This is a genomic window from Curtobacterium sp. 24E2 (genome assembly GCF_016925595.1).
Classification (GTDB): domain Bacteria; phylum Actinomycetota; class Actinomycetes; order Actinomycetales; family Microbacteriaceae; genus Curtobacterium.
Window position 1 is genome coordinate 565,773 of record NZ_CP068987.1, and the last position, 114,551, is coordinate 680,323.

Annotated in this window: 102 protein-coding genes, 1 tRNA gene and 14 pseudogenes (2 of these 117 cut by a window edge); 71 read left to right on the forward strand and 46 right to left on the reverse strand. The window is 71.2% G+C overall.

Annotated elements, in window-relative coordinates:
- The 6 genes and pseudogenes from JN350_RS02905 to JN350_RS02930 form a co-directional block, all read right to left on the reverse strand.
- Window positions 1–1,424: pseudogene (locus JN350_RS02905) on the reverse strand (protein kinase domain-containing protein) (it extends 332 nt beyond the left edge of the window).
- Window positions 1,421–2,874 (reverse strand): annotated as a pseudogene (locus tag JN350_RS02910) (peptidoglycan D,D-transpeptidase FtsI family protein). Before JN350_RS02910 ends, JN350_RS02905 begins: the two co-directional pseudogenes overlap by 4 nt.
- Window positions 2,871–4,313: an FtsW/RodA/SpoVE family cell cycle protein gene (locus JN350_RS02915; RefSeq protein WP_205463484.1), complete on the reverse strand. Its 1,443-nt coding sequence runs from the start codon at window positions 4,311–4,313 to the stop codon at window positions 2,871–2,873. Before JN350_RS02915 ends, JN350_RS02910 begins: the two are co-directional and overlap by 4 nt.
- Window positions 4,310–5,667: pseudogene (locus tag JN350_RS02920) on the reverse strand (Stp1/IreP family PP2C-type Ser/Thr phosphatase). The gene JN350_RS02915 and the pseudogene JN350_RS02920 overlap by 4 nt, the downstream one beginning before the upstream one ends.
- Before the next feature lie 65 nt (window positions 5,668–5,732).
- Window positions 5,733–6,224 (reverse strand): FHA domain-containing protein FhaB/FipA, encoded by a 492-nt coding sequence (locus JN350_RS02925; RefSeq protein ID WP_461963582.1) that lies wholly within the window; start codon window positions 6,222–6,224, stop codon window positions 5,733–5,735.
- The gene (locus JN350_RS02930) at window positions 6,221–6,901 is read right to left on the reverse strand and encodes an FhaA domain-containing protein (RefSeq protein ID WP_123292929.1); all 681 of its coding nucleotides are present in this window, start codon (window positions 6,899–6,901) and stop codon (window positions 6,221–6,223) included. The genes JN350_RS02925 and JN350_RS02930 overlap by 4 nt, the downstream gene beginning before the upstream one ends.
- Window positions 6,902–6,987: 86 nt before the next feature.
- On the opposite strand from JN350_RS02930, the gene JN350_RS02935 reads away from it, so the two are divergent.
- Window positions 6,988–7,073 (forward strand) — tRNA-Leu (locus tag JN350_RS02935).
- Between the two features lie 86 nt (window positions 7,074–7,159).
- Here JN350_RS02935 and JN350_RS02940 read toward each other — a convergent pair.
- Complete coding sequence (locus tag JN350_RS02940) at window positions 7,160–7,639, reverse strand: hypothetical protein (RefSeq protein ID WP_205463485.1); 480 nt, start codon at window positions 7,637–7,639, stop codon at window positions 7,160–7,162.
- 58 nt (window positions 7,640–7,697) lie between these two features.
- Here JN350_RS02940 and JN350_RS02945 point away from each other — a divergent pair, with 58 nt between their 5' ends.
- Window positions 7,698–8,384, forward strand: a complete 687-nt coding sequence (locus JN350_RS02945) for an NUDIX domain-containing protein (protein ID WP_205463486.1) — start codon at window positions 7,698–7,700, stop codon at window positions 8,382–8,384.
- On the opposite strand, the gene JN350_RS02950 is transcribed toward JN350_RS02945, so the two are convergent.
- Together JN350_RS02950 and JN350_RS02955 are read right to left on the reverse strand one after the other, a co-directional pair.
- Window positions 8,367–8,984 (reverse strand): TetR/AcrR family transcriptional regulator, encoded by a 618-nt coding sequence (locus tag JN350_RS02950; RefSeq protein WP_205463487.1) that lies wholly within the window; start codon window positions 8,982–8,984, stop codon window positions 8,367–8,369. The genes JN350_RS02945 and JN350_RS02950 overlap by 18 nt on opposite strands.
- 20 nt (window positions 8,985–9,004) lie before the next feature.
- The gene (locus tag JN350_RS02955) at window positions 9,005–10,540 is read right to left on the reverse strand and encodes a PucR family transcriptional regulator (RefSeq protein ID WP_205463488.1); all 1,536 of its coding nucleotides are present in this window, start codon (window positions 10,538–10,540) and stop codon (window positions 9,005–9,007) included.
- A 92-nt stretch (window positions 10,541–10,632) separates the two neighbouring features.
- Here JN350_RS02955 and gabT point away from each other — a divergent pair.
- From gabT to JN350_RS02975, 4 genes and pseudogenes are all read left to right on the forward strand, one after another.
- Window positions 10,633–11,993: pseudogene (gabT, locus tag JN350_RS02960) on the forward strand (4-aminobutyrate--2-oxoglutarate transaminase).
- The gene (locus JN350_RS02965; protein ID WP_205463489.1) at window positions 11,990–13,531 is read left to right on the forward strand and encodes an NAD-dependent succinate-semialdehyde dehydrogenase; all 1,542 of its coding nucleotides are present in this window, start codon (window positions 11,990–11,992) and stop codon (window positions 13,529–13,531) included. The pseudogene gabT and the gene JN350_RS02965 overlap by 4 nt, the downstream one beginning before the upstream one ends.
- Complete coding sequence (locus JN350_RS02970; protein ID WP_205463490.1) at window positions 13,528–14,916, forward strand: flavin monoamine oxidase family protein; 1,389 nt, start codon at window positions 13,528–13,530, stop codon at window positions 14,914–14,916. The genes JN350_RS02965 and JN350_RS02970 overlap by 4 nt, the downstream gene beginning before the upstream one ends.
- 36 nt (window positions 14,917–14,952) lie before the next feature.
- A complete protein-coding gene (locus tag JN350_RS02975; RefSeq protein ID WP_166673220.1) occupies window positions 14,953–15,114 on the forward strand; it encodes a hypothetical protein in 162 nt (53 codons plus the stop codon).
- Between the two features lie 84 nt (window positions 15,115–15,198).
- Here JN350_RS02975 and JN350_RS02980 read toward each other — a convergent pair whose 3' ends face one another.
- The 4 genes from JN350_RS02980 to JN350_RS02995 form a co-directional block, all read right to left on the reverse strand.
- Window positions 15,199–16,557 (reverse strand): NAD-dependent succinate-semialdehyde dehydrogenase, encoded by a 1,359-nt coding sequence (locus JN350_RS02980; protein WP_205463491.1) that lies wholly within the window; start codon window positions 16,555–16,557, stop codon window positions 15,199–15,201.
- Window positions 16,558–16,576: 19 nt separating this feature from the next.
- Window positions 16,577–17,998, reverse strand: a complete 1,422-nt coding sequence (locus JN350_RS02985; RefSeq protein WP_205463492.1) for an APC family permease — start codon at window positions 17,996–17,998, stop codon at window positions 16,577–16,579.
- Window positions 17,999–18,158: 160 nt separating this feature from the next.
- Complete coding sequence (locus tag JN350_RS02990; RefSeq protein WP_205463493.1) at window positions 18,159–19,244, reverse strand: agmatine deiminase family protein; 1,086 nt, start codon at window positions 19,242–19,244, stop codon at window positions 18,159–18,161.
- Window positions 19,241–20,221, reverse strand: coding sequence for a nitrilase-related carbon-nitrogen hydrolase (locus JN350_RS02995; RefSeq protein ID WP_205463494.1), 981 nt, complete (start codon window positions 20,219–20,221; stop codon window positions 19,241–19,243). Before JN350_RS02995 ends, JN350_RS02990 begins: the two co-directional genes overlap by 4 nt.
- Before the next feature lie 149 nt (window positions 20,222–20,370).
- Here JN350_RS02995 and JN350_RS03000 point away from each other — a divergent pair, with 149 nt between their 5' ends.
- Entirely contained in the window at window positions 20,371–20,811 is a 441-nt protein-coding gene (locus JN350_RS03000; protein ID WP_205463495.1) for a VOC family protein, read from the forward strand.
- Between the two features lie 105 nt (window positions 20,812–20,916).
- Window positions 20,917–21,735 carry an SDR family oxidoreductase gene (locus JN350_RS03005; protein WP_205463496.1) on the forward strand — a complete coding sequence of 273 codons (819 nt, stop codon included), beginning with the start codon at window positions 20,917–20,919 and terminating at the stop codon, window positions 21,733–21,735.
- Between the two features lie 6 nt (window positions 21,736–21,741).
- On the opposite strand, the gene JN350_RS03010 is transcribed toward JN350_RS03005, so the two are convergent.
- On the reverse strand, window positions 21,742–22,395 hold the full coding sequence (locus JN350_RS03010) for a DUF1345 domain-containing protein (protein WP_205463497.1): 654 nt from the start codon (window positions 22,393–22,395) through the stop codon (window positions 21,742–21,744).
- 480 nt (window positions 22,396–22,875) lie between these two features.
- On the opposite strand from JN350_RS03010, the gene JN350_RS03015 reads away from it, so the two are divergent.
- Window positions 22,876–23,319, forward strand: coding sequence for a hypothetical protein (locus tag JN350_RS03015; RefSeq protein ID WP_205463498.1), 444 nt, complete (start codon window positions 22,876–22,878; stop codon window positions 23,317–23,319).
- A 5-nt stretch (window positions 23,320–23,324) separates the two neighbouring features.
- Here the strand turns inward: JN350_RS03015 and JN350_RS03020 are convergent, their stop codons facing one another.
- From JN350_RS03020 to JN350_RS03035, 4 genes are all read right to left on the reverse strand, one after another.
- Window positions 23,325–24,662 carry a flavin monoamine oxidase family protein gene (locus JN350_RS03020; RefSeq protein ID WP_205463499.1) on the reverse strand — a complete coding sequence of 446 codons (1,338 nt, stop codon included), beginning with the start codon at window positions 24,660–24,662 and terminating at the stop codon, window positions 23,325–23,327.
- A complete protein-coding gene (locus JN350_RS03025) occupies window positions 24,662–26,026 on the reverse strand; it encodes an NAD(P)/FAD-dependent oxidoreductase (RefSeq protein WP_205463500.1) in 1,365 nt (454 codons plus the stop codon). Before JN350_RS03025 ends, JN350_RS03020 begins: the two co-directional genes overlap by 1 nt.
- A gap of 2 nt (window positions 26,027–26,028) precedes the next feature.
- The gene (locus JN350_RS03030) at window positions 26,029–27,360 is read right to left on the reverse strand and encodes an aspartate aminotransferase family protein (RefSeq protein WP_240347678.1); all 1,332 of its coding nucleotides are present in this window, start codon (window positions 27,358–27,360) and stop codon (window positions 26,029–26,031) included.
- A 119-nt stretch (window positions 27,361–27,479) separates the two neighbouring features.
- Window positions 27,480–27,962 carry an Lrp/AsnC family transcriptional regulator gene (locus JN350_RS03035; RefSeq protein WP_035809531.1) on the reverse strand — a complete coding sequence of 161 codons (483 nt, stop codon included), beginning with the start codon at window positions 27,960–27,962 and terminating at the stop codon, window positions 27,480–27,482.
- Between the two features lie 133 nt (window positions 27,963–28,095).
- On the opposite strand from JN350_RS03035, the gene JN350_RS03040 reads away from it, so the two are divergent.
- The 20 genes and pseudogenes from JN350_RS03040 (at window position 28,096) to JN350_RS20550 (ending at window position 50,053) form a co-directional block, all read left to right on the forward strand.
- A complete protein-coding gene (locus tag JN350_RS03040; RefSeq protein ID WP_205463502.1) occupies window positions 28,096–29,550 on the forward strand; it encodes a gamma-aminobutyraldehyde dehydrogenase in 1,455 nt (484 codons plus the stop codon).
- Window positions 29,551–29,581: 31 nt separating this feature from the next.
- Window positions 29,582–30,769: an ABC transporter ATP-binding protein gene (locus JN350_RS03045; RefSeq protein WP_205463503.1), complete on the forward strand. Its 1,188-nt coding sequence runs from the start codon at window positions 29,582–29,584 to the stop codon at window positions 30,767–30,769.
- Window positions 30,766–31,263 (forward strand): type 2 periplasmic-binding domain-containing protein, encoded by a 498-nt coding sequence (locus JN350_RS03050; protein WP_205463504.1) that lies wholly within the window; start codon window positions 30,766–30,768, stop codon window positions 31,261–31,263. The genes JN350_RS03045 and JN350_RS03050 overlap by 4 nt, the downstream gene beginning before the upstream one ends.
- A complete protein-coding gene (locus tag JN350_RS03055; RefSeq protein WP_205463505.1) occupies window positions 31,260–31,985 on the forward strand; it encodes an ABC transporter substrate-binding protein in 726 nt (241 codons plus the stop codon). Before JN350_RS03050 ends, JN350_RS03055 begins: the two co-directional genes overlap by 4 nt.
- Window positions 31,982–32,917 carry an ABC transporter permease gene (locus JN350_RS03060; RefSeq protein WP_205463506.1) on the forward strand — a complete coding sequence of 312 codons (936 nt, stop codon included), beginning with the start codon at window positions 31,982–31,984 and terminating at the stop codon, window positions 32,915–32,917. Before JN350_RS03055 ends, JN350_RS03060 begins: the two co-directional genes overlap by 4 nt.
- Window positions 32,914–33,774, forward strand: coding sequence for an ABC transporter permease (locus JN350_RS03065; RefSeq protein ID WP_123671284.1), 861 nt, complete (start codon window positions 32,914–32,916; stop codon window positions 33,772–33,774). The genes JN350_RS03060 and JN350_RS03065 overlap by 4 nt, the downstream gene beginning before the upstream one ends.
- A 268-nt stretch (window positions 33,775–34,042) precedes the next feature.
- The gene (locus JN350_RS03070; protein ID WP_205463507.1) at window positions 34,043–36,592 is read left to right on the forward strand and encodes a carboxylate--amine ligase/circularly permuted type 2 ATP-grasp protein; all 2,550 of its coding nucleotides are present in this window, start codon (window positions 34,043–34,045) and stop codon (window positions 36,590–36,592) included.
- The gene (locus JN350_RS03075) at window positions 36,592–38,400 is read left to right on the forward strand and encodes an N-acetylglutaminylglutamine amidotransferase (protein WP_205463508.1); all 1,809 of its coding nucleotides are present in this window, start codon (window positions 36,592–36,594) and stop codon (window positions 38,398–38,400) included. The genes JN350_RS03070 and JN350_RS03075 overlap by 1 nt, the downstream gene beginning before the upstream one ends.
- Window positions 38,401–38,402: 2 nt before the next feature.
- The gene (locus JN350_RS03080; RefSeq protein ID WP_240347497.1) at window positions 38,403–40,346 is read left to right on the forward strand and encodes a prolyl oligopeptidase family serine peptidase; all 1,944 of its coding nucleotides are present in this window, start codon (window positions 38,403–38,405) and stop codon (window positions 40,344–40,346) included.
- Between the two features lie 86 nt (window positions 40,347–40,432).
- On the forward strand, window positions 40,433–41,350 hold the full coding sequence (locus JN350_RS03085) for a GNAT family N-acetyltransferase (RefSeq protein ID WP_205463510.1): 918 nt from the start codon (window positions 40,433–40,435) through the stop codon (window positions 41,348–41,350).
- Window positions 41,351–41,447: 97 nt separating this feature from the next.
- Window positions 41,448–42,452 carry a matrixin family metalloprotease gene (locus JN350_RS03090; protein WP_205463511.1) on the forward strand — a complete coding sequence of 335 codons (1,005 nt, stop codon included), beginning with the start codon at window positions 41,448–41,450 and terminating at the stop codon, window positions 42,450–42,452.
- A 63-nt stretch (window positions 42,453–42,515) separates the two neighbouring features.
- Entirely contained in the window at window positions 42,516–43,232 is a 717-nt protein-coding gene (locus tag JN350_RS03095; RefSeq protein WP_205463512.1) for a GntR family transcriptional regulator, read from the forward strand.
- Window positions 43,233–43,323: 91 nt separating this feature from the next.
- On the forward strand, window positions 43,324–44,073 hold the full coding sequence (locus tag JN350_RS03100) for a TIM barrel protein (protein ID WP_240347498.1): 750 nt from the start codon (window positions 43,324–43,326) through the stop codon (window positions 44,071–44,073).
- Entirely contained in the window at window positions 44,046–44,345 is a 300-nt protein-coding gene (locus tag JN350_RS18890) for a hypothetical protein (RefSeq protein ID WP_240347499.1), read from the forward strand. Before JN350_RS03100 ends, JN350_RS18890 begins: the two co-directional genes overlap by 28 nt.
- A complete protein-coding gene (locus tag JN350_RS03105) occupies window positions 44,342–45,295 on the forward strand; it encodes a 3-hydroxyacyl-CoA dehydrogenase family protein (RefSeq protein WP_205463513.1) in 954 nt (317 codons plus the stop codon). The genes JN350_RS18890 and JN350_RS03105 overlap by 4 nt, the downstream gene beginning before the upstream one ends.
- Window positions 45,296–45,306: 11 nt before the next feature.
- A pseudogene (locus JN350_RS03110) lies at window positions 45,307–46,079 on the forward strand (SDR family NAD(P)-dependent oxidoreductase).
- Between the two features lie 179 nt (window positions 46,080–46,258).
- Window positions 46,259–47,590 (forward strand): MFS transporter, encoded by a 1,332-nt coding sequence (locus JN350_RS03115; RefSeq protein WP_205464342.1) that lies wholly within the window; start codon window positions 46,259–46,261, stop codon window positions 47,588–47,590.
- Window positions 47,587–49,293 (forward strand): dihydroxyacetone kinase family protein, encoded by a 1,707-nt coding sequence (locus JN350_RS03120; protein WP_205463514.1) that lies wholly within the window; start codon window positions 47,587–47,589, stop codon window positions 49,291–49,293. The genes JN350_RS03115 and JN350_RS03120 overlap by 4 nt, the downstream gene beginning before the upstream one ends.
- Before the next feature lie 11 nt (window positions 49,294–49,304).
- Window positions 49,305–49,805 (forward strand): annotated as a pseudogene (locus JN350_RS20545) (triose-phosphate isomerase); the annotation flags it as partial.
- Between the two features lie 8 nt (window positions 49,806–49,813).
- The gene (locus JN350_RS20550) at window positions 49,814–50,053 is read left to right on the forward strand and encodes a hypothetical protein (RefSeq protein WP_461964507.1); all 240 of its coding nucleotides are present in this window, start codon (window positions 49,814–49,816) and stop codon (window positions 50,051–50,053) included.
- On the opposite strand, the pseudogene JN350_RS03130 reads toward JN350_RS20550, so the two are convergent.
- The 3 genes and pseudogenes from JN350_RS03130 to JN350_RS03140 form a co-directional block, all read right to left on the reverse strand.
- Window positions 50,050–50,723 (reverse strand): annotated as a pseudogene (locus tag JN350_RS03130) (response regulator). The gene JN350_RS20550 and the pseudogene JN350_RS03130 sit on opposite strands and share 4 nt — an antisense overlap.
- A complete protein-coding gene (locus JN350_RS03135; RefSeq protein WP_205463515.1) occupies window positions 50,720–51,931 on the reverse strand; it encodes a sensor histidine kinase in 1,212 nt (403 codons plus the stop codon). Before JN350_RS03135 ends, JN350_RS03130 begins: the two are co-directional and overlap by 4 nt.
- 60 nt (window positions 51,932–51,991) lie before the next feature.
- On the reverse strand, window positions 51,992–52,867 hold the full coding sequence (locus tag JN350_RS03140; RefSeq protein WP_240347500.1) for an SDR family NAD(P)-dependent oxidoreductase: 876 nt from the start codon (window positions 52,865–52,867) through the stop codon (window positions 51,992–51,994).
- A gap of 856 nt (window positions 52,868–53,723) precedes the next feature.
- On the opposite strand from JN350_RS03140, the gene JN350_RS03145 reads away from it, so the two are divergent.
- Entirely contained in the window at window positions 53,724–54,566 is an 843-nt protein-coding gene (locus tag JN350_RS03145; protein ID WP_205463516.1) for a Fic family protein, read from the forward strand.
- Between the two features lie 13 nt (window positions 54,567–54,579).
- Here the strand turns inward: JN350_RS03145 and JN350_RS03150 are convergent, their stop codons facing one another.
- Window positions 54,580–55,230 (reverse strand): helix-turn-helix domain-containing protein, encoded by a 651-nt coding sequence (locus JN350_RS03150; protein WP_235035995.1) that lies wholly within the window; start codon window positions 55,228–55,230, stop codon window positions 54,580–54,582.
- Complete coding sequence (locus JN350_RS03155; protein WP_240347501.1) at window positions 55,227–56,639, reverse strand: APC family permease; 1,413 nt, start codon at window positions 56,637–56,639, stop codon at window positions 55,227–55,229. Before JN350_RS03155 ends, JN350_RS03150 begins: the two co-directional genes overlap by 4 nt.
- Window positions 56,640–56,963: 324 nt before the next feature.
- Between JN350_RS03155 and JN350_RS03160 the strand changes: the two genes are divergently transcribed.
- From JN350_RS03160 to JN350_RS03185, 6 genes are all read left to right on the forward strand, one after another.
- Entirely contained in the window at window positions 56,964–58,457 is a 1,494-nt protein-coding gene (locus JN350_RS03160) for an APC family permease (RefSeq protein WP_123311171.1), read from the forward strand.
- 80 nt (window positions 58,458–58,537) lie between these two features.
- Window positions 58,538–60,562: a primary-amine oxidase gene (locus JN350_RS03165; RefSeq protein ID WP_205463517.1), complete on the forward strand. Its 2,025-nt coding sequence runs from the start codon at window positions 58,538–58,540 to the stop codon at window positions 60,560–60,562.
- Between the two features lies 1 nt (window position 60,563).
- On the forward strand, window positions 60,564–61,226 hold the full coding sequence (locus tag JN350_RS03170; RefSeq protein ID WP_205463518.1) for a hypothetical protein: 663 nt from the start codon (window positions 60,564–60,566) through the stop codon (window positions 61,224–61,226).
- Window positions 61,227–61,343: 117 nt separating this feature from the next.
- Window positions 61,344–61,535: a hypothetical protein gene (locus JN350_RS03175; RefSeq protein ID WP_205463519.1), complete on the forward strand. Its 192-nt coding sequence runs from the start codon at window positions 61,344–61,346 to the stop codon at window positions 61,533–61,535.
- A 25-nt stretch (window positions 61,536–61,560) separates the two neighbouring features.
- Entirely contained in the window at window positions 61,561–62,082 is a 522-nt protein-coding gene (locus JN350_RS03180; RefSeq protein ID WP_205463520.1) for a MarR family winged helix-turn-helix transcriptional regulator, read from the forward strand.
- A gap of 155 nt (window positions 62,083–62,237) precedes the next feature.
- A complete protein-coding gene (locus tag JN350_RS03185; protein WP_205463521.1) occupies window positions 62,238–62,852 on the forward strand; it encodes a TetR/AcrR family transcriptional regulator in 615 nt (204 codons plus the stop codon).
- A gap of 136 nt (window positions 62,853–62,988) precedes the next feature.
- On the opposite strand, the gene JN350_RS03190 is transcribed toward JN350_RS03185, so the two are convergent.
- Both JN350_RS03190 and JN350_RS03195 read right to left on the reverse strand, forming a co-directional pair.
- Window positions 62,989–64,125, reverse strand: a complete 1,137-nt coding sequence (locus JN350_RS03190) for a Gfo/Idh/MocA family protein (protein ID WP_205463522.1) — start codon at window positions 64,123–64,125, stop codon at window positions 62,989–62,991.
- Window positions 64,118–64,900: a TIM barrel protein gene (locus JN350_RS03195; protein WP_240347503.1), complete on the reverse strand. Its 783-nt coding sequence runs from the start codon at window positions 64,898–64,900 to the stop codon at window positions 64,118–64,120. Before JN350_RS03195 ends, JN350_RS03190 begins: the two co-directional genes overlap by 8 nt.
- A gap of 256 nt (window positions 64,901–65,156) precedes the next feature.
- Here JN350_RS03195 and JN350_RS03200 point away from each other — a divergent pair, with 256 nt between their 5' ends.
- The 7 genes and pseudogenes from JN350_RS03200 to JN350_RS20555 all read left to right on the forward strand — a co-directional run.
- Window positions 65,157–66,455: an MFS transporter gene (locus JN350_RS03200; protein WP_111083746.1), complete on the forward strand. Its 1,299-nt coding sequence runs from the start codon at window positions 65,157–65,159 to the stop codon at window positions 66,453–66,455.
- A 4-nt stretch (window positions 66,456–66,459) separates the two neighbouring features.
- The gene (locus tag JN350_RS18895) at window positions 66,460–66,984 is read left to right on the forward strand and encodes an MFS transporter (RefSeq protein ID WP_240347504.1); all 525 of its coding nucleotides are present in this window, start codon (window positions 66,460–66,462) and stop codon (window positions 66,982–66,984) included.
- Entirely contained in the window at window positions 66,954–67,688 is a 735-nt protein-coding gene (locus JN350_RS18900; protein WP_240347505.1) for an MFS transporter, read from the forward strand. The genes JN350_RS18895 and JN350_RS18900 overlap by 31 nt, the downstream gene beginning before the upstream one ends.
- Window positions 67,689–67,698: 10 nt before the next feature.
- The gene (locus JN350_RS03210) at window positions 67,699–69,021 is read left to right on the forward strand and encodes a carboxylesterase family protein (protein ID WP_240347506.1); all 1,323 of its coding nucleotides are present in this window, start codon (window positions 67,699–67,701) and stop codon (window positions 69,019–69,021) included.
- A 61-nt stretch (window positions 69,022–69,082) separates the two neighbouring features.
- Window positions 69,083–69,607, forward strand: a complete 525-nt coding sequence (locus JN350_RS03215; protein WP_205463524.1) for a TetR/AcrR family transcriptional regulator — start codon at window positions 69,083–69,085, stop codon at window positions 69,605–69,607.
- A gap of 144 nt (window positions 69,608–69,751) precedes the next feature.
- Window positions 69,752–70,192: an NUDIX hydrolase gene (locus JN350_RS03220; RefSeq protein ID WP_123311152.1), complete on the forward strand. Its 441-nt coding sequence runs from the start codon at window positions 69,752–69,754 to the stop codon at window positions 70,190–70,192.
- A gap of 273 nt (window positions 70,193–70,465) precedes the next feature.
- Window positions 70,466–70,639: pseudogene (locus JN350_RS20555) on the forward strand (AlbA family DNA-binding domain-containing protein); the annotation flags it as partial.
- A gap of 53 nt (window positions 70,640–70,692) precedes the next feature.
- On the opposite strand, the gene JN350_RS18910 reads toward JN350_RS20555, so the two are convergent.
- Window positions 70,693–71,202, reverse strand: coding sequence for a hypothetical protein (locus tag JN350_RS18910; RefSeq protein WP_240347508.1), 510 nt, complete (start codon window positions 71,200–71,202; stop codon window positions 70,693–70,695).
- 84 nt (window positions 71,203–71,286) lie between these two features.
- Between JN350_RS18910 and JN350_RS20560 the strand changes: the two are divergent.
- Window positions 71,287–71,628, forward strand: a pseudogene (locus tag JN350_RS20560) (ATP-binding protein); the annotation flags it as partial.
- A gap of 122 nt (window positions 71,629–71,750) precedes the next feature.
- Here the strand turns inward: JN350_RS20560 and JN350_RS18915 are convergent.
- Complete coding sequence (locus JN350_RS18915) at window positions 71,751–72,119, reverse strand: VOC family protein (RefSeq protein ID WP_240347509.1); 369 nt, start codon at window positions 72,117–72,119, stop codon at window positions 71,751–71,753.
- 54 nt (window positions 72,120–72,173) lie between these two features.
- Here JN350_RS18915 and JN350_RS03235 point away from each other — a divergent pair, with 54 nt between their 5' ends.
- Window positions 72,174–72,812: a nucleoside/nucleotide kinase family protein gene (locus JN350_RS03235; RefSeq protein ID WP_205463527.1), complete on the forward strand. Its 639-nt coding sequence runs from the start codon at window positions 72,174–72,176 to the stop codon at window positions 72,810–72,812.
- A 37-nt stretch (window positions 72,813–72,849) separates the two neighbouring features.
- Entirely contained in the window at window positions 72,850–73,800 is a 951-nt protein-coding gene (locus JN350_RS03240) for an NmrA family NAD(P)-binding protein (RefSeq protein ID WP_461963623.1), read from the forward strand.
- On the opposite strand, the gene JN350_RS03245 is transcribed toward JN350_RS03240, so the two are convergent.
- From JN350_RS03245 to JN350_RS03260, 4 genes are all read right to left on the reverse strand, one after another.
- The gene (locus JN350_RS03245; RefSeq protein WP_240347510.1) at window positions 73,747–75,069 is read right to left on the reverse strand and encodes an MFS transporter; all 1,323 of its coding nucleotides are present in this window, start codon (window positions 75,067–75,069) and stop codon (window positions 73,747–73,749) included. The two genes, JN350_RS03240 and JN350_RS03245, sit on opposite strands and share 54 nt — an antisense overlap.
- Window positions 75,066–75,722, reverse strand: a complete 657-nt coding sequence (locus tag JN350_RS03250) for an HAD hydrolase-like protein (RefSeq protein WP_123294473.1) — start codon at window positions 75,720–75,722, stop codon at window positions 75,066–75,068. Before JN350_RS03250 ends, JN350_RS03245 begins: the two co-directional genes overlap by 4 nt.
- A 127-nt stretch (window positions 75,723–75,849) precedes the next feature.
- Entirely contained in the window at window positions 75,850–76,545 is a 696-nt protein-coding gene (nucS, locus tag JN350_RS03255; protein ID WP_111083752.1) for an endonuclease NucS, read from the reverse strand.
- 9 nt (window positions 76,546–76,554) lie between these two features.
- Window positions 76,555–77,940 (reverse strand): MFS transporter, encoded by a 1,386-nt coding sequence (locus tag JN350_RS03260; protein ID WP_240347511.1) that lies wholly within the window; start codon window positions 77,938–77,940, stop codon window positions 76,555–76,557.
- Window positions 77,941–78,046: 106 nt separating this feature from the next.
- Between JN350_RS03260 and JN350_RS18920 the strand changes: the two genes are divergently transcribed.
- The 3 genes from JN350_RS18920 (at window position 78,047) to JN350_RS03270 (ending at window position 79,933) form a co-directional block, all read left to right on the forward strand.
- Window positions 78,047–78,307, forward strand: a complete 261-nt coding sequence (locus tag JN350_RS18920; protein ID WP_240347512.1) for a LacI family DNA-binding transcriptional regulator — start codon at window positions 78,047–78,049, stop codon at window positions 78,305–78,307.
- An 11-nt stretch (window positions 78,308–78,318) separates the two neighbouring features.
- Window positions 78,319–79,218 carry a substrate-binding domain-containing protein gene (locus tag JN350_RS03265; protein WP_240347513.1) on the forward strand — a complete coding sequence of 300 codons (900 nt, stop codon included), beginning with the start codon at window positions 78,319–78,321 and terminating at the stop codon, window positions 79,216–79,218.
- Window positions 79,219–79,393: 175 nt separating this feature from the next.
- Window positions 79,394–79,933 carry a hypothetical protein gene (locus tag JN350_RS03270; RefSeq protein WP_205463528.1) on the forward strand — a complete coding sequence of 180 codons (540 nt, stop codon included), beginning with the start codon at window positions 79,394–79,396 and terminating at the stop codon, window positions 79,931–79,933.
- A 98-nt stretch (window positions 79,934–80,031) separates the two neighbouring features.
- Here the strand turns inward: JN350_RS03270 and JN350_RS03275 are convergent, their stop codons facing one another.
- The 3 genes from JN350_RS03275 to JN350_RS03285 form a co-directional block, all read right to left on the reverse strand.
- A complete protein-coding gene (locus JN350_RS03275) occupies window positions 80,032–81,204 on the reverse strand; it encodes a lipopolysaccharide biosynthesis protein (protein WP_205463529.1) in 1,173 nt (390 codons plus the stop codon).
- Window positions 81,205–81,284: 80 nt separating this feature from the next.
- The gene (locus JN350_RS03280) at window positions 81,285–82,607 is read right to left on the reverse strand and encodes an MATE family efflux transporter (RefSeq protein WP_205464344.1); all 1,323 of its coding nucleotides are present in this window, start codon (window positions 82,605–82,607) and stop codon (window positions 81,285–81,287) included.
- Window positions 82,608–82,776: 169 nt separating this feature from the next.
- Window positions 82,777–84,114: a uracil-xanthine permease family protein gene (locus JN350_RS03285; RefSeq protein ID WP_205463530.1), complete on the reverse strand. Its 1,338-nt coding sequence runs from the start codon at window positions 84,112–84,114 to the stop codon at window positions 82,777–82,779.
- An 81-nt stretch (window positions 84,115–84,195) separates the two neighbouring features.
- Between JN350_RS03285 and JN350_RS03290 the strand changes: the two genes are divergently transcribed.
- Window positions 84,196–86,160 (forward strand): M13 family metallopeptidase, encoded by a 1,965-nt coding sequence (locus JN350_RS03290; RefSeq protein ID WP_205463531.1) that lies wholly within the window; start codon window positions 84,196–84,198, stop codon window positions 86,158–86,160.
- Window positions 86,160–87,098, forward strand: a complete 939-nt coding sequence (locus JN350_RS03295) for a serine hydrolase (protein WP_205463532.1) — start codon at window positions 86,160–86,162, stop codon at window positions 87,096–87,098. The genes JN350_RS03290 and JN350_RS03295 overlap by 1 nt, the downstream gene beginning before the upstream one ends.
- Window positions 87,099–87,257: 159 nt before the next feature.
- Here JN350_RS03295 and JN350_RS03300 read toward each other — a convergent pair whose 3' ends face one another.
- Window positions 87,258–87,956, reverse strand: a complete 699-nt coding sequence (locus tag JN350_RS03300; protein ID WP_205463533.1) for a DUF4232 domain-containing protein — start codon at window positions 87,954–87,956, stop codon at window positions 87,258–87,260.
- 99 nt (window positions 87,957–88,055) lie between these two features.
- Between JN350_RS03300 and JN350_RS03305 the strand changes: the two genes are divergently transcribed.
- Window positions 88,056–88,331 carry a hypothetical protein gene (locus JN350_RS03305; protein WP_205463534.1) on the forward strand — a complete coding sequence of 92 codons (276 nt, stop codon included), beginning with the start codon at window positions 88,056–88,058 and terminating at the stop codon, window positions 88,329–88,331.
- Between the two features lie 3 nt (window positions 88,332–88,334).
- Here the strand turns inward: JN350_RS03305 and JN350_RS03315 are convergent, their stop codons facing one another.
- Window positions 88,335–90,092 carry a glutamyl-tRNA reductase gene (locus tag JN350_RS03315; RefSeq protein WP_240347515.1) on the reverse strand — a complete coding sequence of 586 codons (1,758 nt, stop codon included), beginning with the start codon at window positions 90,090–90,092 and terminating at the stop codon, window positions 88,335–88,337.
- Window positions 90,093–90,139: 47 nt separating this feature from the next.
- On the opposite strand from JN350_RS03315, the gene hemE reads away from it, so the two are divergent.
- From hemE to JN350_RS03380, 13 genes and pseudogenes are all read left to right on the forward strand, one after another.
- The gene (gene hemE / locus JN350_RS03320) at window positions 90,140–91,246 is read left to right on the forward strand and encodes a uroporphyrinogen decarboxylase (protein ID WP_205463536.1); all 1,107 of its coding nucleotides are present in this window, start codon (window positions 90,140–90,142) and stop codon (window positions 91,244–91,246) included.
- The gene (locus tag JN350_RS03325) at window positions 91,243–92,202 is read left to right on the forward strand and encodes a protoporphyrinogen/coproporphyrinogen oxidase (protein ID WP_205463537.1); all 960 of its coding nucleotides are present in this window, start codon (window positions 91,243–91,245) and stop codon (window positions 92,200–92,202) included. The genes hemE and JN350_RS03325 overlap by 4 nt, the downstream gene beginning before the upstream one ends.
- A gap of 225 nt (window positions 92,203–92,427) precedes the next feature.
- The gene (locus tag JN350_RS03330; RefSeq protein WP_205463538.1) at window positions 92,428–92,583 is read left to right on the forward strand and encodes a hypothetical protein; all 156 of its coding nucleotides are present in this window, start codon (window positions 92,428–92,430) and stop codon (window positions 92,581–92,583) included.
- A gap of 100 nt (window positions 92,584–92,683) precedes the next feature.
- Complete coding sequence (locus JN350_RS03335; RefSeq protein ID WP_017887727.1) at window positions 92,684–92,938, forward strand: hypothetical protein; 255 nt, start codon at window positions 92,684–92,686, stop codon at window positions 92,936–92,938.
- On the forward strand, window positions 92,935–93,393 hold the full coding sequence (locus JN350_RS03340) for a phage holin family protein (RefSeq protein ID WP_205463539.1): 459 nt from the start codon (window positions 92,935–92,937) through the stop codon (window positions 93,391–93,393). The genes JN350_RS03335 and JN350_RS03340 overlap by 4 nt, the downstream gene beginning before the upstream one ends.
- 32 nt (window positions 93,394–93,425) lie before the next feature.
- The gene (locus JN350_RS03345) at window positions 93,426–93,656 is read left to right on the forward strand and encodes a DUF3618 domain-containing protein (protein WP_205463540.1); all 231 of its coding nucleotides are present in this window, start codon (window positions 93,426–93,428) and stop codon (window positions 93,654–93,656) included.
- Window positions 93,657–93,724: 68 nt separating this feature from the next.
- A complete protein-coding gene (gene hemQ / locus JN350_RS03350; RefSeq protein ID WP_205463541.1) occupies window positions 93,725–94,468 on the forward strand; it encodes a hydrogen peroxide-dependent heme synthase in 744 nt (247 codons plus the stop codon).
- Window positions 94,465–95,699: pseudogene (locus JN350_RS03355) on the forward strand (ferrochelatase). Before hemQ ends, JN350_RS03355 begins: the two are co-directional and overlap by 4 nt.
- A complete protein-coding gene (gene hemC / locus JN350_RS03360; protein WP_205463542.1) occupies window positions 95,696–96,655 on the forward strand; it encodes a hydroxymethylbilane synthase in 960 nt (319 codons plus the stop codon). Before JN350_RS03355 ends, hemC begins: the two are co-directional and overlap by 4 nt.
- A gap of 35 nt (window positions 96,656–96,690) precedes the next feature.
- Window positions 96,691–97,407: a uroporphyrinogen-III synthase gene (locus tag JN350_RS03365; RefSeq protein WP_275898028.1), complete on the forward strand. Its 717-nt coding sequence runs from the start codon at window positions 96,691–96,693 to the stop codon at window positions 97,405–97,407.
- A gap of 13 nt (window positions 97,408–97,420) precedes the next feature.
- Window positions 97,421–98,458 (forward strand): annotated as a pseudogene (gene hemB, locus JN350_RS03370) (porphobilinogen synthase); the annotation flags it as partial.
- Window positions 98,455–99,786 (forward strand): glutamate-1-semialdehyde 2,1-aminomutase, encoded by a 1,332-nt coding sequence (hemL, locus tag JN350_RS03375; protein ID WP_205463544.1) that lies wholly within the window; start codon window positions 98,455–98,457, stop codon window positions 99,784–99,786. The pseudogene hemB and the gene hemL, both read left to right, overlap by 4 nt.
- Window positions 99,787–99,832: 46 nt before the next feature.
- Window positions 99,833–100,297 (forward strand): DIP1984 family protein, encoded by a 465-nt coding sequence (locus JN350_RS03380; protein ID WP_205463545.1) that lies wholly within the window; start codon window positions 99,833–99,835, stop codon window positions 100,295–100,297.
- Between the two features lie 226 nt (window positions 100,298–100,523).
- Here JN350_RS03380 and JN350_RS03385 read toward each other — a convergent pair whose 3' ends face one another.
- The 6 genes and pseudogenes from JN350_RS03385 to JN350_RS03410 all read right to left on the reverse strand — a co-directional run bounded on the left by JN350_RS03385 (window position 100,524) and on the right by JN350_RS03410 (window position 106,287).
- Window positions 100,524–101,111, reverse strand: coding sequence for a hypothetical protein (locus tag JN350_RS03385; RefSeq protein ID WP_205463546.1), 588 nt, complete (start codon window positions 101,109–101,111; stop codon window positions 100,524–100,526).
- A gap of 141 nt (window positions 101,112–101,252) precedes the next feature.
- Window positions 101,253–102,041 carry an ABC transporter ATP-binding protein gene (locus JN350_RS03390; protein ID WP_205463547.1) on the reverse strand — a complete coding sequence of 263 codons (789 nt, stop codon included), beginning with the start codon at window positions 102,039–102,041 and terminating at the stop codon, window positions 101,253–101,255.
- Window positions 102,038–103,399 (reverse strand): FCD domain-containing protein, encoded by a 1,362-nt coding sequence (locus tag JN350_RS03395; protein ID WP_205463548.1) that lies wholly within the window; start codon window positions 103,397–103,399, stop codon window positions 102,038–102,040. Before JN350_RS03395 ends, JN350_RS03390 begins: the two co-directional genes overlap by 4 nt.
- Window positions 103,400–103,404: 5 nt before the next feature.
- A complete protein-coding gene (locus JN350_RS03400) occupies window positions 103,405–104,073 on the reverse strand; it encodes a GntR family transcriptional regulator (RefSeq protein WP_205463549.1) in 669 nt (222 codons plus the stop codon).
- An 85-nt stretch (window positions 104,074–104,158) separates the two neighbouring features.
- Window positions 104,159–105,135, reverse strand: a pseudogene (locus JN350_RS03405) (MDR family oxidoreductase).
- 124 nt (window positions 105,136–105,259) lie between these two features.
- Window positions 105,260–106,287: pseudogene (locus JN350_RS03410) on the reverse strand (6-phosphofructokinase).
- Window positions 106,288–106,374: 87 nt separating this feature from the next.
- Between JN350_RS03410 and JN350_RS03415 the strand changes: the two are divergent.
- The gene (locus JN350_RS03415) at window positions 106,375–107,391 is read left to right on the forward strand and encodes a DNA glycosylase family protein (protein WP_240347519.1); all 1,017 of its coding nucleotides are present in this window, start codon (window positions 106,375–106,377) and stop codon (window positions 107,389–107,391) included.
- A gap of 99 nt (window positions 107,392–107,490) precedes the next feature.
- Here the strand turns inward: JN350_RS03415 and JN350_RS03420 are convergent, their stop codons facing one another.
- The 3 genes from JN350_RS03420 to JN350_RS03430 all read right to left on the reverse strand — a co-directional run bounded on the left by JN350_RS03420 (window position 107,491) and on the right by JN350_RS03430 (window position 109,878).
- A complete protein-coding gene (locus JN350_RS03420) occupies window positions 107,491–108,348 on the reverse strand; it encodes an NAD-dependent epimerase/dehydratase family protein (protein WP_205463550.1) in 858 nt (285 codons plus the stop codon).
- A gap of 71 nt (window positions 108,349–108,419) precedes the next feature.
- Window positions 108,420–109,430, reverse strand: a complete 1,011-nt coding sequence (locus JN350_RS03425) for a TerC family protein (RefSeq protein ID WP_205463551.1) — start codon at window positions 109,428–109,430, stop codon at window positions 108,420–108,422.
- Between the two features lie 109 nt (window positions 109,431–109,539).
- Window positions 109,540–109,878 carry a hypothetical protein gene (locus JN350_RS03430; protein ID WP_159573718.1) on the reverse strand — a complete coding sequence of 113 codons (339 nt, stop codon included), beginning with the start codon at window positions 109,876–109,878 and terminating at the stop codon, window positions 109,540–109,542.
- Between the two features lie 67 nt (window positions 109,879–109,945).
- Here JN350_RS03430 and JN350_RS03435 point away from each other — a divergent pair, with 67 nt between their 5' ends.
- The 3 genes from JN350_RS03435 to JN350_RS03445 are packed head-to-tail and all read left to right on the forward strand — an operon-like array spanning window position 109,946 to window position 111,851.
- Window positions 109,946–110,635, forward strand: coding sequence for a YceI family protein (locus tag JN350_RS03435; protein ID WP_205463552.1), 690 nt, complete (start codon window positions 109,946–109,948; stop codon window positions 110,633–110,635).
- Window positions 110,632–111,147 (forward strand): sigma-70 family RNA polymerase sigma factor, encoded by a 516-nt coding sequence (locus tag JN350_RS03440; RefSeq protein ID WP_205463553.1) that lies wholly within the window; start codon window positions 110,632–110,634, stop codon window positions 111,145–111,147. Before JN350_RS03435 ends, JN350_RS03440 begins: the two co-directional genes overlap by 4 nt.
- The gene (locus JN350_RS03445) at window positions 111,144–111,851 is read left to right on the forward strand and encodes an anti-sigma factor (protein WP_123937209.1); all 708 of its coding nucleotides are present in this window, start codon (window positions 111,144–111,146) and stop codon (window positions 111,849–111,851) included. Before JN350_RS03440 ends, JN350_RS03445 begins: the two co-directional genes overlap by 4 nt.
- A gap of 173 nt (window positions 111,852–112,024) precedes the next feature.
- Here the strand turns inward: JN350_RS03445 and JN350_RS03450 are convergent, their stop codons facing one another.
- Window positions 112,025–112,501 carry a MarR family winged helix-turn-helix transcriptional regulator gene (locus JN350_RS03450; RefSeq protein WP_205463554.1) on the reverse strand — a complete coding sequence of 159 codons (477 nt, stop codon included), beginning with the start codon at window positions 112,499–112,501 and terminating at the stop codon, window positions 112,025–112,027.
- Window positions 112,502–112,629: 128 nt separating this feature from the next.
- Here JN350_RS03450 and JN350_RS18930 point away from each other — a divergent pair, with 128 nt between their 5' ends.
- Both JN350_RS18930 and JN350_RS20025 read left to right on the forward strand, forming a co-directional pair.
- Entirely contained in the window at window positions 112,630–114,273 is a 1,644-nt protein-coding gene (locus tag JN350_RS18930) for a proline dehydrogenase family protein (protein ID WP_240347520.1), read from the forward strand.
- Window positions 114,273–114,551, forward strand: a pseudogene (locus tag JN350_RS20025) (aldehyde dehydrogenase family protein); its annotated part runs 408 nt beyond the window's last position; the annotation flags it as partial. The gene JN350_RS18930 and the pseudogene JN350_RS20025, both read left to right, overlap by 1 nt.

A 114,551-nucleotide genomic window follows, 5' to 3' on the forward strand; every position in this document is an offset into this window, starting at 1 on the left:
CGTCGGGTGCGGTCGTGACCGTCGCCACCTCGGTGTACGCCTTGATGGTCACCAGCGATCCCGGTTCGAGGTTGCCGGTGGGGTCGAGCGACTGCACGGTACCGACCTGTCCGGCGTTCGCCGCCGGGTCGCCGTCGACGATCGTGGCCTCGAGTCCGAGCTGCTGCAGCTTCTGCCTGGGCATCGGTCGCCTGCATGCCGACGTAGTCGGCCTGCGACACCGTCACGCGGGCCGGTGTGGTCGGTGTCGGTGTCGGCGGCGGCGTCTGCGACCGGGTCGGCTTCGGGCTGCTCGAGGACTTCGTCGGGGTCGGCTCCGGCTCAGCCGCACCGTTCAGTGCGAAGGCGCCGACGACACCGGCGATCGCGAGCACCACGACGATGCCGACGACCCACCAGATCCAGGCGCGCTTCTTCTTCGGCTCCTCGGCCTCGTCGTTCGTCGGGGACACCGGTGCGCCGGGTCCGCCGACGCCCGCGGCTGCCGCGCCGGACTGGGTGCCGAGCAGTGCCGTGGCGGCGTCGTTCCCCTGGCCCTGCGGCGGGTTGAACGCGACCGTTCCGCCCTGAGCGATCGCGGGGACGGCGACGGTGGCCGCTGCGACGTCACCACGGCGGAGCGCCTGAGCGGCGCGCGCGAGGTTGGCGGCGGTGGCAGGACGGTCGGCGGGCTTCTTCGCGATGCACGAGATCACGAGGGCGGCGACGGGCTCGGGGATGTCCCCGGGCAGCGCCGGCGGCTGCTCGTTGATGTGCGCCATCGCGATCGCGACCTGCGACTCGCCCGTGAAGGGACGACGACCCGCGAGGGCCTCGTACGCGACGATGCCGAGCGAGTAGATGTCGGTGGACGGCGACGCCGGGTGCCCGCTCGCCTGCTCGGGCGAGAGGTACTGCACGGTGCCCATGACCTGGCCGGTCGCGGTGAGCGGGACCTGGTCCGCGATGCGCGCGATGCCGAAGTCGGTGATCTTGACCCGGCCGTCCGGCGTGATGAGCAGGTTGCCGGGCTTGATGTCACGGTGCACCAGGCCGACCGCGTGTGCGGCCTGCAGGGCGTTCGCGGTCTGCGCGACGATGTCCAGGACCTTGTCGACCGGCAGCGTGTGCTCGCGCTCGATCATGGTCGACAGCGCTTCGCCGGGGACGAGCTCCATCACGAGGTAGGCGCTGCCGTCTTCTTCGCCGTAGTCGAAGACGTTGGCGATGCCCTCGTGGTTGACGAGCGCAGCGTGGCGGGCCTCGGCGCGGAAGCGCTCGAGGAACCCGGGGTCGCCGAGGTACTCGTCCTTGAGGATCTTGAGTGCGACGGTTCGGCCGATGACGAGGTCGGTGGCCTGCCACACCTCTCCCATGCCGCCGATGGCGACCCGGGACGAGAGCTGGTACCGCCCACCGAAGGTGAGTCCGCTGGTGGGTCTCATTTGTTCAGCACCGCCTCCATGACTTTCTTCGCGACCGGGGCCGCGACCGTGTTGCCGACTCCCGACTGACCGAGCCCGCCGCCGTCTCCGACGACGACCGCCACGGCGACCTCCGGGTCCTTCGCGGGCGCGAACCCGGTGAACCAGAGCGTGTAGGGATCGCCCGTTCCGCCCTCGGCCGTGCCCGTCTTCCCTGCGACGTCGACACCGTCGATCTTGGCATTCGTTCCGGTCCCGGCGTTCACGACGCTCTGCATGGCCTCGGTGAGGTCAGCGGACTCGGAGGAGGACAGCGGATCACTGTACTGCTTCGGGGAGAAGGACTCGACCGTCTTCAGGTCGCTCGTGGTGATCGAGTCGACGAGCGAGGGCTGCATGACCTTGCCGCCGTTCGCGATGCCGGCCGACACCATGGCCATCTGCAGCGGGGACACCCGGACGCTCGCCTGGCCGAAGGCGCTGAGCATGAGCTGCGCGGTGGAGTCGACCTCGGGGTACTGGCTGGCGGTCGCGGACATCGGGACCTCGATGGCGTCACCGAAGCCGTACTTGTCGGCCATGCTCTTGATCGCGTCGTACCCGAGCTTCTGTCCGAGCTCGGCGAACGGGATGTTGCACGAGTACTGGATGGCCGTGCGGAGCTTGACCTTGTCGCCGCCGCCGCACGTGCCGCCCTCGGCGTTGTTGATGTACGAGCTCGTGCCGGGAGCTGCAGGCGCGACGGGTTCGGGAACGTCGAGTCGAGGTTGTACTTGCCGCCCTCGAGCGCCGCTGATGCCACGACCAGCTTGAAGACGGATCCGGGCGTGTACAGGTCGCCGCCGATCGCGCGGTTCTGCAGCGGGGACGCCGAGGCGCCGAGCAGGGCGTCGTACTGCTCCTTGACCTTCGCGGTGTCGTGCGAGGTGAGGGTGTTCGGGTCGTAGCTCGGCTTCGAGACCATCGCGAGGATCTTGCCGGTCTTCGGCTGGATGGCGACGACGGCACCGCTGTTCGTGCCGAGGGCGTCGTACGCGGCCTGCTGCACGGCGGGGTCGATCGTCAGGTTGACGTTGTCGCCCTGGACGTCCTGGCCGGTGAGGATCGAGTTGAGGTTCTGGAAGAACGAGGCGTCCGAGTTGCCGGACAGCACGGTGTTCTCCGCGCTCTCGATGCCGGTGTTGCCCTGGCCGATGGTGAAGTACCCGGTGACGGCGGAGTACAGGTCCCCGTTCGTGTACTTGCGCTGGTACTCGTACTGGTCGTCCACCGGGGTCGACTCGGCGATCGGGCTGCCGTCGACGAGGATCGCACCCCGCTTGGTCGAGTAACTGTCCAGGATGGTTCGTGAGTTGCGCGAGTCGGCACGGAGCGAGTCGGCCGAGAAGAACTGGATCGAGGTCGTCGACACGAAGAGTGCGACGAACATGAGCACGATGACGGTCGAGACACCGCGGAGCTGTCGGTTCATCGACGACGCTCCTTCCTGGTCGCGCGCGCGGACCGCCCGCTCGCGGCGGGGATCGCGCCCTGCTGGACGCGTTGTTCGGCTGGGATGGAATCGGTGAGTCGCAGCAGCATCGCGGCGATGATCCAGTTGGCGATGAGCGAGGAACCACCCGCGGCCATGAACGGTGTGGTCAGGCCGGTCACCGGGATCACGCGGGTGATGCCACCGACGACGACGAACACCTGCAGGGCGATCACGAAGCCGAAGCCGACGCCGAGCAGCTTGCCGAAGTCGTCCTGTGCCATGAACCCGACGCGGATGCCGCGCGAGGCCAGCACGATGAAGAGCGCCAGGATCGCGAAGACGCCGATCAGGCCGAGCTCTTCGCCGAGCGAGGCGATGATGTAGTCGGCGTTGGCGACGGGCGTGATGTACGGGCGCCCCTGGCCGAGGCCGGTGCCGGTGATCCCGCCGTTCGCGAAGCCGAACAGTCCCTGCACGAGCTGGTAGCTCGCCTGGGTGTCACGGCTGAAGACCTCTTGGTTGAAGGGGTCGAGCCACTGCTCGAAGCGGCCGTGCACGTACTCGAGTGCGCTCTGCGCGACGAGCGCGCCGCCGACGAACAGCACGAGGCCGATGGCCACCCAGCTGATGCGTGCGGTCGCGACGTAGATCATCACGAGGAACAGGCCGAAGTAGAGCAGCGCCGTGCCGAGGTCGCGCTGGAAGACGAGGACGGCCATCGCGGCGCCCCACATCACCAGGATCGGGCCGAGGTCACGAGCGCGCGGGAACGTCATGCCGAGGAACTTCTTGCCGACGATCGACAGGGAGTCGCGGGCGGTCACCAGGTAGCCGGCGAAGAACAGGGCCATGGTGATCTTCGCGAGCTCACCGGGCTGGAAGGAGAACGGCCCGATCTTGATCCAGACGCGTGCGCCACCGATGTTCTGGCCGATGCCGGGCAGGATCGGCAGCAGCAGCAGCGCGATCGTCAGGAACATGAAGATGTAGCGGTAGCGCTGCAGGAACCGGTGGTTCCGGACCAGCAGCAGCGTGATGATCGCCAGGACCATCGCGAGCATCGTCCAGACGATCTGCTTCACACCGATGGCGTCCCAGCCGGTCAGGCCGTTGTGGACGTCGATGCGGTAGATCTCCGCGATGCCGATGCCGTTCAGCACGAGTGCGATCGGCAGGATGAACGGGTCGGCGTTCTTCGCGACGACCCGCAGCACGACGTGCATCACGAGTCCGAGCCCGAGGATGCCTCCGCCGACCCACAGCACCGAGGTGTCGAACAGCCGGCCCTTGGTGCCGAGCTGCACCAGGACCATCGCGCCGGCGCAGATGCCGCAGGCGATGACGAGCAGCACGAGCTCGAGGTTCCGAGCACGCGCTGGTTCACGGAGCTTGATCGTGATCGCCTGCGTGAACGACTGGGCGGTGGCGTTGCTCATCGCGAGCCCCGGGTCGGGGACGGCGTGGGCGTCGACGACCGGGTCGGCGACGGCGAGGGTGACGAGGTGGATCCGCCGTCACCGCCGGTGCCGGCTTGGTCCTGCCCGGTCTCGGCGGCCTTGCGCAGTCGGTCGACGATGTCGCGCGCGTCACCGAGTGACTGCGCGTTGATCGTCGAGCGGACGTTCTCGCGGGTGTAGTCCGGCAGCATCGACACGGTGATGTCGGTGTCCTCGTAGACGTCCGACAGCGCCAGTGGTCCGATCGACTGCTGGACGCCCTTGTAGATCGCGACCGTGCCGCGGTCGGTGCCGACGTAGTAGTGGTCCTGGGTGATCCGCCAGCCGAGGAACACGGCCCCGACCAGGGCAGCGACCGCCACCACGAGCGCGACCGTCCACGAGACCCGACGCCGGATGCGGCGTCGGCGGTCCTCGGCGATGAGTTCGGCGAAGAACTGGTCGGACTCGGGCTCGAAGTGCGAGTCCTCCGGAGCCGTGGTGACCTTGAGGGGGTGCAGCAGGATCGTGGGGAGGCGGATCGGCTTGCGACCGGTCGACGCCTCGAAGGTCAGGGAGCGGCCGCGGACCCGACGGTGGTGGCCGCGTCGTCGTCGTCGTCGACCTCGTCCGCGGTGACGTCCATGACGACGACGGTGACGTTGTCGGGGGCGCCGTGGTCGAGGGTCTCCTTGACCAGGCGCTGCGTGACCTGGTTGGCGTCCATGTTCGACGCCAGGGCGTGCCGGATGCGCTCTTCGGCCAGGTACGACGACAGGCCGTCGGAGCACAGCAGCCAGCGGTCGCCCGGCTGGATGTCCATGATCGCGGTGTCGACCTCGGGTGCCGCATCGACGTCGCCGAGCACCCGCATGAGGACCGAGCGACGGGGGTGGACCGCGGCTTCCTCCGGGGTGATCCGGCCGCTGTCGACCAGGCGCTGCACGAAGGTGTGGTCCGACGTGATCTGCTGCAGTTCACCGTCGCGGTGGCGGTAGATGCGCGAGTCACCGATGTGCGCGATCGCGATCTGTTCGCCGACCCGGATCATTGCGGACACCGTGGTGCCCATGCCGGTCAGTTCCTGGTGCTCGAAGACCGTCTCGGTGATGAGCTGGTTCGCGGCGATCAGTGCCGACTGCAGCGCGAACTCGGCGTCGTGCGCGGAGGGGAACTCGCGGTCCACCTCCCTGATGCGCCGGATCGCGATCGCCGAGGCGACGTCGCCGCCGGCGTGCCCACCCATGCCGTCCGCGACCGCGAACAGGTGCGCCCCGGCGTAGCCGGAGTCCTGGTTGTTCGCGCGGATGCGGCCCACGTGGGACACAGCGGCGCTCAACGTGCGAGCGGTCATGCCGGGTTACCGCCGCAGCTCGAACGTCGTCGTCCCGATCGTGATCGGCGTGCGCTCCGCGACGATCAGGGGGCGCTCACCTTCTGACCGTTGACGAAGGTGCCGTTCGTGGACTCGAGGTCGGTGAGGAGCCAGCCGTCGGCGCGCAGGTCGAGCCGGGCGTGGTTGGTCGAGGTGTAGTCGTCGCGGATCACGACGTTGGACTCGCTGGAGCGGCCGATCGTGATCGGTCCGCCGCCGAGCGGCATCTCCATGCCCTCACGCGCGCCCTCGGTGATCACGAGGCGGGTCGCGGCTGGCGATGCGGACTGCGTCGCCTGCGTCGGTTGCCCGATCAGGTCGGTGAACGCGCCACCCGAGGCCGCTGCCGGCGCCGCCGCTGCGGGGATCGTCGGGGTCGTCGGTCCGGAGGGAGCCGACTTGGAATCCGTGGGGATCGTGCGCACGCGCTGGCCGAAGAGATCACTGCGCAGGGCGAAGACGATCACGAAGACGAACAGCCAGAGCACCGCGAGGAACGCGAAGCGCAGGACGAGCAGGGTCAGGCCTGTGGTCATCGAGCACCTCCGTCGTTCTCCGGGATCACCCGGAACACCATACGGGTACGACCGATCTCGATGGTGGAGTCCGGCTCCACGATCGCCTGTTGGAAGTGCTGTCCGTTCAGCTTCGAGCCGTTCGTCGAGCCCAGATCCGTGGCCTGGGCGTGCTTGCCGTCCCACAGGACCTCGACGTGCTTCCGGCTCGTCCCGGTGTCCGCGATGGTGATGTCGGCGTCGCTGCCACGGCCGATCACCGTGCGTCCGCGCTGCAGGCGGTGGCGCTGCGAGCCGATGTCGAGCACGGCGATCCAGGCGACGTCGCGCTGCACCGTGGTGGAGTCGATCTGCAGGATGCCCGTGGACAACGTGCCGTCCTGCTGCAGCCGGATGGTGACCGGACCGGAGAACGAGTAGTTCTGCGCGACGGCGTGCTGGTGGGCCATCTGCGTGAGTTCGTCGATGAGCGGACGACCGACGTCGTTCATGCGCGTGAAGTCCGGCGGCGCGAGGCGCACGGTGAACTCGTTCGGCACCAGGATGCGCTCTCGCGACACCACGGCGGCCTTCGTGTCGAGCTCGCGGCGCAGGGCGCTGGAGATCTCGACCGGCTGCACACCGGAGCGGAAGGTCTTCGCGAACGCGCCGTTCACGGCACGCTCCAGCCCTCGCTCGAAGTTGTCCAGCAGGCCCATGTGTCTCCAGAGTCGTCGGTCGTCAACCACTGCATGGTAGTGGTTGGCGCAGGGGGCAGTCTGTGCGTGGTAGTGTTTTGGGGCTGGCGCGAGTGGCGGAATTGGTAGACGCGCACGGTTCAGGTCCGTGTGCTGGAAACGGCGTGGGGGTTCAAGTCCCCCTCGCGCACCAGGCGAAACAGCGAAAGGCCCCGGAGGAATCCGGGGCCTTTCGTGTTCTTCCGGGGTGTCCCGGAGCGGCCGTCGCCGGATGGCGGATCAGGTCCGATCGGCGTCCGTCGGGTGGTCGGGATCCGGCCAGGAGGCGCGGCTCGACCCCGACACGCCGGGTCCGGAGAACCCGTGGTCGGTTCTTCCCGCATCGCTGCGGGCGAAGAACGGGCGCGCGCTGGGCAGGAAGAGGAGCACCGCGGCGACGACCGACAGCGCGATCGGCAGGAGTCCGACTTCGCCGCTGGTGAGGCTGAGCACGGCACGGGCCACGGCGACGACGACCAGCACGATGCGTGCCGCCCGCGATCCGGTGGCCGTGCGGACGACCGCCCACCCGACGAGTCCCCAGACCGCGACCGCGACGAGCACCGTCAGGACCGTGCCGAGGGCGTTCCCGTCCGCGCCCGCCACGAACTGCAGGACGGTCGCCACCAGGCAGACCGCGACCCAGAGGAGCCAGAGCACGATCGACACCGTGACGACCTGCGGTCGATCCGGGCGACGGGTGAACGGTGTCCTGGTCATGGCTGCACGGTACCGGGCGGTCAGGTCGTGCGAGCGGCCGCCCCGCTAGCGTGACCAGGTGACCGATGATCGTGCAGCAGCCCCTCGTCCCGGCGTCGACGTCCCCGATGCCCGTGGGCGGACCGGACTCGACGCTGTCGGCCGTGACCTCGACCGCAACCCCGACGTCGTCGTGCGGGACGTCGAGGTCGTGTCGGACGGGTGGCACGTGCTCCGTCGCACCACGCTCGACGTCCGGCGCCGGGACGGCCGGTGGGACCGGCAGCAGCGCGAGACCTACGACCGCGGGAACGGTGCCACCGTGCTGCCGTACGACGCCGAGCGCGGCACCGTCCTGCTCACGCGGCAGTTCCGGTGGCCGGCGTACGTGAACGGGCACCCGGACGGGATGCTGATCGAGGCGGCGGCGGGGCTGCTCGACGAGGACGACCCCGAGACCGCCGTCCGACGCGAGGCCGCCGAGGAGCTCGGCATCCGGCTGGGTGACCTGGTGCGCGTCGGCGACGTCTTCATGAGCCCCGGTTCGGTGACCGAACGCGTCCACTTCTACGTCGGTGCGTACACACCGGCGGACCGGGTCGAGGCGGGCGGCGGGGTGGAGGACGAGGGCGAGGACATCGAGGTGCTCGAGCTGGCACTCGACGAGGCGCTCGCGATGGTCGAGGACGGCCGGATCGCCGACGGCAAGACGATCATGCTGCTGCAGTGGGTGGCACTGCGGCGGCTGTCACCCCGACAGGGCTGACCCGTCCAGGCCCACCGCTCGGGCGATCGTCGTGCGCACCAGGCCCTCGCGGGTCGGGCGGTCGAGGTAGTCGACCAGGGCGTACCCGTTGGTCGCGTCGACGAGCGCGAAGAGCAGGCGTCCCACGCCGTCCGGGTCGTCGGTCCGCAGCACGCCCCCGCGCACCCCGTCGACGACGACCGTGGTCGCGAGGAGCTGCCAGTCGTCCATGACGTCCCGTGCCGCGGTCGCCAGTGCCGCGTTCGTGCGGCCGATGCTCCACGCGTCGGCCCACAGGGTGGCGACGTCGTCGCGCGCCGGATCGGCGATGCAGCCGAGCAGGGTGCGGAGGCCCGAGACCGGGTCGGGCGCAGCGGCGACGATCGCGCGGACCTCGGCGACCTCGGCTGCCGCGACGGTGCGGAACGTCTCGCCGACCAGGTCCTCCATGCTCGGGCGGTAGTGGGCGACGAGCGACGGCGCGACCCCGATCACGGCGGCGATCCCGCGGAGCGTCACCGCCGCGAGGCCCTCGGCGCGCGCCAGGTCGACGGCGGCCGCCGTGATCTGGGATCCGCGTTCGGCCGGGCTCAGGCGCCGGCGGGCCGGTGTCGTCGGCATCGTCCCACCGTATCCGCGCGTCACGCGCCCTCGACGACGAAGGCCGCCCACAGGTCGGCACGGGTCGCGAAGACGGCGAGGTCGCGGTCGAGGAGCCGGCCGGCGTGCTCGACCCGGGAGCGTGCGGTGTGGCGGTGGATGCCGAGCACCTGGGCGGCGCGGTCGTACTCGCAGTTCTGCTCGAGCCAGGCGCGGACGGTGCGGGTGAGCTCGGTGCCCGCCGACCGGTCGTGTTCGAGCAGGGGAGCGAGGAACGCGCGAGCGACGGCTCCGGCGTCGACGTCCACGTGGGCCAGGTGTGCGAGGACGCCTTCGCGGGCGAGGTCGCCGAACTCGGTGGTGCCCGGTCGCCCTTCGCGCCGACGGTCGAGGGCCTGCACGGCCTCGGTGCGGGCACGACCGAACGACCGGTACGCGGCACCGTCCGACAGGCCGGCCCGCAGGTCGAAGCGTCCGACCAGTTCCTCGACGATCGCGGTGTCGTCGGCGCTCACGCACAGGAAGAGGGCGTCGTCGACGGCGAAGAAGAGCTGTCCGGGCCGGTCCTGCACCCACAGTTCGAGCAGGTCGACGACGGTGTCGAGGTCGTGGTCGTCGACCTCGAGGGCCGCGATCCGGACGGGTTCGGCGGGCAGGGGCCCCCACACCTCGCGCGATGTCGACTGGACCACCTCCGGATCGCCGACCGAGAGCATGGTGAGCAGGCCGGTGCGCAGGAGCCCGCGCGCCCTGGCCAGCTCACGGTTCTGCTGCAACGCGAGTCCGGCGAGGGCGATGACGGACGTCACCACCTCGCGGCCGGCGCGGTCGAGCGCACCGCCGTTCGCGATCGCGAGCACACCGCTCAGGTGGCCCCCGCTGCCGAGGGTCTGCAGGGTGAACCCGGTGCGGTGCTCGGTGGTCACCGGCAGGCTCGCCCGCTGTCCCGCCCGCAGCAGGCGCAGCGCCTCGGTCCGGAGCAGCTCGAGGTCCTGGGCGGGCACGCCGTCCGTCGGGTGCCCGCGGTCCAGCCGCCCGGACACGTCGAAGAGCCCGACCCAGCCGTCGAGCTGCCCGGAGAGCTCCGCGATCGTGGCTCCGAGCCCGTCCGGGCGCATCGCTGCGAGCGAGATCGCCCGCTGTGCGGCGAGGGCCCAGGCGTTCCGGGCGTTCGCGTCGCGGGCGACCGCTTCGGCGTTCGCCTGCGCGACCGCGATGAACGAGGTCTCGTAGGGCACCTCGAACAAGGGGAGTCCGTACTGCTCGCAGGCGGCGACGAGGGCGTCCGGGGTGCCGGCGCGGACGACCTCGGTGCCGAACCCGAGTGCGACGACGCCCCGCTCGACGAGTCGGCGGACGTAGGGGCCGGCGACGTCCTCCGGGACCTCGGCCTCGGCACCGAACTGCGTGCCCGTGGTCAGCAGTCCCTGCCCGTCGGCCAGGAACGGCGTCGGGTCCTCGAGGTCGGAGCTGTGCAGCCACGACAGCGGGGCGTCGAGGGCGCCCGCGTCCGCGCCGGTCAGTGGGCGGAGGCGGAGGTCGGCACGGAGCAACAGGGAACGCAGCGTCGCGGGCATGGGAGCACCTTATCCACCGGGGCGATCGGACCGGGCCTCGATGTACACGGTGGACAGCCGCCGTGGTCGCCGCAGGCTCCTACCATCGCAGCATGTCCTCCACCGCAGCACCCTCGATCAGTGCGCCCACCGGCGGCCCCTCGCTGCCCCAGGAACGACGGCTCGTCACGGCCGTCCCCGGCCCGCGATCACGCGAGCTCATGGCGCGGAAGGCCGGAGCCGTCGCTGCCGGGGTCGGGGTCGCCGTGCCGATCGCCGTCGTCGCGGCCGGTGGCGGGGTCGTCGTGGACGCAGACGACAACTCGTTCGTCGACCTGGGGTCCGGGATCGCCGTGACCAGCGTCGGCAACGCGCACCCCGCCGTCGTCGCCGCGGTCACCGAGCAGGTCGCTGCCTTCACCCACACGTGCTTCACGATCGCCGCCTACGACGGGTACGTCGCGGTCGCCGAGGCGCTCAACCGGCTGACCCCCGGTGACCACGACAAGCGCACGGCACTGTTCAACTCCGGCGCAGAGGCCGTCGAGAACGCCGTGAAGATCGCGCGCAAGCACACCGGTCGGCAGGCCGTCGTGGTGTTCGACCACGCGTACCACGGCCGGACGAACCTCACGATGGCGCTCACCGCGAAGAACCAGCCGTACAAGGACGGCTTCGGCCCGTTCGCCCCCGAGGTCTACCGGGTGCCGATGTCCTACCCGTTCCACGACGGACTCTCCGGACCCGAGGCGGCGAAGCGCGCGATCAGCCAGATCGAGAAGCAGGTCGGCGCGGCGAACACCGCGGCGCTGCTCATCGAGCCGATCCAGGGGGAGGGCGGCTTCGTCGTGCCAGCGCCCGGGTTCCTCGCCGCGCTGTCCGAGTGGACCACGGCGAACGGCGTCGTGCTCATCGCCGACGAGGTCCAGACCGGCTTCGCGCGCACCGGGTCGATGTTCGCGAGCGAGCACGAGGGGATCGTGCCGGACGTCGTCACGACCGCGAAGGGCATGGCCGGCGGTCTGCCCTCTCCGCCGTGACCGGTCGCGCCGAGATCATGGACTCCGCACACGTCGGCGGGCTCGGCGGCACCTACGGCGGCAACCCGATCGCCTGCGCCGCCGCCCTCGCCGCGATCGACGCGTTCGAGCACGACGGGCTGATCGACCGAGCCCGCGAGCTCGGGGACGTGCTGCTCGGACGACTCCGTGCCGCGCAGACGACCGACCCGCGGATCGGCGACGTCCGCGGACGCGGCGCGATGGTCGCGATGGAACTCGTGGACCCCGCGACCGGCGAACCGGACGCAGCACTGACCGGGAAGGTGGTGCGGTCCGCGTTCGAGCACGGCGTCATCGCGCTGACCGCCGGCACGTACGGCAACGTCGTCCGGTTCCTGCCCCCACTGTCGATCGACGACGCCCTGCTCCACGAGGGACTCGACGTCGTCCTGGAAGGACTCGCAACAGCATGACCACCGAGACCAACGCCACCACCACCGCCCCTGCGGCCGACCGCACCGACGCCGAACGCGAGCTGCTCGCCCGCGTCCCCACGGGCCTCCTGGTCGACGGTGCCTGGCAGCCGTCGGCCGACGGCCGTACCTTCGCCGTCGTCGACCCCGCCACCGGCGAGACGCTGCTCGACATCGCCGACGCAACCGCCGAGGACGGTGTCCGAGCCCTCGACGCCGCCGAAGCAGCGAAGACGGGCTGGGCGACCACGCCGCCGCGGCACCGCGCCGAGCTGCTCCGCCGCGCGTTCGACCTGCTGCAGGAACGACGCGAGGACTTCGCGCTGCTCATGACGCTCGAGATGGGCAAGCCGCTCGCCGAGGCCCGCGGCGAGGTCGCGTACGGCGGGGAGTTCCTGCGCTGGTTCTCGGAGGAAGCGGTCCGGATCGGCGGCTCGTACGGCACCAACCCGGAGGGCACCGGCCGTGCCACCGTCTCGCACAAGCCCGTCGGCCCCGCGTTCCTCATCACGCCGTGGAACTTCCCGCTGGCGATGGCGACCCGGAAGATCGCACCGGCGCTCGCCGCCGGGTGCACGGTCGTCGTGAAGCCGGCCGAACTGACGCCGCTCACGACCCTGCTGTTCGTCGACCTGCTGCGCGAGGTCGGACTGCCCGCCGGCGTGGTCAACGTGGTCCCGACCACGCGGGCCGCCGACGTCTCCGCGCCCGTGATCGCCGACCCCCGGCTCCGGAAGCTGTCCTTCACGGGCTCGACGCCGGTCGGACGCACGCTGCTCGCCCAGGCGGCGCAGAACGTGCTCCGGACGAGCATGGAGCTCGGCGGCAACGCCCCGTTCCTGGTGTTCGCCGACGCCGACCTCGACCTGGCCGTGGAGGGCGCGCTCGCCGCCAAGTTCCGCAACACCGGGCAGGCCTGCACCGCCGCGAACCGGTTCCTGGTGCACGAGGACATCGTCGACGAGTTCACGCGCCGGGTCACCGCACGCGTCGAGGCCATGCGGGTCGGACGCGGCACGGAGGACGGCGTCGCCATCGGACCGCTCATCGACGACCGCGCCGTCGACAAGGCGCACCGCCTGGTCACCGACGCGCTCGACCGCGGGGCGACGCTCCGCACCGGCGGACACCCGGTCGACGGCCCCGGCACCTTCTACGCACCCACGGTCCTGACCGACGTGCAGCCCGGCAGCGACCTGCTCCGCGACGAGATCTTCGGACCCGTCCTGGCGATCCGGACGTTCCGGACCGAGGACGAGGCCGTGGCCGCCGCCAACGACACCGAGTACGGTCTGGTCGGCTACGCGTTCACCGAGGACCCGGCCCGCGGGCAGCGCCTGATGGAGCGGCTCGAGACCGGCATGCTCGGACTCAACACCGGGGTCGTCTCGAACGCGTCGGCCCCGTTCGGCGGGGTGAAGCAGTCCGGCCTCGGCCGCGAGGGCGGCGGCGAGGGCATCGCCGAGTACCTCGAGACCATGTACACGCTGACCCCGGACCCGTTCCGGAGCACCACCACCGAAGGAGCAGCACGATGATCGAGAGCGACGTCGTCGTCATCGGAGCCGGTGTCACCGGCCTGACCGCCGCGAACCGCCTGCGCGCCGCGGGACTGACCGTCACGGTGCTCGAGGCGCGCGACCGCGTGGGCGGCCGCACCTGGACGAACGACATCGACGGGGTCACCCTCGAGATCGGTGGCCAGTGGGTCTCGCCCGACCAGACCGCACTGCTCGAGACCCTCGACGAACTCGGACTCGACACGTACGACCGGTACCGCGAGGGCTCCAGCGTCTACGTCGACGCCGAGGGCACCCGCACCGAGTACACCGGCGACATCTTCCCGCTGCCCGAGGCGACGGCGAACGAGATCGAGCGACTCGTGTCGGTCGTCGACGAGTACGTCGCGGCGGTCGATCCCGCCCGCCCCTGGGAGTCCCCGCACGCGGCGGCACTCGACGAGGTCTCCTTCCGCGCCTGGCTCCACACGCTGAGCGACGACCGCGTCGCCACCGACAACGTCGAACTGTTCATCGCCGGCGCCATGCTCACGAAGCCGGCACACGCGTTCTCGGCCCTGCAGGCCCTGCTGATGGCCGCCTCGGCGGGGAGCTTCACGAACCTGGTCGACGCCGACTTCATCCTGGACAAGCGCGTCGTCGGCGGGATGCAGCAGGTGTCGGAGCGGCTCGCCGAGCGCCTCGGTGACGCCGTGCACCTGAACGCGCCGGTGCGCACCCTGCGCTGGACCGACGACGGGGTCGTCGCGCTCGCCGACGGCGGCCTCGAGGTGCACGCCCGGCAGGCGCTCGTCGCCGTGCCGCCGCCCCTGTACTCGCGGATCTCGTACGAACCCTCGCTGCCCCGTCGCCAGCACCAGCTGCACCAGCACCTGTCGATGGGCTTCGTCATCAAGGTGCACGCCGTCTACGACCGGCCGTTCTGGCGCGGTGCCGGGCTCTCCGGCACCGCGTTCAGCCCGTACGAGGTCGTGCACGAGGCGTACGACAACACCGAGCACGGATCGGAGCAGGGCACGTTGGTCGGGTTCGTCTCCGACCAGCACGCCGACGACCTGTTCGCGCTGTCGGCCGAGGAACGGAAGGCCCGCGTGCTCGCTTCGCTCGCCCACTACTACGGCGACGAGGCCCTGCGCCCGGTCGTGTACTACGAGAGCGACTGGGGCACCGAGGAGTGGACCCGCGGCGCCTACGCGGCGAGCTTCGACCTGGGCGGTCTCGTCCGGTACGGCGCCGACCAGCGTGCAGCCGTCGGTCCGATCCGGTTCGCGTCGAGCGACCTGGCCGGGCAGGGGTACCAGCACGTCGACGGTGCGGTGCGGATCGGGCGCGAGGTCGCCGACGAGATCCTGGCCGCGACCCCGGTCGCCGCCGGCTCCGGCGCTGCCGCCTCGTCCGTCTGAACGAGCGCAGCGCCGACCGCGCGTAGCATCCGGGCCATGAGCGACACGACGGCGAACGGATCCAGCGACCCCAGCGAGGCGGAAGCGCAGTACACCGAGGACCTGCCGGACGGGTCGCCCACGGGCGACGCGACGAAGGACCCCGCGCAGGACAGCGACACCGACTCCGGCGGCGAGCCCGCCGAGCCGCAGCAGTAGCGGCGACCGACGAGCAGACGGGAGGCGCGGTGCCAGCTGGCACCGCGCCTCCCGTCCGTCGTGGGGCCGGGTCCAGAGCGTCCGTCAGCCGATGCGGATCAGCTTCTTGTTGACGAACTCGTCGGCCCCCAGGGGGCCGAGCTCACGGCCGAAGCCGCTCGCCTTGACGCCACCGAACGGCAGTTCGGGGCTGTCCGCGCCGACGATGTTGATGTAGACCATGCCGGCCTCGAGCCGGTCCGCGACGCGGAGTGCCTGGTCGGCGTCGGTCGTGAACAGGTACGAGCCGAGGCCGTACGGGGTGTCGTTGGCGAGTGCGACGGCGGCGTCCTCGTCGGCGACCCGGTACACGGCGGCGACGGGGCCGAAGAACTCCTCGCGGTACGCGTCGTTGTCCGGCGTGACGTCGGTCAGGATCGTCGGCACGAAGGCGTTGCCCTGGCGGTCGCCACCGGTGACGACGGTCGCACCCTGCGCGACGGCGGACGCGAGCTGCTCCTGCAGCCGGTCCGCGGCGGTCGGGGACGACAGGGGGCCGAGCTCGGCACCGGGCACGGACGGGTCGGTCGGCGACACCGCCGACATGGCCGTCGTGAACTTCGCCAGGAAGTCGTCGTACAGGTCGTCCACCACCAGGAAGCGCTTCGGGGCGTTGCATACCTGCCCGTTCCCCTCGAGGCGAGTGGTGACGGCTGACTCGACGACGGAGTCGAGGTCGTCGGTGGACAGCACGATGAAGGGGTCCGAACCACCGAGCTCGAGCACGACCTTCGTGAGGTTCCGGCCCGCGATCTCGGCGACCGCGGCACCGGCGCGGGCCGACCCGGTCAGCGAGACGCCCTGCACGCGCGGGTCGGCGATGACGTCGGCGGCCTGGTCGTTCGTCGCGAAGACGTTCGTGTAGGCGCCCTCGGGGAACCCGGCGTCGTGGAAGATCCGCTCGATCGCCAGGGCCGACTCGGGGCACTGCGGTGCGTGCTTGAGCAGAACCGTGTTGCCGATGAGCAGGTTCGGACCGGCGAACCGGGCGATCTGGTAGGCGGGGAAGTTCCACGGCATGATTCCGAGCAGGACGCCGATCGACGACTTCCGGATGAAGGCGCTGCCCTCGGAGCCGTCGGCCAGGGTGATCGGCTGGTCGGCGAGGAACTCCTCGGCGTGGTCGGCGTAGTAGTCGTAGATGTCGGCGCAGAAGTCCACCTCGCCCTCGGCCTGGTCGATCGGCTTCGCCATCTCGCGCACGATCGTGGCGGCGAGGTCGGCGTGACGCTCCCGGTACAGGTCCGCGACGCGGTGGAGCAGGGCCGCGCGGTCGGCGACGGAGCTGGTGCGCTCGCGGTGGGCGCGGTCCGCGGCAGCGATCGTCGCCCGGAGCTCGTCGTCGGTGATGGTCGGGAACGTCTCGAGGGTCGTGCCCGTGGTGGGGTCGGTGACGGCGTACATGGCGTCCTCTCTCGGTGGGTCAGGCCTGGTCGGTCAGCTGCTTGTTCACGCCGGTGACCGGCTGGTTCTCGTCGAAGCTCTTCGGCAGCACCCGGAAGCCCTTCGTGATGACGAGCAGGTAGGCGAAGCCGATCGCAGCCCACACTCCTCCTGCGATCAGTGCGTCGGCGTGGAGCTGCGACCAGAGCACCCCTGTCAGGACCATCGCGAGGCCGGGCAGGACGATGTACCTCCACCGGTCAGCCGCGGTGTGGCGGCGGCCCTGCCGGACGGCGAAGTGCACGATGACGCTCGCGTTGACGAAGGTGAAGGCGACGAGGGCGCCGAAGTTGATGTACGACGAGATGGTGTCGAGCGAGAAGCTCATCGCGAGCAGCGTGACCGCGCCGACGAACACGACGTTGAACACCGGGGTGTGCGTGCGCGGGTTGACGTACCCGAACACCCGCTTCGGCAGGACGTTGTTCCGGCCCATCACCATGAGCATGCGGGCGACGCTCGCGTGCGATGCGAGCCCCGACGCCAGCGCGGCGACGAACCCGGCCGACACCAGGACCGCCTGGAACACCGGGCCACCGACGAGCAGGCCGATCTGGGGCAGCGGGTCGTCGGTGAACTCGCCGAACGGGGTGTTCGTCGGGAACCGCAGCTGCGCGAAGTAGGCGGACACCAGGAAGATCGCGCCGCCGAGCAGCACCGTCAGCATGATCGCCTTCGGCATGATCCGGATCGACTTCGCCTCTTCGGTGTACATCGTCACGGCGTCGAAGCCGATGAACGAGAAGCAGACCACCGTCGCACCGGTGAGCAGGGCGGACATCGTCACACCGTCGTGCACGAACGGCTCGGTGCTCGCGATCGTGCCCGCTCCGGCACCGTGGACGAGTTCGATGACGGTGAAGACCACGAACGTGATCATCGCCAGGATCGCGCCGATGAGCAGCACCATGTTGAGGTTCGACGTGCCGCGCATCGACAGGCAGATCACCGTCGTCACGAACACCGTGTAGACGACGACCGTCACCCACGACGGCAGCGCCGGGAACACCTGCTCCAGGTAGAGCCGGATGATCAGGGCGTTCACCATCGGCAGGAGCAGGTAGTCGAGCAGGGACGCCCAGCCGACCATGAACCCGAGGTTCGGGTGCATCGACTCCCGCACGTACGTGTACGCGGAGCCGGCCGCCGGGTAGACCCGGACCATCTTCCCGTAGCTGATCGCCGTCAGGGCCATGATGACCAGCGCGATCAGGTACGCGCTCGGCACGGCGCCGTCGGTCTGCCCGGAGACGATGCCGAAGGTGTCGAACACCACCGTCGGGGTCATGTAGCCGAGGCCCAGGCCGACGATCGCCCAGAGTCCGAGGCTCCGCTTCAGGGAACCGCCGCGCGCAGGTGCTGCTGAGGCTGTCGGTGCGGGGACCGCGGTCGGTGATGCCATGTGCGTTGACTTCCCTGCTGGGTCGGGGGCGGGCAGCGCCGGAGCTCGGCTGGGCAGCGTCGCCCGGGCTGGTTCGGAGCACCATACCGACGCTCTGGCGCCGTGCGGACCGGCCGCGGTGTACAGGCGTCGGGCAGCCGCTGTACACCGCGGCGATGGCTCAGACCGCTGGCTGTTGCTGCGTGATGCAGTGCAGCCCGCCGCCGCGCGCGAAGACCTGACGAGCGTCGATCGAGCGCACCTGACGACCCGGGTACACGTCGGCGAGGATGCCGCGGGCGCGGTCGTCGGCAACGGCGTCACCGAACGCGCAAGCGATCACAGCGTCGTTCACCACCACGTGGTTGACGTAGTTCCAGTCGACCGGGCCGTCGTCGTCGGTCAGGGTCGACGGGGCCGGCAGTTCGACGATGGTGGCGTCAGTGGCCTGCTCGAGCGCCCGACGGATCTGCGGCATCACCAGGTGGTCCGGGTGGCCGGCGTCGGGCTGCGCGTGCAGCAGGATCGTGCGGGACGTCGTGGTGGCGCTGGTGGCGTTGGTGGCGCTGATGTCGCTGGTGGCGCTGATGTCGCTGGTGTCACTCGACGCGCCCGCGAACGTCGCGACCATGTCGACGTGGCCCCGGGTGCCGAACCCGTCGTAGTCACGGGTCAGGCCGCGGGGCAGCCAGACCACGTCCGTCGCGCCGATCGTCCGGGCCAGCTCGAGTTCGACGCGCTCGCGGTCGGCGTACGGGTTCCGTCGCGGATCGAGCTGCACGGTCTCCGTCACCAGGACCGTGCCCGTGCCGTCGACGTGGATCGCTCCGCCCTCGTTCACGAGCAGCGAGGGGATCCGATGCGCACCGGCGGCGGCCGCGACCGTGGCGGCGACCTCGGCGTCGCGGGTCCACGTCGACCAGGAGTTCGCGCCCCAGCCGTTGAAGACCCAGTCCACGGCGCCGAGCTCACCGGTCACGTCGTCGACGACGAACGTCGGCCCGATGTCGCGCATCCAGAAGTCGTCGAGGGGCGCTTCGAGCACCTCGACCGCGGTCGACAGCAGGCGACGCGCGTCGGCTCGCGCGACCGGGTCCACGACGATCGTGACGGGCTGGTGCTCGCTGATCGTGTTGGCCGTGGCCGCCCACGTCCGTCGCGCCGCCTCGGCGCTCGCCGCGTCGTCGCCGAGCGTCAGGCCGGGGCGTGGGAACGCCATCCAGGTGCGTTCCTGCGGAGCCGTCTCGGGAGGCATCACCCACGTCATGCGCGCGCCTCCGGTCCGGCGTCGGTCGCCGCCACGGCCTTGGCCGCGTCGATCTCGTCGGTCGCCGCCACCCCGATGGCCGCGTCGATCGCGTCTCGTGCGCCGAACGCGTGGCGGTCCTCGTCCACCGGGTCGACGAGCCCCGCGTAGAGGTCCGGTCGTCGGGTCACGTAGAAGGGGAACAGTCGGAGCCACTCCGTCCGGGCGTCGAGGTCGAGGTCCGCCACGAGCACGGCGTCGGCGTCACGCGGCGCCTCGGCGAGCACGCGGCCGAACGGGTCCGAGATGAACGACGACCCGTAGAAGGTGATGTCGCCCTCGTCACCCCACCGGTTCGGCACGACCATGAACTGGCCGGCGGTGATGCCGTTCGCGACGATGACCTGCCGCCAGATCGGCGCGGTGTCGAAGTCCGGGAACGTCGGCTCGGAGCCGATCGCCGTCGGGTACACCAGGACCTCGGACCCGGCGAGGCCGTAGGACCGGGCGACCTCGGGGAACCACTCGTCCCAGCAGGTCGGCAGCCCGAGGCGTGCGCCGAGTCCCGCCGGCTCGTACACCGGGAAGGCGTCGTCGTCCGTTCCCGGGCGGAAGTACGTGTCCTCGTAGTAGCCGGCGCTGATCGGGATGTGCGTCTTGCGGGTCCGGCCGACCAGTGTGCCGTCGGGGGCGACGAGGACAGCGGTGTTGTAGCCGCGGGGGTCGTCGGGCTCGTCGTCGTCGGCGGGCCGCTCGTACAGCGATGCGTGCACGAAGACCCCGTGCTCGATCGCCTGTGCCCGGACGAAGGCCACCGTCGGGCCGCCCTCGAGCGACTCGGCGAGGTCCTTCGGGACACCACTGGCAGGGGTGTCGCCGGGGTAGCGGCGCAGGGTGAGCTCGGGGAGGAACACGGCCGTGGCGCCGTTGGCCGCGGCGGTGGCGATGCCGTCGGCGAGCTGTGCGCGGTGAGCAGCGGGTTCCTCGAGCCAACGCATCTGCACGAGGGCGGCGCGGGTCGTGCGGCGGGGGTGCCGGTGTCCTGGTGGAGCGGAGACGGGTGCGGGGGAGCGATGACGACGTCCATCCCGCCATTGTTGATCGTATGGTCAACGTGTGCAAGGCCCAGGGGGAGTTGGGTGGGGTGATGAGCGAACCCATCGTCACGCCGCTCGGCTTCTCGCACGTGCGCCTCACGGTCACCGACATCCGCCGCAGCAAGGCCTTCTACGAGCAGCTGTTCGGCATGCCGCCCGGCAGCGACTTCAGCGACCAGATCGACGACCCGACGATCCACGACGACCCGTGGCGGACCTACGGCGGGTGCTCGTTCACGTTCGGCGGGCAGACGCTCGGCCTGCGACCGGTCGCCCCGGCCGGTGACCGGTTCGACCCGGACCGCGTCGGCCTCGACCACGTGTCGTTCCGCGTCGGGTCCGTCGACGACCTGCACGCCGCCGTCGAGCGACTGGACGCCGCCGGCATCGACCACGGCGACGTCACCGACCTGCCGCCGTTCGGCCTGGTGATCCTGTCCGTGCAGGACCCCGACGACGTCAACCTGGAGTTCGCGGCACCGCGGCCCTGAGCACGGTGCGCCGGTGTCCGCTTGCCGCGTCCGTCACCCGGACCTCCAGGTGCCACGGAAGCGGGGAGCGTTGCCTGATCGCGTCAGATCTCAGGAGGAGACAGCATGAGCAAGACCTGGTTCATCACCGGAGCGTCGAAGGGCTTCGGCCGCGAGTGGGCGGAAGCCGCCCTCGAACGTGGAGACTCCGTCGCCGGTACGGCCCGCAACACCGACGACGTGCAGGCACTCGTCGACCAGTACCCGGACACGTTCCTCGGACTGCAGCTCGACGTGACCGACCGTGCCGCGGACTTCGCGGCCGTGCAGCGTGCGGCGGAGCACTTCGGCTCGCTCGACGTCGTCGTGAACAACGCCGGCTACGGCCACTTCGGCATGGTCGAGGAACTCACCGAGGACGAGGTCCGCGCCCAGCTCGAGACGAACCTGTTCGGGGCGCTCTGGGTGACCCAGGCCGCGCTGCCGATCATGCGCGAGCAGGGTTCCGGGCACGTCATCCAAGTGTCGAGCATCGGCGGGATCAGCGCGTTCCCGACGGTCGGCGCCTACCACGCGTCCAAGTGGGCGCTCGAGGGGCTGTCGCAGTCCCTGTCGCAGGAGGTCGCCGGCTTCGGCATCCACGTGACGCTCATCGAGCCGGGCGGCTTCTCGACCGACTGGTCCGGGCCGTCGTCGAAGAAGAGCGACCAGATCGCCGCGTACGCCGACGTCCGCGAAGCCGCGTCGAAGCGCCCGTCGGCCGCCGACCCCGGCAAGCCCGAAGCGACCCGCTCGGCGATCCTGAAGGTCGTCGACGCCGAGCAGCCGCCCCTGCGCGTCTTCTTCGGCAAGGCGCCGCTCGGCATCGCCGAGCAGGACTACGAGTCCCGCCTGGCGACCTGGCGCGAGTGGCAGCCGGTGTCGGAGGAGGCACACGGCTCCTGAGCGGCCTCAGCCGATGATGTTGACCGCGCGCGAGATGACCAGGGCCAGCAGGATGAACCCGCCGAGTGCCTGGTAGGCCATGATCATCTTCGCGCGCACGGTCATCGGCATGGTGTCGGTCGGGCTGAACGCCACCATGTTCGTCATCGCGACGTAGAGGTAGTCGAGGTAGACCGGTCGCCACGCAGCCGTCTTCGGGTCCGTCTCCTGCGGGAACTGGAAGTCGGCCTCGTCGCTCGTCCACAGCTCGGGACGACGACGAGCCACCGGCCCGCCCCGGTCGAGCTCCCAGTACACGAGCCCGAACGCGATGATCGTGCTCACCCACACCTGCAGGGCGGTGAGCAGCACGGCACCGCCGTCGGCCTGGCCACCGAGGAGCACCTCGATCGTCCGGACCACGGTCAGCTGGTTCGCGACGGTGATCAGGATCGCCAACGAGAAGGACACCCACCGCGACCAGGTCGTCTCGCGGGTCAGCCGTCGCGGGTTGAAGACGACGAGCGGGATCAGCAGCAGGACGCCGAGCAGCGGGACCACCCACGACGGGAAGAACAGCACCTCGCTCGGCAGGAACAGGCTGAGCCCGAGGTTCACCAGGACGGCGATCGCCACCGGCGCGCGGTGCTCGTGCCGGGGTGTGGTCCGCGTCGTCGTCACGGCTCCGAGTGTGGCACTCGAACATCGTTCCGGGCCCGTGCGACCCGTGAGGGTCCGGTCAGTAGGGCACCCGTGTCACTCTCACCGGAACCTGGAACATCAGGAGGCTGGCGACGGGCCGTGTCCGCCGGCGCTGACACGGAAGGTGGTTCGGATGTCCTCCGACGACGAACCGCGTCGACGCGCGCCGGCACCCGGTCGAGCGGAGCGAGGAGCGTGCCGACCACGGTGCCGGTGGTGTTCGCGAGCAGGCCGGCGAACACGCGCCTCCGGGCGACCGCGCGCCGGGCGAGAGCACCGAGGGGCACGAAGAGCAGCACGTTGAACAGGACCTGCGCGGACGCCGGGTCGACGGTACTGACCGCCAGGGCGGACGGAGCCGATCTCAACCGCTCGGAGGACCCGGGATCGATCCGTCGTCGCACGGGTTCGCGTCGCCCGGGGGACGATCCGCGGGCCCTCCGTGCGCAGGCTGATGGCATGTCCGAACGCAACCGTCCCACCGTCCGTCTCCTCGCCGCCGTTGTGGTCGCCGGCTCCGTCGCGGTGCTCGCGACCGGGTGCAGCTTCGTCCAGCGGCAGACGGGCGATGCCTGGTCCGTGACCTACGAGGTCAGCGTCGACCAGCCGAGCGGGGCCGCGCTCACCGACGTGCGCGTCGAGGGTGCCGAGAAGCGCGGCGACGCCCCGGAGGTGCACCGGCTCGGTGCGCAGAAGACGAGTACCGCGACGACGAGCGGCTCGGCATGGGAGCACGAGTCGATCGTCCTCGCCGAGCAGCGCGCCTCGGTCCGGGCGACCCCGGCGCGGGGTGCGACGGCGACCTGCCGGATCCTGCTCGACGGCAAGCGCGAGATCGCCACGGAGACAGCTGCCGCGGGCGAGCCCGTGACGTGCTCGGTCGACACCCCGGCGTTCGACTGAGCCGATCAGCCCCTGACGGGCGTCGCCAGCACGAGCGGGTCGACCTCGGAGCCGAGCAACCGCCCGGCCGCCCGCAGCCCGGACAGCAGCGCGCCGTGCACGGTCGCCGGGTCGTCGCCCCACGTGGCTTCGCCGGCGAGCTGCACCCGGCCGGACACCGTGCCGAGCAGGTCGTGGTCGTCCGGTGACGCCCCGACGTGCAGGTACGAGTATGAGCCGCGTGCGAACGGGTCGTCGGCCCACCGGGTGATCCGGAACGCCTCGGGTTCGGGGACCGAGGGGCCGAACATCCGCCGCAGGCCACCGATTCCTTCTTCGACGATCATCGCGTCGGGCAGGGTCTCGATTCGTCGGGCCCCGGTCCCACCGACCAGTGCGGCCAGCACGGGCGCTCCGGTCACGCGGGACATGTCGTACCAGGAGTGCCAGTCGACACCGGCCGACCCCTGCTGGCGGACCACCCACGACTCGCCCCAGAACCGCTCCGGGAACCGCAGGAACACCTTGTCGTAGACGCCCATCCCGAGCCGGCTCATCGCACCGGTGACCGTCTCGGCGAGCGGTGGGTCGAACGTCACGTCGCCGGCCTGCAGCACCCCGAGCGGGACGGTCACGACGACGTCGTCCGCCGTGACCGACGAACCGTCCGCGAGTCCGACCACGACACCCGTCGCGGACTGCGTCACCGACCGCACGACCGCGGACAGTCGGACGTCCAGCCCCTCGGCCAGGGCGGCGGCGTACTGGGCGTAGCCGCCGGGGAACACCACCTCGTCGCCGGGGACGTGTTCCTCTTCGAGGCCGCGGGCGTCGAGGACGGTCACGGGTGCGCCGCAGAGGTCCTCGGAGCGGTGCGCCGTGTACTCGCGGACCCGCGCGGCCCGGTCGCCCTGCCACTGCAGGGACCTCAGCACGGTGTCGACGGCGGCCGCGTACGTCGAGGGCGGTGGAGCGTGTGCGACGACGGTGTCCAGGGCGGCGTCGACGGTGTGCAGGTCCGCGACGAACGCCGAGGCCGACGCCTCGGACAGCGGCGCGCCGGAGGGCCCGTGCCACGCGATCGGCCGGCCGTCGAACTGGAAGCTCCCGACGGTGAACTCGACGGTCTCGATGCCGAACCGGGGCGCCAGGGCCCAGAGCGGGTTGCCGTCGACGCCGTGGATCCACGAGGCGCCGAGGTCCACGGGCACGCCGAGCTCGGTGTCGGTCCAGGTGCGGCCGCCGATCCGGTCGCGGGCCTCGAGCACGACCACCCGCTGGCCGTCGAGTGCGAGCGCCCGGGCAGCGGCGAGCCCGGCGACCCCGGCCCCGACGACGACGACGTCGGCATCGAGCGCAGCCATCAGTGGCCTCCGGTCAGGGGTGCCATCAGCCTCGCCGCCAGGCTCGGCCGTCCGGTCAGGGCTTCTTCGCGGTCGGCCAGGTCGGTCGCCACGAGCCCGGCGTTCGCCCCGAGGAACCGGAGCGGCTCGGGCTCCCAGTCGGGCGATCGGTGGTTCACCCACGGCAGCGCGGTGAGCGGCGACGCGACCCCGCGCACGAGGTCGGCGAGCGTCCGCCCGGCGAGGTTCGTCGTGGAGAGTCCGTCGCCGACGTAGCCGCCGGCGGTGCCGACGTGCCCGTCCCAGGTGACCGACGCGCACCAGTCGCGCGGCACCCCGAGCGGGCCGCCCCACGTGTGGGTGACCGGGGCGTCGGCGACGGCGGGGAACAACTCCACCAGGGACCGCCGCAGGTGCTCGAACACACGTGGGACCCGGTCGTAGCCGGGGGTGATCGCGGACCCCCAGTGGTAGCGGGCCCCGCGTCCACCGAACGCCAGTCGGTCGTCCGCCGTGCGCTGGCCGTACACCAGCAGGTGCCGGTAGTCGGAGAACGTCTGCCCGTGCTCCAGGCCGATGCGGTCCCACACCGCCGCGGGCAGCGGAGCCGTGGCGATCATGAGTGAGTAGAGCGGCAGGATCCGCCGCTTCGTCTGTTCGAGCTGTGCGCCGTACCCCTCGACCGCGATGACGACCGCGCCGGCCGTGACGGTCCCACGCGACGTGACCACACGCCCGTGGTCCCACGACGAGGCGGGCGTGTGCTCCGCGATCCGGACGCCCCGGGCCTCCAAGGCGGCCGCCAGGCCACGCACCAGTGCGGCGGGCTGCACCCGCGCGCAGTCCGGGGTCCACGCGACCCCCGCCGATCCGGCGGCGTCGCCGGGCCGGGCCGCGCGCCAGGTCATGGCGTCGCCCCACTCGGCCGACGAAGCGACCTCGTCGTGGGCCGCGCGTTCCTGCACGGCCGAGCGCGCGTAGAGGACGGTGCCGCCCTTCACGTAGTCGCAGTCGACCCCGGCTTCGGCCGCTGCGCGTCCGACCTCGTCGACGGTTTCGCGCATCGCTCGGCGCAGCGCGAGTGCGGCGTCGCGGCCGTGCTCGCGCGCGACGGACTCCGCTGAGCGCGGGAACAGCGCCGAGCACCAGCCTCCGTTGCGACCGGAGGCGCCGAACCCGGCGATCTCGCGTTCCAGGACGACGATCTGGAGGCCCGGGTCCGCCTGGTGCAGGTACCAGGCGGTCCAGAGACCCGTCAGTCCACCGCCGACGATCACGACGTCCGCGGTCGTGTCGCCGTCGAGCGGCGGCCGGGGCGCCAGGTCGTCGCGTCCGGTGGACGCGAGCTGGTCGAGCCAGAACGAGACGCCCCGGTAGCCGCTCACGATCAGATCTTCGACGAGGCCTCGGACAGGACGCTCCGCAGGATCGAGGTGATCTCGCGGAACTCCGGCTGCCCGATGGTCAGCGGCGGAGCGAGCTGCACGACCGGGTCGCCACGGTCGTCGGCCCGGCAGTACAGCCCGGCGTCGAACAGGGCCTTCGACAGGAACCCGCGCAGCAGCCGCTCGGACTCGTCGTCGTCGAAGGTCGTCTTGGTGGCCTTGTCCTTGACGAGCTCGATGCCGTAGAAGTAGCCGTCACCGCGGACGTCACCGACGATCGGCAGGTCCTTCAGGGTGTCGAGCTCGGCCTTGAACAGCGGCGCGTTCTGCCGCACGTTCGCGAGCAGGCCCTCTTCCTCGAAGATGTCGAGGTTCTCCATCGCGACGGCGGCCGACACCGGGTGCCCGCCGAACGTGTACCCGTGGTAGAAGGTCGTGTCGCCCTTGGCGAACGGCTCGAAGAGCTTGTCGCTGATGATGGTCGCGCCGATGGGGGAGTAGCCCGAGGTCATCGCCTTCGCGCACGTGATCATGTCCGGCACGAAGTCGTAGGTGTCGCAGGCGAACATGGTGCCGATCCGTCCGAAGGCGCAGATCACCTCGTCCGAGACGAGCAGGACGTCGTACTCGTCGCAGATCTCGCGCACCCGCTGGAAGTACCCGGGCGGCGGGGTGAAGCAGCCGCCGGAGTTCTGCACCGGCTCGAGGAACACCGCCGCGACGGTGTCAGGGCCCTCGAACTCGATCATCTCGCGGATGCGCTCGGCCGCCCAGAAGCCGAACTGCTCCTCGGTACCGCCCGGGAAGCCCATCTCCTCGGCGCGGTAGTAGTTCGTGTTCGGCACCCGGAAGCCGCCGGGCGTCAGGGGCTCGAACATCTGCTTCATCGCCGGGATGCCGGTGATCGCCAGGGCACCCTGCGGAGTGCCGTGGTAGGCGACCGCGCGCGAGATGACCTTGTGCTTCATGGGCTTGCCCTGGAGCTTCCAGTAGTACTTCGCGAGCTTGAAGGCGGTCTCCACCGCTTCGCCGCCACCGGTCGAGTAGAAGACCTTGTTGAGGTCACCGGGGGCGTGCTCGGCCAGGCGGTCGGCGAGCTCGATGGCCGCCGGGTGTGCGTAGGACCAGATCGGGAAGAAGCTCAGCGTCTCCGCCTGCTTCGCGGCCATCTCGGCCAGGCGCTTCCGACCGTGGCCGGCGGCGACGACGAACAGGCCGGAGAGCCCGTCGATGTAGCCCTTGCCGTGGCTGTCGTAGACGTGGTGGCCCTCGCCGCGCACCATGATCGGCACGTCGGCGCCGGCCTGGTTCGCACCGTGTCGGGCGAAGTGCATCCACAGGTGGTCCCGGGACTTCCGCTGCAGGTCGGCGTCGTCGACCGGGGCGAACGGGTCGTAGGACCCGAGGCGGGTGGACTGGCCGGTGGCCTGGCCGCTGGTCGTTTCGGAGATGGTCATCGCGTTCCCCAGTCGTAGAGCTGTTTGCGGAGTTGCAGGTAGACGAAGGTCTCGGTGCCGGCGACGCCCGGGATGGCCCGGATCGTGCCGTTGAGCAGTTCGATCAGGTCGTCGTCGTCCTCGCAGACGACCTCGACCATCAAGTCGAAGCTGCCGGCGGTCATGACGAGGTAGTCGACCGCCGGCAGCTGTTCGAGGGCATCGGCGACTGTTCGGGTGTCGCCGCTGACCCGGATGCCGATCATCGCCTGCCGGTGGAAGCCGAGCTGCATCGGGTCGGTGACCGCGACGATCTGCATGACGCCGGTCTCGGTGAGCTTCTGGACGCGCTGCCGGACCGCCGCCTCGCTGAGACCGACGGCCTTGCCGATCTCGCCGTACGGACGGCGGCCGTCCGCCTGGAGTTGTTCGATGATCCGCTTCGAGGTGTCGTCGATCGGTCCCGGACGTCGTGGTGCTGCCGCCATGCCGGACAGCATGGCAGCGAGGTCCGGACCGCGCAAGGGATTCCGTTGTGAACACCGTGTTTCGCGACGATTTCCGTTGTTACGGTTCTCCACAACCTCCGGATCCTTCTTCCGAACCGCCGGAATCCGTGTCAGGATCACCGCCATGCTGGACACGACGGAAACGGTGACCACGACGCACGAGGTGCGCAACTTCGTCGGTGGGTCCTTCGTCGAGTCGGGCGCGGACACCCGGTTCGACCTGGTCGACCCCACCACCGAGCAGGTCTACGGCACGTCCCCCGTGTCCACGGCTGCCGACGTCGACGCCGCGTTCAGGAGCGCGAGCACCGCCTTCGCGACCTGGCGCCGCACGACCCCCGGCGAACGACAGCTCGCGCTGTTCCGGATCGCGGACGCCATGGAGCAGCGGGCATCGGAGTTCGCCGACCTCGAGTCCCTCGACACCGGCAAGCCCCGAGCCACCCTGGTCGAGGACGAGATCCTGCTCTCCGTCGACCAGATCCGCTTCTTCGCCGGCGCCGCCCGCAACCTCGAGGGCCGCAGCGCCGGCGAGTACATGACCGACCACACCTCGTTCGTCCGGCGCGAGCCCATCGGCGTCGTCGCCCAGGTCACCCCGTGGAACTACCCGCTCAACATGGCGGTGTGGAAGTTCGCCCCGGCGCTCGCCGCGGGGAACACCACCGTGCTCAAGCCGAGCGACACCACCCCGCTCTCCACCCTGCTGCTCGCCGAGGTCGCCGCCGAGTTCCTGCCGCCCGGCGTGCTCAACGTCGTCGTCGGCGACCGCACCACCGGCGCCGCGATGATCGACCACCCGACCCCGCAGCTCGTGTCCATCACCGGGTCCGTCCGCGCCGGCACGGAGGTCGCCCGCGCCGCCGCCGGCGACCTGAAGCGCACCCACCTCGAGCTCGGCGGCAAGGCCCCGGTGATCGTGTTCGACGACGCCGACATCCCGTCCGCCGTCGCCGGCATCGTCGCCGCGGGGTTCTTCAACGCCGGGCAGGACTGCACCGCCGCCACCCGGGTGCTCGTGCAGGACGGCATCCACGACGAGTTCGTGGCGGCGCTCGCCGCCTCGGCACGTGCGACCGCGACCACCGGCGCCGACACGGCCACCCCGTACTTCGGCCCGGTGAACAACGCGAACCAGCTCGCCCAGGTCCGGTCCTTCGTCGACACCCTGCCCGACCACGCCACGATCGAGCTCGGCGGCGGGCGGCAGGGCGACGTCGGCTACTTCCACCAGGCCACGATCGTGTCCGGCCTGCGCCAGGACGACCGCATCGTGCAGCAGGAGGTGTTCGGCCCGGTGCAGACCGTGCAGCGCTTCACGACCGAGGACGAAGCACTGCGCGCCGCGAACGACGTCGAGTACGGGCTCGCGAGCTCGGTGTGGACGACCGACCACTCGCGGGCGATGCGCTTCGCCCGTGACCTGGACTTCGGGTGCGTGTGGATCAACACCCACATCCCGATCGTCGCCGAGATGCCGCACGGCGGCTTCAAGCACTCCGGCTACGGCAAGGACCTGTCCCAGTACGGGTTCGACGACTACACCCGCATCAAGCACGTCATGTCCTACATCGGCTGACCCCGATCCTTCCGAAGCAGCAGGAGGCACCATGGCAATGACCGGCACGTTCGCCGAATCCGGAGCCGATCTCCGGCTCGAGCAGATCACCAAGTCGTTCCCCGGCCACACCGCGGTCGACGCGCTGGACCTGACGGTGCCGGCCGGCTCGTTCTTCGCCCTGCTCGGCCCCTCGGGCTGCGGCAAGACCACGACCCTGCGACTGGTCGCCGGGCTCGAGGAGCCCACGAGCGGCACCATCACGATCGGCGGCGAGGACGTCACCGACACGAAGCCCTACCAGCGGCCGGTCAACACGGTGTTCCAGAACTACGCGCTGTTCCCGCACATGAGCGTGCTCGACAACGTCGCGTTCGGCCTGAAGCGGCGACGGATCCCGGACCCGATGACGAAGGCGCGCGAGGCCCTGCACCTGGTCGAGCTCGACGCCTCGGCCGACAAGCGCCCTGCTTCCCTGTCCGGCGGCATGCAGCAGCGCGTCGCCCTGGCCCGCGCGATCGTGAACCGGCCGGCACTCCTGCTGCTCGACGAGCCGCTCGGTGCGCTGGACCTGAAGCTCCGGCACCAGATGCAGCTCGAACTCAAGACGATCCAGGCCGAGGTCGGGCTCACCTTCCTGCACGTCACGCACGACCAGGAAGAAGCGATGACGATGGCCGACACGGTCGCCGTCATGAACGGGGGCCGGATCGAGCAGATGGGCAGCCCCCAGGACCTGTACGAACTGCCCCGGACCGCGTTCGTCGCGAACTTCCTCGGCCAGTCGAACCTGCTCGAGGGCGAGGTCCGCGGCACCGACGGCCCGCTGCTCGTGGTCGCGACCCCGGCGGGCACCATCGCCGTCCCGGCCGACCGCGCCGTCCGGACCACGGGCAGCGTCGTCGTCGGCGTCCGTCCGGAGAAGCTCAAGATCCGCACCTCGGAGCCGGCTCCGGAGGCCGGCCGCAACATCCTCGGGCCCGGCCGCGTGGTCGACGTCTCGTTCTCCGGCGTCAGCACGCAGTACCTGGTGGACGTCCCCGGCGCTGGCCGCGTCTCGGTGTTCGCGCAGAACTCGAAGGGCGGGCCGCGGATCGCGACCGGCACCGAGGTCTGGCTGACGTGGGGCGTCGACCACGGTTTCGGCCTGGAGGCGCACCCCGCGTTCGACCAGGCCGTCACCACCCACGCCGCCACGGGCCTCCAGTCCGCACCCGCCACGGCAGGATCGCTCGCGTGACCGGCGGGGGACCCGGCCCGGACCTGCTGCGCGGACTGACGTCCGCGCGCGTCAGCCGACGCGGCCTGCTCGCCGGCGGAGGAGCCGCGGCGCTCGCGGCGCTGCTCACGGGCTGCAGCATCAAGGGCTCAGCCGCCTCCGGCGCCGAGAACGCCGTCGACTGGACCGCGTTCTGGAAGGACGCCAAGGCGACGAAGCAGCTGAACTTCGCGAACTGGCCGCTCTACATCGACTCCGACCACGGCAAGTCCGAATCGCTCGCGCTGTTCCAGAAGGCCACCGGCATCAGCGTCGACTACCAGGCGGTGATCCAGGACAACGCGACGTTCTACGCGACCGTCTCGCCGATCCTGCGGGCGCAGGGTGCCACCGGCTACGACCTGGTCGTGATGACCAACGGGTTCGAACTGACGCAGATGATCAAGAACGGCTTCGTGTGCGAGCTCGACCACTCGCGGCTGCCGAACTTCGCGGCGAACGCGGGGACTCGGTGAAGGACCCGACGTACGACCCCGGCAACAAGCACTCCGTCGTCTGGCAGACCGGGTTCACCGGTATCGCCTACAACCCGAAGTACATCGACCGCGAGATCACGTCGTTCCAGGACCTGCTCGACCCGGCCTTCGCGGGCCGCGTCGGGTTGATGAGCGACAACACCGAGCTCGGTTCCCTCGGACTGCTCGCGAACGGCATCGCCCCGGAGACGTCGACCCCGGCGGACTGGCGGAAAGCGCAGGCGTGGTTGCGGAAACTGCGCCCGAGCGTGACCGGCTTCTACGACCAGAGCTACATCAACAAGCTCGAGAACGGTGACACCTGGATCACCCAGGCCTGGTCCGGCGACGTCTTCCAGGCGCAGCAGTCCGGGTTCGAGGACCTGAAGTTCGTCACGCCGGAGGAGGGCCAGATGATGTGGCACGACAACCTCATGATCCCCCGGCAGGCAGCGAACCCGGTGGCCGCCCTCGAGTGGATGGACTTCTACTACACGCCGAAGATCGCCGGCATCGTCGAGGACTGGGTCAACTACGTCTGCCCGGTCCCCAGCGCCGAGGCCTACGTCCGCGACGAGCTCGACGACGCGACGGTGGCGGACAGTCCGCTGGTGTTCCCGGACTCCGACGTGCTGGACCGGTCGCACGAGTTCCGGGTGTTCGAGAACTACGACGAGTACTCAGAGTGGAACGGCATCTTCAACGCGGTGGTGCAGTCGTGACGGCCGTCGGGGTCGCCGGCCCGGGCGCCGCGCCGACACCGGGCGCCGGTCCGGCTCCGGTCCGTCGGGGGCGCCGTCGCAGTACGCCCTTCCTGCTCGCGCTGGTCGGGACCGCGTACCTCTGCGTGTTCTTCGTCATCCCGCTCGTGTCCGGGCTCATCGTCTCGCTCATGTCGGGCAACCCGGACGACGGGTACACCTTCACGTGGAACTGGGGGATCTACGGCGCGCTGTTCATCGACCCGCAGGTGCCCTACCTGACGTTCCTGCTCCGGTCCCTCTGGTACGGCGCCGCCGCAACGGTCGTGACCATCATCGTCGGTTACCCGGTGGCGTACTTCATCGCGTTCCGGGTGTCGCCGCGGTGGAAGAACCCGCTGCTCATGCTCGTGTTCGTGAGCTTCCTGGTGTCGTTCATCATCCGCACCGACATGTGGGCGTTCGTGCTCGCGTCGCAGGGGCCGGTCGTCACGTTCCTGCAGACGATCGGCCTGGCCGGCAAGGACTTCCACATCCTCGGCACCGGCGGCGCGGTGATCTTCGGTGACGCCTACAACGACCTGGCGTTCATGGTCCTGCCGATCTACGCCGCACTCGAACGCATCGACCCGCGACTCGGCGAAGCCGCCAACGACCTGTACGCCGGCAAGTTCCGGGCGTTCTGGCACACCACGCTGCCGCTGTCCCGCTCGGGCATCTTCGCCGGCGTCCTGCTCGTGTTCATCGACAGCGTCGGCGACCCGGTGAACTCTGCGCTGCTCGGCGGCACGAACACGTACACGATCGGCCAGGCGATCCAGGACGCCTACTCCGGCAACCAGCAGTACAACGTCGCCGCGGCACTGTCGACCGTGCTCATGGTCGTGCTCGGCATCATCCTGTTCATCTACGCCCGCGTCTCCGGCACCGACGACCTCGAGGACCTCGTATGACCGCCGTCGCACCGTCTCGTCCGTCCACCGTGACCACCTCGTCGCCCGTCGTCCACCGCCACGGCGTGAACCGCCGCGGGCCCTGGCTCGCGATCGTCTACTGGGTCACCATCGCGATCACGCTCGTGCCGATCGTCTACATGATCGTGTACTCGTTCAACGACGCCCCGACGAACCGGCTGTCGTTCGCGTGGAACGGCTTCACGACGTACTGGTACGCGAACTTGGTCAACGTGTCCGGGCTCGGCGCCGCGTTCGTCACCTCGGTCGTCGTCGCGTTCCTGGCCGCGATCATCTCGGTCGCGATCGGCCTGCCGCTGGCCCTGGCGCTCGAGCGGTACCGGTTCCCCGGTCGCGGTGCCGTGAACGCCGTGGTGTTCGCGGACATCGCGGCGCCGTCCATCGTGGTCGGGTCGGCGTCGCTGTCGTTCTTCCTGTCGGTGGGGCTCGGCACCGGGTTCCTGACCGTGCTCATCACCCACGTGGCGTTCGATGTCGCCTACGTCGTGGTGGTGCTCCGCGCTCGGATCTCCGGCACGTCGCGGGTGTTGGAAGAGGCCGCGAGCGACCTCGGTGCGACGCCGTTCCAGGCCTTCCGGCTCGTGACGCTGCCGTTGCTCGCACCGGGCATGCTCGCGGCCGGGCTACTGGCGCTCGCGATGTCGATCGACGACTACGTCATCACCTCGTTCGTCGCCGGGCCCGCGGTCACGTTCCCCCTGTTCGTGTACGGCGCCGCGAAGGCCGGGATGCCGCCGCAGGTGCTCTGCTTCGGCACCCTGGTGTTCGCGGTCGGGTTGCTCGTGGCGCTGCTGAACGGTGCGCTCAACCGGCGGTTGGCGCGGACGCGGGGGTAGGCGCCGGCACGCACGGTGCGGGTTGCGCGGGCTGGTGCGGGGTTGGCGCGGGACGCACGGTGCGGGTTGCGCGGGCTGGTGCGAGGTTGACCGCAGAGTGCGTGCTTGTAGTGGCGCACGGTGCGTGGAACCTCGCACGGGGTGACGAGGTGCGCACGGTGCGGCGGGCGTTCGGTGCTCGTGACGCTCGATTGACGGGCGTGTTACGGACGCGAGTCGGGCGGTGTGCCGCGGCGCGCACCACAGCCGCCGCGCGTAGGTTCCAGCCATGAGTGCAGAGCTGACGCTCGGCGCCGAGGAAGAGCTGCACCTCATCGACCTCGAGTCCGGCCGACTTTCCGCGAAGGCCCCGCGCCTTCTGCCCAAGCTGCCCGCCGATCGCTTCGGCGCGGAACTGCAGCGCACGACCATCGAGACGAACACCCCTGTGGTGCGCACCCTCGACGACCTGCGGCGGGTGATCGTCGACCTGCGCCGGGAGCTCAGCGCCGCGATCGCACCGGCCGGGGTCACCATTGCGTCGGTCGGGACGGCGCCGCGGTCCGAGTACGCCGACTTCGAACTGACCAGCGGCGGGCGCTACGGCCGGATGCAGGAGCAGTACCGGATGCTCGTCGACGAGCAGCTCATCTGCGGCCTGCAGGTGCACGTCGGTGTGAGCGACCGTGACCTGGCGGTGCAGATCGCGCAGCGGGTCGCCCCGGTCCTGCCGGTGCTGCTGGCCCTCAGCGCGTCGAGTCCGTTCTGGAATGGGCAGGACACCGGCTACTCGTCGTTCCGCAGCATCATCTGGCAGCGGTGGCCGTCGGCCGGCAGCTTCGGTCGGGTGTCGAACGCCGCCGAGTACGACAAGGTGCTCGACGACCTGATCGCCTCGGGGGTGATCGCCGACAAGAAGATGGCGTACTTCGACGTGCGGCCGTCGTCGCACGCCCCGACGCTGGAACTCCGGGTCTGCGACGCCACCCCGATCGTCGACGACGCGGTGCTCATTGCCGGCCTGTTCCGGGCCGCGGTGCGGAAGGCCGAGATCGCCGTCGAGTCCGGCGCCGAGTGGCACCCCCGCAGCGAACCCCTGCACCGTGCGGCGATGTGGCAGGCAGCGCGCACCGGGCTGAGCGGCGAACTGCTCGGCCTCGGGCAGCACCCGGACCGCCTGCCCGCCGAGGTCGCCGTCCGGCAACTGGTGTCCCGCCTGCGTCCGGAACTCGAGGAGCTCGGCGACTGGGGCACCGTCACGGACCTGCTCGAGGACACCCTGGCCCGCGGCAACTCCACCGACCGGCAGCGCACCGCGTACGCCGAGCGCGGCGAGCTCGACGACGTCGTCGCCCTGGTGGTCGAGGACACCGCCGGCACCCCGTCCGGCCGCGACGAGGGCCCTGCGGTCGCGGTCCCCGGGTACCGCGTGCGTGCCGGCGACGAAGCGGTGGGACCCGGTGCGCGCCCCCGTCCGGCGTTCCGCGACCTGGCGACGTACTTCACCGCCTGGGACGCCGACACCACGAACGAGCACTGCGCCGCGCGCGACGCCTGGACCCGCGAGCACGAGGTCGGCTTCGTCGTGGACGGCGGGGTGCAGGCGTTCGGGTGCGACCTGGTGCCGCGCACGATCAGCGCGTACGAGTGGTCGCAGCTGGAGCGCGGCCTCGGGCAGCGAGCACGGGCGATCGAGCTGTTCCTGCGCGACGTGTACGGCGAGCGGCGGATCGTGGCCGACGGGGTGATGGACGAGCACCAGTTCGTCGGGGCGAACGGCTGGGACCCCGATGCCTCGCGCCTGCCCGGTCACGCGGTGCGCGCACCCGTGCTCGGCTTCGACCTGGTGCGCAACGAGTTCGGTGGCTGGCGGGTGCTCGAGGACAACGTGCGCTCGCCCTCAGGGGTGGCGTACGGCATCGCACTCCGCGAGCTCATGGACGACGTCGTGCCGGACGCGCCCCGTCCGGCACTCCTGCGCGACCCGCACGGCGTGACCGACCGGCTACGCGAGACCCTCCGCGCGAACGCGACCGCGGTGACCGGCAACCCGGACCCGGTGATCGCACTCGTCAGCGACGGCCCCGCCGCCGGCGCGTGGTTCGAGCACCGCAGCCTGGCCGACGGAGCCGGGCTGCGCCTCCTGTCCGGGTCGGACCTGGACGTCCGTGACGGACGCGTGGTCGACGCGACGACCGGCGACGTGCTCGACGGGCTGTACCTGCGGATCGACCGCGACGTCAGCGCCCTCGACGCGGGGCCGGGGATCCTGGACGCCGCCGAGGCCGGCCGCGTCCACCTGGCGAACGCCCCCGGCAACGCGCTCGTCGACGACAAGGCGATGTACGTCAACGTGCCGGACCTGATCTGGTACTACCTGGACGAGAAGCCGTTGCTCGAGTCGGTGCCGACGTACCGCACGAGCATCGAGGGCGAACGCCTGTCGGTGCTCGACCGGGTCGGCGAACTCGTGACGAAGCCGGTCGACGGCGAAGGCGGTCGCGGGGTCCTGATCGGGCCGAGCGCGAGCGCCCCCGAGGTCGCCGAGCGACGGCGTGCGATCGCCGCGGATCCTGCCGGTTGGGTCGGGCAAGAGGTCGTGCAGCTGTCGTCGCACCCGACCATCGGACCGGCGGGCCTCGACCCACGGCACGTCGACCTGCGCGCGTTCGTCTACCTGACCGGGACGGGCGCGGACGACGCGCACCTGGCCGACGTCGCGCTGACCCGGGTCGCACCCGAGGGCAGCATGGTCGTGAACTCGTCGCGCGGCGGCGGCGCGAAGGACACGTGGATCGTGGGATCCGCCGCTACGACAGCGGCCGAGGGAGAGCGCTGATGTGTGGACTCGCGGGCGAGATCCGGTTCGACGGCACGGCCCCGGACGTCGGAGCAGTGGCACGGATGACGGGGTGCATGGTGCACCGCGGCCCCGACGGCGACGGACTGTGGGCACGCGGACCGGTCGCGCTCGGGCACCGACGGCTGTCGATCGTCGACCTGTCCACCGCCGGTGCGCAGCCGATGGTGCTACCCCGGGCCGGACTGACGATCGCCTACAACGGCATGGTCTACAACTACGAGCAGCTGCGTGACGAGCTGTGCGGCAAGGGTCACGAGTTCTTCTCGACGTCGGACACCGAGGTCATCGCTGTCGCCTACGCCGAGTGGGGCGCGGCCTTCGTCGAGCACCTGATCGGCATGTTCGCCATCGCGATCTGGGAGCACGCCAGCGGCCGGCTCGTGCTCGCGCGGGACCGGCTCGGCATCAAGCCGTTGTACGTCGCGGAGGTCCGCGGTGGGCTGCGGTTCGCGAGCTCCCTGCCCGCGATCCTGGCAGGGGACGGCGGCGCGGGCAGGACCGGCAGCGGCATCGACACATCCATCGACCCCGTCGCCTTCGCGTCCTACATGAGCTTCCACTCGATCGTGCCAGCACCCCGCACGATCCTGTCCGGTGTCGGCAAGGTCCCGCCGGCCACCGTCCGGGTGGTCGAGCGCGACGGCACCTCCCGCGACACCGTCTACTGGGAGCCGCGGTTCGAACGCGACCCCGCCAGGGCCGACTGGACCGACCGGGACTGGGAGCAGGCGTTCATCGGGTCGCTCCGCACCGCGGTGGAGCGCCGCATGGTGGCCGACGTCCCCGTCGGCGTGCTGCTGTCCGGCGGCATCGACTCGTCCCTGGTCGTCGGACTGCTCGCCGAGGCCGGGCAGCAGGACCTCGCCACGTTCAGCATCGGCTTCGAGGCGGCGGGCGGTGAGTCCGGCGACGAGTTCGAGTACTCGGACCAGGTCGCGGAGCACTTCGGCACCGACCACCACCGCATCCACATCCCCTCGTCTCGCCTGCTCGACGGCATCGACGGTGCGGTCGCCGCGATGAGCGAACCGATGGTCAGCCACGACTGCGTCGCCTTCTACCTGCTGTCGCAGGAGGTCTCCCAGCACGTCAAGGTCGTGCAGAGCGGCCAGGGTGCCGACGAGGTGCTCGCCGGTTACGACTGGTACCCGCCGCTCGCGGGCGTCCCCCGCGACCAGGCGGCCGAGGCCTACCGCTCCGTGTTCATGGACCGTCGCTGGCCGGCGCTGCAGGGGCTGCTCGGGGAGCGCTGGAAGAGCGACGACGACACCCCGTCGGCGTTCGTGGACGCTGCGTTCGCGGTTCCGGGCGCGGAGACGAGCGTCGACGCCGCACTCCGCAGCGACACGATGACGATGCTCGTCGACGACCCGGTCAAGCGCGTCGACAACATGACGATGGCGTGGGGGCTCGAGGCCCGCGTGCCGTTCCTGGACCACGAGTTCGTCGAGCTCGCCGGCGCGATCCCACCCGCGCTCAAGCTGTCGGACGGCGGCAAGGGCGTGATGAAGCGCGCGTCGCGCGGCATCGTCCCGGACAGCGTCATCGACCGCAGCAAGGGGTCGTTCCCGGTGCCGGCGATCCGGCAGCTCGAGGGCCCGTACCTGGAGCGGGTGCGCGCGGCACTGCACGCGCCGGAAGCACGTGAGCGCGGCCTGTTCGACCCGGGTACGGTCGAGCGGATGCTCCAGGACCCGAACAGCACCAGGACCGAGATCGGCGCGAACGCGCTCTGGCAGCTCGGCCTGATCGAGATGTGGCTGCAGCAGCAGGGGGTGCGGTGAACGTGGGTTCCCTCCGGCCTGGAGGCGCGGCGAGCGTCGCGTCGTCGGCCGACGTCCGTCCCTCGGTCACGACCAGGGCCGCGGCCGACCTGGGTGGGCGGCTCGCCGCCGCCTGGGGGTCGTGGGGCCCCACCATGACCCGGAACGCCCGGCGCGTGGCGTTCGTGTCCGACCGGCACGGCACGCCCGAGGTGTTCGTGCAGGACGTCGTCGTCGACGGCGCACTGCCCGAACCCGTCCGGATCGCACTGTCCGACGACCCCGTGATCCGGGTGTCGTGGTCGTCCGACGGGGAGTGGCTCGCCGTCGCCATCGCGACCGACGGCGGCGTGAAGCAGCAGGTCTGGGTGGTCCGGCCGGACGGCACCGACGCCGCGCAGATCGCCGGTTCGCGGTACCAGCACGCCGAACTCGGCCCGTGGAGCCGCAGTGGGCACCGGGTCGTCATCACGCTGCCCTCGACCGAGGCCGAGCAGCCGGCCCGCTCGTACCTGGTCGACCCGGTGTCCGGCGACCGCGACGACCTGGCCGTCGGCGAACTCATCCACGTCCTCGACCTGTCGGTGGAGGAACGCCTCGTCGTGCTCAGTGACGGGCAGCGCGGCCAGGAGTTCGTCGTCGTGGTCGACCGGCTGACCGACGAGAGCCACGCCCTGTTCGCCGACGACCCCGACGGGTCCGCTGACATCGCGTTCCTGCGGCCCTCGCCCGCGAGCGAGACCAGCCCCCTCGTCGCCTACGTCGCCACCGAGGCCGGCTTGCCCCGCCGCGGACTCGTCGCCCAGCCCGTCGGACCGCACGGGTGGCGCGGCACACCCCGCCGGATCGCCGAACGGCCCGACGCCGAGCTCGAGTACCTCGACGCCGACGACGCCGGCCGCACGCTGCTGCTCGTCTGGAACGTCGACGGGCGCAGCGAACTCGACCTCATCAACACCCACGACGCCTCGCGCACCTCGGTGCCCGACCTGCCCGGCTACGTCGTCACCGACCCGGTGCTCAGCCGCGACGGCCGGAGCGTGCTGCTCGCCGTCGAGGGGCCCACCCGACCGCGGGAACTCTGGCGGCTCGACACGAACGCACTCACCTGGAACCGGGTCACCGACGCTCCCGCACTGCCGGACGTGCAGCTGGTCGAGCCGACCCTCGAGCGGTTCACCGCGCGTGACGGACTGGAGCTGACCGCCTGGCTGTACCGGGCGGTGGGGCCTGCCGCGTCGGTGGCGGATGCCGATGACGTGACGCGTGACGTTCCTCCCGTCCGGCGCGCAGCGCTCGTCCACCTGCACGGCGGACCGGAGTCGCAGGAGCGACCCACGTTCTCGCCGCAGCACCAGGCGCTCGCCGCAGCGGGCGTGACCGTCCTCGCCCCGAACATCCGCGGTTCGTCCGGGTACGGACACGAGTTCGTGCACGCCGACGACCTGGCCCTGCGCTGGAACGCGCTCGCCGACGTCGTGGACTGCGCACGGTTCCTGGTGTCGAACGGGTACGCCGACCGCTCCCGGGTGGCCGTCGAGGGCCGCTCCTACGGCGGGTACGCGACCCACGCGTCGTTGGCGTTCACGCCCGACGTGTTCGCGGCAGGTGTCGCCGTGTGCGGGATGAGCGACTTCGCGACGTTCTACCGGGACACCGAACCGTGGATCGCCTCGGCGGCCGCGACGAAGTACGGACACCCCGTCGACGACGAAGCGCTGCTCGCGGCGCTGTCGCCGATGCGGGCGATCGACGACGTCACGGCGCCGCTGCTCGTCGTGCACGGCGAGCTCGACACGAACGTGCCCATCGGTGAGGCGCGCCAGGTGGTCGCGGCGCTGCGGGAGCGGGCGCACGACGTCGAGTACCTGGAGCTCGCGGGTGAAGGGCACGAGTACCGGCGGGCGTCGTCGCGGGCGCTGCTGGTGCGGCGGATGGTGGAGTTCGTGGCGGCGCGTTTGGCGTGAGGCGCCTCGCACCTGCGAGCCGCAGCACGGCGTCACCGGGTGCAACGATGCGCCGGCGGCGCTCGCCGCGGGCAGAGAATGGTGGGATGACGACGACTGCGCCGACCTCGACCGCGCCGCCCCGACCCGGAGAGGTCCTCGTGGCCTCGGCAGCGGAGGTCGAGCAGGTCGTCCAACGCGCCACGAACCAGTACGCCTCCGGTGTCGTCGCTGACACCGCCGGGTGGGCGGACGGCGATCGTCGGCGGATCGAGGACCTCGGGTTCCGTGGTGGTGATGCCCGCGGCGAGGCGCTCCGGACCCTCGACCTGACGATCGCCGACGACGGCACCCCGACGCGGATGCTCGACGCGCCCGCGATGGCCGCGCTGAACAGCCACCACGCGCGGTTCGCCGAGCGGCGCGGCGACGTGGTCCGCTACCAGACCGACGTGTCGGTGTGGACGGGGATCCCCGCGCAGCCCACGCCGCAGGACTGGGAGGACGTCCGGGCGCTGCTCGGGTCGGGCGGGATGCTCGGCGTCGGTGCGGCTGCCGTCCTGCCGTCGGGGTGGGAGCTCGTCGAGGGTGCCGGCGGCGTGCAGCTCACCGGCGAGGCGATCGAGGGGGCGCCCGACGACGAGGCCGTCGTGCTGACGCCCGACGACGTGCCGGAGATGACAGCGCTGGTGGAGCGGACCAAGCCGGGGCCGTTCCTGCCACGCACCATCGAGCTCGGCACGTACCTCGGCATCCGGCGCGACGGACGGCTCGTCGCCATGGCGGGCGAGCGCCTGCACCCGCCGGGGTGGACCGAGATCAGCGCGGTGTGCACGGACGAGGCGTACCGCGGCCAGGGGTTCGGGCGGCGCCTGGTGCTCGCCGTCGCGCACGGGATCCGCGAGCGTGGGGAGACGCCGCTGATGCACGCGGCTGCCGGGAACACCGGGGCGATCGGGTTGTACCAGCACCTGGGCTTCCGGCTGCGGGATCGTGGGGCGCCCCGGTTCGTGCGGGTGCCCTGACCGGCACATCGGGGGTTGACGACCCGAGGGGCGCTCCGCACACTGTCTGGACCGCACCGAGGAGTCCTCGGCGCGCCTGGACAGGGGAGCAACCATCGTGAAGACGTCGTCCGTGACCGCAGGAGCGGTCGCACTCGGGATCGCGCTGACCTCGGTCGTCGTCGGGATCGGTGCCGCTGCGCCGGCCGTCGCGGCCACGACGTGCAGCGGGGACCGGGTCACGGTCCAGCAGCTCGCGAGCGGCTGCGCCGTGGCGTCACCGACCGTGGTCCTGCCCGACGGACGGCAGTTCGTCGTGCCGGCGGTGGGGACGACGGTCTCCGCCATGCCCGTCGCAGCGACCGGGGCGGACGACGCCGGCGACGTCTCGATCACGAACACCGGCCGGACGGGCGTCGCCGTGCGCGTCGACGACGTGTGGTCCGGATCGGCGGCGGCCGTGCAGCAGGAACGGACGGCGGTGCGTGCGCGCACGGCGGTGCCGGACCGTGCGGGCGTGGTCTCGCGCGGGGCAGCCACCACGGCAGCGACGAAGGCCGCCACGAGCTGCACCAACACCTCGTACACCCGGCTCGGGTTCCGGTGGACCGCACCGGTGCAGTGGAGCTACAACCCGAACAACCAGAAGGTGACCGGGCCGTCGGCCATCGGTGCCGGAGCCGACGCCTGGACCGGTGCGGTCACGGCGTGCGGCCGGACGATCAACTCGACGGCCGACCAGAAGCACCTCGGAACGCTCAAGCAGTCGATGGGCATCACGGCGACCGGCGGGTGCGGAACCGCCAACGCGTCGAGCGTCGTCGGGTGGGGATCGCTGCCGTCCGGGACCCTCGGGGTGACCTGTGTCTGGTCGCGGTCCGGCACGGCGGTCGAGACGGACCAGCGGTACTCGACCTCGGTCAACTGGTCCGCCGCAGCGACGTGCTCCGGTGATCGGTTCGACCTGCGCGGGGTGGCCACGCACGAGTGGGGTCACGCGTACGGCCTCGGCCACACGGCGAAGAACAGCGGCCTCGTGATGCGGCCCTCGGCCACGACGTGCGACACCGCACAGCGCGGGCTCGGGCTCGGCGACCTGATGGGGATCGACGCGATCTACTGAGTGGTCCGCTGCGCCTGTCGCGCGTTCGACGATGGCCGTTCGTGGATTCTCTAGGATCGACGCATGACGAGCACGATGCCCGGGTTCGGGAGCGAGCGCATCGCGCAACTGGGCCTGCGTGACCGTGTGTACGACCGGGTGCTCGAGTTCCTCATGGGTCACGACGTCGAACCCGGCATGCGCCTGTCGATCGACGGGCTCGCCCGAACCCTCGGCGTCTCCCCGACCCCGGTGCGCGAAGCCCTTGTGCAGCTCGAACGCACCGGCCTCGTCACCCGCGAGGCGAACAAGGGTTACCGGGTCTCCCCGCCCCTGGCCGGCGACCAGCTCGAGGCCCTGTTCGACGCCCGGCTCATCGTGGAGAGCGGCGCCGTCGAGCTCGCTGCGCGCGGTGACGTCGACGCCCTGCGGGAGCGGCTCAGCACGGCGCTCGACGAGCAGGCTGCGGTGGCCGACGAGGTCGCGGCGGTCGGTGCGGCTGAGGCGTCGGAGGAACTCATGGCCCGCTTCTTCCGCAGCGACTGGCAGTTCCACCAGCTGATCTTCGATGCCACGCGGAACCCGTTCCTCGAGGAGATGTCCGAGATCATCACGACGCGGGTGCACCGTATGCGGCAGATCGTCGAGGGTGGCGGGGACGACACCGACCGCGCCGTGCACGAGCACCGGGCGGTCGTCGACGCCCTCGCCGTCGGGCCGACCGAAGCGGTCTCGGCGATGCGGCACCACATCGACGCCGTCCGGCTCCGGTCGCGCGAGGACGCGTCGCACACGAGCTGACTCCGAAGGGGTTGCGCTTCGTGGAGGCACGAGTATCTTTCCTATAGGAAAGAGGTTCACCGCCGAACCCCGACATGCGAAGGAGCATTCCGTGAACACACCGCAGGACTGGGTCGACCAGGATTGGGACCCCACCACCTGGACGTCGGACACCTGGCCGATCGCCGCCTGTCTGCACGGCTTCGCCCAGGTCACGCGTGACGGTGCCGCGTTCCACGACGCCCCGGCCGAGGTCTGGGACGATGTGTTCGCACAGATTGCCGCCGCCGGGTTCTCGCTCGCCGAACTCGCCGACAGCCACATCCGCCCCGCGGACCTCGAGCGCTCCCGCCGCGACGAGCTGTTCGCCGTCGCGAAGGCGCACGGCATCGGGATCCCCTCGGTGCACCTGCAGCGCAAGAGCGTCATCCAGCCCGGGCACGAGGAGGACAACCTCGCCTACGCCCACCGCACCATCGACGCGGCGGCCGAGTGGGGCATGCAGGTGTTCTCGACGGGCCTGCACCAGCCGTTCACCGAGGCCCAGAAGCGCGCGCTGTGGTTCTGGACCGCGCCGGGCCCGAAGGACCCGGACGACCCCGAGGTCTGGAACGCGGCGGTCAAGCGCCTGCGGGAGCTCGGCGAGCACGCTGCGAGCGTCGGGCTGCCGATGGCGCTCGAACTGTACGAGGACACCTACCTCGGCACCGCCGACAGCGCCGTGCGACTGGTCGAGGACATCGGGCTCGACAACGTCGGCCTGAACGCGGACGTCGCGAACCTCATCCGCCTGCACCGGCCGATCGAGGACTGGCGGAGCTCTTCGCGAAGACCATGCCGCACACGAACTACCTGCACGTGAAGAACTACACGCGTGACGAGGCCGGCGACGGGAGCTGGGCGACGAGTGCGCCGAGCACCATGGAGACGGGCCTCATCAACTACCGCCAGGTCCTGCGCGACGCGGTCGCCGACGGGTTCCGCGGGATCGTCATGACCGAGCAGTACGGCGGGGACAGCCTCGGCGTCTGCGCCACGAACCAGCAGTACATCCGATCCGTCCTCGCGACGACGAAGCTCGACGCGACGGCGACCCCGACTGCAGCAACCAGCACCGAAGGAGCAATCCGATGAGCACCCTCGACATCGCCGTCGTCGGGTCCGGCTACATGGGCGGCGGGATCGCCCAGGTCCTCGCCCTCGCCGGGCACACCGTCCGGATCGCCGACGTCTCGGCCGAGATCGCCGCGTCCAACCGAGCCCGGCTCATCGCAGAGACCGAGCAGTTCGTCGCGGACGGCCTGTTCCCCGCGGACGCCGTGGCACGCGTCGACGCGCACCTCAGCGCAGCCGCCTCCATCGAGGAAGCGGTCGCCGCGGCCGACTTCATCGAGGAGGCCGTCCCCGAGAAGATCGAGATCAAGCACGCGACGCTCCGTCGCATCAGCGAAGCCGCCCGCCCCGACGCGATCATCGGCTCGAACACCTCGACGATCCTGATCGAGTCGCTCGCCGAGGCGGTCGTCGGTCCGGAGCGGTTCCTCGGCGTGCACTTCTCGAACCCGGCACCGTTCATCCCCGGTGTCGAGCTCATCCCGCACCCGACCACGAACGAGCACGCGATCGAGGTCGGCGAGACCGTCGTCGCCGCGACCGGCAAGCAGTCGGCGCGGGTGAAGGACTCGACGGGGTTCGTGCTGAACCGCCTGCAGTACGCGCTGTTCGAGGAGGCCACGAAGATCGCCGACGAGGGCATCGCCACCCCCGACGACATCGACACCATCGTGCGGACCACGTTCGGGTTCCGCCTGCCGTTCTTCGGCCCGTTCGCGATCGCCGACATGGCCGGTCTCGACGTCTACGCGTTCTGCTTCGAGTCGCTGCAGACCCGCTGGCCGGAGCGCTTCGCCACCCCGCCGTCGCTGCAGCAGCACGTCGACGCGGGCGAACTCGGCACGAAGTCCGGCGCCGGGTACCTCGAGGTGCCGGCCGACCGCACGCCCGAGCTCGTCGCCTACCGCAACAAGGCGTACGTCGCGATGCAGAAGCTGCTCGACGACCTCGGCCCGGCCCCGATCCACTGACGGGAGCGACCATGACCACGAACACGCAGAACCAGGACCACACCGTCGTCCTCACCGGAGCGGCCTCGCCTCGGGGCATCGGCCGGGCGACCGCACACCACCTCGCCGAGGCGGGATGGAACGTCGGGATCATCGACCTCGACCAGACCGCGAGCGAGCAGGTCGCCGCCGAGATCCGCGAGCAGCACGGCGTCCGGGCCGTGGGCGCGGGCGCGAACGTCGCCGACGAGTCCGCCGTCCGTGCGGCCTTCGACACGATCGAGGCGCAGCTGCCGCCCGTCACCGCGCTCGTGAACCTCGCCGGGGTCTCGTCCGCGCACGCCTACCTCGACCTGCCCGAGGGGAGTGGCACCGGGTGCTGTCGATCAACCTCGACGGCGTGCACTTCGCGAGCCTGCGGGCAGCGGAGTCGATGGTGCAGCACGGCTACGGGCGCATCGTGAACCTGTCGTCGGTCTCCGCCCAGCGCGGCGGCGGCACCTTCAGCAAGACCCCGTACACGGTGGCGAAGGCCGGCGTGATCGGCCTGACCCGTGGCCTGGCCCGCGAGCTCGGTCCGCGCGGCGTCACGGTCAACGCCATCGCCCCCGGTCCGATCGACACCGACATCATGGGCGGCACCCTCTCCGAGGAACGGAAGGCCGAGATGGCAGCGGACGGCGTGCTGCCGCGCATCGGCACCCCGCGGGACATCGCTGCCGCGATCGCGTACCTGATCAGCGAGGACGCCGGGTTCGTCACGGGCCAGACGCTCAACGTCGACGGCGGCCTGTACATGCACTAGGGCCAGCCGCCCACGGAACGCGCGCCGACCACGCGACGCGATCCGTGCCTCCCGTCCGGGCGACCGAACCGACCGCCGGACGCCAGAACGACCGCACCGTGCTCGCAAAGGAGCGAACCCGTGTCACTTCCCCTGCCCCCGCGCTCGGGTCGACGAACGACCCCGGCCTCAAGTCCGCCATCGGCAAGGCGACGAAGCACCTCATGCCGATGCTCGTCATCCTGTACTTCGTCGCGTTCCTCGACCGCACCAACGTCGGGTTCGCCGAAGAGGCCCTGAGCGTCGACCGCGGCATCTCCGACGCGGCCTTCGCGCTCGGTGCCGGCATCTTCTTCATCGGCTACGCGATCTTCGAGATCCCGTCGAACCTGCTGCTGAAGCGCTTCGGTGCCCGGTTCTGGCTCGCCCGCATCGCGGTCACGTGGGGCATCGTCGCCGCGCTGTTCGCCTTCACGACGAACGACACCATGTTCATCGTCCTCCGCTTCATCCTCGGTGTGACCGAGGCGGGGCTGTTCCCGGGCGTGATCATGTACCTGTCGGAGTGGTTCCCGAACAAGGTGCGCGTGCGGATGTTCGCGATCTTCTACCTGGCGCAGCCGTTCTCGCAGATGATCGGCGCCCCGTTGTCCGGCGGGCTGCTGAGCTTCGGCGACCAGGCGACCCCCTTCCACGGCTGGCAGGTCATGTTCTTCGGTGAGGGGATCCTCGCGGTGCTCGCCGGTATCGCGGCCCTGGTGTTCCTGACGAACAGTCCGCAGCAGGCGAAGTGGCTCGAGCCGGGCGAGAAGCAGTCGCTCACCGCGGCGATGGCGCGCGAGGACACCGCCCGCAGCGCGGACGGCCCGACCGGCATCTGGAAGGCCATGGCGAGCGGCCGGGTCTGGTACTTCACGATCATCTACTTCTGCCTGCAGGTCGCCGTGTACGGCACGACGTTCTACCTGCCGCAGCAGGTCTCCTCGCTGCTCGGGCAGGACGTCGGGTGGCAGGTCGGCCTCGTGACCGCGATCCCGTGGCTCGTCGGACTCGTCGCCTGCTACCTGGTCGGGTCGAAGGCGGACTCCGTCGGTCGCCGCCGTCGCTGGGGGACCATGTTCTACATCACGACCGGGCTCTCGATCCTCGGGTCGGCGTGGGCCGGTGCGAACGGGCAGCCGATCCTGGGCATCGTGTTCATCACGCTGGCGGTCGCGAGCTTCCTGGCCGTCGGCCCGATCACCTGGGCGTACCCGACGGCGTTCCTCACCGGGGCAGCCGCCGCGGCGGGCATCGGCCTGATCAACTCGCTCGGCAACCTCGGCGGGTTCGTCGCCCCGATCATGCGCACGGCGATCAACGAGGTGGTGCCGACCGACAGCGGTGCGTTCGGGATCGTCTCGCTCGGGGTCCTGGCATTCGTCGCGGCCGTGATGATCTTCTGCACGAAGTTCTTCCGGGGGTCGAAGGCGGATGATCTCCTCGACACCTCGCATGTCCGCACCACGACGTCGAAGGAGACGAACGCGTGACCAGACTGTTCAACGACCCGGCGGACTTCGCCGACGAGGCGACCGACGGCTTCGTCGCCGCGAACGAACGATGGGTGCGGAAGGTGCACGGCGGCGTCGCCCGCGCCACCACCAGCCCCGACGGCACGGTCGCCGTCGTGATCGGAGGCGGCTCCGGCCACTACCCGGCGTTCGGTGGACTCGTCGGGCCGGGCCTGGCAGCCGGTGCCGCGATGGGCAACCTGTTCGCCAGTCCCAGCGCCCAGCAGGTCGCCGGCGTCGCGCGGGCGTCCGAGCACGGCGGCGGGGTGCTGCTGAGTTACGGCAACTACGCCGGTGACGTCCTGAACTTCGACGCCGCGGCCCGCACGCTCGAGGCCGACGGCATCCCGGTCCGCACGGTCCGGGTCACCGACGACGTGGTGAGTGCGCCCGCGGACCGCGCCCAGGAACGCCGCGGCATCGCGGGTGACCTCTGCGTCTTCAAGGTCGCCGGTGCCGCCGCCGAGCAGGGCCGCAGCCTCGACGACGTCACGGCCGTCGCCGAGCGCGCCAACGACCGCACGCGGTCGTTGGGTGTCGCGTTCTCCGGGTGCTCGCTGCCCGGCGCCGACGAACCCCTGTTCACGGTCCCCGAGGGGCGGATGGCCATCGGCATGGGCATCCACGGCGAACGTGGAATCGACGAGACCGACGTGCCGACGGCGTCTGAGCTGGCGTCGCTGCTGGTGTCCCGACTGCTCGACGAGCTGCCGGGGAGCGTGACACCCGACGGCGCGCGCGTCGTCCCGATCCTCAACGGGCTGGGCAGCGTCAAGTACGAGGAGCTCTTCGTCGTCTACCGCTCGGTGCAGCAGCGGCTCGCCGACGCAGGGGTCGTCATCGTCGAGCCCGAGGTCGGCGAACTCGTCACGAGCTTCGACATGGCCGGCGTCTCGCTCACCCTGTTCTGGCTCGACGCCGAACTCGAGGAACTCTGGGCAGCGCCCGCGGACACCCCCGCGTACCGCAAGGGCGGCGCCGTTCCGCAGGAACGCGTCGACCCCTCCACCGTGGAAGCGGACGCCGAGGGTGTCGCCATCGGCGCTGCGAGCGACGACTCGCGCGCGGTCGGCGAGCAGGCCGCGGCCGGCTTCGCCGCCGTCCGCGCGCTCCTCGACGAGCACGCCGACGAGCTCGGACGCATCGACGCCGTCGCGGGTGACGGCGACCACGGCATCGGCATGCAGCGCGGCGCGCACGCCGCAGCGGCCGCAGCCACGGACGCAGTAACCGCCCGAGCAGGTGTGGGTTCCGTCCTGCGGATCGCTGCAGACGCGTGGTCCGACAAGGCCGGCGGAACGTCCGGAGCGATCTGGGGAGCCGCCCTGGAGGCACTGGGTCGCGTCCTCGGGGACGAGGAGCGTCCGACAGCTGCCACGGTCCAGAGCGCGGTGCACGCCGCCACCGACGCCGTCCTCGCGTTCGGCGCGACCGTCGGCGACAAGACCATGGTCGACGCGCTCGTGCCGTTCGACGAGGTGCTCCGCACCCGGGTCGACGCGGGGGCGTCGCTCGCGGACGCCTGGGCCGACGCCGTCAGCGCCGCCCGCGAGGCCGCCGACGCCACCGCGTCGCTCGTGCCGAAGATGGGCCGCGCACGCACCCACGCCGAGCAGGCCGTCGGCACACCGGACCCCGGAGCGGTGTCGTTCGCGCTCATCGTGGAGACCCTCGCACCGTGATCACCATCGGGGTGTCGCTGAAGACGTACTTCTCGCATGCTCGGACCCTGGAGTGGGCGGGGGCCGTCGCCGAGATCGCCCGGCGGCACCCCGCGACGCGGTCGGGAGCGGCAACGCTGTTCGTGGCGCCGACGTTCCCGGCGCTCGTGCCCGTGCGCGATGTGCTCTCCGGGTCGGGAGTGCTCCTCGCCGCGCAGGACCTGTCGTGGGCCGACGAAGGAGCGTTCACCGGCGAGGTTTCCGGCACCGAACTGGGGGAGATCGGGGTCGACCTGGTCGAGATCGGGCACGCCGAACGACGCTCCCTGTTCCACGAGGACGACGCGACCGTCACCGCGAAGGTGCACGCGGCCTTCCGCAACCACCTGCGTCCGCTCCTCTGTGTCGGGGAGACGACCCGGGCCTCCCATCCGGGTGCAGCGGAAGCGGTGGCGGAGGTGACCGCGCAGCTCGACCGTGGTGTCTCGACGGCCGTCGCGGACGGTCTCGCCGGAGCCCTGACCGTCGCCTACGAGCCGGTGTGGGCGATCGGTGCGCCCGCACCGGCGCCGGACGACCACATCGTGGCGGTGCTCGGGGGATCGAGCAGCACCTCGCCACGCGACCCGAGCTGCGCGGGAGCACCGTGCTGTACGGGGGCAGCGCCGGGCCCGGTCTGCTCACCCGCGGGCAGGGGCGGATCGGCGGCCTGTTCCTCGGTCGGTTCGCGCACGACCCGGCTGCGGTCGAGGCGATCCTCGACGAGGTCGCAGCGGGCTAGGACCCGTCGCGGGTGCCCGCCAGCCCGTGGTCGTGCGCGTAGACCACGAGCTGCACGCGGTCACGGAGCGAGAGCTTGCCGAGGATGCTCGAGATCTGGGTCTTCACGGTCGACTCGGTGACGTACTCCTTCGTCGCGATCTCGGCGTTCGAGAGCCCGCGGGACGCCCAGCCGAACACCACCCGCTCCCGCTCGGTCAACGCCTGGAACTCGGGCGGCTGCGGAGCCGGTGCCCTCGCGACGTCGGTGCCGAACAGCTGCGCCAGGTCGTTCGGGGCGATGACGGAACTGCCCTCGTGCACGGCCCGGACCGCCGCGAACAGGAACGTCGGGGTGGCGTCCTTGAGCAGGAAGCCGCTCGCGCCGAGCCGGATCGCGGTCGCGGCGGCGGGGTCGAGCCCGAACGTGGTGAGCACGACGACCCGGGGAGCGGGCCCTCGACGGCGCCGGAGAACAGCTGCCGGACGGTCTCGACGCCGTCCATGCCGGCCATCCGCATGTCGAGCAGCATCACGTCCGGTCGGAGTTCCTGGATGCGGTCGAGGGCCTCGGCACCGTCCGCGGCCTCGCCCACCACCTGCATGTCGTCCTGGGCGTCGAGCACCACGCGCAGACCGGCACGGAACAGCGCCTGGTCGTCGGTGAGCAGGATCCTGATCGGTTCGGTCATCGGACGGGTCCCCCTTGGACGTCGAACGGGATGCGGGCGCGTGCGGCGAACACGTCGTCCAGCGCGGCGGCGTCGAACGACCCGCCGAGTGCGGTGAGGCGGGTGTGCATGCCGTCGATCCCCCGGCCGGAGCCCCCGGTGGTACGGTCACCGACGACGTTCTCGACCTCGAGCACGACGTCGGCGCTCCGCCAGGTCTCACGGACCACGACGGGCAGCCCCGGTGCGCCGTGCCGGAGCGCGTTGGTCAGCATCTCCTGCAGCACGCGCCGGGCTGCCGTGCCGGTGTCCGGGCGGAGCGGGACCGGGACGCCGCGCACCGTGCGGTCGACGTCGACCCCGGCGTCGCGGATGCCCTGCACGATCTCCTCGAGCGAGCCGGGGTCGGTCGTCTCCCCGGAGCCGTCGATGTGCCCGAGGACCTGGCGGACCTCGACCAGCGAGCTGCGGGCGGTGCTGGCGATGGTGGCACTGACCTCGCGGATGCGGGCCTCGTCGGCCAGGAACGGCACCGAGTCGGCCTGCGCGATGATCACCGCGAGCGAGTGGCCGACGACGTCGTGCACGTCACGGGCGATGTCCGCGCGGATGCGCTCGGACTCCGCGACGTCGATGGCACGGGTGGCGGTCGCCTCGGCCTCGGTGGCGACGGCCTCGGCGCGCGACGCGGCAGCCTCGGCATCGGCTCGACGGACGGATTCGCGGTCGCGCGACCGGAAGGCCCGGACGGCGACCCCGCCCGCCCACACCCCGAGGAGGGCGGCAACCGGTGCGGCCATCGCGAGGAACGCCTGGTCGCGGGGGCCGTTGAGCAGCACCAGGTACCGGAAGCCGGTGACGGCGAGGTAGAACGTCGCGCCGACGCCCGCGACGAGCGCGAGCACCCCGGAGAGGATGACCTCGGTCCGGGTCCCGACGACCGCCGCGGTGCCGATGACGACGAAGATGGCGAGGTCGACGAGCGACGGGCGCTCGCCGCCGCCGACCTGGATGATCCCGAGGACGACCACCATGACCATCGCCGCCGACGGGGAGACCCGACGGAGGGCGATCGCGCCGGCGGCAGCGAGCACCGCGAAGAAGCTCGCGTGCTCGAGCTCGACCTCGAGCGGCAGCAGGAAGACCAACGCCGCCAGGACCGCCCACGCCACGTCGACGACGATCGAACGGGTGGCGAGCGGCCGGATGAACGTGCGCCGGTCCGTCACGGCTCGATCATCGCATGCCGCCCACGCCGGGCAGCGCGGACCGACGTCACGCGCCCGGGGTCATGGCGGCGAGGGCGATGACGGTCGTGGCGACGATCGCGGCGCAGAGCAGCAGCGTGGCGATCGTGTGTTTCGTCGAGGACTCCATGTCACCAGACTCGCGGCCCGGAGCCGCCGGGGCATCGGGCGCAGGGGCGAAGCGCTTCGTCCCTGCGGGTGAAGCGAGGGGCGAGCACCCGGTACTCGGGGATCAGACGACGACGGATCCCCGCTGGCGGTGCGCGATCGAGACGGACTCGCCGGACACCGCGTTGAGCGGCGACGACAGGAACGCGATGAGGTTCGCGATCTGCTGCGGTGTCGAGTCGCCGGGGCCCCTGGACGGACCTCGGCGGACGGGGTGTCCGTCACGGTCCCGGGGTTGACGACGTTCACCGTCACCCCGGTGCCCGCCACGTCGTCGGCCAGGTTCTTCGCGATGACGCTCACCGCCGTGTTCCGGAGCGACGCCGTGATGTTGCCGGAGAAGTAGGCGTTCTGCCCGCTCACGACGACCACGCGGCCGAACCCGGCCTCGCGCTGGGTGGGGAGCACGGCGTTCGCGACGCGCAGGAACCCGAGCGCCTTGCCGTCGATCGCGTCGAGGACCTGCTCGGGATCGGACTTCCGGGCCGGGTCGAGGGTGCTCGCGCTCGGGGCAGCGGTCACGACCAGCACGTCGATGCGCCCGTGCCGCTCGAGGACGGTGGCGATGCCGGCGTCCACCGACTCCTGCGAGGCGGTGTCGATCGACACGCTGTCGTCGGAGTCGTCGGCGCTGCGGGACGCGACGACGACGGTCGCCCCCTCGGCCCGGAGGCGGTCGGCGACGGCGGTACCGATGTACCCCTTGCCTCCGACGACGAGTGCGACACGGTTCTTGAGTTCGAGGTCCACGCGCCCACGCTATGCCGATCACCGGGCCGAGGTCATGGGGTGCAGTGCGCGTGTTCTCGAATTCGAGACGACTCACCGCAACTGTCTCATCCGTGATACGATCGCGGGGTGCAGATCGATCAGGTCATCCCCGAGCTCCGCGGCACCGCTGGCTTCGGTGCGACCCGGATCGCTGCCCGTTCCGGAGTGAGCCGGCCGACGGTCTACCGCATGCTCGGTGGCGCGTCGCCGCGGATCGACGACCTCCGCGAGCTCGCCATCGCGGCGGGCTTCGACCTCGACGTCACCCTCTCCGTCCTCAGCGACCCCCTTGCAGCGGTGGCGGCGCGGTCACGGCTCGGCGATGACCGCCTGGATGAGTGGGCCGACACGGCTTCCGAGTGGATCGCACGTCTCGAGCGCTTCGTCGGGCCTGCGGAGCACGCGGACGCTGCCGCCGTGATCGCGGAGGCAGGGGCTGCGGCCGCTCCGCTCCACCGGGACGGAACCGTCCTGCTCACCGCCGACACGTGGGACATCGATCGCCTCGTGTCCGCCGGGCGCGCGTCGAACGCGCCGTGGGCGCTGTCCGGCTGGGCGGCGCTCGACGCACTCGGCATCGGTGACGGCATCGTCGCGCCGACGATCGTCTGGACCGAGGATCCCCGCGCGTTCGCTCAGCTCGTCGGCGACACGTTCCGCCGCGGACGGGGCGAGGCCGTGGACGTCGCCGTCGTGCCCGCGCACCCGTCGGTGTTCATCGGCGCGACCGAGATCGAGGCGGTCCACCTCGTCGACCCACTCCAGGGCCTCATCGACGCCGCCGGCCTCGGGGAGCCCGCCCGGAGCGCAGTGACGCAGTACGCGGGGGCGGCCGATGAGTCCGCAGCAGCCGTGGGACCTCGGCCCTGGCTCGTACGTCAAGCGGCCGGGGCGGCCGACGCCCGCGCGGCCCGAGGGGCGCGCCGGATCGGTCCGGACGGCACCGGACGAGGCCCTCGCCGCGACCGGGGTGTCGTGGGACGCAGCACGGATCGACCTCGGTCGCATCGGACGGTCGTCGTCCTCGCGTGCGCGCCACCGCTTCAGCGCCGTGCTCCCCGATCTCGTGTGGAACGCGGCAGCACTCGAGGGGAACACCTTCACCCTGCCCGAGGTCCGGACCCTCCTGGACGGTGTCACCGTCGGCGGGCACCCCATCGAAGACGAGCGGCAGGTGTTCGCGCTCGTCGACGGCTACACGCACCTCGATGCGCTCGTCGCGTCGCAGGGATTCGTCCTGTCGAAGGTCGTCTCGGACGACCTGCACGGCCGCGTCGCGGTGCACGAGGCCATCGAGTCCGGGGCCTTCCGCGGGGAGGGCGACGTCGGTGGCGGTGGAGCCGTCCGGTTGGCGTCAGGCGGCGTGGTCGACGGCGTGCCGCAGGACGAGCTCGAAGAGCGGTTCGCCTCGATCTGTGCGTTCGTCGGAGCGCTGGACGACCCCCGGGAACGTGCGCTGGCCTACTTCGCAGCGGCGACGCGCTCGCAGTTCTACTTCGACGGCAACAAGCGCACGGCTCGCCTGATGATGACGGGTCTGCTCATGTCGGAGGGGTACGACGCGGTGAGCATCCCGTTCGTGCGCCAGTTCGAGTTCAACCAGGCGTTGGACGTCCTCTTCACGCGGGACGATGCGACCCCGCTGATGGCGTTCGTCGCCGACTGCGCTGCGTCCTGAGCGAGGTCCTTCCTCACCCGAGCAGCGGCTCGAGCCGCGTCACCGCCCGGCGCAGGTGCACCAACGCGTCGCCCGGCGACGACACCCGAGCCGCCGGCGCCGACAGGGTCAGCCCCGCCACGAGCTCGCCGCGCTCGCCGCGGACCGGGAGCGCCAGGCACCCGAACCCCGCCGTGAACGCGCCGACCTGGTGCACCGGTCCGAGGCCGCCTTCGGCGTGCAGCCGCCCCATCGCACTCGACCCGGGTGTCGCCCGCAGCGCGGCTTCGTCGAGCAGCGGGAAGTCCGGGTCGACGTCGATGTCGCGCACACCGGCAGCGTCGTAGCGCGCCAGGTGCACGCCCGCCCGGACGGCGGAGCGGACGTCGGCGAGCACGGAGCGCACGGCCCGGGGCAGCGGTGCGAGTGCCGGAGCGGGCGACACCCCGGCCAGGTCGGCGACCTTGTGGCCGAGGGCGAAGCCGCGCAGGTCCGGCAGCCGGACGAGGTACTCGTCCTCGACGAGCAGGGTGATGAGCCGGTAGGTGGTGGCCCGCGGCATCCCGAGGGCCTCCGAGATCTGCTGGGCGGTGACGCCCGGTCCCGCGTGCGCGGCGGCCTCCAGCACCGCGAGGGCGTTCTGGATCGCCTTCGGCTGCCGCGCGCGGAGTCCGGGTTCGCTCACCGCACCTCCGCCTGGTGGCGGGTTCCGGCGGACGGACGGGAGGCCCCCAGCAGGTCCGCCTCGACCGGTACGTCGTACACGGCGCGGCTCCGACCCCGCCGCCAGGGTCGCCGACGTGTGGCCACCAGGAACGCGACCACCACCGCGGCGACCGTCCCGACGGCGAGGGCGACGGCCGGCCAGCGGGACGACGCGGCCTCGACCCCGAGGTAGGTGAGCAGGACGGCGGTCAGCAGGACCCCGGTCGTGACGGCGATGACCGCGACCCCCGCCGTCAGCTCGCCGATGCGCCGCAGGAACACCGGGGCCGCGAAGCACGTCAGGGCGTACGCGGCGATGTACCCGAGGGCGGCGACGACGAGCTCGGCCTCCATCAGCGTCCACGTCGGGATCCCGCTCGCCAGGCCCAGGACCGGCAGCACCGTGAGTACGCCGCACGCGACCGCGCCGGCCACGAACGGGGTCCGGAAGCGCGGCGACGCCCGACCGAGCACCCGGGGCAGGACCCCCTCGCGGCCCATCGCGAACAGGACCCGCACGAGCGCCGTGGTCGAGGCGATCGCGCACGCCGCGAACGACGCCGCGATCCCGAGGTCCAGCGCCCACCCGATCCACTGCATGCCGAAGGCGTTCGCCAGCTCGTTCACGGGCGAGGCGCTCGACGCGAGGTCGGCGCCCACGGCGGCGAACCCCATCTGCTGGGCCGCAGCGCTGACCACGTAGAGGACGCCGGCGACCAGGACGGTCCACGAGATCGCGCGGGGGATCGCCTGGAACGGGCGCCGGGCCTCCACACCGAGCACCGACGCGCTCTCGAACCCGACGAACGCGGTGACGGCGAGGGCGGTGCCGACCGCGAACGACGCCGGCTGCGTCTGTCCGAGCGCGACGGCGGAGACGTCGGCAGGGTGCAGGCGCGCGACCAGCGCGACGATCAGGACCACGATGACCGCCACCGACAGCGACTCGACGAGCAACGTCAGCCGGGTCGACAGCCGGACCCCGAGCGCGATCACCGCGAAGACGGCCGCGCCCATCACCAGCACGACGACGATCGTGACCAGGGCGTCGTCGCCGGCGGCCGGCACGAAGCGGGACAGCAGGTAGTCGAGGTAGTAGCCGCTGCCGGTGAGCGAGAACATCGCGATGAAGCCGTACCCGAGCAGGAGTGCTGCGCCCGCGACGACCCCGGCGACCGGGCCGAGCCCGAGCGAGACGTAGGTGTAGAGCGACCCGGTGCCGGCGACGCGTCGGACGAACTGGTTCACCGTCCGCCCGACCAGGAACGACAGCGCCATCGCCGCCAGCAGCGACCACGTGGCACCCTGTCCGGCGACCGTCGCGACGAGGACCGGGATCGTGGTCGCGGCGGCGGACGGTGCCACGGCCGACACCGACTGGGCGAGCACGTCGACCGGGCCGATGCTCCTCCGCGACAATCCGTCGACGGGGAGCGCGTGCCGACGCCGGGCACCCGGGGCGGGTCGGCGATGGCTCGGTCGAGCGCGGTCATGCGGCAACCGTAGAGCTGCGCCGTTGCGGCCGTGTCTCGGTGGTGTTTCGGCGGCGTCTCACGCAAATGAGACGCCTCCGACGAGCGCGTCCCATTCGGCGGCGACAGGGCTTCACGTCGGTGGAACGGCACCGCAACGGCGGCACGGGACCGTGGTCACACCCAGCACCACCACCTGCGATCCCCACTCACCCCGTCCCACCCGAACCGGAAGGCCACGATGTCCAGCATCACGAAGGACCCCGCGTCACTCGGAGCCGCACCCGCGCCGCAGCGGACCATGCGCGGCTCGCTCGGCGTCACCGCGATCGTGTTCATGGTCGTCGCGGCCGCCGCCCCGCTCACCGTCGTCGGTGGAGCCGCCCCGCTCGGCATGCTGCTCGGCAACGGCGTCGGGTTCCCGTCGCTCTACGCCGCGTCGGCCGTCGTGCTGCTGCTGTTCTCCGTGGGGCTGGCGGCGATGACCCGGCACGTGCCGCGGCCCGGCGCGTTCTTCACGTTCGTCGGGCACGGACTCGGTCGGCCGGCCGGCGCGGGAGCCGCCACGCTGGCGCTCCTGACGTACACGACCATCCAGGTCAGCGTGCACGGCTACATCGGGTACCTGCTCGGCGTCACCGTCACGGGCCTCGGCGGACCGGACATCCCCTGGTACGTCTGGTCGCTCGTCGTCGTGGCGCTGGTCGGGATGCTCGGCTACCGGCACATCGACCTGTCGAGCAAGGTGCTCGGCGTGATGCTCGTCGGCGAGGTCGGCATCGTGCTCGTCCTGGTCGCGGCGATCGTGTTCCGCGGCGGGGCCGACGGCCTGTCCCTCGCCCCGTTCGAGCCGACGCAGATCATGTCCGGGTCGCCCGGCGTCGGGCTGATGTTCGCCATCGCCGCGTTCATCGGGTTCGAGGCCACCGCGATCTTCCGCGACGAGGCGAAGGACCCGGAGCGGACCATCCCGCGTGCGACGTACACGGCCGTGATCGGCATCGGCGTCTTCTACACGCTCGCGTCGTGGGGGCTCGTGATGGCCTGGGGCCCCGACGGCATCCTCGCCGAGGTCGCGAAGGACCCCGGGTCACTCATCCTCACCACCGCCGCGCAGTACATCGGCAGCGCCGGGGAAGCCGTGCTCAACGTGCTGCTGCTGACGAGCATGTTCGCCTGCGTCCTGTCGTTCCACAACGTCATCACCCGGTACCAGCACTCGATGGCGAACGCGTCGCTGCTGCCCGGCCGGCTCGGCGACGTGCACCGGAAGCACGCGTCCCCGCACACCTCGAGCCTCGTGCAGACCGTCACCGCCGCCGTGCTGATGGTGCTGTTCGCGGTGCTCGGCCTCGACCCGGTGCTCCAGGTGTTCAGCTGGTTCGCCGGCGTCGCCACCCTGGGCGTCGCGATCCTGATGGCCGCGACGAGCCTCGCCGTCATCGTGTACTTCCGCCGCAACCCCGGTGACCGGCGGGTCTGGAACACCGTCGTCGCGCCCGTCCTCGGGTTCCTCGGGCTCGTCGCCGCCGCCGTCCTGATCTGGGTGAACTTCCCGACGCTCGTCGGCGACGTCGACGCCTCGGGCGCCAGCGTCTTCGGCGTCGTGAGCATCGTGCTCACCGGCCTGGTCGTGGTCGTCCCCGTCATCGGCGTGGTGCAGGCGGTGGTGCTGCGACGCCGCAGTCGGAGCCGCTACGAGCAGATGCTCGACCGTCTCGCCACCGAGAGCTGACCCGTCGGGCGCACCACGCGCCTCCCGGCCGAACCGACCCGACCCCACGCACGACGCAACGCGCAAGGAGCACCACGCACATGACGATCACCGACCCGACCACCGTGACCACCACCACCACGCACCCGCTCGGCAGCCTGACGCCCGACGAGTTCACCGCCGTCCGCGACCTCGTCACGGCGCAGCCGGACTGGACCGACACCACCCGCTTCGCCTACGTCGGCCTCGAGGAGCCGCACAAGCAGGAGGTCCTGGCGTGGCAGGCCGGCGACGGCCCCCTGCCGGACCGCACGGCCCGGGTGATGCTGCTCGACATGGCGACCGGTCGCTCCACCGACCGCGTCGTGTCGATCACCACCGGCACGGTGCTGCGGACCGACGTGCTCGACGGGTCCCGCGGCCAGCTGCCCGTGCTGATCGAGGAGTTCGACGCCGTCGGCGAGATCGCGAACGCGGACGAGCGCTGGGTCGCCGCCCTGGCGAAGCGCGGCCTGTCCGCCGACGAGGTCAAGTGCGTGCCGCTGTCCGCCGGGTACTACGACTACCCGGAGGAGCAGGGCCGGCGCATCCTGCGTGTGCTCGCCTTCAAGCAGGACCACCCGGCCGACCACGTGTGGGCGCACCCCGTCGACGGACTGTCGGCGTACGTCGACGCCGCGAACCGTGCCGTCACGCGGATCGTGGACGTGGCGGACATGCCCGTACCGACCACCTCGGGGAACTTCGACGACCCGGCGATGCAGGGCGAACCGCTCGACCTCAAACCGATCGTCATCACCCAGCCGGAGGGGTCGTCGTTCCGCGTCGACGGCGAGTTCGTCGAGTGGGCGAACTGGCGGTTCCAGGTCGGCTTCGACGCCCGCGAGGGACTCGTGCTCCGCCAGCTCTCGTGGCAGGACGGCGAGCGGCTGCGTCCGATCGTGTACCGGGCGTCGATCGACGAGATGCTCGTGCCGTACGGCGACCCGTCCCCGGTGCGGTTCTGGCAGAACTACTTCGACACCGGCGAGTACCTGTTCGGTCGGTTCACGAACTCGCTCGAGCTCGGCTGCGACTGCGTCGGCGAGATCCAGTACTTCGACGCCGTGCTGGCCGACGAGCTCGGCAACCCGCAGACCATCCGCAACGGCATCTGCATGCACGAGGAGGACTTCGGCACGCTCTGGAAGCACGGCGACATCTACACCGGCTCGCAGGAGGTCCGTCGGTCCCGCCGCCTGGTGATCTCGTTCTTCACCACCGTCGGCAACTACGACTACGGCTTCTACTGGTACCTGTACCTGGACGGCACGATCGAGTGCGAGGCGAAGCTCACCGGCGTGCTCTTCACCAGCTCGTACCCGGGGCGCTCGGCGTCCGGCGACGACTACCCGTACGCCTCCGAGGTGGCCCCCGGCCTCGGTGCCCCGTACCACCAGCACCTGTTCTCGGCGCGGCTGGACATGATGGTCGACGGGCTGTCGAACGCGGTGGACGAGGTCGACGCGGTCCGGGTGCCGGTCGGACCGGGCAACGAGCACGGCAACGCGTTCACGAAGTCGGTGACCCGCATCGCGTCGGAGTCGTCGTCGGGTCGTCTCGCCGACGCGTCGAAGGCCCGCACGTGGTTCGTCTCGAACACCGAGGAGCGCAACCACCTCGACCGCCCCACCGGTTACGTGCTGTACCCGCAGGACGCCCCCGTGCTGCTCGCCGACGACTCGTCGTCGGTCGCCGCCCGCGCCGAGTTCGCCCGCAAGCACCTGTACGTCACGCAGTACGACCCGGCGGAGCGCTTCGCCGCCGGCGACTTCGTGCACCAGAACCCCGGCGGTGACGGGGTCGCCCGGTACGTCGAGGGGGACCGACCGCTCGACGGCGAGGACATCGTGCTCTGGCACACCTTCGGCCCGACGCACTTCCCGCGGCCCGAGGACTGGCCCGTCATGCCGGTCGACTACGCCAAGTTCACGCTCAAGCCGTACGGGTTCTTCCCGCGGAACCCGGCGCTCAACGTGCCGGCGGCCATCGGGGCGAACGCGGCGTCGCACTGCTCGCACCGAGCGTCCGGAGGCGTCGAGGCGGCGCACGACGCCGTCGCACACGGCCACGGGCACGGACACTGACGTGACCGACCTGCTCGGGCTCGCCGCGATCGTGCCGGCGTCCGCCGGGGCCTGCTGCACGGTCGGGGCATGGCGCCCCGGCCGTGCGGTCGACGTGGTGGCAGCGGTCGTGATGGTGGCCGCGATGGTGGACGGGGCATTCGGACCACGCGTGCTGCCCGGGGTGCTCTGGTTCGTGGTGCTCGCACTGCTCGCCGTGGTGGTCGCGGCGGTGCACCGGGTGCAGAGCGAGTCCGGTGCACCCGGTGCGTCCGGTGCGTCCGGTGCGTCCGGTGCGTCCGGTGCGTCCGGTGCGTCCGGTGCGTCCGGTTCGGACGGTTCGGACGGGAGGCCCGGGTCGGCTCCGGCGATCCGGGGCGCCTCGGCGCACGGCCGGTTCGGGCGACTGCACGCGGCGCTCGGTCTGCTGGTGATGGGCGCGCTGGGCGTCGGCATGGCGCACGACCCCGGCATGACCGGCATGACGGGTGTCGGCATGCACGGACACGGCGGCGCGGTCGCCGTCACGTGGCAGGTCGTCCTCGGCGGCCTGACCACCGGCCACCTGCTGCTCACCGCCCACATGGTGCGGGACGGCATCCGGCGTCGCGCTCGGGCACTCCCCGTCGTCGAGACGCTCGCGATGGGCATCTCGGTGGCGGTCATGGCCGCGGCGATGGTTTGAAGGGTTCGGCGCGCGAAACGTACATTCTGCGAACCGTTCGTTGCGGAAAACGTTCACGTTGTGAAAGAGTTCGAGCGTCCGCAGGGGACGAACGGCCGCAGAAGGGCGGGATCAGACATGCACAGCACGTACTCCGGGATGCCTCGGGCGGCACGGATCGGTGGCAGCCACACCCGCATCGGTCTGACCGACCCGGCAGTGATCGACGCCTACGTCGAGCGCCGCATCGAGGACCCGTCGCTCCTCGCCGGGCGCGCCGAGCGCGCCGAGCCGGCGTACGCCGACTTCTTCACCGTCCCCGCCGCGTAGCGAGCAGCAAGGAGCGCATGATCGCATGCCGTTGACCGTCGTCCGTCGAGAGCACGCCCACCTCTACACCCGCGAACCCCGATCCGAGGCCGCGAAGACCGCCGTCGACGCGCTGCTGCGCCTCCAGCACGCCGAGGAGCAGCAGATCGAGTCCGCCCGCATCGAGAGCGGGTTGAGCAAGAACGAGTCGCTGGCGATTCGGTACATGCTCCAGGCGCACCGCGACGGTCGCACCATGGGCCCGAAGGACCTCGCCGTCATGCTCACCGTGTCGAACGCCTCGATCACGAAGCTCGTGGACGCGCTCGTCGACAAGGAACTCCTCGTCCGCACCGCGCACCCCACCGACCGACGGGCACAGGTCCTCGAACCCACCGACCTCGCCGCCGAGAAGATCGATGCCTCGTACGCCCGCTTCCACGAAGCCGTCGTCGGGGTCCTCGACCACCTGTCCGACGCCGACAACGCCGTCCTCGCGGAGTCGCTGACGAAGATCAGCGATGCCCTCACCGAGGGGCTGCCCGTGCCGGTGGACGAGGAGAACTGACACGATCGCGGTCGACGGCCGGGGCTGACGCGATCAGACGGACGTGACCCGGGGCAGTCGTCGCGACCGCCTGCGGGCAGCAGGCGCGGTGCGGCCCCGCCACGGGCCTCCAGTCCAGGGGTGGCGCTAAAACCTTCCAGCGGTAAGTTGGGTGCATGACGCACCCCGCCGACGACGACGCGGCCCCGCCGCGACGCGGCGGGTACCGCAAGGGAGCCGAGCGCCGGACCCAGATCCTCGACGAGATGATCCGCATGGTCGCGGAACAGGGCGTCGACGCATCGTCGTTGCGGTCCGTGGCCGAAGCCCTCGGGATCACCCACGCGGCGCTCCGCCACTACTTCCCCAGCCGCGATGAACTGCTGCTCGCCGTCTACCGCGAGCACGAGGTGCGCGAGCAGGGGGCGCCCGACCGGTTGGAGTCGGCGATCGGGGACATGCGCGACAGTGCCTCGCGCAACCGTGCGGTGCCGGGCCTGGTGCAGCTCTACACGACGCTCGCGGCCGACGCCGTGCAGGAGGGCCACCCGGCGACCCGTGACTTCATGCGGGAACGGTTCACGCGGCTCCGGGCCGACCTCGCCGCGCTGATCGAGGCGGACCAAGCGGCGGGACGGATCCGCGGGGACCTGGACCCGGTTGACCTCGCGAGCTTGAGCATCGCGGCGTCCGACGGGCTGCAGGTGCAGTGGTTGCTCGACCCCGAGGCGGTCGACGGCGAGAAGGTGCTGCGGTTGCTCGAGCAGATCGTGCCGGCGCCGCCGGAGTGAGCGCGGCGCGTGCGTTTCGCGGCGCGCTTGCGCTTGCGTGCGCGTGCGCTTCGTGAGCAGAAATGGTCGGGTCCCCGTTCGGGACCCGACCATTTCTGCTCACCAGGTGCGGCGCGGTGCGCGACGCACGACGTGACTACGCGTTCGCGGCCTCGGCGAGGACCGCGGCGGCGGGGTCGAAGTCCTCGGGGAGCGGCTGGATCGGGTCGATCGACGAGGTGATCTCGACGGACTGACCCGACTCGGCGGCGTCGCGGATGCCGAGCATGACGTCCAGCGCGTGCGAGGCGACGGCACCGGAGGCGCGCTCCGGGCGGCCCTCGGCGATCGCGCGGGCCAGCTCGACGACACCCGTGCCGCGACCCCAGGTGGAGCCCTTGTGCGTCAGCGTGGTCGGCTCGTCCTTGCCGAGCGTCCACAGCGTGCTGTCACCGTCGAAGACGTTCGGGTCCGGCAGCACGATGGTGCCCTCGGAGCCGTTGATCTCGACGAAGCCGTTGCGGGGCAGTGCGTGCTGGAACGACAGGGTCGTCTGGGCCGACTGGCCACCCTCGAACGAGATGAGCGCTGCGTGGTGCGTGGGCACCTCGACGGCGAACTCGGTGCCGGCGCGGGGTCCGGAACCGATCACGCGCGTCTCGCGGGACTTCGACGACACTGCCTGCACGCGCGAGGCGGCGCCGAAGGCGTGCAGGAGCGTCGTGACGTAGTACGGGCCGATGTCGAACAGCGGACCGGCACCCTGGGCGTACAGGAACTCGGGGTCCGGGTGCCACTGGTCCGGTCCGGGCACGTGGAACATCGTCGTCGCGGTGAGCGGCGTGCCGATGTCGCCGCGGGCGATGGCGCGGATGGCGGTCTGGATGCCGGCACCGAGGACGGTGTCGGGCGCGGTGGCGTAGCGGACACCGGCAGCCTCGGCCGAGGCGAGGAGCGCCTGCGCGTCCTCCGCGTTGGTCGCGACGGGCTTCTCGCTCCAGGTGTGCTTGCCGGCAGCGATGATCTGCTGGCCGACCTTGGCGTGCTCGGCGGGGATCGTGATGTTCACCACGATCTGGATGTCGTCGCGGGCGAGGAGCTCCTCGACCGTGCCGGACGCGGGGACACCGTACTTCTCGGCCTGCGACGCGGCGCGCTCGAGGATGAGGTCGGCGACCATCAGGACCTCGACGTCGGCGAACTGGGTCAGGTTCGTCAGGTACTGGTCCGAGATGTTCCCCGCACCGATGATGCCGACTCCGATGCGGCTCACTTGTCGTTGTCCTTCAGCCATGCGAGGGACTCGGTGATGCCCTGGAAGACGTCGCCCGAGTAGGCGTCGAACTCGACGACGCGGATGGCCTGCGGCGCCGCGGCGAGGATGCCCGCCACGTCCACGTCGCCCTGGCCCGCGGGGGTCTGGTTCTCGAACGCACGCTGCAGCGCCTCGGGCACGACGAGCGCGCTCTCCGACGAGGGCAGCGCGGTGAGGATGTCGCCGTCGACCTTGCCGTCCTTGACGTGGATGGCGACGACGCGGTCGCCGAGTGCCCGCAGCACGGCGGGGCGTCGGCGCCGCCGACGGTCGCCCAGAAGGTATCGAGCTCGAGCACCGTCTCCGGGCTGATCTGCGACACGAAGTGGTCGTAGACCGTGCGGCCGTCGACCTTGTTCGTGAACTCCCACTGGTGGTTGTGGTAGCCGAACTTCAGGCCGCGCGAGGCTGCCTCGGCGGTCAGGACGTTGACGCGCTCGGCGATCTTCGCGACGTCGTCGGCGGTCTGCCAGCGGTCGGTCGGGATGAACGGGTCGATGACCGTCTGGATCCCGAGGCGCTCGGCGGCGTCCCAGATCGGGGCGGTGTCCTCGGCGTCGATCACGGCGACGTGGCCGGACGGTGCCTTGAGGCCGGTCGCGGCGAAGGCGCGCTCGAGGTCCGCGGCACGCTCGACGAACGCGTAGGGCTCGACGTTCTCGTACCCGATCTCGGCGACGCGGGCGATGGCCTTGTCGAGGTCTTCGGCGATGGCGTCTCGCAGCGAGTACAGCTGCACAGAAGTGGTGGGCATTGCTCAAGGCTCCTTCGGTCCTGTCTGGGTGTCGCGGCACCCAGGTGGCACAGCACCGGGTGTCGCAGTCCGTCGAGGAGCGATGCTCCACGGCGAGATCGATGACGACGCTACCCCAAAAACCACCCGGTGTGTAGTTTTTGCGTCCTCCCGTGTCGCACGTCGGTACATGAACGACACCTGTCGATGTATGCTCAGCCAGTCAAAACCGTGCAAAGGATGGTTTTGGTCACCAGCATCGACTCAAGGAGGCGTCATGAGCACACCCGAACCCGGCAGCCCGGCACTGTTGAACCCCGAAGAGGGCATCACGCAGCCGATCAGCACCGTGAAGGTGGGCATCGGCTACCAGATCGCCCTGTTCCTCGGGCAGTTCGGCCTCTTCGTCGCACTCATGGCACCGGTCTACGTCAGCATGCAGCTCAAGGCGCAGGCCCTGGTCGGTGACGACGCGGCGAACGTCATCGGCTCGGTGCTGCCGATCGGCGCGTTCGGTGCGCTCATCATGAACCCTCTCGCCGGCGCGCTGTCCGACCGCACCCGCACCCGCTGGGGTCGTCGTCGGCCCTGGCTGCTGAGCGGTGTCGTCGTCTTCGCGATCGCCCTCGCCTGGATCGCGTACTCGCCCGACGTCCTGAACCTGACGCTGGCCTGGCTCCTCGCCCAGCTCGCCGCCAACGCGACGCTGGCCACCCTGCTCGCGAGCTTCGCCGACAACGTCCCCCAGCTGCAGCGCGGCCGCTCGTCGAGCATCATCGCCCTCGCGCAGAACATCGCCGTGCTCGCCGGCACCTACCTGTCGGTGTTCTTCGTCGCGAACCTGCCCGTGCTGTTCATCGCGCCCGGCATCCTGGCGATCATCCTCGTCGCGGTGTACGCCGTGGTCGCCCGTGACGACCTGCCGACGTACAAGCTGAAGAAGTTCACGTTCCTGAACCTCATCGCCTCGTTCTGGACGAACCCGATCAAGAACCCGGACTTCGCATTCGCCTGGTGGTCGCGCTTCCTGATCATCTTCGCCACCTTCATGTTCACGACCTACCGACTGCTCTACATGGAGAAGCACCTCGGCATCGAGGACGCGAAGGAGGCCACCGCGGCCGTCGCCTTCGGTGTGCTGCTCTACACGATCGCGCTCCTGGTCAGCGCGGCACTGTCCGGCTGGGCGTCCGACAAGATCGGTCGTCGCAAGGTCTTCGTCGGCGGTTCGACGGCGATGTTCGCCGTCGGCCTGGTCGTGCTCGCGCACGCCGACACCGTGAACGGCTTCTACGTGGCCGAGGTCATCATGGGCTTCGCGTACGGCATCTACTCGGCCATCGACACCGCGCTCGTCGTCGACGTGCTGCCGAACGCCGACCGCCCCGGTAAGGACCTCGGCGTCATCAACATCGCCAACGCGCTGCCGCAGTCGCTCGCCCCGGCCGTCGCACTGTTCTTCCTGAAGATCGGGTCGGGCGACGCCGCCGACAACTACACGCTCATGTGCTGGGCCGCCGGCGCGATCGCCATCATCGGTGCCCTTGTGGTGATCCCCATCAAGCGGGTTCGATAGCCGGATGCACACCTCCGGGGTCGACGTGGACCGCAGCCAGCTCGCCGGGTGGCGGAACGCGATCATCGTCGCGTTCGCCATCGGCGGGATCAGCCTGGCGGGTTGGGGTCCACGGCTCCCGGAGCTCCGCGTCGAACTCGGTGTCGACATCGGCACCATCGGCCTCATGCTCGGCGGTGTCACGATCGGCTCGATCGGGGGCCTGCTCAGCGCCGCCCCGCTGCTCCGGCGCCTGGGCGGCCGACGTGCCCTGACGGCGGTCGCCGTCCTGGTCCCCGCCGCACTGGCGCTCATCGGCGTCGCCGCCGCGCTGCACTCCGTGCCGCTCGCGAGCGTCGGGTTCGTCATCGCGGGTGCCGGGATCGGCGCGCTCGACGTCATGGCGAACGTCGAGGGCACGGCGATCGAGGCGCTCGCCGGTCGCACGCTGCTCCCGTTGATGCACGCCGCCTGGTCGGGAGGCGCGGCCCTCGGCGCCGGGATCGCCGCCCTCTGCGCGTGGCTGGGCATCACCCCTCGGCCCAGTTGATCGGTGAGGCCGTCGTCATCCTGGTGGTCGGCGTGATCGCGATGCGCGCGATCCCGGACGGCACGCGCGCCGAGCACGACACGACGCTCACCCCGCGGCAGCGCCTGCGGCAGTGGGCGCGTGGCTGGGCGGACGTCCGACTCCTGCTGATCGGCGTCGTGATGCTCGGCGTCGAACTCGGCGAGGGGTCGGCGAACAACTGGCTCGCCCTCGCGGCCACCGACGGACACGGCCAGACGGCGACGGTCGGCGCGCTCTTCTTCACCGTGTTCGCGGTCTCCGAGGCCGCGACGCGCGTCTTCGCCGGCCCCGTCGTCGATCGACTCGGACGGGTCCGGACGGTCCGCTGGACGACCGCGCTCGGCATCCTCGGCGCCGTCCTCTTCATCGTCGGCACGACCTGGTGGCTCACGCTCATCGGCGTGGTCCTCTGGGCGGTCGGCGTCTCGATGGGGTTCCCCCTCGGCATGTCGGCAGCGGCGCAGAGCGGCCCGAACCCGGCTGCCCGGGTCAGCGTCGTCGCGTCGATCGGGTACTTCGCGAACTTCGCCGGCCCGCCCGTCATCGGCGCGATCGCCGAGCAGGTCGGCGCGCTCAGCGCACTCTGGTTGATCGCCGTGCTCTTCGTGGCCGCCTTCGCCGCATCCGGATCGCTGCGTCCGGTCGCCGAGCCGACCCACGAGCGGGTCAGCGACCCTCGGTAGCGTGGAGCCCATGCTCGACGCGACGCCTGCCCCGTTCGACACCCCGGCCGGCCGGATCGTCGGGACGGTCGACGGCACCGTGGTGCGCGTGCTCGGGGTCCCGTACGCACGGGCCGACCGGTTCGCGCGGCCGGAGCCGATGCCGCCCTTCACGAGTGAACTGCACGCGTCGACCCCGTCGCCCGTGGCACCGCAGCCGCACGCCCAGTTCGTCGACCAGCTGCTCGACCCGGTCGAGGACATCACCATCGACGAGCACTGCCAGCGCCTGTCGATCACCCTGCCCGCCGACGTGACGCCCGACGAGCGCCTGCCCGTCATGGTCTGGATCCACGGCGGCTCGTACGTCATCGGCGGCGGCGACCTGCCGATCTACGACGCCCGCGACCTCGTGACCGAGCAGCGCGTGATCGTGGTCTCGGTGACCTTCCGGCTCGGAGTCCTCGGGTTCCTGGGCGACGGGGCGTCGATCCCGGCGAACCTGGGGCTGTTCGACCTGCTCGAGTCGCTCCGCTGGGTGCAGGCGAACATCGCCGCGTTCGGTGGCGACCCCGACCTCGTCACGGTGTTCGGGCAGTCCGCCGGCGGCGACGCAGCAGCCCACCTGATGATCAGCGACGGCGCGGCCGGGCTGTTCCGCCGAGCGATCATCCAGAGCGCACCGCTCGGGTTGTCCCGCGGTCGGTCCCGGATGAACCGCGCGATGATGCGGGCCGTCGGTGCCGTGCACGCCGACACTCCGCTCGACGACCTGCTCGAACGGCAGGCCCTCGGCACCCGGGCTGCTGCGCCGTACGGACTCGCGGGCGGGATGCCGTTCGGCACCCAGTACGGGTTCGCCCCGTTGCCCGCCGAACGCGACCTCGACGACGCCTGGAGTCGAGTCGCTCCCGACATCGACGTCCTGATCGGTTCCGCGACGGACGAGACCGGCATGTACGTGCCGTTGGTCCGCGGTCTGTCGCGGGTCGCCCGGTCGCGGATCCTGCGCCCGGCGCTCCGCTGGTGGGTGGTCCGTCCGCTCTCCGACGTCATCTACGGCCGCGACGTCCGACGCTTCACCGCGCGGCACCGTCGAGCCGGCGGGCGGGCGACGTCCTACCGGCTCCTCCGTGGCGTGACCACCGTGCCGACCGGCGCCGTCCACATGAGCGACCTGCCGCTGCTGCTCGGCGGCCGCAAGGCCTGGGCCGGCACCCGCTTCGTCCCCGAGCGCGACTGGCCCGAGGTCGAGCGGCGCGGCCGGGCCTTCCGTGCGATCTGGGCCGAGTTCGCCCGGACCGGCGCCGTCACCGCCCCGGACGACGAGACGCTGACCTTCGATCGGCACTGACCGTCTCCGCGCCCCTGAACTGGCGGTCGCGTGGTCTCCCCGGGACCGGACAATCGTCAGCATGCCCACGCCCGACGCCGATCTCCGTGCACGCATCGTGTCCGGTGCGATCGAGGCGTACCGCGCGACGGACTTCCACCGGGTCGGACCGGACGAGGTCGCCGAGCACGCCGGGGTGCCGGTCGCCGAGGTCGGCCGAGCGTTCCCGATGTGGGAACTCCTCGTCGTCGCGGTCATCGACCGGTGGAACAACGGCAGCCGACTCGCGCTGTGGCCCGTCGCCGAACGAGACGGTGCCGTCGCGTACCTGCGCGCCCGGCTCGAGGCCGGCATCACGGACCCGGCCCTCGTCCGGCTCCGGATCGCCGTGCTCAGCGCGGCGTCGAACCCCGGGCACCCCGCGGCCGGGTGGTTCCGCACCCAGTACACCCGGGCGTTCGAGGACCTCACCCTCGCCCTGGTCCGTGACGTCGTCGCTGCCCGCGAACCGCGCGGCGCCTCGCCCCGGCACGCAGCCGAGCAGCTCATGGCACTGTTCGAGGGCTGCAGCTGCAGGCGATGGTCCGCGACGACGCCGAGCCGCTGAGCGGCTTCGACCGTGCCGTCGCGCGGATGCGAGTCGGTTGGGCGGCAGCGCGCGTCGACGCCTGACCGATCCGCGCGGGAGCACGGACGGGAGGCACGGCGCGGCTTGCGTGCGTCGGCTCGCCCACCTGGCATGGTCGGCCCCATGGAGTACACCGACTACGACACCCGGCTCGCCGCGTACGGCGTGATCACGGACGGTGACCGGGTGCTCCTGGCGAAGCTGCGCTTCCCCGAAGCCGGCACGTGGACGTTGCCGGGCGGCGGCGTCGAGTTCGACGAGACCGTCGAGCAGGCCGTCGTGCGCGAGGTCCGCGAGGAGACCGGGTACGAGTCCGAGGTCGGCGCCCTGCTCGGCGTCCGGCACCACGTCGTCCCCGCCGAGCGCCGGATCCACGCCAACGGGCGCCCGATGAAGGCCGTGCAGGTCGTGTTCCGCGCGACGGTCGTCGGGGGCGCACTGCGCGACGAGGTCGACGGGTCGACGGACGAGTCGCGCTGGCTGCCCATCGCCGAACTCCCGCACCACCGGCACGGGCTGCTCGTGCCCGTCGCACTGGCGTGGGCGGGCGCGCTCACCCGCTAACCGGCCGTTCGAGCTACTCGAAAGTCGGGCTTGGATGCGGCGGATCCGAGGATGATCCCCCTGATCAGGGATTTCATGTTCATCCACAGGGCTGATCGGCACCTACTTGCAACCTACTCGAAGCCCTAAGGTGGACGCATGAGCACGATAGACCTCGACCGCGCGCTCGCAGCGGACCGAGCTGTTGTGGCTTCTCGTGTCCTCGCGCTCCGGGAAGATCAGTGGTTCGATCGGAAGTCGATCCGCGTGCAGGCAAAGGATCTGGGGCCGCCCATGGTCGCGTTCGCGAATGCCGAAGGTGGCGTCCTGGTGCTCGGCCTGTACGACGGGAAAGCCGAAGGGCTCAAGCGTCACCACGAGCGGTTGAACGATTTCCAGCAGGCGGCCCTCGACCACACCGTCCCGCCGGTCCGGGCGCGCGTTGAGCAGGTTGGTTGCATCAACGAGCACGGCGAGATCGACACGATCGTGGTCATCCGGGTACAGGCGAGTGAAGTCGTTCACGAGGTGAAGAACGGCACTGCTACCTTCGCGTCGGCGACGAGTCGCGCAAGCTCCGGCATGAACAGCGGCGGGAGCTCGAGTACGACAAGGGCCAGAGCCAGTGGGACGGACACCCGCTGGACGTATCGATCGCGGATCTCGATCAGACGCTCCTGAGCCAGTACCGAACGGCCACCGGGGCAAATCAGTCGTTCACCAAGCTCTTGAGGGCCCGAAGCCTCATCACGCGGGACGAGCGTCTTACGAATGCCGGCTACCTGCTCTTCGGGGAGGAGCCTCAAGATGAGTTCCCGCAGGCGCACGTCCGGGTCATTCGCTACCTCGGGAAGGAGCGCGGCACCGGCTCCCGCCTGAACGTCGACGATCAGAATGACGTGAGAGTCGTTGGACCGATTCCATATGTCATCCAGCGCGCCGCTTCTCTGATCGAGGGCCTGATACCCCAACCCGCGCGCTCCGAGAATCGGGGCTGTTCGAGAGCGCTCCCATCGTCCCGCGCGATGCATGGCTCGAGGGTCTCGTCAATGCTGTGATCCACCGGTCGTACAGTCTCGGGGGCGACCACATCAGGGTTGAGATCTTCACCGACCGTGGAGATCGAAAGTCCTGGTCGGTTCCCTGGGTTGGCCAATCCGGCGCATCCTTTGGACATCAGCCGATTTGCTCGCAATCCCCGGATTGCCCGTGTGTGTGCTGACCTGCGGATCGGCCAGGAGCTCGGCGAGGGCATCAGACGGATATTCGAGGAGATGCGAAGGGTCGGGTTGACCGATCCGGTGTACGAGCAAGGGCAGGCAAGTTTGCGATTACGTCTGACCTCGATGTCTCGCTTGGATCCTCGGACAGCGGCTCGTCTCCCAAGCAGAGCTCAGGACATTCTGGACGCGCTCCGTGTCGCGGGTCGCGATCTGGGCACGGGTGAGCTGGTCCAATCCCTCGGACTCAGCCGTCCGGCGGTCAAACTCCGCCTCGACGCACTCGAGCGAGAGGGCTCGTCCGATGGATCGGCAAGTCGGAGCGCGATCCCCGCGCGGTCTGGTCTCTGGTGGAGTGACTACTCAGCGAGGACGCTCAGGACGTTGCCCGACGGGTCGGTGAACCAGGCGATGAGCGGGCCGCCCTTGCGGTTCACGCCCTTCTCGTCGGTCATCCCCTCGTACTGCAGGAACGCGACGCCCTTCTCGGTGAGCTCGTCCACCGCGGCGTCGACGTCCGGCACCGGGAAGTTCAGCACCGTGAAGGCCGCCGGTTCGTGCGCAGGGCCCTTCGGGTAGACGAGGACACCGTGGCCGTCGCCGAGCTGCAGGAAGAGCATGCCGTGGTCCTCGGTGACCTCGACCCCCAGGACGTCCTGGTAGAAGGCCTTCGCCTCCGGGACGTCCCGCACCGAGAACCCGCTGAACGCCTTCGTCGCATCGACCATGCCGCCAGTGAACCACCCCGACCCGGTGTCGGCGCGCTCTGCCAGGATGGGGCCGTGAGCCACCCGGACAGCAGCGTCGACGACGCCGTCGAGCGTGCGGTCGAGCTGGCCTCGGCGGGGCCACGGGCAGTGCTCGGCATCGCGGGTGCTCCCGGTGCCGGCAAGTCGACCCTGGCCCGCCGCGTGGTCGCCGCCGTCGACGAGCGACTCGGGGACGGCACAGCGGTGCAGGTGCCGATGGACGGCTTCCACCTGTCGAACGCGGCGCTCGACGCCCTCGGCCGGCACGACCGCAAGGGCGCCGTCGACACCTTCGACGCCGACGGGTACGTCGCTCTCGTCCGACGACTCGTCGCTGCCGACAGCACCGTGTGGGCGCCGGACTTCGACCGCCGCATCGACGAGCCCGTCGCCGGCAGCATCGCCGTCCCGCCGACCGCCCGGCTCGTGGTCTCCGAGGGGAACTACCTGCTCGACGACGCCGAACCGTGGGCAGGGCTCGGCGACCTGTTCACCGAGACCTGGTTCTGCGCCGTCGACGACGGGGTGCGGGTCGACCGCCTGGTCGGTCGGCACATGCGTCACGGACGCGACCACGACGCGGCGCGCGCGTGGGCGGTGGAGGTCGACGGCGTGAACGCGGCGAGGGTCGCGCCCACGGTGATCCGTGCCTCCAGGACGGTTCGGACGTGACCATCAGAACGACGTGACACCGATCGAAGGAGCGACCATGACCATCGCCATCACCGGAGCGACCGGCAACATCGGGGGCACCGTCGCGCGCGCGCTCGCCGCGGACGGCGTTCCGTTCCGGATGATCGTGCGCGACGCAGCGCGCGCCCCGGAGCTGCCGGGCGCCGAGGTCGCGGTCGCGACGTTCGCCGACGCCGACGCCAGCCGCGCGGCGCTCGAGGGGGTCGACGTGCTCCTGATGGTGTCGGCGGCCGAGGCCGAGGACCGGCTCGACCAGCACCGCACCTTCGTCGCAGCAGCTGCCGAAGCCGGCGTGCGACACGTCGTCTACACGTCGTTCCTCGGCGCGGCCGAGGACGCGACCTTCACCCTCGGGCGCGACCACTGGGCGACCGAGCAGGCGATCCGCGCGACCGACACGGCGTACACGTTCCTGCGGGACAGCTTCTACCTGGACTTCGTCGAGGACCTGGTCGGCGAGGACGGCGTGATCCGCGGGCCGGCAGGCGACGGCGCCATGGCGGCGGTCGCACGTGCGGACGTCGCACGGGTCGCGACCACCGTGCTGCAGAACCCGGGAGCGCACGTGGACCGCACCTACGAGCTGACCGGGCCCGCGGCGATCACACTCGCCGAAGCCGCTGCGGTGGTGTCCGAGGTGCGCGGCCGCACGGTGACCTACCACCCGGAGACGTTGGACGAGGCGTACGCGTCTCGGGCGCAGTGGGACCCCGAGCCGTGGCAGGCCGATGCGTGGGTGAGCACCTACACGGCGATCGCCGAGGGGCGCTTGCGCACGTGTCCGGCGACGTCGAACGCATCACGGGCCAGCGCCCGATGTCCCTGCGCGAGGTGCTCGCCGCGCGGTAGCGGGCGCGGCGTGCGCGCGCGTGTGGCAGCGCAGCGCGAGGAAGCGCAGCGCGGCCCTCGCCGCTCAGGACACGCGGCGCGCGGCGATCGTGCCGACGACCCCGAGCGTCAGGACTGACACGAGCACGACGAGCAGCGGTGCCGTCCAGTCGCCGGTCGCACCGTGCAGCGCGCCCGCGACGAGCGGTCCGGCCGAACCGATCAGGTACCCGCCGCCCTGCACGAACGCGGACATCCGACGGGCATCGGCGTCGCTCGACACGATCCGCACGATCACGATGAAGATCACGGTGATGCCGCCGCCCTGGGCCGCGCCGCCGAGCACCGACCACAGCAGCCAGAGCTGCGGGGCGAACAGCAGCCCGAGCGGCATCGCCAACCACAGCGTCCCGACGAGCGCGATGATCGCCGCTGGCCGCCACTTCGCCGCGAGCAGGGGCACCCCGAGCGCACCGACCACGGCCAGGATCTGGAACACCGACGAGCTCGCCCCGGACGACGCCTTCGAGAAGCCGATCTCGTCGTGCAGCAGGGTCGGGATCCAGGCGGTCAGGGCGTAGTACGAGAACGCCTGGCCGCCGAAGGCCAGCGTGAGCCCCCACGTGATGAGTCGTCGAGCGGGGCGGACCGGCTCGGCGGCGGTGGCAGCGGCGGCCGCCGCGGCCCGGCCGGCGCGGATCGTCCGGATCGCCCCGGTGTCGAGCACCTGGTCGATCGGCCCGGTGATCGGCAGGGGTTCGTCGTCGTCCGAGCGCACCGGGCGGCGCCACGCGGCCCGGGCACCCACCGCGTACGTCCAGGCGAACCCGGCGATGACCGCGAAGACCGCCCACACGGCGATGGCGATGGGCCAGCCCCACAGCGCCGCCAGGGGAGCGGTCGCGAGCGACGTGATCATCGACCCGACGTTGAGCGCCGACGTGTAGACGCCGGTGACCAGGCCGACGCGTTCCGGCGAGGTGTCCCGCCGGATGACGACGGGGATCACCACGTTGCCGATCGTGATGCCGATGCCGATCACCGCGGTGCCGATGAGCAGTGCGGCCGACGACGGCATCGAACGGACCACGGTGCCGGCGAGCACGATGACGAGCGACAGGGACACCGCACGCTCGGGGTCGGCCTTCGCGATGACCCAGCTGGCGAACGGCGTCGCCAGGGCGAAGCAGAGCACGGGGATCGTCGTCAGCAGCCCGGCGATCGTGGACGTCAGGCCGAGGTCGAGCCGGACGTCGCCGATGACCGGAGCCGTCGCGACGATCGGCCCGCGGAAGTTCAGGGCGATGAGGACGATGGCGGCGGGCAGCACCCACGCGGCGGCACGCAGCCCCTGCCGCGTCGCGCTGGTCCGGCCGCGCCCGCTCGTCGCGTCGATCCCGCCCGTCACGGCAGCAGGATCGGGAGCAGGTCGAGCGGGGTGGCGGCCGTGGCGATGGTGCCCTCAGCCTCGGCGGGGGAGCCGTACCCCCACTCGGCGAAGACCACCGGGACACCGTGCACCGTGGCGCCCTCGACGTCGTGCACCCGGTCGCCGATGAGCACCGGGCGGCTGATGTCGAACCCGCGGGCGTCGAGGCGGCGCAGGGCTTCCTCGACGACGTCGGCCTTGCTCGACCGGACCTCGTCGTCGCTGGCGCCCGTGATGATGTCGATGTCGCCGGTGAGCCCGTAGTGCTCGAGGATGTACGTCGCCGGCGTCTCGGGCTTGCTCGTCGCGGTCGAGATCGGCAGCCCGGCGTCGTGCAGGGTGCGGAGCACGACGTCGATGCCGGGGAACATCGTCGAGTCGAGGGCGCCGTGCGAGAAGTAGTGCTCGCGGTACACAGCGAGGGTGTGCTCCGCCTGCGCCTCGTCCATGCCCATCGCGACCCGGAACGTGTCCATGATCGGCGGGCCGACGAACGACATCAGGGTGTCGTGGTCGGGCACCGGGACGCCGACGGTGCGGAAGGTGTGCGTCAGACTCTCGAGGATGCCCGGCGCGGAGTCGCTGATGGTGCCGTCGAGGTCGAACAGGATGGCGGAGAACGGGCTGGTCATGTCCTGCCCACCCTACCTGCGGCGGTCGACGGGACCACCCGAGTGCCGTGGGCGACGGGGCGGACGTGCGCCGGGCCTCCCGGTCGGGCGGCGGGCAACGCATCAACGCGCTGCGCCGCGACCGCGCTCAGAACAGGCGGGTGTGCCCGCCCTCGATGCCGCGCATCGCGTCGTAGTCGAGCACGAGGACGCGGATGCCGCGGTCCTCGGCCAGGGTGCGCGCCTGCGGCGCCACCGTCTGCGCCGCGAGCACGCCCTGCACCGGCCGCAGGTGCGGATCGCGGTTCATGAGCTCGAGGTAGCGCGTGAGCTGCTCGACCGCGTCGATGTTGGCGTTGCGCTTCATCTCGACCGCGACGCTCGCACCGGCGTCGTCGCGCGCCAGGATGTCGACCGGCCCGATGGCGGTCATGTACTCGCGGCGGACCAGCGTGTGGCCGTCGCCGAGCAGTTCGATCTGCTCCGCGAGGAGCTGCTGCAGGTGTGCCTCGACCCCGTCCTTCACCAGGCCCGGGTCGACGCCGAGGTCGTGGGTCTGGTCCGCGATGACCTCGTGGATGGACACGATGAGGCGGTCCTGGGTCTTCTTCTGCGTCACCGTCCAGACCTCGGTGATGCCACCGACGGTCTGCTCCTCGTCGGGCTCGCTCATCTCGATCGAGCACGGCGGGCTCATCCAGTTCAGCGGCTTGTAGCTGCCACCGTCGGAGTGCACGAGCAGCGAGCCGTCCGCCTTGAGCATGAGCAGACGGGTCGCGAGCGGCAGGTGGGCGGAGAGCCGTCCGGCGTAGTCGACGGAGCAGCGGGCGATGACGAGACGCACCCGGGAAGCCTAACGGGCGTCGCGTCCCGACCCGGACGGCGCGCTCGTCGCGTCGGCCGCGCTGGTTGCGTTGGCAGCGCTCGTCGCGTTGTCGGCGCTGTCAGCGTTGTCGGCGTGGTCAGCGCTGTCGGCCGGGAGGCGCGGCTCGCCCCCGCCGTGTCCGTCGCCGCCCCCGCGGGTCGGCCTGGCGGCGGCGCCGGTCTCACGGGCGGCACCCGACGCGAGTCCCGCCGCGATGATGAACACGAAGACGACCAGGAGCGCACCGAGCAGTCCGACGTGCTCGCCGAGGAACCCGATGAGTGGCGGCCCGGCCAGGAACGCCACGTACCCGATGGTCGCGACGGCGCTGACCTTGGCGGCGGCCGTGCGGGGGTCGTCGGCGGCGGCCGACATGCCCATCGGGAAGCCGAGGCTGGCACCGAGGCCCCAGAGCACGACGCCCACGATCGCGAGCGGCACGTTGTCGATGAAGATGAGCATGCCGAGGCCGACCACCGCGACGGCGGCGCTGATGCGCAGGATCGGCACTCGCCCGAACGTGTCGATGAGGGGGCTGCCGACGACGCGGCCGACGGTCATCGCGGCGAGGAACACCGTGAGCACCCCGGCGCCGGCAGCGTTGTCGAGCCCGTGGCCGTCGATCATCGCGAGCGGCAGCCAGTCGTTCGCGGAGCCCTCGGCCAGGGCCATGCCGAGCACGATCACGCCGATCAAGATCGTGGACGGCTGTGCCCAGACCTGCATGCGCGTGAGCGGCGTCGCGACCGGGCTGGTGTCGGTGGAGACCTGCTCCGCGAAGCGGTGCTCGTCCTGGAACTTCGTGACGGCGACGAGCATCACGGCGCTCGTGATGACGACCAGCACGATGAAGTGCACGGAGACCGGGATCTCGAGCCGTTCGGCCAGGGCACCGAGCCCGGCGCCGCCCAGTGTGCCGAGGCTGAATGCTGCGTGGAACAGCGGCATGATCGTTCGCCCGCCGGCCTTCTCGGCTGCGGCGCCGGACACGTTCATCGACACGTCGCACAGGCCGTTGCCGAACCCGAAGGCGATCAGGGCGATCCAGATGGCGGCGAAGCCCCACCCGAGCGTGACCGCGATACCGGCGAAGACCATGCCGAGTGCCAGGCAGGCGGCGGCGATCTGGATCCCGCGCCGTGCACCGAGCTTGGCGACGATGTGGCCGGCGAAGGTCAGGCCACCGATCGAACCGACGGCCATGCCCAGGACGAGCAGGCCCATCTCGAACGTGCTCGCGCCCAATGAGTCGCGGACGCTCGGGATCCGGCCGAGCCAGGTCGCGATGTCGAGCCCGGACAGGGTGAACACCACGAACACCGCGATGATCCAGGCCCTGGTGGTCGGAACGGTGCGGGTGGACGGCGTCGTCATGGTGGTCCCATCGTGCTTCGTTGCTGGTGGTCGCGGTGCGCGTTCTGTTCGGTGTCGGCCGCTATCGAATCGATTCGACCGCTTGTTCCCGCTACGCTAACCGGCGATGGACGAACCGGCAACAGCACTCGGCGCGTCGCCTTCCCGCGGCGGCGTCACCCGTCGGTCGCGCCCGACGCTGGCCGCGGTCGCCCGTGCCGCCGGTGTCGCGCCGTCGACGGCCTCGCTCGCGTTCAGCGGCAGCGGCCCGGTGTCCGAGGACGCCAAGGCACGCGTGCTCGCCGCCGCCGCCGAGCTCGGCTACGGCGGCCCCGACCCCGTGCGCGTTCGCTCCGCCGAGGCCGTTCCGGTGTCATCGGTGTCGTGATGGACGAACGCTTGAGCGACGCCTTCCGCGATCCGGTGAACGTCCTGACGCTCGACGGCATCGCCGAGGTGGCCGGGGCTGCGGGGGCTTCGCTCTTGCTGGTCCGGAGTCCGCTCGATGACGAACAGGGGGCCGGCCCGCTGGTGGACGCCCCGATGGACGCCGTCGTGCTCGTCGGGTGCAACGTCCGGATCGACCCGGCCGTCGCGGTGCTGCGGCGTCGACAGATCCCCGTCGTCGCGATCGAGGCGGACGAGATCGAGGGCGCTGTCCCCGTCCAGCTCGACAACCGGGATGCCTCGCGCCGTGCTGCTGCGTACCTGCAGGACCTTGGGCATGCCGACGTCACGGTGGTGACGCTGCCGCTCGACGCTGCTCGTCGGCGGGGGCCGATCGACGACGACTGGTTCGCCTCGGGCATCGCGTTCACCACGCTCGAACGGCTCCGCGGTGTGCGCGAGGTCTACCCCTCCGCCGTGGCGATCGAGACTGCTGGCAGCTCGGTGGAAGAAGGACGTCTGGCCGGCGTCGAGCTGTTCGCGGCGGACGGGCCACGGCCGACCGCGGTCATCGCGCAGAGTGACCTGATCGCCGTCGGGGTGATCTCGGCCGCCCTCGATGCCGGGCTCCGGGTGCCCGAGGACGTCAGTGTCGTCGGGTTCGACGGCATCACGGTGGACGACAGCCTGTTGCACCGGACCCCGATCCGGCACCTGACCACCCTGGTGCAGCCTTTCGTGCAGAAGGGCCAAGCTGCCGCTCGTGCTGCGCTGGCCATGCTCGAGGGGCGGAGCCGCAGCCGGCATCGTTCACGTCGGAGTTGCGGGTGGGGGACACGACGGGGCCGCCGGCCCATTCGGGTACCTACTAGCGACGGCATCTCGCCCGCCTGCCCGAGGCATCGGGTCTAGATCTCTCGATCGGTCGGGCGCTCGGCGCATCACGTCGGGTCTGCAGTGGATGATCGACGCGTTGCCAGAAGGCCCGGCCGTCCCAGCGTCAACGCTTTGAGGCGCTCGATCGCTAGAATGACAAACTGGACGGTGATATACAGATAGTATTTGTTGTCTGTGAACGGAGTTCTCCATGTCACGATTGCCCACCATCACCATCACCTCCACACTGGCCGGTGCGTTGCTCGCAGGGGTGTTCGCCGGTCCAGCGCAGGCCGCTCCGGCTTCGCCGTACTGGACGGTTGACGGGATCACGATCACCGGGATTCCAGCCCTGTCCGCGAAGTCAGCGGCGACGAGGTCCGACGTGTTGGACTACGTCGCAACTCACCAGACTGCGGTCACCTCGGACGCCGAGTCGGGTGAGCTCATCGCAGTCGCACCCGTTGGTGCGGCGACCGGCCGCATCAGCGAACGCAACACCTGCAAGAGCGGGGATGCCTACTGGGCGGCTGCGGCGACCCCGTACACGAACAACTGCTTCTACGGTTCTGCCGGCAAGTGGACCTTCTCATCGAAGGGTACGAAGTCGTACCGCTTCCGGACTGGGAACTACTCTGCGCGCGGCGCGTGGTTGAGCGGCGGAACGACGAAGTGGGGTGTCCGCCAGGCACCCGGGTCGGTGAACACCCTCACTGGTACCGCTTGGGTGAAGGGTGCTCAAAGCTACTGAGCGCCAGTCGTTTCGCGGACGGCCCCGTTCCCCTGTCGGGTCCGGCACCGCGTTGAACGAGGGGTGCGGTAGCGCTTGCGGACGACTCTTGAAGGCGCTCAGCGCCGCCGCACTCCGAGCCCCACCACCGCAACCAGGTTCACCGCACTCCCGACCAAGAAGCCCGTCGTCCCACCCGCGACCCCCGCGACGGGCCCGAGCACCGCCATGAGCACCGCCCCGACGACGAACCCGGCGACCGAGGCAAGGGCGACCTGACGTGAGCGCCCAGCGGCGAGCAGCAGCGCCGCGGGCACGAGCCCGACGGTGAACACCCACACCCCGACCATCAAGTACCGCAGGTCGGCGACGGCAGCGGCACCCTCGGCTGGGTAGACGATCGGCAGGAACCACCCGGCGAGCAGCGCCACCAGCCCGAACACGACGGCAGATGCAGCAGCGAACCCGACGACGAGCATCAGCGCCCCGCGAGACCGCAACGACCCACCATCAGTCCGGTGCGCGAACGCCGGCACGAGCACCTGCCCCAACGCCTGCCCGAGCATCGACGCCGGTGTCGCCAGGGTGAACGCCGCGGCGTAGACCCCGGCCTCGTGCGCCGACGAGGTCACCTGCGCCGAGATCATCGTCAACTGCAGCAACCCGTTCGACGTCACCACCGCCAGCACGTTCCACGCCGCGAACCCGAGCGCCCCGGCGGCGGGTTCGCGAGCAGCAGACCCGAAACCGTTCCCTCGCGGCCAGCAGGCGATCGCGAACACCGTGTACCCGATGGCCAGCGGCAGCAGCACGAAGGGCTCGAGTCGGGTGACGCACGCCACCACGAGCAACCCGAGCGCCAGCACGCTCGTCACCGAGTCCCAGAGTGCAACCCGCGGCGCCCGACCGTAGCCGAGCTGCGCGCCGCGGGCGTAGCAGTACAACCCGTAGCCGACGACGACCCCGACACCACCGAGCACCATGCCGGGGCCGTTGCCCCAGGCGACCGCGACCGGCACGGTGACCGCTGCGAGCACCACGGTCGACACCAGCATCGACAGCCCGAGCAGCCGGTTCACCGCGGCGTCCGACCGCCGACCCCGCAACGCGATCGCCAGGTACCGAGAGGCGGTGTTGCCCGCGGCGTTCGGCCAGAGCAGCGCGACGAACACCGACAGTGACAGCAGCGCCGTGGTCTGCCCGAGGGTCTCGGTGCCGAACACCCGCCCGACGACGACGGTCACGAGCAGCTTCGCGACGCCCTGCACCCCGATCCCGACCGTGGCGAGCACAGCCGACGATGCCACCGAAGACGACGACGCGACAGGCGAAGCCCCAGCACCAGCACCAGGACCAGGACCAGAAGAGCCGCTCACCGCGCCAACGCCTGTTCCACCCATCCACGCCGATGCGCCCGCACCCCGAGCGTCACCGCCCGGACCCCGATGTACCCGAGGGCGAACGCTGCCCACAACCCGGCGAGCGTCCCACCGACCCACCACAGCAGCGGCAGGTACACGACCAGGTTCACGCCTCCCGCGATCGCCAGGTACCGCGCATCCCCGGCGCCGATCAGCACCCCGTCGAGCACGAACACGTACCCGGCGACCGGCATCCCGACGGCGATGAGCACCAGCACGAGCGGCAGCGCGTCCCGCACGGCGGACGAGTCGGAGAACACCGGCCCGAGCACCCCGCTCACGGCCAGGGTCAGCGCCCCGAGCAGCGCCCCACCGATGATCCCGAGCAGCACGAGCCGCCGCGTCACCAGTCGCACCCGCTCCGGGTCACGCCCGCCGAGTCCGTGCCCGACGAGCGCCTGCCCGGCGATCGCCAGGGCGTCGAGCGCGAACGCCAGCGTCGAGAACACCGTCAGCCCGACCTGCGTCGTCGCCAGCCCGGTGGTCCCCAACCCGGCAGCGGCCCCGACGGTCGCGAGCATCGCGATCCGCAGCGACGCGGTCCGCAGGAACAGCCAGGCGCCCGAGCGCAGCGCCCGAGCGACGCCCGAGGCGCCGGGTCGCAGCGGCGCGCCCGACGACCGCGCGGCCCGCACCGCGATGCGCACGTAGACGATCGCCATCGCCCACTGCACGATGACGGTGCCGGCGGCGGACCCCTCGACGCCCCAGCCCGCGCCGTAGATCAGGACGGCGTTCAACAGCCCGTTCGCGACGAACCCGACGGTCGCGACGACGAGCGGGGTCTTCGTGTCCTGCAGCCCGCGCAGCAGCCCGGTCGAGGCAGTGACGACCAGGATCCCGGGCAGTCCGATCAGCGAGATGGTCAGGTACGCGGTCGCGGCCGCCGACACCTCGGCCGAGGCGCCGAACAGGTCGACGAGCGGACCGGCGAGCGGCCACCCGACCAGCGCCAGCACCACCCCCAGCACGAGCGCGAGCCACATCCCGTCGATGCCGGCGTGGACGGCGCCGCGACGGTCCCCACCGCCGAGCGCACGGGCCACCGCCGGCGTCGTCGAGTACGCCAGGAACACCAGCAGCCCGGTCACGGTCGACAGCACGGCACTCGCGAGTCCGACGGCCGCCAGGGGCGTCGCGCCGAGGTGCCCGACGAGCGCGGTGTCGGTCAGCAGGAACAGCGGCTCGACCACGAGCGCTCCGAGCGCTGGCACCGCCAGCCGCACGATGTCACGGTCGACCGCACGCCGTTCGGTGGTCACTGCGGGTCGCATCGGTCGGGGCACCGGCCCATTCTGTCGGCGATGCCGACCCCGAGTGGTCCACGAACGCAGTCGACGTGACCACACGGCGGACGGGAGGCCCGTGGCGGCGCCGCCACGGGCCTCCCGTCCGGTGGTCCCCGTGCTCAGGCGACGGGTCTCGTCCAGCCGCCGTCCTGCGTCAGTCGGCGCGCGGTTCGGCGGGGACGCCGCCGGTGGCGGCGTGCGCTTCCTCTGAGGCAGCGGGCGTCGCCTCGCCGGTGCCGCGCGCCCGCCCGATCAGGTCCATCAGGTGGTAGACGACGATCGCGGCGATGGTACCGAGGATGATGCCGCCGAAGCTCGCCTGGCCGAACGCGAACGTGAAGTCCGCGATGCCGATGATGAGCGCGATGCCGGCCGTCAGCTGGTTCTTCGGCTTCGAGAAGTCGACCCGGTTCTCGACCCAGATCCGGATGCCGATGACACCGATCAGGCCGTACAGGGCAGTGGTCGCACCGCCGAGCACGCCGGCGGGGACGGAGGAGATGACCGCACCGATCTTCGGGGAGAGGCCGAGCAGGACGGCCGCGATCGCAGCGACCCAGTACGCGGCGGTGGAGAAGACGCGGGTGGCGGCCATCACGCCGATGTTCTCGCCGTAGGTGGTGGTGGCGGAGCCGCCGCCGACGCCGGCCAGCACCGTGGAGACGCCGTCGGCGAAGAGCGCGCGACCGGTGAGGGGCGTGAGATCACGGCCGGTGAGCTGTCCGACGCCCTTCACGTGGCCGACGTTCTCGGCGACGAGCGCCAGCACGACCGGCACGAACGCCAGGTAGATCGCGAGCTGCGACGGGTCGAACGCGGGAGCGGTGAACGTCGGCAGGCCGATCCAGGCGGCCTCGCCGACCTTCGAGTAGTCGACCTGACCGCCGATCAGCGCCGCCACGTAGCCGACCAGGACGCCGATGACGATCGACAGGCGACCGATCAGCCCCTTGAACAGGACGGTGACCAGGATGATCGCCGCGAGGGTGATGACCGCGACGACCGGGGCCGCCGTGAAGTTGTTCTTCGCCGCCGGAGCCAGGTTGAAGCCGATCAGGGCGACGATCGCACCGGACACCACCGGCGGCATCAGGCGGTCGATCCAGCCGGCGCCGGCCAGGTGCACGACGAGCCCGACGATCGCCAGGAGTGCACCGACGACGATGATGCCCGACAGGGCGAGGGGGATGCCGCCGATCTTCGTGGCGGCGCCGATGGGCGCGATGAACGCGAACGACGACCCGAGGTAGCTCGGCAGCCGGTTGCCCGTGATGAGCAGGAACAGGATCGTGCCGACGCCGCTGAACAGCAGGGTCGTCGACGGCGGGAAGCCGGTGAGCAGCGGCACCAGGAAGGTGGCGCCGAACATGGCGACCACGTGCTGCACGCCGAGACCGATCGTCCGGCCCCAGGTGAGTCGCTCGTCCGGTGCCATGATCGTCGTCGCGGAGACGGTCTTGCCGTCGCCGTGCAGCTTCCACGGAAGTCCCATGCGATGACCGTACCGGCAGCCGTGCGCAGGTGACGACGGACACCGACCTGCTGCATGGCGTCGGTGGCTATCGTGGACCGCATGACCGACGTCGCACGTGCCTCCGGCATCCACACTGACGAACTCGACCCCGCGGTGCGCCCCCAGGACGACCTGTACCGCCACGTGAACGGCACCTGGATCGCCGAGACGCCGATCCCCGACGACAAGGCCCGCTACGGCTCCTTCACGGTGCTGGCCGAGGCCGCCGAACTCGCCGTCCGCGCGATCATCGAGCGCTCGCAGCAGGCCGCCCCCGGCACCGAGGAACGCAAGGTCGGTGACCTCTTCTCCTCCTTCACCGACGAAGCCCGGCTCGAAGAGCTCGCCACCGCACCGATCGAGCCGCTCCTCGCCGAGATCACGGCCATCGAGTCCGTGCCCGAGCTCATCGCCACCGTCGGACGCTTCGAGCGCCTCGGCCTGCCGAGCTTCCTGCAGTTCTTCGTCGACAACGACCCGGGGGACCCCGAGTCCTACGTCGTGTTCCTCGAGCAGTCCGGCCTCGGGCTGCCCGACGAGTCCTACTACCGCGAAGAGCGCTTCGCCGACATCCGCACGAAGTACCGCGAGTTCGTCGCGGCGATGTTCCCGCTCGCCGGGTTCGAGGACGGCGGCGACCGCACCGAGCACGTCATCGCGCTCGAGACCGCTCTGGCGTCGAAGCACTGGGACAACGTCACCACGCGCGACAGCCAGAAGACCTACAACAAGTTGCCGTGGGCCGAGGTCGCGGCGCTCGCTGAGGGCATCGACCTGCAGACGTGGTGGCAGGCCATCGACGCCCCGGCCGGGGCGTTCGAGACCGTCGTGGTGCGCGAGCCGTCGTTCATCACGGGCCTGGCCGAGCTGCTGCGCGACCAGCCGCTCGAGGTCTGGAAGGACCGGCTGCGCTGGCAGGTCATCCGGGGCTCGGCCGCGTACCTGACGAGCGCGTTCTCGGCCACGAACTTCTCGTTCTACGGCACCGCCCTCACCGGAGCGCCGAAGCAGCGCGAGCGCTGGAAGCGCGGCGTCTCCCTGGTGGAGGGCGCGATGGGCGAGGCCGTCGGCCGGATCTACGTGCAGGAGCACTTCGACGAGACCTCGAAGGCTGCGATGGACGACCTCGTCGCCAACCTGGTCGAGGCGTACCGGCAGAGCATCACGGCGCTCGACTGGATGACCGACGAGACCCGTGCCCGTGCCCTCGACAAGCTCGACAAGTTCACGCCGAAGATCGGGTACCCGGTCAAGTGGCGCGACTACTCGGCGCTGCCGGTCGTGTCCGACGACCTCGTCGCGAACGTCCGCGCCGTCGCGTCGTTCCAGGTCGACCGCGAGCTCGGCAAGATCGGCAAGCCGATCGACCGCGACGAGTGGTTCATGACCCCGCAGACGATCAACGCGTACTACAACCCCGGTTTCAACGAGATCGTGTTCCCCGCGGCGATCCTGCAGTTCCCGTTCTTCGACGCGAACCGCGACGCCGCCGCGAACTACGGTGCGATCGGTGCCGTCATCGGCCACGAGATCGGGCACGGCTTCGACGACCAGGGCTCGCAGTACGACGGCGACGGCAAGCTCGAGAACTGGTGGACCGAGGCCGACCGCACGGCGTTCGAGGAGCGCACGAAGGCCCTCATCGCCCAGTACGACGCGCTCGTCCCGACCGAGGTGCCGGACGGCCACGTCAACGGTGCCCTGACGATCGGCGAGAACATCGGCGACCTCGGTGGCCTGTCGATCGCGTGGAAGGCGTACCTGCTGTCACTCGACGGCCAGGAGCCCCCGGTCGTCGACGGACTGACCGGTGCCGAGCGGTTCTTCCTGAGCTGGGCCCAGGCGTGGCAGATGGCGATCCGTCCGGAGGAAGCCGCGCGCCTGCTGTCGATCGACCCGCACTCGCCGAACGAGTTCCGGTGCAACCAGGTCGTCCGCAACATCGACGGCTACTACGACGCGTTCGGCGTGACCGAGAAGGACGCGATGTTCCTCGACCCCGCCGAGCGCGTCGCGATCTGGTGATGGTGGAGCCGGACGCGGCTCGGTCGTCACGCCGTCGGCGGCCGGAGGATCGCTCGGGTGGTGGCGGTCGGGCCCGCGGTCGGCACAGCGGTCGGCCGGACGACCGGTTCGGCGCGACGACCGAGGCCCTCGGCGCGCTCGCCCTCGACGGCGCCGGGGTCAGCGCCTCGGTGATCGACACATCGTCGGGCAAGGCCCTGCTCGCGGTCGACGACACCCTGGTGCAGCCCGTCGCGAGCCTCGGGCGCGTGCTGCTGCTGATCGAGGTCGCGGCGCAGCTCGAGGACGGCCGCCTGCACGGCGACCGCCTCCAGCGCATGGCGCGGGACACCGCGACCGGTGCCGGCCTGTGGCAGTTCCTGCAGGAGCCGACGATGCAGGTACCCGACCTGGCGACCCTGGTCGGTGCCACCGGTGACACGTGGGCGATGAACGCACTGCTGTCGACGGTCGGCATCGACGCCGTCCGCGAGCGTGCGGAGTCGCTCGGCATCGAGCGGACCGCGCTGATCGACCGGGTGCGCGACCGTCGTGGTCCGGACGACGCCCCGGATGCCTCGGTGGCCCCGACGGGTGAGCTCGCGTGGGTGATGCGCGGACTGGCGCTCGGCGAGGTCGTGGACGAAGCGGTCTCGAACCGGGTGCTGGGCTGGCTGTCGCTGGCGAGTGACCTGAACCTGGTCGCCGGCTCGTTCGGCCTCGACCCCTTGGCGCACCGTGCGCTCGACCACGGGTTGCAGGTCGTCGCGGTCACCGGATCGAGCACGGGCGTCCGTGCCGAGGCGGGGATCCTCCGGGGGCCGGGCTCGTCGGTGAGCTACGCCGTGACGGTCACGTTCGACGACGCCTCGTTGCAGCGGCGTCTGGCGGTCATCGAGGCGCTGCGGACCATGGGTACCGAGGTGCTCGAGGCCGTGCACGCCCCGGCGCGCCGCTGACCCGGCCGGTCGCGCCCGGGCGTCGCGGCGGGGCCTCGCTCCGGCGATGGCCGCACAACCAAAGTCACCCGGAACCGTGTGATCGCGCGGTGCGGAGACACTTTGGTTGTGCGCGGCACCACAGCGGGAGCACCGGCGGCCCACCGCTGCAGCACCCCGCTACGACGTCGCCTGACCCTCCGGCACGAGCGCCTGCACGGACAGCAGCGACGCATCGGCGGACGAGCACGCCTGGTCGTCGGTGTCCTTCACGAACAGCGACTGCTCGGATCCGGGCGGGTACACGCGGAAGCCGTCCGGGGTCCTCGGCGAGCAGTCGGCCTTCGAGTAGTTCCCGGCCTGGACGATCTTGAGCGGGGCCACGGCGGTCTGCCCGGCGGTCAGGGTCACGGTCGGGTGCGGTGAGCTCTTCTCCTGCGTCGCCGCGGCACCGATCTGACTGCCGTTGCCACCGCCGACGAACGAGACGCCCGGCCACCCCTGCAGCGTGCAGGTCGCCGAACCGGTGTTCCGCAGGGCGAGGTGCACGATGACGCTGCCGGCCGCACCGCCGCTGCCCGGCTCGATGCTGGCGGCGAGCGAGGACGCGGCACAGCGACTGCCAGCGGCCGACCCGGATCCCGACGACCCGGATCCGGAGGACCCAGCACCGGCACCGGCCGATGCCGAAGCGCCGGACGACGGGGTCGCGGACGACGACGACGCCGACGAGGACGACGACGCGGACGGCGACGGCGCGGGTGCGGTCACCGTTTCGGTGGCGGAGGGTTCCCCGCCCGAGGCGCAACCCGCCAACGCCCCGACTGCGACGAGCCCGGTGACGGCGAGCAGCAACTTCGATCGGCTGCTGCGTTGCATGGTGCACAGGCAACCACCACCGGGAGATCGCGGTTCGGTCGGCGTCCAGGGACCGCGAGCACACTCCGGAGCAAGGAACCCGAGCAGCGGAGGTCGGACATGACGGGCAAGCACGAACAGGCACGTGGCGACGAGGGCCGCGCGGACGGGGTCGAGACCCGCGCAGGAGCCTTCACGGACAGCGAGATCCCGGGCGAGGGGCACGTCGAGTCGACGGAGCCGATCGGGGAGTTCGTCTCGAGCGACATCCCCGGGGAGACACGTCCGACCGGAACCGGACCCGACGGCGAGTACGTCGACTCGGACATCCCCGGTGAGGCCGAGCCGGCCCAGAACGGCGAGGTCGGCGAGTACACCGACACCGACAAGGCCTGACGACTAGTCGATGCGCTCCGCCGCCACCAGGCGGCGGAGCGTCTCCACGCCCGCTGGCGGGCAGCGACCGGCGTCCGTCGAGGTGACCCACTCGACCTCGTCCACCTCGGCCGAGGCGACGGGCGTGGCGGAGTCCAACGGGCCTCCCGGTCGGACCAGGAACAGGGTCATCGCGACCATGGTGCCGGGCGCCTGCCCGTGGGCCGGCTCGAGGACGACGCCGAACGGGTCGACGTCCTCGGCGGCGACCCGCAACCCGGTCTCCTCGTGGGCTTCACGGATGACGGCGTCGACGTCGGTCTCGTGCGGCTCGGCCTTGCCGCCGGGCAGGTAGAGCACGTCGCGCGCTCGCGCGCGACCCATCAGCACCCGTCGATCACGGATCAGCAGGAGCGCACTGACACGCAGCGTGGGTGGTTGCGAGCCTGTCTGGAGGCTCAGCTCGCGTCCGCCTGGTCGTCGCGTTCCGAGACGGTCGGGTCCAGGGCGGTGCGATCGGCGAGCGGGACGACGGGCGCCGGCAGCTCCGCCTCGGGCTCGGGCCGCACGCCGAACAGGGAGTCGATGGCCCCGACGAACTCCTCGCCACGACCGGCGCGGCCGAGCCTCGCGTGCCCGGACGGAGGGGCGGTGCAGCAGGACGCCGACCAGGTGCCGGAGCGCCCGCTCGGTGTGCTCGGCGGACTCGCCGTCGGCGTCCCCGCGGCGCTTCGCGCGGTCGATCTCGTCGTCGAGGATGTCGAACACGTGCTTGCGGAACGCGACGAGGGCCGGGGTGGTCGACTGCTCGAGCGCCTGCGCCCGGAAGCGGGACACGGCGTCGTCGACCATCGCGCGGGCCTCGGACTCGGCGTTCAGCTCGGAGATCGGGGCGTGCAGGCTGATGGTCTCGAGGTCGAGCAGCTCGACGCCGTCCACACCGGCAGCCGCCGGGTCGACGTTGCGGGGGAGTCCGAGGTCGATGACGATGCGACGGATGCCGTCGTCGAGGTCGGCAGGAGCGACGACCGGGACCTCGCTCGACGTGCAGGTGATCACGACGTCGCTGGTGCCGATCGCGTGGCGCAGGTCGCGGGCGGCGACGAGGTCGTGCTTCGCGGCGAACCAGGCGGCACGGCCCGAGGGGGAGAACACCTGGATGTGCACGGCGCCGCGGTCGCGCAGGGCTGCGATGGTGGTCGCGGCGTAGCTGCCCGTGCCGATCAGCAGCACCCGGGTGTGGGCCCAGTCGGTGACGCGCGACGACGCGAGCTGCAGGCCGAGGCGCACCAGCGAACGGCCGGCGGCACCGATCCGGGTGCGGGTCTTGACGCCGCGCGAGGTGTGGGCGGCTTCCTGGAACAGCCGCTCGAGGTCCGAGGTGGTCGTGCCGTTGCTCCGGGCGTCCTCGAGCGAGCGGCGGACCTGCCCGGAGATCTCGGTCTCGCCGACGACGACGGACTCGAGTCCGCTCGACACGGCGAACAGGTGCTGCACGACGTCCTTGCCGCCGAGCACGTTGACCGAATCACGCAGTTCGGTGGCGTCCAGGTCGCTCGCAGCGGCCACGGCCTGCACGGTGGCGGCGACGGCGGAGTCGCGGTCGTCGCCGGCGATGTCGAGGTAGGCCTCGAAACGGTTGCAGGTGGCGAGGACGACGGCGCCGTCCAGGACGTCGGAATCCGTGACGAGGTGGCCTGCTGCGGCCGGGGCAGCGATGCTCAGTCGCTCCAAGAGGTCGAAGCTGGCGTTGCGATGCGACGCCGTGAGACAGATGAGCACGTAGCCAATGGTAACGCGCTCGATGGGACAATCATCCGGTGACCGACGTGACGACCACATCCCTCCCCGACTCCCACCCCCTGGCATCAGGGCGGACGAGTGGGTCCCGCCTCGTCCGGGCCCTGCGGGGCGACCGTCCGGAGACACTGCCGGTGTGGTTCATGCGGCAGGCCGGTCGGTCGTTGCCCGAGTACCGCGAGCTCCGGGTGGGCACGGCCATGCTCGACGCGTGCCTCGACCCCGAGATGGCGTCGGAGATCACGCTGCAGCCCGTCCGCCGGCACGGGGTGGACGCCGGCATCTTCTTCAGCGACATCGTCGTGCCGATCAAGCTCGCGGGCGTGGACGTCGAGATCGTCCCCGGTCGCGGCCCCGTGCTCGGCTCACCGATCCGCACCGCGGCGGACGTCGACGCCCTCGAGCCGCTGGACCCGGCGGCCCTCGAGCCGATCCGGCAGGCGGTCGCCCGCACGGTGGAGCAGCTCGGCGAAACCCCGCTGATCGGATTCGCAGGCGCACCCTTCACGCTCGCCGCGTACCTGGTCGAGGGTGGCCCGTCGAAGGACCACATCCGCGCACGCACCCTCATGCACGCGGAGCCGGAGACCTGGTCGCGGCTGCTGGCCTGGGCGGCCGAGGTGTCGGGGACGTTCCTCCGGGCCCAGGTGCTCGCCGGGGCCTCGGCCGCACAGCTCTTCGACTCCTGGGTCGGATCCCTGTCGCGCGCCGACTACGTCCGGTACGTCGCACCGCACTCGGCGCAGGCGCTGTCCCACGTGACCGACCTGGGCGTGCCGCGCATCCACTTCGGCGTCGGCAGCGGCGAGGTCCTCGCCGACATGACCACGCTCGGCACCGACACGGTCGGCGTCGACGCGGTCGGGGTCGACTGGCGGCTCCCGCTCGACGACGCCGTCCGCCGCGTCGGCACCGGCGTGAGCGTGCAGGGCAACATCGACCCGGCGATGCTCGCGGCCCCGTGGGAGGTCCTCGAAGCGCACGTGCGCGAGGTCGTCCGCCGCGGTGGCGCCGCCCGAGCCCACGTCGTGAACCTCGGCCACGGTGTGCCGCCCGAGACCGACCCGACGGTGCTGACGCGCGTCGTCGAGCTGGTCCACTCGCTCGGTGACGGGACCGACGGGACTGCCGCGTGACCGACGTCGTCGTGGTCGGCGGCGGGATCGCCGGACTCGTCACGGCCCGTGACCTGGCGAAGGGCGGCGCGGACGTCGTGCTCGTCGAGTCGTCCGGCGTGCTGGGCGGCATGATCCGGCGGCACACGGTCGGCGGCCTCGACCTCGACATGGCGGCGGACTCCTTCGCGACCCGCACGGACGCCGTCGGCCGCCTGGCGATCGAACTCGGGCTCGGCAACGACGTCGTCGCTCCGGACCCGCGCGGCGCCTGGTTGATGACCCGTGACGGCCGGACGTCGCCGATCCCCGCGACCGGGCTCCTCGGCATCCCGAGCACGCCGATGGCCGCCGACGTGCTCGCCGTCGTCGGGCAGAAGGGCGGACTCCGCGCACAGATGGACTCGTTGCTGCCCGGACCCGTCGGCGCCAAGGCGGAGTCCCTGGGCGAACTCGTCCGGCGGCGCATGGGGGAGCGGGTCCTCGACGACCTGGTCGTCCCGATCGCCGGCGGGGTGCACTCCACCCACCCGGACCAGCTCGACCCCGAGCGGGTGGCTCCCGGCCTCCGTGCAGCACTGCTCCGCGAGGGCTCGCTGGCCCGCGCGGTCCTGGCACTCCGGGCCCGTGCTGCCGCCGGTACCCCGGTGCAGGGGATCCGCGGCGGGATCGTCCGGCTCGTGGACGAACTCGTCGCCGACATGGAGACCTACCGCGTCGACGTCCGGCTGCACACCCGGGCGACCCGGATCGAGGCGCACGCGGTCGAGGTCGTCTCCGCCGACGGCACGGTCGAACGCCTGCCCGCCCAGCACACCCTGTCGTCGGTGCCCGATCCCGAGCGCACCGAGGCGCCGGACCGGACCGGCATCGAGCTCGTCACGCTCGTCGTCGACCAGCCCGAACTCGACGCCGCCCCCGCGGGACCGGGATGCTCGTGCACCCGGACGCGCAGGCCGTGTCGGCGAAGGCCCTGACGCACGCCACGGTGAAGTGGCCGTGGCTCGCCGAGGCGGCTGCGGGCCGCCACGTGCTGCGCCTGAGCTGACGCGACGCCCGGTGTCGCGACCGATGCGCACGGCGCGAGCGGTCCGGACGACGCGGCCACGAGCCTCCCGGTCGACCCGGACGGACCCGTCGGCACCCGGGCGCTCCACGACGCGGCCACGCTGCTCGGCGTCCCCCTGACGGCGACGCACGTCGTGGGCGCTGCGCGCGTCCGTTGGCACGGTCCGGCCCTGACCGCTGCCGGCCTCGGAGCGGGCGTCATCGGTGTCGGCGAGGTCGCGACCGGTCGGGGCCTGGCCGGGATCATCGCGGCCGCCCGCACCGCCGCTGGACAGATCCTGGATTCCTGAGCGGACCCCGGAGCGCCCTGGGGCTACTGTTGGTGAGACCGTCGGACGTATTCCGTTCGACGCATGACCACCGCACACTGAACCAACGGAGGAATCGCACATGCGCGGAAAGCTCCTGTTCGTCGCCGGCGCCGCACTCGGGTACGTCCTGGGATCGCGAGCCGGACGGGCGCGGTACGAGCAGATCAAGACCGTCAGCGGCAAGGTCTGGAACAGCAACGGCGTCCAGAAGGGCGTGCACGTCGCTGAGGACTTCATCGCCGACAAGACCCCGGACGTCGCCGAGTTCATCGGTGAGACGACGAAGAAGGCCGTCCGCAAGGTCGGCCAGAAGAAGGACACCACCACCTCATGACCGACACCCGCGACCGCAAGTCGCGTTCGCTGTTCGGTCTGGTGGGCGACGTCCCGAAGCTCGTCAAGGGCCTGGTCAAGGGCGAGATCGACCTGCTCAAGGCCGAGATGCTCACGAAGGCCAAGATCTTCGGGCTCGCCGCGGGGCTGCTGGTCGGTGCGCTCGTCATCGTGCTCTACGCGATCGGTGTGCTCCTGACCGCCGCCGTGATGGGCCTGGCGACCGTGATGCCGGCCTGGCTCGCAGCGCTCGTGATCGCCGTGGTGATGCTGATAATCGCCGCCATCCTCGGGTGGATCGGCTGGAAGCGCCTGCAGAAGGGCCTCCCGATCACGCCGAAGCGCACGATCGACAGCGTCAAGAACGACATCAACGCGGTGAAGGGGATGGGCAAGAAGCCCACCCCGCCGAACCAGTACGGCAGCCGCAAGCCGGACGTCGGCGGCCGGTTCTGAGCCCCGACAGCCGCACCACCGACGGAGGAACCGTGACCGATCCGCACGACGATCTCGCAGACCGCGTCGCCGCGACCCGCGCCCAGCTGTTCGACACCCTCGACGCGATCGAGGACAAGCTCAACGTGCCGAAGCAGATCGGCATCGCGGCGTCGAAGGTCAAGCACGGCATCGACGAGAAGCCGGTCCCGTACCTGGCCGGGCTCGCAGCCGGAGTAGCGGTGGTCGGGGGTATCGTCGTGATGGTGCTCCGACGGCGGTAGACCGCCCGAGCGCGGTCCACCGGGTGCGGGGCGGCCACAACCCTGGCAACCGATAGGACAAAGGATCCATGAGTTCCGACGCGCCCGCTCCTGCAACTGCGCACACCTCTCCTCACGAGACCGACCCCGCGACGGGGATCGATCCCAACCTCATGACGGCGTACGCCCTCTGGGCCGTGTTCCGCAGGCCGCTCGGCCCGGTCCACCGCGTCGGTGACGACGCCGTGGCCGAGCTCGACACCGTCATCGCGTCCGCTGCCGAGCGCGGGGTGACCGTCCGTGGCTTCTACGACGTCTCCGGCTTCCGTGCCGACGCCGACGTCATGGTCTGGCTGCACGGCGACGACGCGCAGGTCATCCAGGCCGTGCTGCGCGAGATCCGCCGCACCGGGCTGTTCCAGGACACCGAGCCGGTGTGGCACGTCATGGCGATGCACCGCGAAGCCGAGTTCAACAAACGGCACACCCCCGCGTTCCTGCGCGGCAAGGACCCCGAGGCGTGGATCACGGTGTACCCCTTCGTCCGCTCCTTCGAGTGGTACCTGCTGCCCGAGGACGAGCGCTCGAAGATGCTGCGCGACCACGGGATCGCCGGCGCCAAGTACCGCCGCGTCCTGACGAACACCATCGCGACCTTCGCCCTGAGCGACTACGAGTGGATCCTGCCGCTCGAGAGCCCCGAGCTCGTCGACCTCGTCGACCTCATGCGCGACCTCCGGGCCACCGAGGCCCGTCTGCACGTGCGCGAAGAGGTCCCCTTCTTCACGGGTCGTCGCGTGACGACCGCCGAACTCCCGGAGGTGCTGTCATGACCGACACCAGCCTGATCACGAACGGTCAGCCCGTCCTCGCCGCCACCCCCGCGGCCGCTTCCGGCCCGGAGCACGTCGAGGTCCCGACCGCCTACGACGCGATCCTGCTCGCCGGCTTCGGTGGCCCCGAGGGCCAGGACGACGTCATCCCCTTCCTGCGCAACGTCACCCGCGGCCGCGGGATCCCGGACGAGCGTCTCGAGGAGGTGGCGCACCACTACCGGCACTTCGGCGGCGTGAGCCCGATCAACGCGCAGAACCGCGCGTTGAAGGCGGCGCTCGAGGCCGAGCTGGCATCGCGCGGCATCGACATGCCGGTGCTCTGGGGCAACCGCAACTGGGAGCCCTACCTGGAAGGAGCCTTCACCGAGGCCGCCGACAAGGGCTACAACAAGCTCATCGCGATCGCCACGAGCGCCTACTCGTCGTTCTCGAGCTGCCGCCAGTACCGCGAGGACTACGCGCGCGTGCTCGACGAGACCGGTCTGCTCGGCACCATCGAGATCGACAAGATCCGGCAGTTCTTCGACCACCCCGGGTTCGTCCGACCGTTCGTCGACGGTGTCCGTGACGGCATGGCCCGGGCCATCGCCGAGAACGACGGGCTCGACGTCGCGACCGAGCTGCACGTGCTGTTCTCGACCCACTCGATCCCGTCGACCGACGCCGCGAAGTCAGGCCCGGACTACCGCGGTTTCGACGAGCACGGTGCCTACGAGGCGCAGCACCTCGCCGTGGCGCAGGTCGTCCTCGACCAGGCGTGGGCGGAGCTGCTCGAGCGGCCCGAGCACGCACACCTGCAGGGCACGTCGAAGCCGGCGTGGAAGCTCGTCTACCAGTCGCGCTCCGGCCCCCGACGCAGCCGTGGCTCGAGCCCGACATCAACGACTACATGAACGAGGAGCTCAAGGGCGGCTCGACCCGCGCCGTGCTCATCGTCCCGCTCGGCTTCGTGAGCGACCACATGGAGGTCATGTGGGACCTCGACGAGGAAGCCACCGAGACCGCGCAGGAGCTCGGCTTCTGGTCGGTCCGCACGCAGACCCCCGGTGTCGACCCGGCCTACGTCTCCGGTCTCGTCGACCTGGTGCTCGAGCGCGTCAACGGCACCCCGACCAGTGAGCGTCCGCACCTGACCGACATCGGTCCCTGGTACGACGTCTGCCGCCCGGGCTGCTGCGAGAACGTCCGCGCCGGCTTCAAGCCCGCTGCCGCCGGCGTCGCCCCGTGACCGACGCTCCGACCCCGATCCGGCTGGGCACCCGCGCCAGCCGGCTCGCGGTCGCGCAGTCGCAGGACGTCGCCGACCGCCTGGCAGCGGCGGCCGGTCGTCCGGTCGAGCTCGTCACGGTCACGAGCGAGGGCGACACGAACCGCGCATCGCTCGCGTCGCTGGGCGGCACCGGTGTGTTCGCCAACGCCCTGCGCGAGGCCCTGGTCGCCGGCGAGGTCGACGTCCTGGTGCACTCGCTCAAGGACCTGCCGACCGCGCCGTACCCGGGCCTGACGATCGCTGCCGTGCCGAAGCGTGCCGATGCCCGCGACGTCCTCGTCGCGCGGAACGGCGCCACGGTCGAGAGCCTCCCCGAGGGTGCGAAGGTCGGCACCGGTTCACCGCGTCGCGTCGCGCAGCTCAAGGCGAAGCGCCCCGACCTGGACGTCATCGACATCCGCGGCAACATCGACACTCGCCTGGGCCGGGTGGACGACGACCTCGACGCCGTCGTGCTCGCCGCCGCCGGGCTCACCCGCATCGACCGGCTGTCGGCCGCCACCGAACTGCTCGACCTCGGCTTCTGGCCGAGCGCTCCGGGACAGGGCGCGCTGGCGATCGAGACCCGTGCCGGTGAAACCGACACGAACCTGCTCGCCGCCCTGCGCAAGATCGAGCACGCCCCGACCCGCCTGACGGTGTCGGCCGAGCGCGAGGTCCTGGCGAAGCTCGAGGCCGGCTGCTCCGCCCCGATCGGCGCGACCGCGGTGGTGGACGCCGAGCTCCTGCTCGTCTCCGCCACCGTCTACAGCCCGGACGGCGCCGAGTACCGCACGGCGTCGCACGCGGCCGTGCTCGAGGGATCCGCGCAGGACCGCCTTGCCGAAGCACTCGAGGTCGGCGGCCGCGTGGCCGCCGAGCTGCTCGAGAACGGTGCCGGCGATCTGGCGGACCTCGCCGACTCGGTGAAGTAGAGCCCGTCACGGACACGCCCGCTCCCGTCGTCGTCATCCCCCGGGGTGGCGCGTGGGGCGAGCGCGTCGCGGCGGCGGCTCGGCAGCGCGGCCTCGACCCGCGGATCGTCCCCCTCATCATGACCGAGCCGCCGCTCGACGGCGGCCGGCTCGACCGTGCCGTCGCCCGCTTGGCAGGGTACGCGTGGGTGGTGGTGACCAGTGCGACCGCCGTGACGGTGCTCGCAGAACGCGTGGCGGGCCTCCCGTCCGGTGTCCGCGTTGCGGTGGTCGGCGAGCCGACCGCCCGTGCCGCGCGTGCTGCGGGCTGGGTCGTCGACCTCGTGCCGGAGCAGGCCTCGGCCGCTGCCCTCGTCGGCGCCCTGCCGGACACCGACGGCACCGTGCTCTTCCCGCGGTCCGAGATCGCCGCGCCGACCCTCGTCGACGGACTGCGGGCCCGCGGCATCAACGTGGACGACGTGGTCGCGTACCGTACCGTGGGGACCGGCGACGAGCCGGTCACCCTCGACGCGGTGCCCGACGCGGTGCTCGTGACGAGCGGCAGCGTCGCCCGTGAGATCGCCCGCCGGATGACCCCGCTCGACCCCCGCACCCTCGTGGCCTGCATCGGCCCCGGAACCGCCGCCGACGCGCGCGCGGCCGGACTGCCGGTCCACGTCGTCGGACCCACCCGGTCCGCAGAAGCCCTGCTCGACGCCGTCGTCGAGGCCCTGAACCCCACCGCCCCCGAACAGGAAGGCCACCCGTGACCGGCCGTTTCCCCAGGTCCGCCCCCGTCGACTCCGCGCCACCCCCGCGATGCGACGGCTCGTCGCAGAGACCCGGCTGCACCCAGCCGAGCTCGTGCTGCCGATGTTCATCCGCGAGGGCGCAACCGACGCCGTCGACATCTCGAGCATGCCGGGCGTGCAGCAGCACTCGCTCGACTCGTTCCGTCGCGCACTCGTCGAGGCCGCCGGCCAGGGCATCGGCGGCGTGAACCTGTTCGGCGTGCCGACCACGAAGGACGCGACCGGATCCGGGGCGACCGACCCCGACGGCATCCTCAACGTCGCCATCCGCGTGGCGAAGGAGGAGGTCGGTGACGACCTGGTCGTGCAGTCCGACCTGTGCCTCGACGAGTTCACTGACCACGGCCACTGCGGTGTCCTGGCGGCGGACGGCTCCGTCGACAACGACGCCACCCTGCTGCGCTACCGCGACATGGCGGTCGCGCAGGCCGAGGCCGGCGCCGAACTGGTGTGCCTGAGCGGGATGATGGACGGCCAGATCGCCGCCGCGCGTGACGCGCTCGACGTCGCCGGGCACACCGGCACCGCGCTGCTGGCCTACGCGGCCAAGTACGCGTCCGCCTTCTACGGACCCTTCCGCGAGGCCGTGTCGTCGTCGCTCGTCGGCGACCGGCGGACCTACCAGATCGACGCCGCCAACGGTCGGCAGGGGCTGCGCGAGGTCGCGCTCGACGTCGACGAGGGCGCCGACGTCGTGATGGTGAAGCCGGCGATGAGCTACCTCGACGTGCTCGCCGAGACGGCTGCGACGTCGCCCGTGCCGGTCTGGGCCTACCAGATCTCCGGCGAGTACGCGATGATCACGGCAGCCGCACAGAACGGCTGGATCGACCGCGACGCCGCCGCGATGGAGTCGCTCATCGGCATCAAGCGTGCCGGCGCCGACGCGATCCTGACCTACTTCGCCGTCGACATCGCACGGAAGCTCAACCAGGAGGCCGGTCTCCGCACCTCCGGCACCACCGCCGCAGTCGCCGGCATCGCCTCGACCGGAAAGGCCCCCGAATGACCACGAACGACCAGCTGTTCGGCCGTGCCAAGAACGCGATCCCCGGCGGCGTGAACTCGCCCGTCCGTGCCTACGGATCGGTGGGCGGCACCCCGCGTTTCCTGGTGTCGGCGAAGGGAGCGTACGTCACCGACGCCGAGGGACGTGAGTACGTCGACCTCGTGGCGTCGTGGGGTCCCGCGATCCTCGGTCACGCGCACCCCGGTACCGTCGAGGCCGTGCAGCAGGCTGCCGCGCGCGGACTGTCCTTCGGGGCCTCGACCCCGGGCGAGACCGAGCTCGCCGAGCTCGTGAAGCAGCGGGTGTCGGTCGACGGCGACGGCCCCATCGAGAAGCTCCGCATGGTGTCGACCGGCACCGAGGCCACGATGACGGCGATCCGGTTGGCCCGCGGCTACACCGGCCGCGACCTGCTCGTGAAGTTCGCCGGGCACTACCACGGGCACTCCGACTCCCTGCTCGCCGAGGCTGGTTCGGGGGTCGCCACCCTGGCCCTTCCCGGCAGCGCGGGCATCACCGAGGAGACCGCGGCGCAGACCCTGGTGCTGCCGTACAACGACCTGGACGCCGTCCGCCGCGCGTTCGACGAGCACTCCGAGCGCATCGCCGGCGTGATCGTCGAGGCCGCCGCGGCGAACATGGGCGTGCTCGCTCCCGAGCGCGGGTTCAACCGCGCGCTCGCGCAGATCGTGCAGGCGCACGGGGCGCTGCTCATCGTCGACGAGGTCCTGACCGGGTTCCGCGTCGGGACGGCCGGCTGGTGGGGCCTCGAGGCGTCGAAGGTCGTCCCCGACGGCGCCGGCTGGAAGCCCGACCTGATCACGTTCGGCAAGGTCATCGGTGGCGGCATGCCCCTCGCCGCGCTCGGCGGCCGACGCGAGGTCATGGACTTCCTCGCCCCGCTCGGCCCCGTGTACCAAGCGGGCACCCTGTCCGGCAACCCGCTCGCCGTCGCCGCGGGCATCGCCACGCTCCGGGCCGCGACGCCGTCGGTGTACGAGTCGCTGAACCGCACGGCCTCGGTCATCTCCGCGGCCACGTCGGACGCGCTGTCCGCCGAGGGCGTCGCGCACACCGTGCAGCGGGCCGGCAACCTGTTCTCGTTCGCCTTCACGGACACCGCACCGCGGAACTACGACGACGTGCGGGCGCAGGACGCGTTCCGGTACGCGCCGTTCTTCCACGCGATGCTCGACGCCGGGGTGACCCTGCCGCCGAGCGTGTTCGAGGCGTGGTTCGTCACGGCCGCCCACGACGAGCGGGCCGTCGGACGCATCCTCGACGCCCTGCCCGCCGCGGCGAAGGCAGCAGCCGCCGCGACCGCGTAGGGGTCGGCGCGCGCCGCGCCGAGGCCTCGGCTGGTTGACTGGCCGCATGCAACTCGCCGAGGCCCTCATCGAGCGCGCCGACCTGCAGAAGCGCATCGAACAACTGCGCGGCCGCATCGCCGCGAACGCCCGCTTCCAAGAGGGCGAGGAGCCCGACGAGGACGCCCGTGAGCTCCTCGCCGAGGCCGAGCGGTCGATCGACGCGCTCGAGGTCCTGCTCGCCCGCATCAACGCGACGAACGCCAGCACCACCGTCGCCTCCGGACAGACCGTCACCGCGCTGCTCGCCCGACGCGATGCCCTCCGGCTGCGGCACGCGCTCGTCACCGGAGCGGCGGACGCCACGGCCGGCACGAACGGCGGCTACCGACAGCTCCGCAGCGAACTCCGCACGTTCGCCGCGCTGCCGACCGCCGAGCTCCGGTCGCGGGCCGACGCCCTGGCGAAGGAGATCCGCGAACTCGACGCGGTCGTCCAGCGCACCAACTGGGAGGTCACCCTGGTCGACTGAGCAACGGGCGGTGCGTCGGTAGACGGACCGGGGCGGGTACGGACCCGACGACCGGCGGGCAATCCGGTCACCTGTCGGCGCAGTGGGCAGCGCCATGGCGAGAGCCGTGCACATCGCAGCCCAGTACGGCGCACCAGGTACGGTGCACACCGCACCACGCACAACCGCGTACCGACCGGACCGACGAGGGCGGGACAGGGGACAGCACCGCCCCACCCTCGACGGGTCAGGAGCAGTCGGCCTTGGTGAAGGTCGTGTCGAGCGTCTTCGAGGTGCCGTCGAACGCGTAGGTGTACCGCATGTCGACGCCCTCGTCGAGGAGGTCCTTCGTGTCGCTGTTCGAGCAGAGCGTCGGGCCGACCGAATCGCGGATGGCGCTCTCGGTGATCGAGGCGGGGTCGACGCTGGACGACACCGTGTAGTCGTAGTGGATCGCGTTGCCCTCGGCCTCGACGCCCGTCCACGACGTCACCGAGTCGACCTGCTTCGGCAGGTCGCTCTGCTCGCGGATCTGCACGACGGCCTTCGAGACCTTTTCTTCCGTCGAGTCGCTGAACGCGGCGGTGAGCGCCTGGCGGACCAGGAACGCGACGACCACCGCGACGACGACGCCGAGCAGCGAGATGAGGACGCGCTTGCCACGGGACTGCTTGGGCGGTGGCGCGTAGGGGGCGGCGGCGGGAGCGGGCTGCGCGTACGGCTGCTGGCCCGGCTGCTGCTGCGCCCAGGGCTGCTGGCCGGGCTGCTGACCCGGCTGCTGGCCGCTGTTCGGCTGCGGTTCCGACCCCGGGTAGGGCGGCGGTGTGGTCGTCATGGTGTTCCCCCTCGTTGCAGTGCGCGGCCTGACACCGTCGTCCGGCATCGGGTCCCTCCCCGACACGGGCCGCAGACACCTGAGCGACCATTCAAGCACGGGCCGGAGCGGCGCAGCGCGGCTGTCCGTCCCCGCGCAGCGTCAGGCGGAACGCCGTGCTGCCCAGCGACCCTCGGACCGGAGGATCGCGAGCGGGAAGTCGAACGCGTGCGACACCGCCGACGACGTGATGACCTCGTCCGCCGTGCCCTGTGCCACCGCGGCACCGTCACGGAGCAGCATCGCGTGCGAGGTCGACACCGGCAGGTCCTCCAGGTGGTGCGTGACCATGACGCTGCCGAGCTCGGGGTGCCGGTGTCGCAGGGCATCGACCGTCTCGAGCAGGTGCTCGCGCGCGGCGACGTCGAGCCCGGTCGCCGGTTCGTCGAGCAGCAGCAACTGCGGCTCGGACATCAGCGCCCGTGCGATGAGGGTCCGTCCGCGTTCGCCCTGGGACAACACGGGCCACCGAGCGTCCCGCCGTGCGGTGAGGCCGACGTCGGCGACGTGCTGCTCGGCCGCCTCGACCTGGGCGGCGGTGGGCTCCCACCGCATCATGAGGTCGGTCGTTCCGGTCAGGCCGGTCAGCACCGTCTCGAGCACGGTGAGCGGGGAGAGCATCCGGTGCCGCGGGTCGACGTGGCCGATGTGCTCACGCAGCTCGCGGACGTCGACGCGTCCGAGGCGCCGGCCGAGCACCTCGACCGTGCCCGCCGTGGGGTGGCCCGTTGCTCCGAGCACCGCGAGCAGCGTCGACTTGCCGGCACCGTTCGGACCGAGGAGCGCCCAGTGCTCGCCGCGCCGGACGGTCAGGTCGATGTCGTGCAGCAGGTCGCGCCCGGACCGCGTGACGCGGACACCGGTGGCGTTGATCAGGACGTCGTCGTTCACGACTCCATGCTGCCGTACCGCGCTCGGACGTCGGCGACGTGCGCGTCGAAGTGCGCCGAGAGGGCGTGGCACGCCTCGGACCCGAGCTCGGGGTCCCGCGCCCGGACCGCCTCGTCGAGGAGCTGGAGGAAGTCCTCGATCGCCCACTGTCGGAACGGGGGTGGCTCCGGCAGGATGTACGCCAGACGGGAGATCGTGACGGTCGTCGTCTCCCGTATCGCGCGGTTCGGGCTGCGGGACGCGAAGAACCGGTTGATCTCGAGCAGCGTGGCCGTGAACGAGAAGTCGCGGACCCGAGCCTCTCGTCGGACCTGCGCCAGCAGCTCGTCCAGCTGCGCGACGTCCGCGTCCGTCAGTGCGGGGATCGCCGACCGGACGCACATTTCCTGCAGCCCGAGGAGCAGGGCGACCGTCTCCGCCCAGTCGTCGACCGTCGGGACCGCGACGAGCACGCTGCCCTCGCGGTCGGGCCCCGCGTGCACCAGCCCCATGACCTCGAGCCGCCGGACCATCGGCAGCAGCCGAGGCATCGGGACGCGGAACCGAGCGGTGAGGTCCCGGAGGGTGTACTCGCGCCCCGGGTCGAGGGTGTGGTCCCGGAGCGACCCCAGTACCTCGATCCAGTCGTCGTCCGGGCGCCAGTCGGCCCAGTAGAGGTCCTCGGACGTGCCGCCGACCGGCCGGAGCAGGCTCGCGGGGTCGACGCCGAGGGTCGCCGCGGACGTCTCGAGGTAGCGGCTCCAGAGCCGGGTGAGGACGTGCGCGGCGCGCTCGGCGCTGCTCTGGTCGCGCAGCCGGAGTGCCTGGAGTGATGAGGCGAGCCAGGACTCGATCTCCACCACCTGCCAGGGGAGGGTGGCCCGTGGTCCGTACCGCAGCTGCTGGAGCGTGCGCACGAGCAACCTGGCGGTCAGGCGGTCCGGGGTGCGTTCGGCCCAGAACCCGATCGTCGCGAACAGCGCCGGGTCGAGTTCGTCGCCGCGTTCGGTCGCCGCCCGTCTCGCCCTCGCCACGAGTCCGGCGTAGACCGCGACGTCGTCCTCGGTGGCGGTCGGCACGGTGGCGCGCATGGCCACCTCGACGAGTCCGACGAGCATCCAGCTGCCCTCGGCCCACGGCACCGGGCCGAGCTCCGGGAAGCGCACCCGATCGCCGGGCGAGAGGCGGGCCAGTCCGATGTCGGCGAGCCGCTGCAGTGCTCCGGCGAGGATCGACGGCCGGACGTCGAAGCGCTCGCAGAGTTCGAGGAGGTCGTGCTCACGATCGTCCCGCAGCGTGCCGCTCCGCAGGGCGCCGAGCACCCGCGTGAAGGCGTCGTCGAACAGCGGACGCCAGTCGGTGGGTGACTGCGCGGCCACCACCGTCAGCCCCGCGTGGAGCGGACCGACTCGATGTGCTGCTCGAAGTTCCGCGTCAGCGCACGCCCGGCCTCGGCCGCCGTCTCGCCGTCGCGCTCCTCGAGGGCCTCGCCGAGGATCGAGAAGAACGCCTCGGAACCGTACTGCTCGAACGCCGGGGTGGGGTTGAGCGTGAACCGGACGCGCTCGAGCGCACCTTCGGCGGCGACCTGCACGAGCGGGTTGCCGGAGTGGGCCACGGCGAACTCGATGATCTCGGTCACGGCTCCGCTGAAGCCGAGGTCGCGGACCTTGCGGAGTCCGTCGGCTCGGTCGAGCAGCTTCTGGGCAGCGGCGACGTCGGCGTCGTCGTACTCGGGGACGCCCCACCGCAGGCTGAGCTCGAAGAAGCCGACCATGGCGCGGGTCGCGGTCACCCAGTCGTCGAACGTCGGGGTGGCGACGCGGGTGTAGCGGTTCGCCTCCATCTCGACGAGACCGATGTCGACGAGCTTCGCGATCGCCTCACGGATCGGGGTGCGACTCACTCCGAGCCACTGCACGAGCTCGTCGTCGTTCAGGCGCTCGCCGTGCTGGAGCGTGCCGTCGCGGAGGGCTGCCAGCATCTTCTCGTACACGACGTCGCGGAGCAGCTTGCGGGGTGAGTTCTCGACCGTGGACTTCGGGACCGGCATGTCATCTCCTCGTGCATCGGACTCGGTACTGGAATCCTAACGTGTCAATTTGCAAGCGCTTGTGAAATTGTGGTACAGGAGTATTTCACCTCCGGAGGTCGACCACCGTTCGACCGTGCACGCGTCCGGCGACCACCTCAGCGCCGACCTCGATCGCCTGCTCCGGCGTCACGGTCCGCGTGACACCCGCCAGCAGCGCGGGGTCGAGGTCGGTCGCCAACCGCCCCCACGCCCGGTGCCGGAGCTCCGGCGGGGCGTCCACCGAGTTGATGCCGAGCAGCGACACCGCCCGCAGGATGAACGGCAGCACCGTCGTGGGCAGCGCAGCGTCCTGGGCGAGCCCGCACGCCGTGACGGCACCGCCCCACCGGGTGCCGGCCAGCACGTTCGCCAGGGTGGCCCCGCCGACGCTGTCCACGGCGCCGGCCCACGTCGCACGCTGCATCGGCTTGCCGGGCTCGGACAGGGTGCTCCGGTGCACGACCGCCGTCGCGCCGAGGCGTCGGAGCGAGGCCTCGTTGGTGCTCCGCCCGGTCGACGCGGTCACCTCGTACCCGCGCGCGGCGAGCAGGGCGATCGCCACGGTGCCCACCCCGCCGGACGCACCCGTGACGAGCACCGGCCCGGCACCCGGTACGACGAACCGTTCGAGCGCGAGGACGCTGAGCATCGCCGTGAACCCGGCCGTGCCGATCGCCGCCGCGAACGAGTCCTCGATCGTCTCCGGCAGCACCACGAGGGAAGCGGACGGCACCACGGCGTGCTGGGCCCAGCCACCGTGCCGGGACTCGCCGAGCCCAGCACCGTTCAGCACGATGCGGTCGCCGATCGCCACGTCGTGCACGCCCGGTCCGAGCGCCGACACGGTGCCGACGACGTCGATCCCCGGCACGAGGGGTCGCGCCGCGCGACGCCGGGGTTCCGCGCGAGGGCGAGCCCGTCCTTGTAGTTGACGCTCGAGTACGTGACGTCGACGAGGGCCTCGCCCTCGGCCGGATCGGGCAGGTCGACGTCGGTGACGGTGGGCGGGGCTGCACTGGACACGAGGACGGCGCGGGTCATGCGCCGGACGCTACCCCGGGCCTCCCGGCTGTGCCTGCCACGATCCCTGGCGGAACCGGGCGTACCGGGTCGAAAGAGACGACCAGGTACGCCCGAAACGGTCAGGTACGCGCGCGGCCAGCGCTCACCCGAACATGATGGCGGCCTCGTCGAAGCGCGCCTGCGGCACGGTCTTCAGCTCGCCGAGCGCCTCGTCGAACGAGACGTGCACGATGTCGGTGCCCTTCAGGGCGACCATCCGGCCCCACCGCTCCTCGACCACCGAGTCGATGGCCGCCAGGCCGAGCCGCGTCGACAGCACGCGGTCGTACGCGGTCGGCGTGCCACCGCGCTGGATGTGCCCGAGGGTCGTGGCACGCGTCTCGATGCCCGTCATCTCCTCGATGAGGGCGCGAGGCGCTCGCCGATGCCACCCAGGCGCGGACGCCCGAAGGCGTCGAGCCCGCGCTCGGTGTGCGCGTTGTCCTCGTGGTCGGGGACGAAGCCCTCGGCCACCACGACGAGCGGTGCGCGCCCGCGGTCGTAGGCGGCACGCACCCACTTCGCGATCTGCTCCATGCTCGTCTTCTGCTCCGGGATCAGGATCGCGTGCGCACCGGCGGCCATGCCGGAGTGCAGGGCGATCCAGCCGACGTGCCGGCCCATGACCTCGGCGACCATGCACCGGGAGTGCGACTCGCCGGTGGTGCGCAGGCGGTCCATCGCCTCCGTCGCGATCGCGACGGCGGTGTCGAAGCCGAACGTGTAGTCGGTGGCGCCCAGGTCGTTGTCGACCGTCTTCGGGACACCGACGATCTTCAGCCCGGCGTCGGTCAGGCGCTTCGCCGCGGCGAGCGTGCCCTCGCCGCCGATCGCGACGATGGCGTCGATGCCGTGGCGGTCCAGGGTCTTCGAGATGTTCTCCACGCCGCCGTTCGGGCCCTCGAAGGGGTTCGTGCGGCTGGTGCCGAGGATCGTGCCGCCCTGCTTGGCGATGCCCTGGATGTCCTTGCGGCCGAGCGGGACGATGTCGCCGTCGACGACGCCGCGCCAGCCGTCCCGGAACCCGACGAACTCGTGGCCGTGGATGGCGATGCCCTTGAGGACGATCGCGCGGATGACCGCGTTCAGGCCGGGGCAGTCGCCTCCGGAGGTGAGGATGCCGATGCGCATGGGAACTCCGTCGTCGGGTGGTGCGGGTGGGGTCGTGGGGGACTGCGACCATCATGACTGACGGTGGTTGCGCATTACCATCCCGGTGTGACCCTGCTCGCCTCCGCCTCGTCGTCCGGTGACGCGTCCGCCGGTGCGTCCGCCGGTGCGTCCGGCGACGCGTCTGGTGCTCCTGGTGCGTCCGTCGATGCGTCTCGCATCGACACCGTGTACCGACCGGGAGGCCCGGTGAACGTCACGTCGACCCTGCGGCCCCTGCAGCGCGGCTCCGGCGACCCCGCCTACAAGGTGGTCGGCTCGGTCGTGTGGCTCGCCCTGCGGACGCCCACCGGCCCCGCTGCCGTGGCGATCCGGCCGGCTGGCGACACCATCGCGGTCTCGGCGTGGGGCGACGGTGCTGCGTGGGCGGTCGAGCACGCGCCGGAGCTGCTCGGCCGCGGTGACGACTGGGACGGGTTCGACGTCTCCGGGCACGCGTTCCTGGCGACGGCCCGACACCGGCAGCCCGGACTCCGGCTGCTCCGGACGAACACCGTCGTCGCGATGCTCGTGCCGGCGATCATGGAGCAGAAGGTGACCTCACGGCAGGCGTGGGGCGCATGGCGGTACCTGCTCCGCCGGTACGGCACGCCCGCGCCGGGCCCCGCGCCGGACGGTCTCACCGTGCCGCCGACGGCCGACGAGTGGGCGCGGATCCCGAGCTGGGAGTGGCACAGGGCCGGTATCGAGCCCGGACGGTCGGCGACGGTGATGCGGGCGGTGAAGCTCGCGCCGGCGCTCGAGCGGACCCTGACGCTCGGTCGCGGCGGTTCGGTCGTGTCGGCGCGGCTCCAGTCGATCCCCGGTATCGGGAAGTGGACGGCTGCCGAGACCGCACAGCGCTCCCACGGAGACCCCGATTCGCCGAGCGTCGGGGACTTCCACGTGCCGGCCCTGGTCGGGTGGGCGCTGACCGGGGGACCGGTGGACGACGACGGGATGCTCGAGCTGCTCGAGCCGTGGCGGGGGCACCGGGAACGGGTCGTGCGGCTGATCGGCGGCTCGGGGTTCCGGAAGCCGTCGTTCGGGCCGCGGCTCACGATCCAGGACCACCGCGGACACTGAGCGGTCGCGGGTGCCGGCCCGCTGCGGTCCACACCCGTTTCGCGACACGACACCAGGTGATCACATGGTGTCCTGTCGGAGAACCGGTGTCGCGACGGGTCAGGGGTGACGGGTGCCCTCGCCGGCCAGCACGGCGCGGTAGCCCTCGCGGAACGTCGGGTACTGCGGCGCCCAGCCGGTGGACCGGAGCAGCGCGTTCGACAAGCGCTTGTCACCACCGGACTGCCGGGCACCGCCGTCACCGGTGACGGTCTCGGGAACGCCGAGCTCGTCGGCCAGGAACCGCAGCACGTCGTCGAGCCGGCTCGGTTCGTCGTCGGTGCCGAGGTACGTCGGCGCCGGGTCCTCCACGGTCGCCAGGTGCACGAGCGCCGCGGCGGCGTCGTCGCGGTGGATCCGGTTCGTGTGCGGCGAGGCACTCGGAGCCAATCGCGCAGAACCGGAGCGGACCTGGTCGATCAGGCGCTCGCGGCCCGGACCGTAGACACCGGACAGCCGCACGAGCACGGCGTCGGGAGCACGGTCGCGCAGCAGCGCCTCGGCCTCGACCAGGACCTCGGCGGTCGGGGTCGCACCGTGCACCGGGGTGTCCTCGGTGACCTCGCTGCCGTCGTCGACGTCGTACACCGCGGTCGACGACACCACGAGCAGGCGTGGATCGGCGTCCGAGGCGTCGATGCCGTCGAGCACGTTCCGCAGGCCGTCGACGTAGGTGGCGCGGTACTCGTCGACGTCACGGCTGCCCGCGGCGAAGGTCACGACGACGACGGAGGTGTCGGCGGGGATCTCGGGGACCTCGTGCCGCAGGTCGGCGCTGCGGCCGGTGATCGGGGCCGGGACCAGTTCGGCGCGGCGTCGGAGGCCGATCACGTGGTGTCCCTGCTTTGCGAAGCGGAGGCCGGCTTCGGTCCCGAGGTCGCCGCAGCCGGCGATCACGACGGTGTCGTTGTTGTGCACCCGTCGACCTTGGCACGGACACCTGGTGGACGCTCCCGCGCCCGGCCTGCTGCCGCTCAGAGCACCTTCCGTCAGTCCGAGGTACGAGCGGGTTCTTCGTCCTTCGCCTCGACGCCGTCGTGGCGCAGCCGCACGACGCTGGCCAGGGTCGACAGCGCCATCGCGGCGATGATCACGATCAAGGAGACCCACGTGTTGATCTCCGGCGCCCACTCGATGTGCTCGCCACCGTTCAGGAACGGCAGCTCGTTGTCGTGCAGTGCGTGCAGGACGAGCTTCACACCGATGAACGCGAGGATCACCGCGATGCCGTACTTCAGGTAGACGAGCCGCTCGAGCAGTCCACCGAGCAGGAAGTACAGCTGCCGCAGACCCATCAGGGCGAAGACGTTCGCGGTGAACACGATGAACGGGCTCTCGGTGATGCCGAAGATCGCCGGGATCGAGTCGAGCGCGAACAGCAGGTCGGTGGTGCCGATGGCGATGAGCACGATGAGCAACGGGGTGAAGTGCCGCACGCCGTCGTGGGTGGTCCGGAACTTCATGCCGTCGAACGTGTCCGTGAGGCGCACCCGACGGCGGAGCAGTCGGACGATGAAGCTGTCCTTCTGGTCGTCGGCATCGTCCTCGCCGCGGAGCTGCTGGATCGCCGTCCAGATCAGCCAGGCGCCGAAGATGTAGAAGATCCACGAGAAGTTCTCGATGAGCTGGGCACCGACGAGGATGAAGATGCCGCGCAGCACGAGCGCGATGATGATGCCGAGCATCAGCACCTCTTGCTGGATCTTCTTCGGCACCGAGAACCGCGCCATGATGATGACGAAGACGAACAGGTTGTCGATGCTCAGGCTGTACTCGGTGAGCCAACCGGCCAGGAACTCGCCCGACGAGTCGCCGCCCGCGAACACGAGCATCAGGACCGCGAAGACCAGCGCGAGCCCCACGTAGACGCCCACCCACGTCGCCGACTCGCGCAGCGTCGGCACGTGCGGCCGGCGCGCGACGATGAGCAGGTCGGCGAGCAGGATCGCGACGATCGCGATCAGCGAGCCGACTTCGAACACGACGGGGAGTTCGGGCATCTGGTGCGTTCCTTGCTGGTGGTGGGCGGGCCGTCGAGCACGGCCGGGCTCGGTTGCTGTCCCCTCTAGTGTCGGGGACGTTCGCGCGCCGAGCGACCGCGTCCCGCGTTCAGCGACCGGGGCCGTCGACCGGTGGGTCCGGTGGGAACGGCCGTCGTGCGACCCAGATCTGTACTCCGACGAGCACACCGAGCATCCCGCCGAAGCACAGGAACACCCATCCGGCCGCCGGGTGGCCGCCGGCGATGAAGACCGAACCGATGACGAACCCCGTTGCGGCTCCGAGCCCGTGGAACACCAGCGAGACCACCGTCCAGCCTGGACTCGCGTTCATCGTCAGCTGTGCGTCCCGGACCCATCCGGCATCCCTGGTACGTCGGAGCACGACGACGATCGTGCCGATCGAGACGCCGACGGCCGCCAGCAGCATGACCAGTTCCACGTGCATCGACCTCCTTCGGCATCGTCGTCCCGTCGACGGTGAACGATCCAGACTGCCACCTCGTTGACCGGGTATGGGACTCCGCACACGCACCAAGGTCATCATCGGCATCTCCACCGGCGTCGTGGTCATCGCGGCCGCCGCCGTCATCGCCGGTCCGTCCATCTACGCGAACACCGTCAACGGACAGGCCGCCGCCGCACCCTCGCTGCAGGCGACGTCGTCCGCCAGCCTCGACGCGGCGGACGCCGACGGCACCTGGACCAGCACGAAGACCTCGTACGCCGGCTACCGGGTGCACGAGGTCCTGCAGGGGAATGATGTGAACGTGGTCGGACGCACGAAGGACGTCGAGGGCACCGCCGAGGTCGACGGCGGCTCCCTCGCGAAGGCGACGGTCACGGTCCAGGTCGCGAAGATCACCACCCCCGAGTCCGCACGCGACGCCTACTTCCGGGACACCGCGCTGGAGACGGACAAGTTCCCGACGGCGACGTTCACGCTGACGAAGCCCGTCGACGTCTCGACGGCGCTCGACGGCAGCACGCAGGACGTCACCCTGACCGGCACGATGGACCTGCACGGCGTCACGAAGGCCGTCACCGCCGACGCGCAGGTGGCGGTCGGCAAGGCCGGCACCGTACAGGTCGCCGGCTCGGTGCCGATCACCTTCGCCGACTACGGCGTGCAGGCCCCCTCGCTCGGTTTCGTCACCGTGGACGGGAAGGGCTCCGTCGAGTTCTCCCTCGACCTGCAGAAGTGACCGTGACGAGTCGTTCCGCCGACGAGCTGCTCGCGACGCTCTACCGCGAGCACGGCGACGCGCTCACCCGGTACGTCCGGCACCTGACGCGGGACGGCTCGGCGGTCGAGGACGTCGTGCAGGAGACCATGGTCCGCGCCTGGCAGCGCCCAGCGGTGCTGGAACGCGCACCGGACAGCGCGCGCGCCTGGCTGTTCACGGTGGCGCGCAACCTGGTCGTCGACGACGCCCGGTCCGCCCGGAACCGCCGGGAGTTCGGCACCGAACACCCCGTCGACCGTGCCGAGTCGGACCGAACCGACGCCGTGCTCGACCGCATCGTCGTGGCCGATGCGCTCGCATCGCTCTCCCCGGACCACCGCCGCGTGGTCGTGGACGCCTACTGGCTCGGCCACACGGTGCCGGAGATCGCACGACGACACGACATCCCCGAGGGCACCGCGAAGTCGCGGCTGCACTACGGGCTGCGAGCCCTGCGGCTCGCACTGCAGGAACGAGGAGTGACCCGATGAGCGACGACCGGTACGCAGAGTGGGACGCGGCGTACGTGCTCGGGTCCCTGAGCCCGGACGAACGGCTCGAGTACGAGCAGCACCTGGAGACGTGCGACCGTTGCACGGCCGCCGTCGCCGAGCTGGTCGGCCTGCCGGGTCTGCTCGCCAAGCTGCCGGCCGACCAGGCGATCGAGATCGCCGAACCGGACGGGAGGCCCGACACCGGTTCCGAGAGCACCCTCGCCTCCGTCGCCCACCGCGTTCGACACCGTCGCCGCCGTCGCCGGGTCTGGGTCGCCGCCACCGCGGGGCTCGCGGTGGTCGCCGCCGTCCTGGGCGGACTCGCCGTCGGCACGGCGGGGGACCGCGGCTCGGTGCAGGCCGGACGTGACGTCTCGGCCTCGGCGACCGCGGACCGCTACGACATGACCGGCGCCCAGGGACTCGATGTCGACCTGGCCGTCAGCGGCGAACAATGGGGCACACGATTCGACTGGGGCTGCTCGTACGGCGGCAAGGAGTGGGCGGCGGACGGATCGGTCATGTACGACCTCGTCGTGGTGCGGTCCGACGGCACCGCGCAGATCGTCGGCTCGTGGACGGCCGCGGGCGAGGACGCGAAGGGGCTGTCGGCGTCGACGGACATCCCGCGCGACGACATCGCGAGCGTGCAGGTGCGGCTCCGCGGCGAACAGGGAGCCCTCGCCGTCGTCGACCTCTAGCCGACCCGTCCGCCCCCGAGCCCCCGAGGTTCCGAAATCTCGGCATCTGGGCGCGGCACAGCGTCGTCCGTGGAACCTCGGCGCTCCCCGTGCGGCGAGTCGTGGAACCTCGGCGGAAGCGCCCCGGGAGCGCCCGGAAGCGCCCGGGGAGTCAGGCGGACGTGCGGTGGCGGCTAGCCCGAGACGGCCTCGTGCGACACGTCGGGGCCGATCGCGTCCTGGACGCGCGCACTGACGGACCGGAGCGTGTCCGCGTCGGTCCCCACGGGCCTCCAGAACAGGTCTTCCAGTGCACCGGTGTGCGCGCGGATGCCGGCGAGCACCGCGCGGCGGCCGTCGGGGGTCATCTCCACCCAGTTGCCGCGGCCGTCGGTCGGGCAGTCGGCGCGTCCGACCAGGCCGCGGGAGACCATCCGTGTGACCTGGTGACTGACGCGCGACTTCTCCCAACCGATGCCGGCGGCGATGTCGCGGACGCGCAGCCGGTGGTCCGGCTCACGCTGCAGCCCGATCAGGATCTCGAACTCGGGGATGGAGATGCCGGCGCCCGCCTGGACGGCCTGGTCGAGCGCTCGGTCGAGGCGTCGCCAGACGTCGTGGTAGGCGTCCCACGTCGCCCAGTCATGGCCATCGTTGCCCTGCGTCGACATGCCGACCAGCGTATCCACCGCGGGGACCCACGGACCCCGCGGCCGCGTCTTTCATCCATGCGGATGACTCCTGGCCGACGTGCGGCGCGCTCCAAGGTGAGGTCGGAGGTGCGGCATACGATCGGAGCATGCCGAGCGCCCGCCTCCAGGACTGCACCGACGACGCCGTTGCGCTGGTCCGCAAGTGGCTGGCGGCGTCCGCCGGGGCGAAGCCGGACGCCGGTGCCGCCCGTCTCGCCGAGGCCCTGCGCGACGAGCGTGGGCTCGACTTCACGCGCAGCTTCTGTCGACAAGGTCATCCGCCCCGAAGACCCCGGGTCGCTGCCCGCAACCTCGAACAGGTCAGCCGCGACGTCCCCGACTTCCTCGCCTGGTACCTGCGCGGCGCGGTGACGCTCGGCGGTGGGTTCGCGACGATGGCGCCGTGGGCGGTCATCCCCACCGCACGGCGGATCCTGCGCCGGATGACCGGCCACCTGGTGATCGACGCGAGCACGGCGAAGCTCGGTCCGGCGCTCGCGAAGGTCGGTGGGCCGGGCACCCGGCTCAACGTGAACCTGCTCGGCGAAGCCGTGCTCGGCAGCGCCGAGAGCGACCGTCGGCTGCAGGGGACGATGGACCTGCTCGCCCGCGACGACGTCGACCACGTGTCGATCAAGGTCAGCTCGGTCGTGCCGCAGATGTCGATGTGGGCGTTCGACCAGACGGTCGAGCGGGTCGTCGACCGGCTCGTGCCGTTGTACCGGCTCGCGGCCGCTCCGCTGGCGTCCGGTGGCCAGGCCAAGTTCATCAACCTGGACATGGAGGAGTACCGCGACCTCGACGTCACCCTCGCGGTGTTCCGGACCCTGCTCGACCGCGACGAGTTCGCGGGGCTGCAGGCCGGCATCGTGCTGCAGGCCTACCTGCCCGACGCCGCCGGGGCGCTCGAGTCCCTGACGGCCTGGGCGCAGGAACGCCGGGCCCGGGGCGGCGCACCGATCAAGGTGCGGCTCGTCAAGGGCGCGAACCTGGCGATGGAGCACGTCGACGCGATCGTGCACGACTGGCCGCTCGCCACCTGGGGCAGCAAGCGCGAGACCGACACCGCCTACCTGCGGATGCTCGACGCCGCGTTGACCCCGGAGCGCACCGACGCCGTGCGCATCGGCGTCGCCGGGCACAACCTGTTCGACCTGGCGACCGCGTGGGTCCTCGCCCAGCGCCGCGGGGTGACCGACGCGGTCGACGTCGAGATGCTGCTCGGCATGGCATCGACGCACGCCGACGCCGTCCGCGCCGACGTCGGACAGATCCTGCTCTACACACCCGTCGTGCAGCCGGATGAGTTCGACTCCGCGATCGCGTACCTCGCCCGCCGCCTGCAGGAGAGCTCGAGCCCCGAGAACTTCATCGCCGCGGCGTCCGACATCGACCGAGACGCCAGCGTGTTCGACCGCGAACACGGCCGGTACCTGGCGTCGGTCGCCGCCCTCGACGAGCCGGTGCACGCGACGCACCGCACCCAGGACCGCCACCTGGCACTCGGCGAACCCGTCCTGCGCGACGCGTTCCGGAACGCCCCGGACACCGACCCCGCCGTCCCCGCCAACCGTGCGTGGGCGCTCGACGTCCTGCGCCGGGTACCGCGCTCGCAGCTCGGCGCGCAGACGATCCGCGGGGCGAAGGTGGCCGACCGCTCCAAGCTCGAACGGATCATGGCCCGCACCGCGCAGGCCGGCGTGAACTGGGGGCGGCAGGACCCTCCGACCGTGCTGAGCTCCTCGACCTGATCGGACACGAGCTCGAGACCCGCCGCGCCGACCTGATCGAGGTGATGGCCGCGGAGACCGGCAAGACGTTCTCCGAGGCCGACACCGAGGTCACCGAAGCCGTCGACGCCGCCCACTACTACGCCGAGCGCGCCCGTCGTCTCGGCGACGTCGAGGGTGCCCGGTACGTCCCGCCACGCCTGACCGTCGTGGTGCCGCCGTGGAACTTCCCCGTCGCGATCCCCGCCGGTGGGGTGCTGGCGGCGCTCGCCGCGGGCAGCGGAGTCGTGCTCAAGCCG

Coding starts and splice junctions, on each gene's coding strand:
- JN350_RS03075 (WP_205463508.1), top strand. CDS start 36,592: ATGTGTGGACTCGCGGGCGAGATCCGGTTCGACGGCACGGCCCCGGAC.
- JN350_RS03175 (WP_205463519.1), top strand. CDS start 61,344: ATGCACAGCACGTACTCCGGGATGCCTCGGGCGGCACGGATCGGTGGC.
- JN350_RS03020 (WP_205463499.1), bottom strand. CDS start 24,662: ATGGCTGCGCTCGATGCCGACGTCGTCGTCGTCGGGGCCGGGGTCGCC.
- JN350_RS03015 (WP_205463498.1), top strand. CDS start 22,876: ATGTCCGAACGCAACCGTCCCACCGTCCGTCTCCTCGCCGCCGTTGTG.
- JN350_RS02965 (WP_205463489.1), top strand. CDS start 11,990: ATGACCACCGAGACCAACGCCACCACCACCGCCCCTGCGGCCGACCGC.
- JN350_RS03190 (WP_205463522.1), bottom strand. CDS start 64,125: ATGGCTGAAGGACAACGACAAGTGAGCCGCATCGGAGTCGGCATCATC.
- JN350_RS02985 (WP_205463492.1), bottom strand. CDS start 17,998: ATGGCATCACCGACCGCGGTCCCCGCACCGACAGCCTCAGCAGCACCT.
- JN350_RS02955 (WP_205463488.1), bottom strand. CDS start 10,540: ATGCCCGCGACGCTGCGTTCCCTGTTGCTCCGTGCCGACCTCCGCCTC.
- JN350_RS03065 (WP_123671284.1), top strand. CDS start 32,914: ATGACCGCCGTCGCACCGTCTCGTCCGTCCACCGTGACCACCTCGTCG.
- JN350_RS02925 (WP_461963582.1), bottom strand. CDS start 6,224: ATGACCACAGGCCTGACCCTGCTCGTCCTGCGCTTCGCGTTCCTCGCG.
- JN350_RS18915 (WP_240347509.1), bottom strand. CDS start 72,119: ATGGTCGATGCGACGAAGGCGTTCAGCGGGTTCTCGGTGCGGGACGTC.
- JN350_RS03200 (WP_111083746.1), top strand. CDS start 65,157: ATGAGCACACCCGAACCCGGCAGCCCGGCACTGTTGAACCCCGAAGAG.
- JN350_RS03295 (WP_205463532.1), top strand. CDS start 86,160: ATGGTGGAGCCGGACGCGGCTCGGTCGTCACGCCGTCGGCGGCCGGAG.
- JN350_RS03035 (WP_035809531.1), bottom strand. CDS start 27,962: ATGCTGTCCGGCATGGCGGCAGCACCACGACGTCCGGGACCGATCGAC.
- JN350_RS03450 (WP_205463554.1), bottom strand. CDS start 112,501: ATGTCGACGCAGGGCAACGATGGCCATGACTGGGCGACGTGGGACGCC.
- JN350_RS03340 (WP_205463539.1), top strand. CDS start 92,935: ATGACCGACACCCGCGACCGCAAGTCGCGTTCGCTGTTCGGTCTGGTG.
- JN350_RS03045 (WP_205463503.1), top strand. CDS start 29,582: ATGGCAATGACCGGCACGTTCGCCGAATCCGGAGCCGATCTCCGGCTC.
- JN350_RS18890 (WP_240347499.1), top strand. CDS start 44,046: ATGCCGCACACGAACTACCTGCACGTGAAGAACTACACGCGTGACGAG.
- JN350_RS03210 (WP_240347506.1), top strand. CDS start 67,699: ATGCTCGACGCGACGCCTGCCCCGTTCGACACCCCGGCCGGCCGGATC.
- JN350_RS03400 (WP_205463549.1), bottom strand. CDS start 104,073: ATGCCGGTCCCGAAGTCCACGGTCGAGAACTCACCCCGCAAGCTGCTC.
- JN350_RS03290 (WP_205463531.1), top strand. CDS start 84,196: ATGACCGACGTCGCACGTGCCTCCGGCATCCACACTGACGAACTCGAC.
- JN350_RS03430 (WP_159573718.1), bottom strand. CDS start 109,878: ATGCACGTGGAACTGGTCATGCTGCTGGCGGCCGTCGGCGTCTCGATC.
- JN350_RS02930 (WP_123292929.1), bottom strand. CDS start 6,901: ATGGGCCTGCTGGACAACTTCGAGCGAGGGCTGGAGCGTGCCGTGAAC.
- JN350_RS03070 (WP_205463507.1), top strand. CDS start 34,043: ATGAGTGCAGAGCTGACGCTCGGCGCCGAGGAAGAGCTGCACCTCATC.
- JN350_RS03385 (WP_205463546.1), bottom strand. CDS start 101,111: ATGACGACCACACCGCCGCCCTACCCGGGGTCGGAACCGCAGCCGAAC.
- JN350_RS02990 (WP_205463493.1), bottom strand. CDS start 19,244: ATGACGTGGGTGATGCCTCCCGAGACGGCTCCGCAGGAACGCACCTGG.
- JN350_RS03215 (WP_205463524.1), top strand. CDS start 69,083: ATGCCCACGCCCGACGCCGATCTCCGTGCACGCATCGTGTCCGGTGCG.
- JN350_RS03095 (WP_205463512.1), top strand. CDS start 42,516: ATGACGAGCACGATGCCCGGGTTCGGGAGCGAGCGCATCGCGCAACTG.
- JN350_RS02980 (WP_205463491.1), bottom strand. CDS start 16,557: ATGTACGCCGTCACCGACCCCACCACGGGCACGACCCTCGAGACGTTC.
- JN350_RS03425 (WP_205463551.1), bottom strand. CDS start 109,430: ATGCCCGAACTCCCCGTCGTGTTCGAAGTCGGCTCGCTGATCGCGATC.
- JN350_RS03000 (WP_205463495.1), top strand. CDS start 20,371: ATGAGCGAACCCATCGTCACGCCGCTCGGCTTCTCGCACGTGCGCCTC.
- JN350_RS03250 (WP_123294473.1), bottom strand. CDS start 75,722: ATGACCAGCCCGTTCTCCGCCATCCTGTTCGACCTCGACGGCACCATC.
- JN350_RS03195 (WP_240347503.1), bottom strand. CDS start 64,900: ATGCCCACCACTTCTGTGCAGCTGTACTCGCTGCGAGACGCCATCGCC.
- JN350_RS03300 (WP_205463533.1), bottom strand. CDS start 87,956: ATGCAACGCAGCAGCCGATCGAAGTTGCTGCTCGCCGTCACCGGGCTC.
- JN350_RS03005 (WP_205463496.1), top strand. CDS start 20,917: ATGAGCAAGACCTGGTTCATCACCGGAGCGTCGAAGGGCTTCGGCCGC.
- hemL (WP_205463544.1), top strand. CDS start 98,455: ATGACCACGAACGACCAGCTGTTCGGCCGTGCCAAGAACGCGATCCCC.
- JN350_RS18910 (WP_240347508.1), bottom strand. CDS start 71,202: ATGCATCGCGCGGGACGATGGGAGCGCTCTCGAACAGCCCCGATTCTC.
- JN350_RS03040 (WP_205463502.1), top strand. CDS start 28,096: ATGCTGGACACGACGGAAACGGTGACCACGACGCACGAGGTGCGCAAC.
- JN350_RS03305 (WP_205463534.1), top strand. CDS start 88,056: ATGACGGGCAAGCACGAACAGGCACGTGGCGACGAGGGCCGCGCGGAC.
- JN350_RS03030 (WP_240347678.1), bottom strand. CDS start 27,360: ATGCACTTCGCCCGACACGGTGCGAACCAGGCCGGCGCCGACGTGCCG.
- JN350_RS03165 (WP_205463517.1), top strand. CDS start 58,538: ATGACGATCACCGACCCGACCACCGTGACCACCACCACCACGCACCCG.
- JN350_RS03435 (WP_205463552.1), top strand. CDS start 109,946: ATGGGACTCCGCACACGCACCAAGGTCATCATCGGCATCTCCACCGGC.
- JN350_RS03445 (WP_123937209.1), top strand. CDS start 111,144: ATGAGCGACGACCGGTACGCAGAGTGGGACGCGGCGTACGTGCTCGGG.
- JN350_RS03260 (WP_240347511.1), bottom strand. CDS start 77,940: ATGACGACGCCGTCCACCCGCACCGTTCCGACCACCAGGGCCTGGATC.
- JN350_RS02915 (WP_205463484.1), bottom strand. CDS start 4,313: ATGAGCAACGCCACCGCCCAGTCGTTCACGCAGGCGATCACGATCAAG.
- JN350_RS03280 (WP_205464344.1), bottom strand. CDS start 82,607: ATGCGACCCGCAGTGACCACCGAACGGCGTGCGGTCGACCGTGACATC.
- JN350_RS03285 (WP_205463530.1), bottom strand. CDS start 84,114: ATGGGACTTCCGTGGAAGCTGCACGGCGACGGCAAGACCGTCTCCGCG.
- JN350_RS03335 (WP_017887727.1), top strand. CDS start 92,684: ATGCGCGGAAAGCTCCTGTTCGTCGCCGGCGCCGCACTCGGGTACGTC.
- JN350_RS03220 (WP_123311152.1), top strand. CDS start 69,752: ATGGAGTACACCGACTACGACACCCGGCTCGCCGCGTACGGCGTGATC.
- JN350_RS03240 (WP_461963623.1), top strand. CDS start 72,850: ATGACCATCGCCATCACCGGAGCGACCGGCAACATCGGGGGCACCGTC.
- JN350_RS03145 (WP_205463516.1), top strand. CDS start 53,724: ATGAGTCCGCAGCAGCCGTGGGACCTCGGCCCTGGCTCGTACGTCAAG.
- JN350_RS03185 (WP_205463521.1), top strand. CDS start 62,238: ATGACGCACCCCGCCGACGACGACGCGGCCCCGCCGCGACGCGGCGGG.
- JN350_RS18895 (WP_240347504.1), top strand. CDS start 66,460: ATGCACACCTCCGGGGTCGACGTGGACCGCAGCCAGCTCGCCGGGTGG.
- JN350_RS02995 (WP_205463494.1), bottom strand. CDS start 20,221: ATGCGTTGGCTCGAGGAACCCGCTGCTCACCGCGCACAGCTCGCCGAC.
- JN350_RS03085 (WP_205463510.1), top strand. CDS start 40,433: ATGACGACGACTGCGCCGACCTCGACCGCGCCGCCCCGACCCGGAGAG.
- JN350_RS18930 (WP_240347520.1), top strand. CDS start 112,630: ATGCCGAGCGCCCGCCTCCAGGACTGCACCGACGACGCCGTTGCGCTG.
- JN350_RS03270 (WP_205463528.1), top strand. CDS start 79,394: ATGTCACGATTGCCCACCATCACCATCACCTCCACACTGGCCGGTGCG.
- JN350_RS03380 (WP_205463545.1), top strand. CDS start 99,833: ATGCAACTCGCCGAGGCCCTCATCGAGCGCGCCGACCTGCAGAAGCGC.
- JN350_RS02970 (WP_205463490.1), top strand. CDS start 13,528: ATGATCGAGAGCGACGTCGTCGTCATCGGAGCCGGTGTCACCGGCCTG.
- hemQ (WP_205463541.1), top strand. CDS start 93,725: ATGAGTTCCGACGCGCCCGCTCCTGCAACTGCGCACACCTCTCCTCAC.
- JN350_RS03180 (WP_205463520.1), top strand. CDS start 61,561: ATGCCGTTGACCGTCGTCCGTCGAGAGCACGCCCACCTCTACACCCGC.
- JN350_RS18920 (WP_240347512.1), top strand. CDS start 78,047: ATGGACGAACCGGCAACAGCACTCGGCGCGTCGCCTTCCCGCGGCGGC.
- JN350_RS03105 (WP_205463513.1), top strand. CDS start 44,342: ATGAGCACCCTCGACATCGCCGTCGTCGGGTCCGGCTACATGGGCGGC.
- JN350_RS02950 (WP_205463487.1), bottom strand. CDS start 8,984: ATGCCGACGACACCGGCCCGCCGGCGCCTGAGCCCGGCCGAACGCGGA.
- JN350_RS03160 (WP_123311171.1), top strand. CDS start 56,964: ATGTCCAGCATCACGAAGGACCCCGCGTCACTCGGAGCCGCACCCGCG.
- JN350_RS02975 (WP_166673220.1), top strand. CDS start 14,953: ATGAGCGACACGACGGCGAACGGATCCAGCGACCCCAGCGAGGCGGAA.
- JN350_RS02940 (WP_205463485.1), bottom strand. CDS start 7,639: ATGACCAGGACACCGTTCACCCGTCGCCCGGATCGACCGCAGGTCGTC.